This window comes from Leptospira mtsangambouensis (genome assembly GCF_004770475.1).
Lineage (GTDB): Bacteria > Spirochaetota > Leptospiria > Leptospirales > Leptospiraceae > Leptospira_A > Leptospira_A mtsangambouensis.
Window position 1 is genome coordinate 1 of record NZ_RQHK01000006.1, and the last position, 115343, is coordinate 115343.

Below are 115343 nucleotides of genomic sequence, written 5' to 3' on the forward strand. Positions count from 1 at the left end.
GCACCTGGGGTCAGGTTTTGGGAAGATGTAGGTGATCCACCGACAAGGCCAAATAGAAAAGCAAATAGACTAAAGTCAGTTTGGTTGCTGCCTGTGGGAAAGATTCCTACACAATGAGTATAGGAAATCAATAGAAAGCAGAATAGGGTTAGTTTTTTTCGCATAACAGGAAGCCATTGTAACATATTTTCCAAATAATATTCGGAAATGATAATATGGGTTTGAACTTGGGATGCGGACAACTAATTTTCATTAGTTTGTCTAAAAAGTGAACTTTTACCGCTAAAAACGTTCTGGAAAGTATTTTCCAACGATTCTAACGGTTTTCTGGTTTATGTCTAACAGTTGTAATGGTAAAAGATTTTTTCCATTTAGGCTTTCGCCTTAGTAGCTGCCTCCGCTACCGCCCCCGCCAGAGGAACCTCCACCAAAACTTCCGCCACCACCACCTCCTCCTCCGCCAGAGGAACCGCCGGAGCTACTCTTTTGTTTTTTGGGAATGGTTTCGTATTCGGTAGCACTGTGTTTGCAATGGGCACAAGTTCGTTTCACTTCCACTTTACCGGAACTGCTATAAGTTGCTTCCGAAAGGATACGGCTGGATTTACAAACAAAGGTTTCAAACTTACAGTCGGGACAAGATTTAATTTTTGGAAAAGAAGTTCCTTTGTAAATGTATTCTGGATTGATGTTGGGAAATTTTAAAATGGCATTGGAATGGCAACTTGGGCATACCCAAACATCATAATCAATCGAATTGACAATTTCTTCAGATACCTGTCCTTCCGACAAATGTTTGTTATCTGCTTCTTCAGAAAGTTTTGTCATTGTAGTTCCACATTTTTTACATTTTCTGGGAATATTTCGAATGGATTGCAAACGTTCCATTAACTTACGCATTCGTAAGTCGCCCCAAAAAATAAAAAATATAATGATACTAGCAATGATAAGAACGATAGACACGGGAAATAACGCATCGTCCAAAACCAAAGAAAGGAGAGTGATGGCAATGATGACAGGACTAATCACAATTCCATAAAACAAAATGAAATCAGTTTTGTGAACAATATGATACTTTGCTGTAGGGGAAGGTGTGAACCAAACCACAATCCTTTGGAATAAATTTAAAAATACAAAAAGGGCAAGGTAACCTAATATAAAATATTTTTTATTACGAAGTGATTCTTCTTTTTCGATTCTTTCCAGTTCGGTAAATTTTTCGTTTAAAAGTCTTGATTCTTCATCGTTTAAAAAATAATTATTCGTGGTATTGTATCGGTCAACAGTATCTTCTAAAATTCTTTTTTCATCATCTGTTAGTTGTGAATAGGATTTGCCTTGGTAATCATATTCGTCCGTTCTTTTGGATTCATTTGGTGTATCGTTATTTGAAGGATAGGTACTGGCATCTGTAACATAGTCGGTTGTCGCTCCATTCGAAACTAAATCTTCTACCGCCAACTCAGGATGGTTTAATTTACTAATGATGGCAGACACTGTGTCCGCATGTCCCTTTTGAAAGTTATCTTCTTTAAAGGAAGGAATGGTGTATGTATCGATGATTCGTTTGATAGTGACATCAGGAAGGTCACCTTCCATCCCATACCCAGTTTCAATTTCTATACGACGTTGGTCGATGACATGTAAAATCAGGATTCCATTGTCTTTTCCTTTTTTTCCAATTTTCCAGTGATTGATAAGTGCAACAGCAAAGTCTTTTGGTACATAACTTCCGATGGTTGGCAAAGTCACTACTGCAATTTCTACTCCAGATTTTGCTTCTTCAGCATTGATCATTTGGTCAATGGACGCAGTGTCTGTTAAAACACCGGCGCTGTCTTCTACCCAACTGTTCCGAACTGTTTTGGGGTTTGGGACTTTGGCGACAAGTGTGTCGATGGGCTCCTCGTTGGATGGGGAACATTGAAAGCAAAGAGAGACCAAAAGAAATGGAATGAGCAAAGAAAAAATGAATTTTGGAAAGAAATTGGTTTTTGATCGAAGTGGAAATTTCACGATCTAGAGAAATTAAACGAAACTGGTAGAGTTGTCAAGTATGTGTTTAGAAGTTAAATAGAATTGTATGCGAAGTGAAGTTACAGTATATTCGAAGAATTTTCGATAGAAGGCAAATTAAAATCAAATTTATACTATGGAGGAGGACAAACAGAGCAATAGAAACTAATCAATCTAGGAGAAAGCGACTTACCAGATTGTGATTTAATACCTGAACCTAGGTAAATAGAATAGTAATTCCCTGAGCTAATACCGTCAAAATAAGAAATTGAAAACTGATTTGTATTGAACGCTATCGTGGAATAAAATGATATAGGTGGATTCGTGATTATGTTGGAAGCGATCCATGCTGCTTGGTCTGAAACTAAGTTGTCTAAGGTTTCTGTGAAAATAAAAGTAAAAGTTGTTGGTGTTGACATTCTAGTTTCGTTCTGGCTTGGGCTCGAACTGATCATATCCAAATATGCCGGTGTGATTCCTTTTTCATAAAATTCTACATTCAATACGTCTGGGCCACTTAATGACTTATTTGTGATCATTGATGATCCAGGAAATGGAATCGAAATAGTAAACGTAAACAACTCACTACCTGATTGGTCCACACGAATCTTTGTTTCTCCTGTACTTAAAATCAAATAAAACCTTCCTCCTTCATTTAATAACATTGTATTCGTGAGGCCATCTAATTGATTGGTTCGACTAATGATTGTTATGGTTGCTCCGACTGCAGCTACACCATTTGCATCGACGATCTGGCCAGTGATTTGGACGGTTTTCGGCGCAGCAAGCACTGACGCTACCCCGAGCAGAGTGACAGGGCTAGTCTCTTCTGTGATATCTGGATTCACAACCAATTGCACCGCTGGATTGAAATAACAATTCCCGAGCACCATCCATAAACCTAAAATCATCGAAAATGTTGATAAACTAGGTCGTGGTTTCATATGATTTCTCCAGAAAAAGAAAGGATTGTTTCGGAAATGGGAATCTCTCTTAGGTTTCAGAACCCAAGAGACAAATTGTATAAAAATCCTGAATGTTTGGCAAGAAATTTATTGATAAAGTTTGGTGTTGGTATGGTTGAAAATACCAATTGCTTAACGATAAAACCCTTAATAAAAGACACAATTAACTGAAGGCGTATAACAAAATCTAACAGCACGCGGAGATAATAACTTTCCGGTGGCAGATTTGATATTGGAAGTGAATGCGATAAAATGTTGAGTATTAGGTGTAAATCCTTCCGCGCCACTAAATATGAGCTGGTTCCCTGATACGCTAGGATTTAGGTAACCTACACTGGTAGCAGGTATAATCAATACTGAATTAGGCATCCAACTTACATCTTCTGAATCAACACTCGCTGGAGGTTCACTGAATTCTAAAACCAAAGGATTGGGAGATTTTCCCAAGTTAGCATTGTGTATGTTCACTTCAGTGACTCCTCCTTCTAGATAAAAGACCCTTACTAAGTCAAAAAAGTTAGGTGGTTCTGTCCCACTCACGGCATTTAGGTTAGAAATTTCAAGTCCTAAAGGTGCTCCATTAGTTCCTATGCCGATATCCGTTGGGCTTGTAACCATCAGGATCAGTGTAAAAAATGGATTCCCGTTTTGCAAAACTTGGTAACTAGTAGAACCAGTTTGAAATGGTAAATAGAATCTCCCTCCTGAATCAGTAGTGTAAGGTGGCATAGCTAATTTACCTTGAAACGAAGGGAGAGATGGAAGTAAAACAAGTCCAGAGATTGCAACTCCATTTTGATCTCGGATTTGGCCGGTGATGAGTAGGTCAGAAGTTTCCGCTGCAATCCCAACTAACCCAAGTGCAGCTAAGGAACCATTCTCTTCCTTTTCTACTGGATTCAAAATCCCATTCACAACTGGGTTGAAATAACAATTCTGAAAAAAAGAAAACAATAGAAATAACAATCCAGTCGACATTTTGAATCGCATTGCTTGTAATACTTGAAAGTAAGTAGATTTCATTTCAGTCGACCTGTTCGATTATCTTTTCTTCTTCAAAGTTTCTAAATCTTTTTCAAGTTGTTCTAACTCGTATTTTTCTTCTGCTTCTTTCAGTTCTTGTTCTGTTTTGATTTGTTCAACAGCTTCATCTTTGATGCGTTTGATTTCAGAGTCAGACACCATACGATAACCGCTTCCTTCACAAACATCAACGACAATGGTTTTGCGTGTGATTGTGATCAGAAATCCACCAAGGAGCGTAATTGCCATGTCTCCCCAAGTGGATGTTTGTTTGATGCGAACGGGACGATTGTCTTTAGGAAGTAATACATCCCAATTTGGTTCTTTGAAACGGAGAGCACCAAACAACCAAAAGTATTCTGGATAAGATTGGAAAGCTTGGCATTTTGCTGAATCAGGTGCAAGTGTGATCATATTGCCATCGGCAACAGATCCAAGTACGAAGGAATCACGTAAGCTATGTGTGACCACTTCACCACCTTCTTGGTTCGCCTTTCTTTCCGATTCTTGTCTCATCAATTCATCTCTGCGTTTACGAATCTCCTCTTGTTTGGCGGCGATGGCTTTTTCTTTTTCGGATTTTCTTTTTTCTTCTTCTTCTCTACGGATGATTTCTTCTTCAGATTCAGCAATGTCTTTGTAGATAATCTTTAGAACGGTTTTTTTGGAAATCACCATATGTTTTCCGTTTTGTGTGTCTACTTCAACACTATCCACATTCTGATTGGTGATCACACCTTTAATGGACTTTCCTTGTTTCAAGAGAATTGTTTGTACAGCAGCCAATGGGGAAATGATACAAAAAATAAATACAATGAGAGTCAGGTGTTTGTTTCGCATAGTGAAGGTCCGTTCTAGTATTTTCCCTATATTATTAGGATTTAGAATCATTTGCAATTCCGAATTTTCCCGTTTAGCAGAAATACTTCGAGAAATTGGGATCAATTTGGAAAGAATCGGAATGCCACCAAACATTCCCCATTCGGAGTTTGAAAGAACTTGCCTCAGGTTCGGCCCATAAATTAGTATATTGCATTGTTTAATTGTGATTGAGTCTCCAACATGTTTCCTTTTACCAAAGAAGGACTTGGGAGCAAGCAGGTGGGATGAAAGAAGATCAAAAAATGCATAAAGTTCTACATTCTGTTCATTTATGGGGCATTGCTGTAGGACTTGTCATTTCGGGTGATTATTTTGGTTGGAACTTTGGATGGTCCAAGGCAAGTTTTTGGGAATTTGGTTTTGCGGTTGTTCTTGTGGCTACTTTTTACGTACTCTTTGCACTATGTTTTACTGAACTTGCGGCAAGCATTCCACAATCAGGTGGCCCATCTGCTTATGCAAAACGGGCATTAGGAGATTTGTTTGGACTGATTACAGGTTATTTAGTTCTTGTTGAATTTTTGTTAGCCCCACCTGCCATTGCTTCGGCCCTCGGGGGATACATTCATTTTCTATTCCCCATTATACCTGCGTTTGGTGCTGGTATCGTTATGTTCTGTTTGTTGTTATTAATCAACTTAACCGGAATCAAACAAACAGCTCGATTTGAACTTCTGGTGACCCTCGTCGCAGTATTTGGCCTTTTGTTGTATTTGGCATTTTTAACACCGCATGTATCATTTGAAAAATTGCCCAATCTACCAAACGTTCATTCGATTGTTTGGAGTTCTGTTTTTCTTTCCATTCCTTTTGCCATTTGGTTTTTTTTAGCTGTGGAAGGAGTGGCTTTGGCTGCAGAAGAAGTGAGAAATCCGGCTAGAGATATACCCATTGGATATACTGCAGGAATCTTCACTCTACTTTGTTTGGCGGGATTTATTTTCGTATTTACGGCAGCAGTTGTTGATACAAAAGAAATCTCTGAATTGGATTATCCCTTATCTTATGTATTACAAAAGTTATACGGAAAAGATCAAATTTGGCCTTTTGTGTTTACCTTTATCGGTTTGTTTGGATTGGTTGCTTCTTTATTTGGAATCATACTTGGAAACTCTCGACTGATTTATGCGATGGCCAAAGAAGGTTATTTACCCAATTATCTATCTAAGCTGAGCAAAGGTTCCCTCGTTCCACAAAATGCTGTATTAAGTGGAGGAGTTCTTGGGATTTTTTGTATGAGTTTTTTAGATACTGCGGAACTTATCACTATATCTGCGTTAGGTGCTTGTGGCATGTATCTATTTAGCCTAATCTCTTATTTTGTTTTGCGAAAAAAAGAACCGTTGATGCCAAGGCCGTACAAGGCTCCTTTTTACCCTGTTTTGCCTGGCATTGCCCTTGGATTGGGAATTGTGGCTTGCGGATCGGTTTCATTCGCAGAACCTTATTTGGCAATTGGAGTTGTTGTTTTTGGTTTTTTATTGGGGTTTGGGTATTTATGGAAACAAAAAAGGAACTAAGATCCAAATTCCATCTTTGTTCTTTCTTTGGATTCGTGACAACGTTCTAAAAATAACCTCGAGACCGAATCATCGGGGTTTTTATCTAATAATTTAGAAAACCCATCAATGGCTTCTTTAAAATCATCCCTGCGGAATGCATCCAGGGCCAAGGTGTACTCGTCTTTGATTGCGATAAGCCTTGATGCTTTGTCTGGTTCATATCCATCTAAAACTTCTACAACGAAAACGGATTCTGTTTTTCCTTTGATTGCCACTCGGTCAAGCAATCGGTAGTGGTATCCGAGTCCTTCCGATGCTTCGATAAAAGTATCTGCACTGATGACAATACGAGAAGAAAAGAGTTTAGTAATTCCTTCTATGCGAGATGCGAGGTTGACTGCATCAGAGATAACGGTTCCTTCCATTCTTTTGTGTTCACCTAAGATTCCTAAGGTGAGATTTCCGGTATGGATTCCAATTCCAACTTCGATGGGGATGTATCCACAATTGGCTCTGTGTCCGTTATAAATACGAATGGCATCTTGCATTTCGACCGCCGCTTTTACCGCATCATTGATGTCATACGGAAATAGTGCCATCACCGCATCGCCAATAAATTTATCAATAAACCCGTTGTTGTGTCGAATGATAGGTCCAACCCTTTGGAGGTAACTATTTAAAAAATCAAAGTTTTCTTTTGGTGTAAGTGTTTCTGAAAATTCGGTAAAAGATCGAATGTCGGCAAACAGAATGGTCATTCTTTTTTGTACTTGGTCACCTAAGTCTACATACCGGATATCGGATTTGCCTAAGTGATACAAAAATTCTGTTGGAACAAAACGACTGAAGGAATTACTAAGTTGTTTCTGTTCTTGAGCAAATTCTAGAGTTTTTGTCATAGTTTGGCGAACGTTTCGTCCAAAGGTCATGACTTGCAAAAAAACGAATATTACGACACTTGCGGGTGCAACATACATCGTACGGATATAAGATTCGGCATGTAGGACATCATTGGTAGCAGCAGCAAGAACCAAAAGCATTCCGAATAACAATGGTTTGGATTCCATTCTTTTTTTTGTATAAGCTCGATACAAATAAATAAATATAATGATTCCATTTGCCACAAATGCAATGGGATATATGGATGCAGTTTCAGTAAAATAAACTGGCGGTAACAAAAGGCCAATGGTTAAAATAGAGGATAGAGTATAAAAGAAAGTCCCCATTCGTTTTGAAAAATCTTCGGGAAAAATGGTATAAAAATAATGATATAAAAGAGGTGCTGACCAGTACCAAGAAAGGTATTCCAAGCGTAATAATATCCAATAGGGAACATCTATAAATTCTATTAGAATTCGTTCTCCCGTTGAAATGGTTCTAAGTAATACCGCCAATGAAAACAAAAAGATACCAATTGTGTGTTTTCCATCGCGATTGTAGAAATACATAACTAAAAAGAAAAAACCAACAAAAGCAAGAACAGATGATAACATGGTTTCGTTGATCTTTCGTTTGGTGAGTCGACTTTCTGCTTTAGTGTAAGTGGAAATGACAATATCGTTCCAAATCCCTCCTTTTCTATGTACATAATTTGCAACATAGAGATCGATAGTGATATCTGAAGTTTCTGGTAATATGACTACAGTGGATTTGACTTGTGGAATGTATTCGTTTGGATTGGGTCCAGGTTTACCCGATCCACCTAAAAACTTTCCATTTGCATAAATAGCGTACGAAGTGTCCTGTTCGGGGACAGTCAATGCCATGGTCTCTTGTTGGTTGTCTGCAAGTTTTAATTTGATTCGAAAACTAGCATGTCCAAATCCACCAAGGGAACCATAATTCATTTTGTATCCGTTCCAATGTTTCGGAAGGCCAAGGAATAAATCGGAATCGGTTTCTTTTATTTCTGTAGGTGCCGTGTTCCAAAAGAATTTCCATTCCCCATTCAAAACAACAAAGGGTTCGTTCACAAAGGAATGGCGGCTTAGGTCTAAATATCCTTTCTCTGCTTCTGCTTTTACATTCCTTTCCTCTGAAAGACAACCGAGTTGGAATAAGATAAGAAAAAGAAAGAGTTTCTTCATTTAGGCTTGTCGTTTCGGAAATACAGTGTAGTCCTGAAGTTTTGTAAATTTTACTTCATCACGTTTGTAACCGAGTAGTCCCTCTAAGGTTTGGTATCGATTCATCCCCATACTGATTTCTATGTCTTGGCCAGTGAATTGTCCAGGGTGTTCATAACCACAAGAATGAGCCAAACTTAAGAGTTCTTTTCGAAATCCTTGGATGTACTTTGCTGCACGTTTCCCTTTGATTTCCGGGTCCACCCCTCGTTGTAACCACCAGTTTTGGGTGGCAACCCCTGCGGGGCAATGGTCAGTATGGCATTTTTGTGCTTGGATGCAACCAATGGACAACATAGCTTCTCTTGCCACATTGATAAGGTCGCAACCCATGGCAATCGCAACCACAGCTCGGTCTGGAAAACCGAGTTTTCCGGATCCAATCCAAACAATTTGTTCGGACAATCCCTCTTTTTGGAAGAGGGTGTACACTCTTTGGAATCCAATTTTAAAAGGTAAAGACACATGGTCGGCATAGGTAAGAGGAGCGGCCCCTGTTCCACCTTCTCCACCATCAATGGTGATAAAGTCAGGCCCTAACGAACTTTGTTTCATTTCATTTGCAAGTTCTTCCCAGAATTCAATTTCTCCAACAGCACTTTTGATTCCGACAGGAAGACCTGTACCGGATGCAATTTTTTCTATAAACTGGATTAGTTCTTTTACATTTGTAAATTCATTATGTGAGTTAGGTGAGATACAATCTTTTCCTTCTTCCACATGTCGAATGGCTGCAATTTCAGCGTTTACTTTTTTTGCAGGAAGAATTCCACCTTTCCCTGGTTTGGCGCCTTGAGATAATTTGATTTCGATCATCTTAATACAAGGATTTTTGCCGACTTTTTCCTTTAAGACATCCAAACTAAATTTTCCAGAATGGTCCCTTGCGCCAAAGTAACCAGTTCCAATTTGCCAAACCATATCTGCTCCTTCCATATGGTAGTGGCTGAGTCCCCCTTCACCTGTGTTCTGATAGGCGCCGGAATCTCTTGCTCCTCTGTTAAGTGCCATAACAGCATTTTTTCCAAGAGAACCAAAAGACATAGCAGAGATATTGACAATGGAATATGGTCTGTATGGAAATTTTCGTTTGGGTCCAATGATCTTTAAACAAGGAATACAACTTGGATCTTGGTTGTGGATATAAGCCTTTGCTTCTGGATAAGGGAAGGCTTTGTGTTTGATGATGGGATATCCAGGTTCGTATTGGATTTCTGTAGTTCCAAATCCAAAGTTATTGTTTTGTCCTTTGGCTGTGGCATAAATCCAACTTCTTTCTGTACGATCAAAAGGACGTTCCTCTTTATCATGAGCCACCCAATACTGTCTGAGTTCCGGCCCAATCATTTCTAAAAAATAACGGAGACGACCAACAATGGGAAAGTTCCTCTGAATCGTGTGCGTTTTTTGAGTGATGTCTCGGAGGAAGACAAGTACAAGAAATACGAACAATCCAATCAGAGTGGAGGAGAGGGGATGGGCTTCTATCCAAGTAAGTATCTGATCCATAAGGGGTGCGTCCATTTCTATATCAAAAATAAAAAGATGACAAGCTAAGATTGGAGGTGGGCCAAAGAATCCAAAAGTTTTTCTTTCGTAAATGGTTTGAAGATATATCCAGAGATCATGGGAATTTTGGCAGCACGGTCTGTGTCGGCTTCATCAACGGAGGAACTGACAAGAAAGATGACAATGGGTTTGGGGAATGTTGGTGAAATCTTTCCATAGGCATCTAAAAATTGCCAACCATCCATAAATGGCATATTGATATCTAGAAAAATAATGTCAGGGAGTTTGTCTTTGTTTTGAGATTCCTTATGGAAAAACTCGAGTGCATTTTCAGCATCAGAAAACAATAAAACATCTTCTTTGATTCCAGCATTGGAAATGATCTTTTTGGTTGTGAATTGATATATTGTATCATCATCAATCACGCAAATTTTAGGAGTCATTCTGAATCACTCCTTTCTGGAAAGTACATAAGAAAAGTAGCTCCTTCTCCAGGTTTAGAGCGCACCTCAATCTTTCCTCCGATCGATTCCATTTTGTATTTGATCAAAAATAACCCCAGCCCCTTCCCACTGATATGACGATGAAAAGTCTTCCTAAGCTGAAAAATTTGGTCTCCGTACCGCTCTAAATCAATCCCAATCCCATTGTCAGAAAAGGAAATTGTGGTTTGTGCTCCGATGGGAAAAGATTCGACAGAAATCCGTAACTTTCGGTCCGTATCAGCGTAACGAAGGGAGTTACTGAGGAGGTGGAGGAAAATGGTTTCTAAAAAATCCTTGGAAAAGTATACAGTGTTCGCACTCGAAAAGTTGTATTGAATTTCCGCTTGTTTGCTTTTGATTTCCCCGTTCAACAATCGGAGTACTTTGTCAAAAGATTGTTCAATGTTGACAGGTTCCGGTTGGAACTGATCTGAATTTTGGATTTTTAATGTGGTGATAAGTTCGGAAAGAACAGTTTCTAAATTTTCTGCAACATTTTCTAAATGGGATTCGATTTCTTTCACTTCTTTTAATTGGTCCGATTCTTTCATCAAATCAAGAAGACTTCTTAAATTACTCACGGGTGCTCGTAAATGATGAGAAATGATTTGGTTGTATGCTTGTAGTTGTTTATTCTGCGTTAAATAGGAATTAGTTGCTGCCCTTAAGCGATCATTTTTTTCTCGGAGCAGAGTTTCATTTTTTTTTCTTTCGTTGATATCAATGATTTGTGCTAGGTAATGGATGGGGTGTCCCAAATCGTCTCGGAGTACGGTGACAGTGAGATAGGCCCAAACTTTTTTTCCCGTTTTATGAATGTATTGTTTTTCAATGGAATAGTTATCGATGATTCCTTTTTGAACCTCATCTCTGAACTTTAAGTTTTCTTCGAGTTCGTCAACTGAACTAATTTCGGTAAAATGTTTCCCAACCACTTCGTAACTTTGGTAACCTAAAAACTTAGCAAAGGCTTCATTTGTTTCATCGATATAACCATGTCCACCAGTAAGAACCAAACCTATGGGTGAATCATGAAACAGAGTTTTGAATCTTCTTTCCGCAAGAGCCAAGTTTGCTTCGGTATCCATTTTTTCCGAAATATCTCTAGAGGATGTATGAAGGTATTTTTTTCCAGTCGTTGGATGGATCGTTAAACGATTGTCTGATTGTAGCCAAATGTAACGCCCATCTTTGTGTAAAAAACGAAATGTAGAGTGGATATTTTCTTCACCTCGGAGTAGGGGTTGGTGAGACCTTTCTTGGATGAGTCTTTTTTCATCGGGATGAAAATAATCATAAGGATTTTTGCCGATCAGCTCTTCCGATTTGTATCCAATGATTTTTTCCGAATTGGGACTTACATAAATATATGTTCCGTCAGGCTCATGCAAACATACCAATTCACGGCTAATTGTCGTTAAAAGGTGGAGTATTTCGGAATCGGGCAGTCCCACAAACAAATTTTTTTCTGATTCCTTTCGATTGTCCATCCGAAATGTGGGCGAACAATCGGATTTTATTAATTTCGTTTGATCCGTTTTTTTTTAAACCAATCTCACCAAAAAAGAACCCATCCTACCGATGGCCATCAAAATTGAATTAAGGATAATCAAATGAAAAATCTATCGTACATCATTCTGGACGGAAATCTCACCGCTGATCCAGAGGAGAAAACTATAACAGGAGGAAAGTCTTTGGCTAATTTCACAGTTGCTGTCAACCACACCTCCAATTACCAAGAAGGAAAAGACAAAGAAGAAGTTTCTTTCTTTGAGGTAGAAGCCTGGGAAAAACTTGGGGAAAACTGTGTTGAATACCTAAAGAAAGGCAGTAAGGTCACTGTGATGGGAAATTTGAAACAAAATCGCTGGAAAACTTCTGATGGAGAAAACAAATCTAAGTTTCGAGTCATTGCCTCAACTGTCCGCTTTGACAGTATAAGAAAAAAAGAAGAGAAGGTCGCTTAAAGAAGACATGGCGGGTGATAGGAATGCCTTCACCCGTTATTTTCTGTTAGGGGGTTGGTATGGTTCTTTTTTTGTGTTTTGAGTGAGTTGGCGAATCAAAAATAGAATGAGAATCGTCTTCTGACTTAGAATTTCCATTGGAATCATCAGATTGTTTTTTATCCTCATGACGTTCTTCTTGCGATAACTGTTTTCCATTTTTATTTACGGATACAATTCGAAAATATCTAGGGGAAGAAACCAAGTTCCATTCTCTAAAATAGAATTTTGTGAATCCATGTTTCGGACCATACAATCCGTTTGTGGAATCAATTTTGGATTTGATATTTGTTTTAAACTCGGATTGTTCTGTAGGGGTTAGGTTCGGAAATTGAGCCACTTCTCCTTCCACATAACGATTTCGTAGAATGTCTAATTCCCTGCGGTTTCGCAAAGTGACATCTTCAAAAAATTTTTGTTTGGCACCAAAACAATTTCCAAAATAGGATTCGCAGTTTGGTTCTAAGTGAGGATTGACAAAGGTTAATTCTAAATAGATGCTAATGTATTCGCCTGGGTTTGGTACTTTGCCATCTAAAATTTCCAAAACTTGTGGAACTGTATCCCGATCAGTGTACTGTCTTTCGATGGCCTCACGTGAGATTTTTGTTTCAGGAGTTGTGCTATTTACTTTAACTGGTTTTTTTGATTCTCCAACAATGACCTTGTTTCGCATGACTTCTGTTTTGGTTTCAAGGATTTCGTAGGCTTGAAAGTTGACTGGTTGTTTGGCGATAATCTCACCTTTTTGGTTTAATACGATGATATGGTGATCTAAAATGGTACCAGCAATGATTTCTTCGATGATGCTAATCCCAGCATCTTCAAAAAATAAATCCAATTGGATGAAGGGGATTTTGTTTTCCGAGTAGTCCACACTGACCCCGGGCTCCTTCGCCAAAGGTTTTTTTTCTTCTTTGGATTCTGAATGTACTGCTTCGGATTTGGTGATCATCTTAATTCGGTTTAAATTGATTTGTTCCGAATGTGTGGGAAAAGTTGGGGTAATGACCTGTTGCGGAGTTTCGCATCCCAATGATAGGAGTAGAAGGAAGGATAAGAAAAACAAGCGGTTCATATACTTTTAGTATCGGACAAAGATTGCCCCTAAAATTAGGGGCAATGCGGAAGTTAGATGAGTTTTACGCCAGCAGGAGGAAGGATTGGTCCGCTAGTTTGTAGGATTTCTACATACTTTCCATTGATCAAACGGAATGCTTTTTCTGGTTTTTCTTTTAGGAAATACACAGCTTCAGTTCCTTTTTGAGTAGGAGCTTCCATTTTCAAAACTTTACCCCATTCAGTATAAGTAAGAGTGATGGTTTGGCCATCTTGTGAGTATTCTTTTACAAGTTTTCCGTCGAAGTCATATTCAGCCATTGCAATTGGATTTTTATCAGTCCAGAATTCAATGAGGTTGAAAATAACAACGTCTAAAAAACTTCCAATTCCATAAGCGAAATAAAGTGGGAAAATCATTAAAAGGGATCGAAAGAAACCAGCAAGTTTTCCTGTTCCAATTTGGATGTTTCCATTAAAAGAATAAACTGCCTTTACTGCTCCAAATTTTCCAAAACAATTCGACAACAAACCGAAGGACAAAAGTCCAACGAGAGCTGTTTTTAATATTTTTTTCATTTTTTACCTCTTCGTTTTTGTGAAAAAACTAGAGATATATCATAGGCGATTCTCTTATCCTCTGCAAGCCGAAATGATTGACAGGCATATTTTTTCAAAGAGCCTGGTCGGAATAGAAGGCAAACCCCATTGATCTTTTCTGATTTTGAATACTTTGTCTTCTTTCTCTTCGTTTTTTTTACGGTTTGGTACGTATTCCCCGCAATTTTTTCGAATCAATCTAGAGAAACAAGAATCTTACATGTATTCCTACTCATTAGTAGTTATTTCTTTTACATGTCTTGGGACTATCGTTTTGGTGCTCTCATTTTACTTTCCACAGCCATTGATTATTATGTAGGTCTGAGACTTTCATCTGAATCGAGAGAAAAAGTAAGATACTATCTTTTGCTTTTCAGTTTGATCACAAACTTAGTTTTTATTTTAGGATTTTTTAAATATTACAATTTTGTTGTGACTTCGATCAACTCAGTCACCAATCCTATGTTTGGTGCTGATGCTCTGCCTGTTTTAAAAATAATTTTACCAGCGGGGATTTCGTTTTTTACATTCCAATCTTTGTCTTACACCATTGATGTTTATAGAAAGGAAATTCCAGCCGAAAAGGATTTTATTCGGTTTGCCTTGTTTGTGAGTTTTTTCCCTCAGTTGGTCGCAGGCCCGATTGTGACAGCGCGAACCTTTATGCCTCAATTGTACAGTCCCAAAAAACTGGAAGATATTGAGTTTCGGGTGGCCATTCGGTTTTTTATGTTAGGGTATTTTAAAAAAGCTGTCCTTTCCGATATGGTAGCCCCAACCATCGATGCCATTTATGCAGACCCTGCCGGCCATCACGCCTATGCATTGTTAATTGCTGCAGCTCTCGGTGGGATCCAAGTGTATTTGGATTTTAGTGGGTATTCTGATATGGCTATTGGAAGTGCCATGTTACTTGGTTACAAACTTCCTACAAATTTCAATTTGCCTTTTCTTGCTACATCTGTCTCTGGATTTTGGCGTCGTTGGCATATGACCTTAAATTCCTGGTTACGTGATTATATTTATATTCCAATGGGTGGAAGTCGGGTAACATCCGTAAGACGAAAGTTTAACCTATGGTTTACCATGTTTGTGAGTGGTGTTTGGCACGGAGCCCAATGGACTTTTGTATTTTGGGGTTCACTCAACGGTGTTTTTTATGTTTTGGAAGAGGTTTGGAAGGAATGGTTCCCGGACAAAAAGAACGACTCAGAGACCAAACATTGGTACAATGTTCCTGTTTGGCTCTTTCAGAATATTCTCAATAGCTCCATTTTCTTTTTGGGCGCAGTTTTTTTTCGTTCTCTAACCTGGGAAAATGCTTGGATTCACATCCAGGGTATCTTCACTTTCCAGTCAGGACAGATTCGTCCTTATATGTGGAAGGATTTCCTTTGGATCATTGGCTTTTTGTATTTGGGCCATATCATAGGGTATTTTATCTTTGAAAAGGGAAAAGGCAAACAAATCCCCGCCAGTTTGGAGTTTGCCCTGTATCCGATTCTTTTCCTTGTCTTAAATTTAGCTACACCAGAAAACTCCGTTCCGTTCATTTACTTTCAGTTCTAATTTGCTTTTTTCGTTTCCAATAATAGGAATCCTTGTACCTTGTTGCTATGGAAAGTGAACGAAGGCTTCCAAGAATATCTCCAGGAGACTTTTCTGAGTTTCAGGTCCAATTGGATTTGGAAGGTATTACACTTTTCGGAAAGTTAGGGAATATTTCGGAAGAAGGTCTTTGTTTTTTGGGTGAGGATGACTTACTCAGCGACGAAATTGAGTCCCAGGTTTTAGGAAGTATTGTTTGGGCAAAAGGCACCAAACGGATGTTTTTTGAAGGAACGGTGGTGTGGACTCAAACTTCTAAAATTAAAAATGTAGTTTATTATATTGCGGGAATCCAGTTTCAGGAAAGACTCAATCTTACTGATTCCATGCTTGCACGTAGTTTGGAGATCAAATGAAAATTTTACTTCTTGGTGGAACCGGTCTAATCGGTAAACAAGTGTTAATATCTCTTGTTTTTTATCCACAAATCAAAAAGGTGATTGTTTGGGCGAGAAATTCTCAGTCGACCTCCAACCCTAACGTTCCTATCGAAGTAGTCAAAGTTAGTTGGGAGGACTTTCGTTCGGGAAAAGTTTCCCTTCCAGATGGTTTGGATGCCGTATTTTGTTGTTTGGGTACAACGATTAATAAAGCAGGAAGCCAGGAAAAGTTCAAAGAAATTGATTACGAATATCCGCTCCTTGCTGCCAAACAAGCCAAAGAAAAAAATGTTCCCGGGTTTTATATCATTACTGCCATGGGATCGGATGCGAACTCGACTATTTTTTATAACCGTGTGAAAGGGGAGATAGAAACAGAGCTTCGAAAGTTAGAATTTCCCTTTCTTGGAATTTTTAGGCCTTCGCTTCTCATTGGAGAAAGAGAAGAAGTTCGGATCGGAGAAAAAGTTGGAGAGTTTCTTGGAAACATCATTCCTTTTGGCCTCTTAGGATTAAAAAAATTCAAACCAATTCCTGGTGAATATGTTGCTAAATCTATGATCTATTCCTTGTTACATGATAAACCAAAACAAGGATCAACCCCGCAAGTGAAAGTTTATGAAAACGATGTCCTTTGGGAGATCGGTAAGGACCATTCTTTTTGATTCCAGACAACAAACAAAAACCCTATTCCAAAACCAAATACATCATCCTCAGTTGGGTGGTTCACTTCATCGTGAGAGTTTGGTATCTATTTGTTCGCAACCAAAAGTTTATCATTCCAGATGAGAGTGCAAAGGTAATCGAAAAAGGCTCAGGTTATATCATTGCAGTGTTTCATGAAACTACACTCTCTTTGTACCGGCATGCGACCCAGTATTTGAAACGAAAGAAAAAAGCTGATATGGTGGCACTTGTGTCGCAATCGAAAGATGGAGAGATCATCCACCAAACCTTTGCTCGGTCAGGACTGCGTTCCGTTCGGGGTTCTTCCACAAGAGGAGGGACGGGTGCATTTCGTAATATCTTAAAAGAGATGAAACAAGGTGCCGTACCGATTTTTACTGTCGATGGTCCGAAGGGCCCAAGGCGGGAAGTGAAACCAGGTGTCATCGTGACGGCCTCTCTGACTGGATTTCCCATCCTATATTTGCATTCTTGTTATGACAGAGCCTATACTTTTAAAAGTTGGGATCGGCATTTTTTTCCTAAATTTGGAGCGCGTCTTTTCATTCAATACGGGGAACCTTTCTTTGTTCCCAAAGGTCTCTCGGAGAGCCAAATGGATGAATATGCCAAAAAATTGGAAATTGCCATGGGAAAAAATGCAGAAATCTTGGAATCTTATGTGCGAGGGCTCTTCCCTGACAATTCTATTGACGTACCGCCTAAACTCTAAATTTTAACCAAGTAAGGTAAAAAAATGTCATCTCTCAAAAACTATATCTTCACTTCCGAGTCCGTATCTGAAGGACACCCAGACAAAGTCTGCGACCAAATTTCCGATGCCATTCTCGATGCGTATTTAGCCCAAGATCCAAAATCCCGTGTTGCTTGTGAAACTCTTGTGACGACAAACCTCGTTGTCATCGCAGGAGAGATCACAAGTAAAGGAAAAGTGGACACTCAAGAAGTGGCCCGTGACGTGATCCGTAAAATCGGTTATAACGATATCAATATGTACTTTGATGCAGACTTTGCTGTTGTTGCATCCCACGTACATGCTCAGTCTCCAGACATTGCCCAAGGGGTAAATGAAGGAGAGGGACTTCATACAGAACAAGGTGCTGGTGACCAAGGTCTTATGTTTGGTTTTGCGATTGCAGAAACTCCTGAGCTTATGCCTGCTCCTCTTTATTACTCACACAAACTTTTAGAACATTTATCAGAGCTTCGCCACACTGGAAAAATCGACTGGTTACGTCCTGATGCAAAATCACAAGTTACCATCCAATACGAAGATGGAAAACCAAAGAAAGTTGATACTGTTGTGATCTCCACTCAACACAAACCAGGTGTCACTCATAAACAAATCGAAGAAGCTGTGATTGAAGAATGTATCAAAAAAATGATTCCAAAAGAACTTCTTACAAACACTCGTTATTTTATTAACCCTACTGGTAAATTTGAAATTGGTGGGCCACATGGTGATACAGGTCTTACTGGACGTAAGATCATCGTAGACACTTACGGTGGAATGGGTCGTCACGGTGGTGGAGCATTCTCTGGAAAAGATCCATCAAAAGTAGACCGTTCTGCTGCGTATATCGGCCGTTATATTGCGAAAAACGTTGTGGCAGCAGGTCTTGCTCATAAATGTGAAGTACAACTTGCTTACGCAATTGGTGTTGCTGAACCAGTATCTGTACTTGTGGATACATTCGGAACAGGAACCATTTCTGATGAAGAAATTGCAAAACGAGTTTTAGCAAATTTCAAACTCACTCCAAAAGGAATCGTAGATGGTTTGGATCTTCTTGGAAAAGGAAGAAAATACCAAGAAACTGCGGCTTATGGTCACTTTGGTAGAACAGGTAATACATTTACTTGGGAAAAAACTGATAAAGCAGAAGCTTTAAAAAAAGGATAAGTATGGGAGCACCTAGCCAATCCACAGCAGATAAAAAAGCAACGAGAGATGCCTACGGCGAAGCCTTGGTTGAGTTAGGTGCATCTAGACAAGATATAGTAGTTTTAGATGCGGATCTCTCTGGTTCCACTAAAACTGCGGATTTCAAAAAAAAGTATCCTGAACGTTTTTTTAACGTAGGTGTCGCTGAACAAAACTTAGTTGGTCATGCGGCAGGACTTGCCCTTTCTGGGTTTGTGCCTTTTGCCTCCAGTTTTGCCATGTTTTTATCTGGTAGAGCTTGGGAAGTGGTCCGAAACAGTGTCGTCTATCCAAAGTTAAACGTAAAACTTGTGGCTTCTCACGGTGGAATCACTGTGGGAGAAGACGGTGCATCTCACCAATGTATCGAAGATTTTGCTATTATGCGTGTCATTCCTGAAATGACCGTCATTTGCCCTTCTGATTTTAACGAAACAAAACAAGTCATCCATGCCATCGCCGATTACAAAGGCCCTGTGTATGTAAGGGTTGGCCGACCAGCCATTCCTGTCATCGAAAGAGAAAACTACAAATTCCAAATTGGAAAAGCCGAAGTGATCTCCGAAGGAAAAGATGTTTGTATCATAGCCAACGGTGTGATGGTGAACGAAGCCATGACAGCTGTGGGGCTACTCAAAGAAAAAGGAATCAATGCAAGCCTTCTCAATATGGCCACCATCAAACCTTTGGACAAAGATGCGATCATCGCCAAAGCAAAAGAATGTGGTGCCATTGTCACTTGTGAAGAACACAATGTGGTGGGTGGACTTGGTTCTGCTGTTTCGGAACTTCTATCTGAAGAATATCCTGTTCCTGTGATCAAAGTGGGAATGAAAGATAGTTTTGGAAAATCAGGAACTTGGAGTGGTCTACTCGACTACTTCGGTCTCCGTGCAAAAGATGTAGTTTCCCACGCAGAAATCGCTATTTCCAAAAAGAAAAAATAAGGTTATGGTTGGGTTATGACCAACATGGGCGCATCCCAACCTTCCATTTTAGAAGAAACCGAACGAAAGCCCCGTCTGAGTGATGGGCCTTGGAAGGTGGTTCTTTGGGATGATGACTTTCACACATACGAGTATGTGATTGAAATGTTAATGGATGTTTGCCAAATGCCTTGGGAAAAGGCCTTCCAACATGCAGTCGAAGTGGATACGAGAAAAAAAACCATCGTCTTTTTTGGCGAGTTGGAACATGCAGAATTTGTCCACGAACGAATCTTAAACTATGGTCCCGATCCTCGGATGGGAACATCGAAAGGTTCCATGACAGCCACTCTCGAACAATAAGTTAAAAATCAAACCTCGTATTTCCTGAATCGAAAGAATAAATATCTATCCATTAAACAATCCGTCAAGTTTCGATTTGGTTCCATCTAACAATTTACATCTTACGTTCTAAGGCATAGTTTCGTTCTGGAACAAGTAAGGAAGAAACGGATTCATTGGTATCCACTTTGATATTTGTAGCTGGATTGTAAGTGTCCAACATATACTCCCCATCCACAATGAATTGGTAGTGGTATTCACCTGGTAATAATTTTTTTTCGAGAGTAAAGACACCTTTTCGATCTTTCTTTAAAAAATCATTTTCTGGGTTCCAATCGTTAAAATTTCCAACCACTCGCACCACTTCCGCATCCGGTAAATAAATTTGAAATTTGACGGTTCGTAAGTCACGTTCTTCGTTTGCTGAATCTTCTAAAACCATCGTTTTGGTTTGGCGGTCTGTATCTTTTCCTTCCAAAACAAATCTTGAATAATAAGAACCAGAACCATCTTCCAATTTATCAAAATTTTCAGGATCGTAAGTGAGAAGACCATTCACCCGAAATTTATATTCATAAACTGGGTCTTCTTCATAGGTATCTGTGATTTGGGTAGGTTCGATCACCGTATAATAAATTCCATATTGGTTCCGCTTCATATCGGAACATTCCCAATTGTTAAAACTTCCACAGATTTCTACAGATTCATCTCGTAAACCGTTGTAGGTAAAAAGAATCCCTCGGTGTATGAGTTTCCCTGAGGATACGTAAGATTCCACATCGAGATAACGAATGTAACGTGGAGCGATATTTTTTTTGAGACTCTCTAGTTGCCAGAGGTAATACACAGTATTTTGGTCCTCTGTTTCATCTGACATCTCGAGTTCCCCTGCGGAAAAACTTCCAATCCAATCCATTCCATCCTCAGCAAAGATTCCGATTCCGGTAAAAAAGAGTAAAATGATGGCGATACGGATGGATTTGAATTTCATCATGGTCGTGTTCGTAAGGGGTCCTTTTAGATAATTTTCGGCAGAAATGAAAAAAGAGAGTGAAAGGTTTTTTTCCAAGAGAACCATCTGACATAATAAAAAAAATATTCTGTCATTTTCAGAAGGGGCCGATAATTCATTAGGAATAGACCTTCAAATGGCTGAGCCGATAGACAAATTGAGTCCGGAAGAAATCAAACAAATCGAGACGATGTTTTCGGCTCTCAATAAAAATCCGCTTTCATCGGAAGAATTGAATCCGATGGCGAAGGTTTTGCGTGAGAAACTGGGATACACAAATCCCATTGCGCCTTCCGAGCCAGAACCGGAATCTGAGGAAGATTCTGGTTCCGCCTTTGATGATTTTGATAACGAAGGGGCAGGGGATTCCGAATCAGGAGACCCGTTTTCTGGCCTCGATGAGGACGATGACTTTGGTCCTCCAAAACTCCCCAATCGTGAAGCGGAAGAAGACGATGGGATTGATTTAGATGAACTATTAGGTGAAGACGGTCCAAAACCCACACCTGCCGAACCATCAACTGCTGCAGACGATTTTGACTTTGATGCTCCCGCACAAACAGACGAAACAGATCCATTTGCTTCCGATGCGGGCCAAACCGAAGAAGCAGATCCATTTGCGGATATGGGCTCAACCCCAGGCCAAACGGAAAGTTTTGGCGATGATGATCCCTTTGCTAACTTAGATGCGATTGATGAAGCTCCGCTTGAGGACAAACCTGCCCCTGTCATAGGTGATGACCCTTTTGCCAATTTAGGCGGGGATGACAGTCCGCCGACTACCGACGAAGACCTGTTTGCTGGTTTTGATAGTGGATCAGAAGAACCGGCTCCTGCGGGTGATGATTTTGATTTTGGGGCAGATGCTGACACTCCATCTGCTGGTGGAGATGATCCCTTTGCAGATATGGGTTCGACCCCCCAAACCACTGAAAGTTTTGGTGATGACCCTTTTGCTAGTTTAGGTGGAGAGGACAGTCCTAGTCCTGATGCTAGTTCCGCCGATGATCCGTTTGGTGATCTTTCCACTCCTAGTGGTGGCGGTGATACTTCTTTCGGCGATGATCCCTTTGCGGATATGGGTTCGACACCCCAAGCCACTGAAAGTTTTGGAGATGATCCTTTTGCTAATTTGGGTGGAGATGACAGTCCTTCTACTCCTTCCAGGGACAATGAACCTGCTGACATGGGAGGTGGGTTTGATGATCCATTTGGAGACTTGGGTGTGGGAATGGAACCACCAAGTCTGGATGATGATTTAGGAGCTCCTTCTTTTGATGATTTGGCACCATCCATTGATGATATGCCTGTCTCCACGATGGACGACTTTGGTTCTGATGGGCCAGGGGGATTTGAGGAAGACCTCATGTCTCTTGGCAAAGAAGAAGAACCAGAAGAATCTCTCGAAGCCAATCTAACCGATGAAGAACTAGCAGTCATCCAAGCGGAATTACTCAGGTATCCGCCGAAACTCAGACGTACCATCATTGATACGATTGTGAACCAAAGGATTCCGGTTCGTAATCAAAAAGAAATCATTGAACTCATTAAGGCACAACAAAAACCAGAAGACATTGCTAGTTACCTAAGTGGCCTTCTGGGTGAACGTGTCGAACTTAGCGATTCTACTGGAAAGTTTGCAGCTGATGGAGTTCCCATCATTGCCAGTCGTGATGCTTACACCAAAGAAGGTGCTGCCCGCAAACGAGAGTTAGTTCGTAGAACCATTCTTTCTTCTGCCGCTGCCGTATTTCTTGTCTTTGGAATTGTCACTCTTTGGAAGTATGTGATTGTTCCGTATCGTGCCAAAGCTCAGTATGCACTTGGTCTTGAAAAAATTGAAGAATTCAGTTATGAAACAGATGCTTTAGAGAAGAAAAAACTTCTCGCTGATGCTGAAAATTATTTTATCAAAGGGGAAGAGATTTTCCCACATAACTTAGAATTTTTGAATAAATACTGTATTGCTTATACCAAAGCTGGCCAGTATGAAAGGGCTTTTGAAAAATGTTTTGGTAAGGTGGAACCTGATTTTGGTTATGAACCAGAAGATAAGGAGCACAAAAGAGCATGGGAAAACAGAAAAGAAGTACCAAACATTAGTTTTGCGAAAAAAACAGAATGGAATGATGCAGGTGTGGAAACTGCAGGGCGTAGACCTTTACCGGAACTAACTTTTTACTTAACTTCACAAGACAAAGTTCCAAGAAAGGTTTTAAAAGCAGGTGCTTATATTGCCTCTCGTCTCAAATACAATGTTCATGATATTGATACTTACATTGCTTTAGGAACGTTTCACTCTTTCCATAGAAAAGATTTTATCGAAGTTCCTCCTGGAAGTAATCGTAAAAAATACAAAAACGATCACCTTGCCATTGAATATTTCAAACGAGTATTTACCGACGGTGGTGATCCTGATAATGTAGATGCCATTGCAGGGATCGCAAAGATTTTTTACAACAAACAAGAGTTTGGAACGGCTGTTAAATACTATAACGATATCATTGAAAAGTATCCGAAAAATGCCATTGGGCATGGTGGAATTTTGTCAACATATATTGAAATGTGGAAACGCGATAAAAATCCGCAGTATGTTTTAAACCATCATAGACAAGTTCGGAATGCACTCAACATTGAAGATGAACTCTCTCTCTTTGTTTTGGCAAAACTTGCTTCCTTCTACATTGATTTGGATTCTGAAGAAGTTCGAATCAAATACAATATCAACCCAGAAGACCAAGTCACTGGGATGGAAATTGATGATAACGTAGAATACCTCTTAAACATTGCTTATGGTAAAGAGGGTGGATCCAAATTTGCGGAAGGATATTACCAGCGTGCGAGATTCTATTTCAAAAAAGAAGAGGCAGCACGGGCTCTCAAACAATTGGAACTTGCATCAACCTATGACATTCGCCATTACTTAGCAGTTCTGCTTATGGCAGAATATTATATCCAAACAGAAAATTATGATGAAGCGGTAAAACTTCTCAGGGAAGCCGATGACCGTTACCAAAATTATAAAGACCGACTTGGGGAAAGAGATGAGGATGAAACTTTACTCGAAGGAAGTCCTGGAAGAATTTCCTTTAATCTAGGGAAAATTCAATTTTTGGAAGCTGCTGGTATTAATGTAACAGACAATATACGAGAGTTTCCTGGAAAAAAAATATATCCAGAACGTAGCATTGGCACTTTATCTTATGAAGAAAAAGAAAGAAGAAACGGACTTTTTATGGCTCGTGAATCTTTTCTTGCTGCCCTGGATCGTGATATCTCTAAAGATCCAAAGATTGTCAGAGAATGTTATTATTACTTAGGTTGGATTGATTACAATCATGGAGACTTTGCACAAAGTTTGGATTTTTGGGCAGAACTTCCTGAAGAAGATATTTATAATAATGCAACCTTACTCTTTGGAAAAGGAAATGCATTTTACTATACAAGACAGTACAATGCGGCTCTTGGCAACTATCTGAAGTTAAAGGATGATTTTGAACTCAAAGAACAAAGTTTGGGTCGAATTGATACAGAAAACTCAGACCACAGAGAAGTATATGAAACTCTTACTGCCCTTTACAATAATATCGGAGCCGTGTATGAGAAAAAACAAGATACCATCAATGCTCTCAAATACTATTGGAAAGCAATGGAAACAGCTCGTAAAATTGGTTCGGTAAGTGAAATTGCAAACTCTAACAAGGATTTGGTGTTCGCTAGGGCCAAACTAGACCGAGAACCACTACTCGAGGATTGGTTGGCACCAACTCTTGACCGATTGGATCAAATCAAAAAATAGATTCTAATAAATGAGAGAGAAGTTGGCGAGCGGAGGATAGATGCATTCTATCCTCCGAGATTGGTTTGTTCTTGATTTGTATTTTGAATTAATGTTTGCGAAATCGTTCGCGAATTCCGAGTAAAAAGAAATAGAAAGTTTCCCACATTCTTTGGATTCGGTACGGCCTTGCGATGATCCTCCAAAGCCAGATGAGTCCTCTTTCTTTAAACCACTCTGGTGCTTTTTTGTCAGCACCAGATAACATATCTAAGGCGCCGCCGACACCAATCACAACTGCTTTACCAAAATACCCAGTGTTGTTTTCGATCCAAATTTCTTGGTCTGGGAAATCCATCGCAAGAAAAATGATATCCGGGCCCGTTTTGCGAATGGCTTCTTTGACTCGCATTTCTCTTTGGCGATCCAAATGGCCTGCATGTCTGCCTACAATTCTAACTTTTGGAAAATGCCTAGTCAGGTTAAAATAAATTCGTTCTACAATTTCGTCTTTAGCCCCAAAGATGAACGCTGTGAATTCTTTGAGTTCGGCCAAACGAATGAGATCCATCATGACAGCAATCGGAGTGACTCGTTCTTTTAACCTTCCGGAAGTCATCCAACCGATTCCCGCACCTTCTACCAAAATGGTTCCGGCTTTTTCCGCGATGCGGTGGAGGGACTTTTTCGGGCGCATCCTCATGAGTTTGATGGGATCTAAAAATAATACATGGTGCATGCCTTCTTTTTTCTCAAGTACGCGAAAGAGTTTGGCTATGGCTTCGTCTGTGGTGACATTATCGATGGGAATTCCCAAAACATTCAGAGTTTCCAGCTTAGAAACATCGATATTTTGGTATTCCAGTAGTATATCCCTCTCATCTTTTGAGGAATTGTGAACGATTTCGCTCAATTGCTTCATGTAGCCGGGCTTTCCTTTCCTATCTAAAACATTATGTCCAGTACCCTCTATTGTCGCCTCTAAATTTTTAAAAACTTCCGTTTTTTCACTTGGATTGGAATCGAAAGAAAGAGAAAAAGTATCAAAATGTTTCGAAGCCATCTTTTTCTAGTATTGATTCTCTTTTTTCTCTCAAGCGCAAGTTATGCGGAAAAACTTTCCATTTTTGGAACGTTACAAAATGGAACCACGGGTGGACCAGGCAAAGCTGATTCCATTCGAATGCTTGCTTTACAAGGAGCAATGGTTCCTTTGGCAGACATTGGCCCACAGTCGGGTAAATTTCGTTTTCCTGAAACGGAATTGCCGGAAGGAGCACCAATTCTTTTACAAATCCAATACCAAGGCGTAAATTATAATAAAATGATTCCGCCAACTACCAAGTTTCGTACATCTCCGCAAGAGGTCTTGGTTTATGACACGGGAGCCAGTCGGAATCAGGTTGCTATAAAAAGTTTAATGCAGGTTATGCGAGAGAAAAAAGGTCTCCGTGTTTTTAAGTTATTTTTGATCGATAATTCGAGTAAACCTCCCAAATCTTATGATTCAAAGTCATCCCCTTTCGAATATTCTGTAGCAGCGGAAGCAACAGAAATTTTAGCACAAATCCAACAGCCAGGAAGTAAGATGGCCATTCCATTAGGAGTACCGGAAGGTCCTAATGGAGGAAGGTTACTCGATCGTGCCATTCTTCCTGGTGTATCGGAAATGCAAATTTCCTATTTTATTCCTAACAACCAAGATACTTTCAGCGAACGAATGTTAATTGAGTCGGAAAATGGAAAGTTTCCTATCTTTGTCAAACCACAAGACATGGAAATCAAAACCGGAGAAAAAACTCCCGTCACCAAACTAGACAAAGATGTTCCCCCAGGCCTTAGTGCTTATGTTTTGAGTTCTTTGGATTTTGGAACCACAGTTGAGTTTACTTTCTCTGGTGGAAAACCACTTCCAACAATTTCTAATAATCCAAATCCCGAAATCTGGAATGGATCTATCCTTACAAGTTGGGATCTTTCCCTTTTTGCAGTGGTAGGGTTTCTTGGATTTTTATTTACGCTCTCATTTATTTTTGTCTATCGAAAACAAAGAGAAAGGAAAAACAATCCATGAACCAAAAACAAACAAAACGAGAAACAACCTATCTGCGATTTTTTGGCCTCGCCGAACTTGCAGATCATGGGGCAAGGGGCATTTTAGCATTTTGGGTCATCCTAGGAATGGCCTTCTTTTTGTTTGGCGACCAAAACCTAATTGCACCTAATATGAAAAATATAGGTGCTTCCTTGGGAATCACTGATCCAAATGAAGTGGATTGGAAGTTAGGTGGTATCATCCCCGTTTTGTTTTTTATTTTGGGAGGTGTTGTTTCCTTGTCTATGGGATACCTTTCGCAAAAATTTTCACGAAAGAACCTGCTCCTCGCCACTGTCCTACTCGGTGAAATTCCATGTTTTTTAACAGCATATGTAGAAACTTATGACCAGTTCTTAGTTTTACGAACGTTATGTGGATTTGGCCTAGGTGGAATTTTCCCGCTCCTCTTTAGTTTGATAGGAGATTATTTTTCTAGCCAGTCTAGAGCCATTGCAACGGGTTACGTGTCTTTGGCGATGGGACTTGGTGTCGGAGTAGGGCAGTTGCTAGGTGGAATTTTAGGTGGTGCTGATCCTATCAACGGATGGCGAGCTTCCTTTATTTATATGTCTGCTCCATCTTTTATTTTTGCTGCGATTTATTTATTCTTTTGTAAAGAACCAAAACGTGGTGGAGCAGAAGGTGTTTCTAGCGATGAATTATCTCATAAAATCAGTTTCAAAGATTTTAAATTACTTTTTGAAAGTAAAACCAACTTAGGTGCTTTTTTGCAAGGCCTTCCTGGTTGTATTCCTTGGGGAGTATTCTTTGTTTATTTAGCAGATTATTACGAACACACATATCATCTTTCCAAAGAAATTTCCGCAGGTATGATTACCTTTGCCGCAGTAGGAATTTTCATTGGAACTTTCTTTGGTGGAGTGCTTGGACAAATTTTGTATAATATCAAAAAAATATACCAACCGTGGCTTTGTATCGGAACTACTTTTTTTGGCGTATTCCCTGCCATATTACTTCTTTATTCATTTGATATCGTTCCCTATATGGGACTCTTCATCGCACTAAATATTTTTACAGGGATTATGATTTCGATCACAGGACCTAACGTACGTGCGGTGTTACTCAATGTAAACGAACCAAAATCAAGAAGTGCTATTTTTTCTATCTATAACTTAACTGATGATTTAGGGAAAGGGCTTGGGCCTGTGATGTCTGCTGTGATTTTAGGATTAACTCCTGATCGCGGGCTTGCACTGTCCATTTCGATTCTTTTTTGGATTCCTTGTGCATTGGCATGGTTTCTTATTTTGTTTAATTACGAAAAAGATGAAAATAGAATGCTTCAGTTGATGAAACAAAATGTTTCAAATGTTTAACTTTTATACTATTTAGGTTAGATGGATATCAAACACAACTTACTCGATATTGAAGGGACAACAGCACCAATTGCTTTTGTCCATCAGATCCTTTTTCCTTATGCTAAAAAACATATCACTCGTTTTCTAAAGGGCTTCCGGTTTTCGGAAGTCCAGTGGAAGGAAATCCAATCAGAATTTGAAAAGGATATGAATCTTCGGGAGGAAAGTTTTTTATCTCGATTTTCCAATCCAAATTCTTTTACAAAAATGGAACCGATTGTTTTTTCTACGGATCTTATTCCTTCTTACTTTGAATATTTAATTGAGAAAGATCGGAAGTTTGGTCCATTGAAAGAAATCCAAGGTAAAATTTGGAAAGAGGGATATGAATCAGGTGAAATCAAAAGTACGGTTTATCATGATGTACCTGAGTTTTTAAAAAAGGCAAAAGAATCTGGAATCCGAAATCATGTGTATTCTTCGGGATCTGTGGAAGCACAAATTTTGATTTATCAATATTCAGAGTTAGGTGATCTTCGAAATTATTTTGAATCTTATTTTGACACAGCAGTTGGTGGGAAAAGAGAAAAAACTAGTTATGAAAACATCGCTCGGAAACTAAAGTCTTCCCCAGACCAAATTCGATTTTTTACCGATATTGTAGAAGAAGCAGAAGCAGCAAATGCGATAGGAATGGATGTTGTGATTTTAAATCGGCCAGGGAATATACCGCAAAAACCACATTCCTTTCCTATCTGGGATCATTTTTAAGTCAGTAACAACATACTAACGGAATAAATTCCGATAAGAACCGGAAAGGCCACCTTCCAAAATGGGTGTGCCACTTTCAAATTCATAAATACAAAACAAATCAAGAGAAACTTAAGCGCACTCAATAGAATCAGATTCCAAGTACCTGGCAACACAGATCCCATTCCAAAAAAAGAATAATAAACAATTCCCAAAAGAACTAAATAAGTAAGTAAAATCGATTTCATCATAAACCTCTTATTGGATTAAATACAACGCCGGATATAATAATAACCAAATCAAATCGCACATATGCCAAAACACAGCACCGGCTTCTAAGTTATCAAAGGAGATTGTTTTTCGACTCAGATAGATGATCCATAGAATGATGACTCCAACAACGACATGGAGATAATGAAACCCTGTGAGTAACCAATAATAACTAAAAAACTGACTTGTTTCAAGACCAAATCCTAATAACCATTTTTCTCGGAACTCATAGAATTTAAGAAAAAGAAAGGCATATCCAAAAACGATAGAGGTTAATAACAAAATTGTAAAAAACTTTGGATTGTTTTTTGTTTTGTAATGTACTGCTGTTGCGATACAAAATCCGCTGGTGAGTAAAAATACTGTATTCCAAAATGCAAAAGATTTGTTTAAATGTGACTGCATATCAGTAAAAGCAGTAAGATCCTTTGACTTATCATATACCAGTGAACCAATTCCTAAACAAAACGTAAGTACTTCAACAAGTACAATCATCCAGATCAGGATGCCGCCAGGTGGGTACCATAAGGATTGGTTTGTTTCTATTTTGTTTTCGTGCATCGAATCCTCCATTGTTCTTTTATAACATCTGCATCATTGAATATTCAATAGTTCTGATTTTAGTTATATTTAAGATCTTTGACCTTCTTTCCAAAGATTTTGGGGATTTCTTTAATCTTCGGACAAATTGTATCTTCCAATTGAACTTGAACACAGTTCATAGTCAATCTAATCGATTCTGATTATCAATTAACCACTGTTCCTGGATGCAATCATTATGTTATTAGAAAAATTCAAATTCGTACTTGATATAAATCAATGCGAAAACTAAAATCTGCACCTACAATTCAAAAAATTGAAATTAGGAGGCAAGGATGCTATCAAAATCGCAAGCCAGGGCGTTCTTTTTGGGAGGCACCTTTTTGTTCAGTGCTATCTTTGTGTTTCTCACTGTGGATACCTTGCGACAAAACGATTCCCGAACCAATTCGCAAAACATGACAGCGGATGTTTTGAAGGGAAAGGAAATTTGGGAAAAAAACAATTGTATGGGATGCCATACTTTGTTAGGTGAAGGTGCTTATTACGCTCCTGATTTAACAAAGGTTGTCGAAAGAAGGGGAGCTACTTGGATCGATGTATTTTTAGACGATCCAGAAGCTATGTTTCCTGGGGAACGGAAGATGATCAAATACGGCTTCAATAAGGAAGAAAAGGGGCAAATCATTGCCTTTCTTGATTGGGTAGGTAAAATTGATGCCAACGGATGGCCTCCAAAACCAAATATCCCAATCGATTCCATTGCCACTCCACAAGTTCCACAGGCGAAATCAAATGCAGTTGTTATGACTCAACCTGAAAAGTTTTCTCAACTTTGTGTCGCTTGTCACGCAGTAGGTGGTAAGGGTGGAAATGTTGGACCCGCACTTGATCATGTAGGTTCTAAGTTTGATTCTGATTATCTCAATCGTTGGTTATCGGATCCACAAGCCATCAAACCGGGAACAAATATGCCAAAGTTGCCGTTAACTGATCCTGAAAGAAAAGACATCGTTACTTATCTTTCGGCGTTGAAATAAGGAGAAACAATGAGATTCCAATCACAAAAGGTCGCATATTGGTTCTTTGCAACTTGTATGTTACTCTTATCTTTACAAATCGTATATGGCTTTATTATGGGTTTTGCTCGTATCGGGTTTGATGGATTACATGACTTTATTCCATTTAATACCGCTCGTGCTACACATACAAATTTACTCGTTGTATGGTTGTTAACTGGCTTTATGGGAGCTGCTTATTATATCATTCCCGAAGAATCTGATCGAGAGTTGTATAGTGTTAAACTTGCTTACATCCAACTTCTTTCTTGGGTTGTTGTGGGAGTGATTGCCATCATTGGATTTCACTTCAATTGGTGGGAAGGTCGTAAGTTCTTAGAAATTCCAAGGCCTCTCGACTATTTGGTAGTTGTGAATGTTTTAACATTTTTGTTTAACATTGCCATGACGATCTGGGAAGCTAAAAAAAGAAGTACAACACAACTTGTTCTCTTCTTTGGTTTGTTATGCGCTGCGTTACTATATCTTCCTGGTATGATTTACTTCGACAACCAAACACTCGATTCCTACTTTCGTTGGTGGGTAGTGCATCTTTGGGTGGAAGGAGTTTGGGAACTCATCATGGGTGGTATCCTTGCTTTTTTACTCATCAAACTGACTGGAGTGGACAGAGAAGTCATTGAAAAATGGCTCTATGTGGTTGTAGGTTTAACATTCCTTTCGGGAATTTTGGGTACGGGTCACCACTACTACTGGATCGGAACTCCTAAGTATTGGCTTATGGTAGGTGGAATTTTTTCTGCTTTGGAACCATTGGCTTTTCTTGGAATGGCCATCTGGGCACTCAATATGTATCGTAAAAAAGGAAAAAACCATCCTAACAAAATTGCTCTCTATTGGACTTTGGGGAGTGCCATGATGTCTTTCATTGGAGCGGGTTTCCTAGGGTTTGCTCACACTTGGCCTGCTGTTAACCAATGGACTCACGGAACACTCATCACTGCAATGCATGGACACCTTGCCTTCTGGGGGGCCTACGCTATGTTAGTGTTAGCTGTGATTTCCTACGCAATGCCAAATCTAACAGGAAGAAAGTTGTTTACCGGAATGTCAGGATATCTTGCATTTTGGGCATCCAATATCGGAATGTTGGGAATGACGGGAGCTCTCGCTGTTGCCGGAATTACACAAGTGTATCTGGAACGCAAATTGGGTATGGACTTCCTTGTGGTTCAAAAAGAAATTATATTCCATTTTATTGGGATGTTACTTGCTGCCACCCTGTTTACAGTTGGGATCACTTACTTTATTGTAGATTTCATTCGACATGGACTTCCTTCGAATGAAGCTGTAGGAAAAAATGCAGGTGATCTCGAATAATCTATGTTAACGAAGAAAGCACCCTATTACGAACCAATCGGTAAGGAAATAGAAATCTTTCAAATGGCGGCAGAGAATTCTCTGCCGCTTTTGTTGAAAGGTCCTACTGGATCTGGAAAGTCTCGATTTTTAGAGTATATGGCCCATACATTAGGCCGTAGACTCATCACAATTTTATGTAACGATGAAACATCTTCTGTTGATTTAGTCGGGAGATTTTTAGTGAAGGGGGCAGATACCATTTGGATGGATGGGCCTTTGACAACAGGAGTCAAGGAAGGAGCCATTGTCTATTTAGATGAGGTCGCAGAAGCAAGACCAGACACTCTTGTAACCATTCACTCTTTAACTGACCATCGTCGTACTTTATTTTTAGAAAGAAAAAATGAAGAGATCCAAGCACATCCTGACTTTTTACTCGTTGCATCCTACAATCCGGGATACCAAAGAGGATTTAAGGAATTAAAACCTTCCACCAAACAACGATTTCTTGGTATGGACTTTCCGTATCCGAAAGCTTCTGTCGAAGAAAAAATCATCGTAGGAGAAACGGGGATTAGCGAATCCATATCGAAAAAACTCGTCCAATTTGCAGGTTTGGTAAGAAACAAATCAGAGTTAGGTTTGGCAGAAACCGTTTCGACAAGATTACTTGTTTCTTGTGCCAAATTAATGGCAAAGGGTCTACCGGCGCGTTTAGCGGGAAGGACTGCAATCATTTTACCACTCTCTGACGATTTGGATACGGTTGCTGCTTTGCAAGATAGTTTTGATCTGATTTTTTAGGATACAAATTTGGAATGGGATCAGTTTGTATTCTACCAAGGTCATAAACTTTGGAAAAAAATTCGTAAAAAACTAACTCCACCAAATCCATATTATGCGTATCAAATGGGTTTAGAGGAAGTTCGTATCCTTCGTTATTTACAAACCTTAAAAAAAGAATCCACCACTTTGATTCTTGGCGGTGAGTTTATTTCGCTCGGCCAAAATTATTTAAAATTTCCCGAAGAAGTACATTGGTTTTTATCTGAATCCAGTTCGAAAAAATTTGTTCGTATCTACCTTGCGTATCTTTCCTTTCTTTCGAATGACAAAGAGGTGAAAAAAAGAAAGATTGAGAATGATCAAAAGATAAAGGAAGATACATCCCAAGTAAAAGAAAATTTTTTTTATCAGTTCCGAAAGTTTCTAAAAGTATTTCCAGGTGTTAGTTGTGATTGGAAAGATATTAAAAAGGAAAGGTTTGAGATCCGAAAAAAAGATCCAACCCAATACAAAAAAATCTCTTCTATTTTGATCCAAACATCATCCTCTGTTTCCGATTTGAAACATGAGTTTCCAATAGGAAAAGATTTTATATCAAAGACTGATAAACAAAAAATCAAATCGAAAGAATCAAAACAAAAATTAGATCCAATTGATGCCGAAGTTTTGGAAGTGGATGAGAAAAAAATCGAGGAATATACATTAGGCCATAATTTTGAAAAAATTGAAACGGTAGAAGAGTTTGATGGGCAGTGGCGTGATATTGATGGAGAAGAAGATATGGAGGAAGAAGAAGCTTTACAAGAGCTAAACTTAAAACATATCATTCGCACAGAAGATTCAGTGCATACCACTCGAAGTAGTGAGTCAGGAGTTGGAACAACACTTGAAATTTTAGATGAAACTTATTTGGGAAATCGTTTTACCTATCCTGAATGGGATTATAAATTAAAAAACTATAAACCAAACTATTGTAACGTAATTGAAGAATTTCCAAATCAAAAAGATGTTTCTTATACGAAACATGTATTAGAAAAACAACATTCTACTTTGACTCAATTAAAAAAGAAAATGATGGCCCTTTTGAACCAAACAAGAATCAAAAAACGATTGGTATCGGGAGATGATATTGATTTGGATGCGCTTGTGGATCGTTACGCGGATATCAAAGCTAAAATTAGTCCGTCGGAATCAATCTATATGAATCCCATTCGGGATGTATCCGATATGGCTTTGTATTTTTTAGTTGATTTGAGTTTATCTACCGACTCTTGGATCCAAGAAAAAAGAGTATTAGATGTAGAAAGAGAAAGTTTACTTTTATTTTCTGAATGTTTGGAGGATTTAAAAATCCCATTTGGAATCGCCGGTTTTTATTCTAGGACTCGTAATTTTAATCAGCTGATCCATTTAAAACAACTTTCAGAACCGTGGATGAGCGCACGTGATCGTTTGGGTTCTCTTTCTCCCATTGGATACACTCGAGTGGGGCCATCGTTACGCCATGTGAATTCTATTTTAAAAGATACATCTTATAAACAAAAATGGATCATCCTCATTACAGATGCACGTCCTAATGATTATGACAAATATGAAGGCAAATATGGAATTGAGGATGTCAATAAGGCAGTCGGTGAATGTTTGTTAAATGGAGTTCAAGTGTATACTCTTGCAATCGGAACCGAAGAAAAGCCAACGATTCCTGCGATGATGAGAAATGCTAGTTACCAAATGTTGTTCCACCCAGAAAGACTCCTCGATTCTCTCCAAGAGTTTTTTCGAAGAGCCATAAGGGTGTAATCCAAATGTTTAAGATGGTTTTCCGTCTGGTCTTGGGCTAAACAGAATCTTTGTATATTGGATGACAAACAAAACAAAAACAAGGATCCAAGAAATTCCAGAAAGATGATAGGCCAAATTGTATTTTCCGATTAATGGAAAAAATACTCTAACAACTACTGCAAAATTTAATAGAATATAAGCACCTACTGTAAGTGGTGATGCGACAATACTTCTTCCTGTATGGCCTAAACTCACACGTGTGATCATTCCATAGATAAAAACACCAATTCCACCGACAGTCAAACTGTGCACTGCGGAAGAAACAGGAAAGTAACCCAAAGATACAAGGCTATACAATAAAAATCCTAAACAAACCCAGAAGTAACCAGTATACAAAATCCAAAGGATGGGTTTTTTATAGGATCTCCAGGGTTTCCAGGAAACATAACGGATGAGATTGGTAACAAACAAAGTAAAACTAACTAAAAAAGTGAATAAGAGAATCACACTTCCAAAATTGATATTTGTAATATCAATGTGAATTGATTCATTATTAACTAAATAACCTTGTATTATTAGAGAAACATAAAATACAAACGGCAAATATAAGATAACCGTTTCTAATTTAGGCATTCGTTTGAATGAATATCCAGGAATGACAACTCCGGAAAAGAAAGGAACAACTCGCCCGCCAATAATCAAAATGAGAAATAAAATTACAAAAATACTTAAATGAATGTATAACAAAGTCTTTTCTGAATCCATCACCGATCTTGCAGAAAAACCAGCTAACAAATGAAATACTGTGAATAGTCCGTAGTGATATAAAATTGGACGGTTGTGTTTTTGAGTTGGAACTATTAATTTTGGATAGAGAAGGAAAATGACCATCAAATCGGAGCTGATGTCCAAACCGAAAGATAAATAAGAAACTATCCCAAGTGGATACATCGAAAATCTTCCTAAAGTCCAAAACAGAAGGAGGAAAAAAAGATTTTTCCCTTTTAAGATACTAGAGTTTGTCCAATTTTGGACCGCTGTAAAAAGAAAACCAAGGACAATCGCTTTGGAAAATCCAAAGACCATTTCATAAGAATGCCAATGAATGGAGTTAATTTGAATAGGATTTGCGATTGCATTTGATAATACTAATAACCAAATCCCGATCACTAAAATGCCATAAACCGAACCGAACCAAAAAAAAGGTCGGAAGGCTGTATTCCATAAACTCCATTGAAAAAAAGAAATCTTCATGATACGATCCTAATGGAAATTAGAATCATTTCATTGATTCAAATCAAGAACTATGCTAAAATTTTCAATAGTCCTTCTTTGTCGATAATGGAAATTTCTCCCTTTTGGGTATCGATAAGACCTTGTTCTTTTAATTGTTTGAGAATTCTTGAGAATGTTTCCGGCCTTAAATAAAGAAGAGAAGCCATTTGTGTTTGTTTTAATGCCAGAGAATCTGGTGTTCCGTAGAATAAAAAATGAGCTACCCTTTGCATTGCATCCATCGTAAGTCCGCGATTGATTGCTAAATTTAAGGTATCAATTTTATTCATCAATGAGTGCATTAGAATATGATTTAATTCGATATTTTTGTGAATGCGTGTTTGTACTTCTGAAAGAGGCATTCTTAAGATCGTGCTACTTTTCGTGAATCTGCCGGAAGCAGGATAAGGAATTCCTTGGATGACTGCCCACTCGGCAATGATACTTACAGGACGAAAGAATGTTAAGGTCACCTCATTCATATTCCCATCGTATTTAAATACCTGAAGGTCACCAGAAACAAGTAGGTCCATGTAAGCAACTGGATCGCCACCATGAAATAAAAATTCATCTTTTGAGAATGTTAGTTCCTGACAACCTTCAAAGGCCTTCCTTAATGATTCTGGATTTGGTTGTGTTAGATACTTTATGATCATGAATTTTCGATTTTATTTTTTCTTTTTAAAGTTTGGAATTTTTATTTCAGTTTCTTTTAAAAATTTCCAAATACGCTTTAAGGTAACTCTCCAATCTTCTTTTCCTGTTTTATTTGTAGTTGTTGGAGTAGATGTTTTTGATTCTTTGATTGGTTGTAATTCGGAGATAGGAACGATTGCAGCAATACCTAAATCGATTTTTAAATATTTCTTTTTGATGATTTTGAAATCAATTTTTGCACCTAACAAACGAACAATCTCCAGAATAATGGCCCATTTGACTTTTACGGGTGTCAGAGTATTATAGTTTTCTACCAAATCACTGAATAATCTTTGTGAAACTTTTGGATTACTATGAAACAATAAAAACCGGAAGTGAACATTTCCTTTCAAATCCTGTGTGATGATTAAATCATTATGATTGAATTCTTTGAAAGGAGGAAAGTCTACTAATCGGACAACAACTGAGTTGATTAAATCTAAACTGTTATGAATTTCTGTTTCTGGATTTACCTTAATCGAATAGGTAATGTCATCTTCTGGAATCACTTCGTTGATAAACGAAATGAAATTGACTTGTTCCTTGAAAGGAACTTCCTTTAAAACTTCCAAACGAGAAAGTTCAATGATATCGTCCATTACGTTGTCTATGGATGATTGGACCTCTATTACTTCTTTTACTAAGTTTTTATCCTTGGTTTTCTGAGTAGATTCGCGGAAAGAAATTAGTTTTTCTTTCATAGATTTCAGAGGACCTGAAATCATCGCATCCATATAATAAAATATCTTTTCTCGTAAAGAGTCTGCTTCTTTTAGTCTTTCATATCTGTTTTGAAGTTTGCGTTTCATCATTAAAAATTGAAATCGCAGGGCCAATGTCATGAGAACCAGATATACTAAAAAACTAGTTTCAAGAGAGGATGGTGAATTTAAATAACCTCTCTCAATTAAAATTTCTTTTAGAATTGAATATAATAAATATACGAGTGCAAGTAGGTGGATAGTCGATCCCCGCGCTTGGTCACGGAACTTTAAAAAAGTTACATAAATTGCATATCCAATCACCGCAAGTAAATGAATGTCCCAATATCCGATGAAGTTATACCAAAATACGGGATTGTGGATGATTGCAAATACTGCGATAAAGAAAAACTGAGTTAACAGATATAATCTTTGGTATTTAAAAGGTTTAAGCTCAAAGAAATCTTGAATGAATTTAATAAATCCATAAGGAAGGATTAGAAGAAATGAATATTCAATAAATTTTAATATTGCAAATTGATTGATCAAAAAGAATCGAACTTCGTTTTTTGATAACTCATAACCGGAGAAAATTAGCGCTAGAATACTGAAACTAAGGTATTCTTTTTTATCTCGAAGATTGAAGAAGTTTATAAAAAAGAATAATGCTATAAACAGATAAAATCCAACAAAAATCAATTCTACAAGCGAATCATATAAGTTGCCATTCAGCGCTTCTTCATAGGTAACGATACGAATTGGGCCGGTAATGATTCCAGCTGAAGTAGAAAGAGAAGAGTTAACTTTTACAATGAGAACATTCTCACCTTCTAACAATAAGTCATGGGGAATCGGATAAATTCTTGGTCTTCCAAAAGCAAATTCATCTGGATCCTTTCCGAATGCGGAATTATTTTTACCAATTAAAACACCATTAATAAAAACTTCATCCGATTGGTAGATTTTCCCAAGCTGTAGGGCTAAAGATTTTTGGTGTTGTTCAGTAGTGATTTCAAAGTTTTTTCTAACCCAAATGGAGCCGCGATAACTTTTGTTTATATTGCGGAAATTGCTGGGAACAGTTGTAATATCTAAGTTGTTAGCGTTAAATTCACTATTAAGGATATCAGGGTTGTCGTTAAAATAAATACCCCAATCATCACCATCTAATCTTAGTACAACGGTGTTTTCGTCTGTGAAACGTGCGCAGTTTGAAACAAATAAAAAGAAACTTAGAATAAAAATTCTATGTAAAATTGAAGATTTCATTTTTTAGGTTTCTCCGGGATCCGAATTGTGAATTTGGCTCCCATTCCTTCGCTTGACTTTAAACTTACGGTTCCACCTAGAAATTTTGTTGTAGCTTCTACGAGAGTTAAACCAATCCCTGCGCCAGGAATTTCATTCTTTTTGTCGCGATAACCGCGAACAAATTTTTGAAATATGGTTTCCATTTCCAATTGGCTAAGACCCATACCTTCATCCATAACGATCAATTGGTGGTAACCATCGCGATTGAAAAATTCAATACTAATGTCTGTTTTTTGATCGGTGTATTGGTAAGCATTTTCTACGAGGTTTCTCAATATGCAAAACAATAATTCCTTTGGAAAATATATCTCTAAATCATTCGGTTTTACTTCAATTGAGGTAGTTTTTCTATATTGTTCTAGATGGTTTTCAACACTAGATACACAATTCCTAATTAATTCTGTGACTGAAAATGTTTCATAAAATGGAATGTATGTTTTTTCCTCTAACTTTCTAAGAAGCATTGCTTCTTCTACCATATAACTCATGTAAGCAATATGGTCTTCAGCCTGTTTGATTGGATCTAGTTCTTGTTTTGATCCTGTTTTGCTTTTAGTTTTCTTTTTTGCAGCTTGTTTTGGGGAAACTTTTGTTTGTTCTTTTAAAGCTGTTTTGCCGTGACTTGTTGAGATATTGTCGATGGCTTTTTTAATTTTTTCCATTCCCGATTTGAATTCAGAGGATAAATTAATTAAAAAACCAGTTTTGACTCTTTCCATTTGGATGAGTTCTTTTTCTTGTTCGATAAAGTTCTCTAATCCTAAAACAATGTCGTTGGAAAGTTGGATAGATATCATTACCAAAAAGATCAAAAATCCTAAATACAAAGTTCCAGGCATAGAAATGATTTCTAAAGCCGAGAGACTATCGATTAAAATTGTAGGTAATATACATGCAATTCCGATGAGGATGTATTTTACCTTTGCTATGTTTGCTTTTCCATTCTTTACAAACAAATAAATCACAAGACCCATTGCCACTGGCAAAACATAATTAAAAAGTGCAATGACCAAAATCCAAGTTTTTGGAGTTCTAAAAAAAAGTGTAATTACGAATAATGCAAATAAGAAAACTTCATACACCAATAAAACTATGTTACGTTTCATTTTTAAATATTGGTGCATAAAGTTGATAAAAAATACAGGAAGGCAAATGAGGACTAATAGTTCCGCAACATAAGACCAAGTAAAACTATCAAATAAAATATCTCTGTGTTGGGTCCGGATTAAAACATATATTCCCATGAAAATGGAAAACAAAGCAAAGAAAAAGTTTTCACCAGCTCTCCCGCGGACAATGGAACCTACTAAAAAGTAGATTCCCATAAAGATAAATACATAACCGCAAACCATTGCAAACGCTTCTTTCGAAAAGACGGTTTCGCGTAACAGGCGTTCTTTTGCGATTGTTGGAGCTTCTTTCAGGCCATTCAGGTTTGTTGCCGCATAGATACGGATCGCCATAATGTTGAGGCCCGGTTTGAGAAGGTGAGTTGGCAGAGAGTATATTCTAATTTTTTGAAAGTCAACTTCTAGTTTGGGAAGAACGGTTCCTGTTTTATCGATTAGAGTTCCATTTAAATAAAACTCATCAATGTCTCGGATGCGACCAAGTTGGATAGCAATTGGTTCAACAGGAGTTGTATAATTGTCAGGTAAATAAAAGGAACACCGATACCAGTGATAGCCTGTTAGATTTTCTGTTTTTGAAATTCCATAATCAGGAACAGAACGTTTGACCCAGAAAGATTCTTCTACAGTTTCATCTCGCCAATCTAAGTTATCTCCTTTGCGAAATAACCAGTCAGTTTTTAAAACAACCGGTCTTTCGAATGAAGTGATCATGGTTCCACATGGTTCCGCCGCCAAACTAAAAACAGTTGGAAAAAGAACGAATGAGAACCCGAATACGAGTTGGTAGATACGGGTTTTCGAAATCATATCGGTTCTACGTTTCGAATTGCCTCTTCGATTTCTTTGAGCTGAGTAGAAATCCTTGCGTCAATTGCTCCCACATCTGTTTCGATGATCACTCCACCACGGTCTACACGTGAATCTTCGTAAATGTTTACTTTTCTGAGTGATTCCATCAGTTTGATGAGTTCGTCTTTGTGAGCAGTTGTAAGTTCCAAGTCAGCAAAGTTTACGCGAATGTCGATACGGTCACGATCTTTAATACGTTTCATTGCTTCGCGGATATTATTGAGTACAATTTCTTTACGCTCAATGATTTCGTCTTTGATTACTTTTCTTGCAATGACAAGAATCATTTCGACCATTTGTTTTTCAGATGCAGCAATCATTTCTTCGCGGATATCGATCGCCTTACCGATGATAGTTCCTAGTCGGTCAATGAGTCGTCTCACTTCCCCTTGGCCTTTTTTAAATCCTACTTCACGGCCAGCATCATAACCTTTTTGGTATGCTTCGTGTTCGATCTCAGCCTGTTTCATTTCGGCTTCTTTGATCATACGTTCGACTTCCATCTTAGCACGATCTAAGATTTGTTCCGCTTTGGCACGGCCGGAGTCTTCTTCTAGTTTGATTTTTTCTTTGGAGTCTTGAACCATTTGGAAGGCTTTGGTTCTACCTTCTTCTTCAATGGCCTTGGCTTGTTTTTTTGCGTCTTCTAATAATTGACGAACTTGTTCTTCCGTTTCTTGACGATACCTTTGGAGTTCCGCTTCGATCTCTTCAATCGATGGACCTTGATACTGTTCAATGATATTCCCTTCTTGGTCTATCTCGAAGTCTTCTTGTTCGTCGGTTTTATGAAATTTTTTGTACTTATCAGGAAGTTGAATCTCAACTTCTTCTTGTAAGTCGGCAATTTGGATTGGTTTAAAGACGAGTTTTGCCATATACTTACTTCAATCTCCAGAGTTTCACTTTGCCCTCATCCATTGCCTCTCGCAATCTATCTAAGATTCCCTTTTGGGCTTCTTCGATTTCTGCTAAAGAGACAGGACCTAACGAATCCCATTCGATCTTTATTTCTTTCACAAGCCAAGATTCCAAATTGGAATAAACTTGGTCGCGAAAATCCGTCTCCACTCCTTTCAAAGCACAAGCTATGACAAGAGGATGGATTTCAGAAAAGAACCGAGTGAGGCTCGTCCTTCCTAAATGAAGGAGGTCTTCCAAACGAAAGTAGTGTTCTACTATAGTTTCGGCATATTCTGGGCTTTTTTTCTGAATTCGTTCAATTAAATTTTGAGAAGGCAAAAAAGGAAGTCTAGTCAGAATTTCGCCGGCCGTTTTTGCCTTCCGGCTACGGATCTTCGAAACCGGCATTTTTTTCTCGATCAGTTCCATTTTGAACCGAAGAAACCGCTCTAATTGGTCCCTTTCTCTGTCCGAATGGTAGTCAATTTCGGAAAGAGCCAAAATGACATCTTCCCGATGGTTTTCTGGGTATTCGGATAGGACTTCAGAAGCCGTCTCCGGATCTGAAAAACTAAGAACCCTTGCTACAACCTCTGACGATTCGTCCATGGTCAGGTGGCGGAGCATTTCCAGAGAATATTTGGGAAGTTCCGGCCAAAGGGGTGCGTTCGACTTAGATTCTTCTTCTTTTAGGATTTCTTGGAGGAGAGAATACAATTCATTTGAATCTGGATCTTCGTTATGCGAGTATTTCCCATCAGTTCCCCCCAAATTTCGGGGATTATGTTCGCTATTCGTATAACCGCCATCAACTAAAGGGGAATTTCCGAACTTAGGGCCAATTTTCTCCTTCTTTTCCGGAGAATTATCGTCGTTCGCATATTTCCCCATGGATTTGGTGGGGTACCCATGATTTGTATTTTTTCCCTTTGTTTGTTTCTGGTTTTTTTGAAGGAATTGGGTAAAGGAAAGGAGGATGTCTTTTTCTTGGCCTCGGGTTGGGGAAGGGTTGGTCTCCACCTTGATGAGGAGTGATTCGATTTCATCATCACTCAAATGGGCGAACACTTCATCCGGTAAATAGCGGCCGAGGATTTGGTAGGCAAGGGCGGCTTTGTTGGATCCGGATGGAGTTTTCATTTAGGTGACATAATAACTGAATGGGACAGTCGTACAAACCAAAAAATATTATTTTTTTTAATTCGAAAACTTCCTTTCCAAATTCTTGTCCTCCAAGTCTCTGAAGGTTAGGGATGACCCGCCATACAATAATCTATCTTTCCATTGCGCTTTTGTCAACGGCCTGTCGTATGGTGGCTCCTTCGCCGAAAATTCAATCGGGTGAATTGGATTTAAGAAATGTTTCATTTGAATCAGGAGTCGCGATCGCACTTCACGGAGACTGGAAATTTTATCCAGGACAATTCAATGTTCCTGAAGGTGCTCCTTCCTCAATTTACCTTCCCGTTCCAGCTCTTTGGAACCAAGTTCCTTTGCATTCGGAGATCAAGGATGGGAAGGGATATGGCACCTATGTGTTGGACATTCATCTTCCCAAAGAAAATCAAATTTATTCGGTTTATTTGCCTGAGGTTCGCACTTCATTTCGGTTATTGGCAGGTAACAGAAGTTTGGTGTCGGGAGTCCCTGGCAAAACAAAAGAAACAACCATTCCAAGTGCCCAAGGGCAAAGTTTTACTATTGGTGCAGAAGATCATCTTCAGATTCGAATTGAAGTCAGTAATTTCCATCACAAAGAAGGTGGCCTCCCCAATGCACCAATCTTCGGCCTTGCAGAAAGTGTTCAAAATTATATTCTAGCACAAAGTACGATTGATTTGGCGTTAACAGGCGCTATATTTATGTTTGGTTTGTATCATTTTATTTTATTTTTCTATCGAAACAAACAAAGAGAAGCATTTTACTTTGGATTCTTCTGTTTAGTTTTTGCTGCAAGAATTCCTTTTATTGGTAGTAAAACAATTTATGCTGTATTCCCAAATATTCCCTGGGAACTAGTGATTTATGTTGACTATGCATCTGTATTTGTTTTAGGAATTTTATTTTTGTGGTTTGTTGATGGACTTTTCCCTAGATTTATCGATACAAAGTTGATTCTTTATTTCAGTGCTTACGTACAGTTTATGTTAGTCTATGGTTTAATCATTAAACCGGAAGTTTATACTCAGTTTGAACTTGTCTTTCAGGTATTAGGACTTGTTTATGCTCTGTTTTTAGGAATTCGATTGTACCAAATGATGGTAAGAGGGTTGCCTGAATCAGGAATTTTCTTTTTAGGATATTTGGTGCTGTTTGTTGGGTTCGTTTATGATGTTTTTCTTGCTTATCGTGGGGAAGGAGAATCAACACTATCTCAAATTGCTGTATTTTTATTTTTTGGTGTTCAATCCACGATTGTTACACTTCGTACGGCAAGAAACTTCCATAAAAAAGTATTATTAAAAGAAGAATTCGAAACTATTAATGAACAGTTTATCTTAACAAATCGACTTTATGCAAAATTTATTCCTCGTGACTTTTTGACTCATTTGGGAAAGGAAAGTATCGAGGAAGTTCAGTTAGGTGATAGTAGCGAAAGGGAAATGACCATTTTGTTCGCAGACATTTGGGAGTTTTGGGATATCATATATTCCATTTCACTTGAAAACCGAATGTTATTTACAAATTCTTATTTAGGTAGGATTGGACCTTGCGTTCGTAAAAACAATGGATTTATCGATAAGTATATTGGAAGTGCGATTATGGCATTGTTTGATGGCGGGATTCAAGATTCCATCAAAGCAGCAGAAGACATCCAATGGGAATTAGAAAAATACAATGAACGTAGGCGTTCGTTGGGATATTTACCACTTCATGCAGGGATAGGAATTCATTCTGGTGACACCATGCTTGGGATTTTGGGGGAAGAGAAAAGATTTGAGTCGACTGTTATTTCTGACACAGTTAATCTTGCGAGTCGCATTCAAGGTTTAACAAAAAAATACGGTGCAAGAATTCTTGTAAGTTTAACTTCACTTATGATGCATGAAGATTTAGATACAATTCCTTATCGAATTTTGGATTTTGTTCGGGTCAAAGGAAAACAAGAATCTGTAATGATAGCAGAGGTATTAATTTCGGGCATCGATGATATCTCTAATAAAAAAATTGAAAATAAAGAAAGATTTGAAGCAGCAATTTTTGATTATGAACGTGCCGAATTTGTTTCAGCATTAGAAGGATTTCGCGAGGTGTTTGCAAACAATCCAGAAGATTTGGCAGCACAGATTTATATTGAAAGATGTGAATACTACCAAGCAGCAGGTGTCGGTGAAGATTGGGAAGGGATTTCCGAATGGGAAAAATAAAAAAACAAATCCAAATCCTTTTTGTATTTTTTATACCAGTCGTTTTGTTATCCTCTTGCCATTTTGGATCTTCGCAAGAAGCACAAAAAGGATATTTGGAACTTCCTCTTGAAGCAATTAAGAACAACCAAAAACTTTCAACTGGTGGTGAATGGGAATTTTATTGGGGAGAGATTTTTGGGGAAAGTTTATTTGAAAAAATAAAAGAAACTAATAAAACCTATGTGAAAGTTCCCTCGTCTTGGAATTCCTATAGACCAGAAGGTGAAGGCGGAGATGGTTATGCAGTATTTCGCCTAACACTAAAAGTTCCCGATCCCAACATTCGATATTACCTTCGGGTGCAACCTGCGACTAGTTCTTATGAGTTATATGTCAATCGGCAAAAAATTGCAAGTTCAGGAAAGGTGGGAACTGACGAGTTAAGTGCGGTTCCAAAATACCAAATCCAATATGTATCTTTTCAACCAGAAGGTTTTGAACAAGAAATACTTTATGTGGTGAGTAATTTTCATCATGCGCGTGGTGGATATAGAAAACCAATTGAAATTGGGACAAAGGAAGTCATTCAAAATCAGTCGCTTATTTATTCTGCAGGAGAGGTTTTTGTTTTTGGTGCGATGTTAACGATGGCATTATACCAGCTAACAGTGTTTTTGTTTAGAAGAGAGGAAAAAAGTTCTCTATACTTTGCGTTGTTTTGTTCGTTTACTGGCCTTCGTTTAGTAGTTCTTGATAACTATTATATTGTTTATGCAATTCCTGATTTTTCTTGGCATTGGATGCAGGTTTTGGATTATACTTCTGCTCCTCTTCTTGTATGTTTTTTCTTAGGTTATCTAAAGAGTTTGTTCCCTGGTAGATCCGAAGTGCCAAAGTGGATGTTGTATTCTTGTTGGAGTATCACGGCTTGTTTTGTTTCTTTTGTTGTGTTAACAGATGCTAAACTATTTACAAAAACCAATATTTTTTCGCAAGTATTAATCCTGTTTTTTAGTATTTGTTCTTTTTATGTAATTTTGAAGATTTATAAACAGAGAAAAAAAGATAGTAGTTTGGTATTTTATGGATCATTACTACTTATGATTGGTTCAACACATGATTTGATGGCAGGGAATTACTGGTTTCAGTCTCAACCATTGATGCCATTTTCATTGTTTGTTTTCTTTTTATTTCAGAGCATTCTCCTTGCGAGAAGAAATGCTAGGTTTTATTCTTCAATGGATACTTTGACAACAGAATTGATTGAAGTCAATAATCGTCTTGAAGCATCAAACAAGGTGTATGCGAAATTTGTTCCCTTGCGACTCATTCAATTGTTTTCAAAGGTTTCTAATTCAAGAGTCAAACGCGGGGATTTTATCGTAAAACAAATGTCAGTATTATCTTCTGACATTCGAAATTTTACCGCAATTTCAGAATCTTTGAGTCCAGAAGAGACATTTTTATTTCTCAACGATTATTTGAGACAAGTGGGGCCAACCATTCGCTCCCATAACGGGTTTATTGAGAAGTATGTTGGGGATGCTATTTTTGCTTTGTTTGAAAGAAAACCAGAAGATGCCTTGTCTGCTGCAATTGAAATGCACAAAACAGTTGCAAAGTGGAATAACGAATCAATGTCTCATCGTGTTTCTGGCATACAAATTGGAGTTGGGATACATTTTGGTGAATTGATGCTCGGTATTATTGGTGAAGAACAAAGAATCGAGTCTGCTGTATTATCAGACTCCATGGGTGTTGCCAATTCTTTGGAATCAATGACCAAAAAATATGGGGCAAAAATCATTATTAGTTTGGATGCACTTCTTGAGTTAGAACATCCTGATTCCTACCCACATCGATTATTGGATTTTTTGAAAATACCAGCCAAACAAAAGTTAATTGGGATTGCGCAAGTATTGGTGGAAGGTGTGGAAGAATCTTTCGGATTGAAGTTAAAAACGAAAGATCAGTTTGAGGACAGTGTTAATTTGTTTTGGGATGGGGAATTTGAAAAAGCTGGGAAAGGGTTTCGGGAAGTTTGTGATATCGATCCTTCTGACAAAGCTGCCAAATTATACTTAGAAAGAACAGAAATCTATGCACAAAACGGTCCTCCCCCAGGGTTTGGAAAAGGGTTTTTGGCATAAAAAAGACATAGATTCGCCCCGGTTTCCGAAAAAGTTCTTGAACTTCCTCTCTAAATGAACGAGAGTCAGTAATACGGAGATTCCCATGACCCAAGCCACTCTCACTCAAACCTCAAATTCTGGAAAGGCTGTGATCCAAACAAAAAGTTTTACTCCCTCTGACATTGATCGTATTTTCCAAGCACAAAAGAAAAAGACTTTGGAACTTCGTTTGTCCAATTTCAAAACTCGGATCCTTAAATTAAAAAAATTAAAAAACGCAGTCCTTAAATACCAAAAAGAAATCCAAATCGCTCTCCATTCCGATTTTAGAAAATCTGCCGGAGAAGTGGACATCACTGAAATTTTACCTACCATTGCAGAAATCAATGATGCCATCCGCCATGTAAAACATTGGATGCGCCCAAAAAACGTAATGACTCCGCCAACTTTACTTGGTGCCACAAGTCGTATCGTTTATGAACCAAAGGGAGTTTGTCTTATCATTGCTCCTTGGAATTATCCGTTCCATCTTGCGATTGCACCTCTCGCAGCAGCGATTGCAGCTGGAAACACAATCATGTTGAAACCTTCTGAATTTACACCACATACTGCGGATGTCATCAAAGCAATGTTAAGTGAAATATTTGCAGAAGATGAAGTGGCCGTTTTTGAAGGTGATGTTGCAGTTGCAACTGCTTTACTCGAAGTGCCTTTTGACCATATCTTTTTTACTGGTTCCACGCCAGTTGGTAAAATTGTAATGGCAGCTGCTGCAAAACACTTAACCAGCGTAACTCTTGAGTTAGGTGGTAAATCTCCTTCGATTGTTGCAGAAGACGCTGATTTAAAAGTTGCTGCAGAAAGAATTATGTGGGGAAAATTTTTAAACGCAGGCCAAACTTGTGTGGCTCCGGATTACCTTTTGATCCCTGAATCGAAAGTGGAAGAGTTTGTTAAAAATGCAAAAGAAACCACAGAAAGTTTCTTTAAATCCAAACCAGAAAATTTTACAGCAAGCCCTGACTTTTGCCGTATTGTGAATGCAAAAAACTTTGGTAGAGTATCCTCTTATGTAGATGATGCAGTCAAAAAAGGGGCAAAAATTGCTTATGGCGGAGAAGTAAGAAGTTCGGATAATTTTATTTCACCAACCATCCTCACGAATGTCTCTTTAGATGCTCGTATTATGGAAGATGAAATTTTTGGACCACTTTTACCAATCATCACTTACAAAACTTTGGACGAAGCCATCCATATCATCAATGAAAGACCAAAACCACTTGCATTGTATATTTTTACTAAAAAAAGAAGTACATCCAAGTATGTTCTTAAAAGAACAAGTTCAGGTGGAGCTGTAATCAACGATGTGATCCTTCATCTCGTGAATTCAAACCTTCCATTTGGTGGTGTGAACCATTCTGGACATGGTAGTTACCATGGACAATTTGGGTTTAAAACTTTTTCACACGAAAGATCAGTTTTACAAACTCCTAAGGCATCCATTGCAAAGTTGATGTATCCACCTTACTCTGGTTTTGTGAGACTAATGGTGAAGTTAACAACTAAATTTTTCGTTTAGTCTAATTTCGCTGAATGAAGATACACTCCTGGGATAAGTTCGGGAGTGTATCGATTGAATTTGCTACAAAATTGATCACAATTTACATGGTATGATCAATATACACTTTTTTTCGAAACTACTGATAAATATCAATTCCTCAAATGATTCTAAATCCGTGACACCAAGGGAGTGAATATTTCTGTGGAACAATGCAGAAGGATTTTTCCGCGCATTTAGATTCCTTAAGAATCACTTGGTTAAGTGAGCCTTTCCATCTTGGAATTCCTATCATCGATCTACAACATGTGTGGTTGGTTCATATCATTCTAGAGTTAGAAGAAACCATTGTTGAATCTGAAAAAGATGGATCTGAAGTGGATGTTCATTCTTCCTTTCGAAAGGCTTTGGATTATGTTTCGGAACACTTTGCCTTAGAAGAAGATATTCTCGAACATTTTAACTATCCAGAATTTTCTGAACATGTTAGTAGCCATAGAAAATTTGTAGAACGGTTAACTGAAAAATATTACGAAGCAAAAAATAATCAAATGGCCGCTTTAGGCATTTTGCAAATTTTAAAAAAATGGCTGTTTCAACATATCTTACATGATGATACCGATTATGCTGATTTTTTCAAAGCAAGTGCAGTTGATTTAAAAACTTACTGTAATGAAATTCTAAAATCAGGTAAATATCCAATTTCGAAAGAACAACTTTTAATTTATCAAAATATTGTTCAGGTGGATACAACCCATATCACACTTCATGAACAATCCATTGATATTATCCAGGAAATAAGAAATATCTGGAAAACATATAATTTAGCCACTGGAATTCCTATTATCGATTTACAACACATTTGGCTTTTAAAGATGATTGTTGAGTTAGACAACTCGTTAAAGTTAGGTGATGGTTCGAGTGATACGTTTCAAAGGGTCATAACTTCCGCTATTGAATACACAAAGGACCATTTCGGTGTGGAAGATAAAATTATGAGATACTTTCGATATACGGATGTAGTCCAACATATGAATCAACATAAACGATTCATTGACTTTATCAAAACAAGAAACGATGAATTTAAGTTGGGGCATCCTCGAGCAGGTCTTCATTTGGTCCAAGACCTTAGAAATTGGCTTTTGTCTCACATTGCCCTTGAGGATAAAAAAATTGGGATCGCCTTTGAATCTCGAGTGCGAGAACTTTCCGAGTTTACGAAAAAACTGCACCAAACTGGGGAAATTAGCATCTCTCGGGAACAAAAAAACCTATATAAACTGGTGATGCAATCTGCCCCAGACCCTCTGGATTGATTTCGCCCGGAAATTGAATTGCCAGTCTGATTTTCCGGGAAAATCCTGTTTCCAAACCCATGGAATACGAAGTCATCATCGGTCTGGAAGTCCACGTCCAGCTCAATACTCTATCAAAAATTTTTTCCACCGCCACAAACGAATTTGGCGGTAGCCCAAACACTCATATCTCCACACTTTGTGTCGCTCTTCCTGGCACATTGCCAGTGTTAAACGAAGTGGTTTTGGAAAAGGCGGTTCGTGCTGGTGTGGCACTTGGATGTGAAATCACAAGATTCACAAAATTTGATCGTAAAAATTATTTTTACCCTGATTTGCCAAAAGGTTACCAAATTTCCCAGTTTGATAAACCCTATGCCACCCAAGGGGGAATCCATATCAAATTAAAAGGGGAGACGGAAGCGAAATTCATTCCCCTAACAAGGATTCATATGGAAGAGGATGCTGGAAAATTAATTCACTCCCATGATCCTTCTATCAATCGTTCTTATGTGGATTACAACCGTGCTGGAACTCCTTTGATTGAAATCGTGTCAGAACCGGATCTGCGTTCTTCTGATGAAGCTTATGTATATTTGAATGAACTCAAAACAATCTTAAGATACATTCAAGTTTCAGATTGTAATATGGAAGAAGGTTCGCTTCGTTGTGATGCAAACGTCTCCATTCGACCTAAGGGAGAAAAAGGATTTCGTACTCGTGTAGAAATTAAAAACCTAAACTCTTTTAAGGCCGTAAAACAAGCGATAGACTATGAGGTAGAATGGCAAAAGGATATGTATTCTCGTGGAGAAACTTTCCGCCAAATGACAAAACTTTGGGATGCCACCTTACTCAAAACCATTCCGATGCGTTCTAAAGAGATGAGTCATGATTATCGTTACTTCCCTGAACCAGATCTTCCTACCATTCAAATTTCTGATTCGTTTATTGAAGACATCCGTAAAACTTTACCAGAACTTCCTAAACAAAAAAAAGAAAGATACAAAACGGAACTTGGTCTTCCTGATTACGATGCAGAAGTACTCACCAGCGAACGCGAGATAGCTGAATATTTTGAAGAAGCTCTACTCGTGTCTGGGGACGCCAAAAAAACATCTAACTGGGTAAAAGATGAGATTCTTGGTATCGTCAACAAAGAAAACATTTCCATCCAAGAATTTGCGATCGATCCATTGCGTATTGGTAAACTTGTAAAACTCATCAACTCCGGTGAGATCACAGGAAAAATTGCAAAAACTATCTTTGAAGATATGTTAACCTCCAAGGATCAACCGGAAACGATTGTCGAAGCGAAAGGTTTGAAAGTAGTTCGTGATGACAAAGCACTGGAAGAAATTGTCATTCGTGTGATTGAATCTCAACCTGAATCAGTGGAAGGTTGGAAAAACGGAAAAGATCGTGTGCTCGGTGCCATCGTTGGTGGTGTGATGAAAGAAACCAAAGGTAAGGCTGATCCGAAACTTGTGAACGAATTGATCCTAGCAAAACTAGGACCACTTGGTGAAAAAAAGAAGGTTTAACTAATCTCTAATTTGTGGACAGATCCAAAGTCCACAGGTGATTTGAAGGCTTCTTCATACGGGGTCCCATATTGTTTGCATAAAGCGGCGCGAATGGGACCTGAGTGGCAAACAACGATCAGTGCATTTAAGGATTTGTTATTTGTTTTTTCCCAATGATTCCTTAAATTTCCACCTTCTCTCCAATCATTGATAAAAGAATCCATTCGTAAGATAAGATCAGTAAAGGCTTCTCCTCCTGGAGTATTTGCATTTACGAAGTCTTTCATCCATGGGATGGTTTCTTTTCTTGGGATTTCTTCCCAAAGTTTTCCATCCCAGTCTCCGAAGTTCATTTCCCACAAACGTTCGTCAGTTGGTATTTTGGAATGTTCCACTTGTGTTCGATTGTATTTGGTTAATAAAGCAGAAGAAAGTTTTAATGCTCTTGGCGCAGGACTCGAAAGAAAAAAATCAAATCTAGCAGGCAAATGTGGAAAGGTAGAGTCGGCCGTATCTTCCACAGGGTATTTGAGAGGGAAGTCAGTGCGGCCATAACAAGTTCCTTTGGGTGCGATGGTTTCCGGATGGCGAATTAAATATAGGTCCAAATCAATACTCCCGAAACCCAAAGACAAGTTTCTGCTACTTGTTGGACTGCTCCCAAACAATCTCCGGTAAATCCACCAATCCAACGTTTCATTAATGTATACATATAATACAAACTAGGAAGGATCAAAACCAAACTCAGTGAAAATTTGGGATGAAGGTTAACTAGAAAAATATAGGGAAGAAGACCTGCAAGGCTTGCAAATAAAGTTTGAGGCCAGGTAATTTCCTTGGCCATTGGTTTTGCATACCCTTCTTCTTTGGCATAAGGTAACAATTTCATCATCAGAACTGAAAAAAAACGACTCAAACTATGTGCTGTCACAAAATATAGATAAACGGATATTAGTTGGTATGTCCTTTCAATAGAAAAAAGATTCCAACTAAATCCTGTCGTTTTCAGTGATTCGGATGCACCTAAGATTTTAAGTAAAAGTAAAAGAGAAATTCCTGCTGCACCAAAACTCCCGACGCGACTATCTTTCATGATTCTCAGGATATCTTCTCGTTTCCATCCGCCGCCGATTCCATCACAAAAATCAGAAAATCCATCTTCATGAAATGCCCCAGTTAAGATTAACAAAAATCCAACGGAGATCACAAATGCGATCGCGGGTCCCAAAAACATTTGAAAAACAGTAAAGATAATCCACTGTAAGGTTCCGAGCAGGATACCCACAAAAGGAGAATATTTAATCGATTTGTGTAACCATTCTTCTTGGAACCCAATCCAGCGGGGTGCAGGAATCCGAGAAAGAAAAGATAAACAAACAAAGAATAGGCGAATCTCTGAAACAATCCAATTCATATTACGTTTATTTAGAATCCGTATTACTTACACCAGCATCAGCAAAGGATGCCATTTCATTCAAAAATTTGACACTCAGTTCAATTAGTGGATAAGCAGCCAAAGCACCACTTCCCTCTCCTAAACGAAGGTTGAGTCGAAGGAGAGGTTTTATTTTCCAATGTTCTAAAACAATTGTATGACCTTCTTCTTCCGACAAATGCGAAAAAATCGCATAAGATTTTACTGTCGGATTGAGTGCAAAGGCGATTGCGAAGGCTGCAGTGGAAATGAATCCATCCACTACAAATGTTTTTCTTTGTGCTGCGGCTCCAATCATTGCTCCAGCCATCATTCCAATTTCGAATCCGCCAAATTCAGAAAGTATTTCGATAGGATCTTTTAGTTTTCCTGTTCTTTGGTATGCTTCTGTAAGGATTTTGAATTTGTTTTCTTTTCCGCTATTATTGAGACCTGTTCCCCTTCCAACAAGTTTTCTAAGTGGAATGTCTGTTAGATGAGATAGAATAAGAGATGCTGCAGATGTATTCCCAATTCCCATTTCACCAAATAAAAATATATTGGTGGATTCATATTGTTTTTCTGAGAGAAGTTCGATACCGCTTAATATGGTTTCTTTTGCCTCTTCCATCGACATTGCTTCTTGTTTTAAAAAATTGGAAGTCCCTTTTCTGATCTTTCTTTGGATGAGTTTCGGAGTATTCTCTTCCCAATCATGGTCTACTCCTGCATCAACCACTTCCACGTCGATATGACTGTGTTTGGCGAAGACGTTGGCGCAAGCTCCACCTGATAAAAAGTTTAGAACCATCTGCCATGTGACATCTTTTGGATACAAAGAAACTGGTTCTTCCGTAATCCCATGGTCACCTGCAAACAGAATGAGTTTGGGGTTTTTTAACTCAGGGGATAATGTATTTTGGATTTCTGCTAGTAACATGGCCAGGGTTTCCAAATCACCAAGGGAACCCAAGGGTTTGGTTTTATTGTCTATTTTACTGCGGATGGAAGTTCGCAAAACATCAGTTACGGGAGAAATGGAGGGTAGGGAAAATGGTGACATAAACAAAACCAGTCTAAAAGGACCAGGATCGGCTTCCATCGTTTTTGGACTTGGACGGGACAGGGAGGTTTAGGATTTGGCTATTTGGGCCGAAAAAAATCCGAAATTCTGCCCTTGGGGCGCTTTACGTAGGAAGCCGTCGGAGTTACTATGTCACCAAGCCATGGAAGATTTCGCCCACCTTCATTTGCACACTACCTATTCCATGCTCGATGGAGCCATACGAATCAACGATCTCATGAAACGTGTGAAGGAACTTGGGATGAGTTCTGTCGCCATCACAGACCACGGAAACATGTATGGGGCCATTGAATTCTACAAAGAGGCTGTCAAACACGATGTCAAACCCATCATTGGATGTGAGTTTTATGTAACTCCTTCCCGAAGTGCCGAAACTGAATTAGATGAAATTGCAGACGGTGGTGCATATCACATCATTTTACTTTGTAAAAACGAAACAGGGTACAGAAATATCATCAAACTGGCAAGTCGATCCTTTACGGAAGGTTTTTATCGCAAACCAAGGATCGATTACGATTTATTAGAACGACATAGTGAAGGCCTTGTTTGTTTGACTGCTTGTCTTGCGGGAGAGGTCAACCGAAAGATCTTAGAAGGCAAAGAAGACAAAGCGTATGCGTTAGCTGGTCGGTTACATGAAATTTTTCGCAAAGAAGATTTTTATTTAGAAATCCAAGACCATGGAATTCCAGAACAACGAACTGTTGCTGAAGCAGTGATGGGATTTTCCAAACGAACTGGAATTCCACTGGTTCTTACCAATGACTCTCACTTTTTAACAAAAGATGATAGAGAAGCACAAGACATCTTACTTCGCATCGGTATGCGTAAAAACATCGATGATGAAATGCGATTTGGGTTTAATGATAATTTTTATGTAAAATCTCCCGCTGAAATGATGGGTATTTTTCCCGATCATAAGGATGCATTTTATAATACCTTAGCCATTCGCGATAAATGTTCACTTAACTTTCAATTTGGGAATCCATTATTACCTCCGTTTGAAGTGCCTGCTGGTTTTGATACCGATAGTTATTTAGAAAAATTAGTTTGGGAAGGAATCAAAGAAAAGTACCAAGAGATCACTCCTATTGTGCGTGAAAGAACAGAGTATGAGATGCAGACGATTCGAAATATGCATTTCGCCGGATACTTTCTCATTGTTCAGGATTATATAAATTTTGCTAGAAGAGCAGGAATTCCAGTGGGCCCAGGGCGAGGTTCAGCAGCAGGATCAATCATTGCATTTGCACTTGGAATTACGAACGTAGACCCCATTCGTTATAACTTACTTTTTGAAAGGTTTCTTAACCCCGACAGAAAGGACATGCCCGATATTGATACGGATTTTTGCGTAGAAAGACGAGAAGAAGTTATCAATTACATCAAACACCGGTATGGTGAGAACCGCGTGGGACAAATCATCACCTTTGGATCTCTTGCTGCTAAAGCGGCGATCAAAGACGTGGCTCGCGTATTCAATGTTCCATTTTCAGAAGTAAACGAGATGAGTAAACTTTTCCCAAAAAAACTGGGAATTACCATCCAAGAAGCCGTTGATACTTCAAAAGATTTACGTGACATCGCTGAAAAATCGGATCTAAACAAAAAAGTTTTTTATATTGCTCAGAAATTAGAGGGTAACTACCGTCAGGTGGGAAGACACGCCGCAGGTGTTGTCATTGCACCAACAGCTCTGGAAGAAATTGTTCCTTTGTCCACGGTCAGTGAACCTGGGAGAGATGGCCGTTCTATTGTCACTCAATACGACAAAAACATGTCGGAACAAGTGGGACTGATCAAAATGGATATCTTAGGTTTAAAAAACTTAACCACCATCCATCACGCCACAAAACTCATCGAAAAGCGTCATGGGATCTTACTTGATTTAGATAAAATTCCGCTCGATGATCCTGCTACATTTAGTTTGTTACGAAAGGCAAATGTCCTTGGGATATTCCAGTTGGATTCTTCTTCCGGAATTCGTGATCTTTTTGCCAAAGCACAAGTGCAAAAATTTGAGGAGATTGCCGCCTTACTTGCGTTATATCGTCCTGGTCCAATGGGATCGGGGATGTTGGATGACTACTTAGATCGTAAAAACGGGAAAAAGAAAGTTGTTTTCCCACATGAAAGTTTGGCTGAAGTTTTGGGCGAAACCTACGGAGTTGTTGTGTACCAAGAACAGGTAATGGGCATTTCACGAATCATGGGTGGATACTCTGTCGGAGATTCGGATGTTCTTCGTAAGGCGATGGCCAAAAAAGACAAATCTAAACTTCCAGCATTAAAAGAGAAGTTTGTAAAAGGTGCGATCGAAAAAAAGATCAACGAAAAACTTGCAATCGAACTTTTTGAACAATTAGAAAAATTTGGTGAGTATGGATTTAATAAATCACACTCAGTGGCTTATGCCTTCGTTACTTACCAAACTGCTTTTTTAAAAGCCAACTATTCCATCGAATACTTAACAGCTTTATTATCAGGTGATCATTCCAAAATCACCGATGTTGTGAAATACATCAACAATGCTAAAGAAATGGGGATTCGTATTTTAGGCCCTGATATCAAAGAATCAGGAATCTCTTTTGAAATTACTGATGATAAAACTGTAAGATTTGGTTTGTCTTCTATCAAAGGTGTGGGAGAACTTGCCGCTGAAAATATCATTTCCAATCGAAAATCCATCGGTGGGTACAAACAACTTGGTGACTTCACCAAAAAATTGGATACAAGACTTGCTAACAAAAAAGTTCTCGAGTCCCTTGCTCAAGGTGGTGCCTTCGATTCTTTTGGATACACAAGAAAAACAATTTTTGAATCCACTGATATGATTCTCACTTACGCTAACAAAAAGCAGGCGGAAGAAAAAGAAGGTCAATTTTCTTTGTTTGGCGGTGCTAATGGTGGTGGAGAAGAAAATCTCAATTTACCAAAAGATGGAATCGAATGGAATGGGGATGAATTACTAAGAAGGGAAAAAGAAACTACAGGTCTTTATCTTTCTGGACATCCCCTTGATAAATTTACAGAACAATTAAAAACATTAAAACCAACAACCATCGAAAACTTAGAAGAGGTTCGACCTAAATCTAAGGTAGAAATTGCAGGAGTTCTTTCCAAAAAAGTAGTCAAACTCACAAAGAAAAAAGAAGAGTTTGTGAACTTTATGTTGGAAGACCAAACAGGTGAAATAGAATGTGTTGCCTTTCCTAAAACTTATGCAGAATTCAAACATCTATTCACAGAAGATAATACTGTTTTTATCCGCGGAATTTTAGAACGACTCGATGCCGACGAATCAGAGTTAAAAGGTCAGATCATTGTCAACAAACTCGAAGAACTAAATTCCGTTACTATCGAAAAGAAAATGGAAAAAACTCTCCATCTAACCATCAATATGACGGAAGAAAAAAATAGAGATGTCATTTTGAAATTGCAAGATGTTCTTTCTGTTCATCGTGGTGCTTCTTCCGTGTTCTTTCATTTGGTTGGAAATGGAGATGAAAAAAAAGTCATCCGTGCCCATGACCATTTCTCCATTGATATCACTCCCGACCTAATGAAGATGTTAACAGATATATTGGGGAAGGGAACGGTCCGTTATACAGTTGGCGAAGAAGTACGAGTATACGGATAAAATTTTGTGGAGACTGGATCTGTATCCTTAAATCTTTTATTTGAGTTTCTTTGGATGGGATCAGGGTCCGTGTTTTGTTTGATTTGGTCATTATCCAATTTAATTCGAAACAGAAATCTTTCAGGATTTGTTTGGTCTTTTATTTTATTTTCCACAGGTCTTTGGTTACTTACCGGTGCTTTTATGTTCACCGGATTTTATAAATACCTCCCAATCATTGCACTTGTTCATATCCCGTTTGTATTTCTATCCTCAACATTACTTTATTTTTATTTAGAATATTTGTTTTTGGAAAAACCGATCCAAATCAAAATTTATCATTTTCTTCCTGCTTTTGTTTCAGTTCTACTTTTGTTTCCTTTTTATTTCGGGTCAGATTCTTACCAGTTAGATGTTTTGGAACAAATGACCAAAACAGAATATGGGTCGGTGGTGGTTGGCTTAAACTTTGGTATTAAACTTTCTATCTTACTTTCGGTAGGATTGTTTCTTTTGAAAGAATGGATTCCGAATGTACGATTGTCTGTTTTTTTTACAAAAAAAGCAATTTATTCTCTAATATTCATTCTATTGATCTGGATTGATTTGTTACTCGGAAGTATTGGATTTACATTTCAAATTCCTTTTTTTCGTAAACTCAGTGCTTATCTTTTACCTGTTCTTATGTACTTTTATTATTTTACTCGAGAACTTTGGGCACCGTTTGTTTCTGATGTTCGAGATAGTATCCAAAGAAATAAATATGAAAAATCTAAATTGGTATCTGTTCAGTTAGAAACCATCGACCAAAGATTGTATGAATTGATGAGAGAAAAAGTGTTTTGTGATGAAGACTTGAGTCTTTCCAAACTAGCAGAGATGGCAGAAGTCAAACCTGGTCAACTTTCTGAATACTTTCATAAACGTTATGGGTTTGGATTTTACCAATACATCAACCAATATAGGATCGATGAAGCAAAACATTTGTTATTGGAATCGGAAGAAAGATCGATTCTTTCCATTGCCGATTCGGTTGGTTTTAATTCTAAATCTACATTCAATCGAGTTTTTTTGGAAACTGTAGGTTCTACCCCTTCCGAGTTTCGAAAACAATCAAAACTAACGTAAATCCATTCCATTTTTTTAGTCTCAAAGAATTCCCCAAGACGACAGTAAAAAAAATCTAAATTAGAATTGGTTCGTAACGAGGAAATTCAATGCGAACCATGATTGATTTTTATTTAAACCTTCCGGCAAAATTCGGTAACAAAAATGCCTTTGCGACTCGGATGGGCACCGGTGTTTATCAGTTTAAAACTTACGATCACTTGCTCATCGATGCAAAGGATTTGGCCTTTGGGCTAAAAGGTAGTTTGTCCGAAAGAGAAAAAGTGGCTATTTTTGCGGACAATGCGTACGAGTGGATACAAACAAGCATTGCAGTGACACTACTCGGAGCTGTGGATGTTCCGAGAGCCTCCGATGTAACAGAACATGATATTTTGTACATACTAAATCATTCAGAGTCCAAGATACTTTTTGTAGAAAACGAAGTTGTATTTAAAAAAGTGATTCGATTGGAATCTGAATTGGAATTTCTAAAAGAAATTGTAATCATGTATCCTCCTAAAGAAGGAAATAAGGAAATCAGTTCCAGGAAAATTAAAATATCAACTTTGCAAGAGTTAGTTGCGAAAGGAAAAGAACTTCGTAAAGCCGATCCATCGGACACAATTTTTTTAAACAACACCATAAAAGAATCCGATTTGTTTACCATGATTTATACTTCGGGAACAACTGGTACTCCGAAAGGTGTTATGTTAACCCAAGGAAATATCCTCTTCCAATTACAAAATCTCCCGATTCGTTTACAGAAAGGAGATCGAACATTATCGATTTTGCCAATTTGGCATATCTTCGAAAGAATTTTTGAAATCTTTAGTTTGTATTACGGTGCTTGTACTTATTATAGTAGCGTTCGTACATTAAAGGAAGACTTGCGATTTGTAAAACCTCATTTTATGGCCTCTGCTCCAAGGTTATGGGAAAGTATATATTCAGGAATCCTTGGAACACTTGCCAAGTCATCACCTGTAAAACAAAAGATGTTCCAACTTGCGATGTTTTTTGCCAAAAGATTTTTTCTTTCGAGACAAGTCATCACAGGAAACGTTTTAGACATTCATCCAGTTGTGTTTTGGAAACAGTCTATTCGTTTTGTTTATCATCTGTATCGATTTTTTTTAGTGAGTATACCTCATCTCTTTTTTGATTTTTTAGTTTTATCAAAAATTAGAAAAGCAACGGGAGGGGAACTTCGCGGATCTTGTTCCGGTGGGGGAGCATTGCCATACCATGTGGATGAATTTTTTAACACCATCGGTATCCCTGTTTTAGAAGGGTATGGAATGACAGAAACGGCACCTGTCCTTGCAATGCGAACCTTTGAAGAAATCATTCCAGGTTCTGTGGGTCGTATTTTCCCAAAAACCAATTTACGTCTTGTGGACCTTCATACAGGAGAAGTTTTTTTAGATACTGAAGTTGGAAAATTTGTATTTGGAAGAAAAGGTGAAATCCATGTAAAGGGCAAACAAGTAATGGCTGGTTATTATAAAAATCCAGATGCCACAAATAAAGTTTTGGTCGATGGATGGTTGAATACTGGTGACTTAGGAATTTTTACAGCAAATCATAATTTACGAATTGTGGGACGTTCTAAAGAAACCATAGTTTTGTTAGGTGGTGAAAATGTGGAGCCGGTTCCTATTGAGTCAAAAATTTTAGAATCGGAATGGATCGATCAGTGTATGGTTGTGGGACAAGACCAAAAGTATTTGAGTGTCTTAGTATACCCAAATATCTCTAGATTTGAAGAACCAGTTACGGGAGAATTTTGGAAACAAAAAGAAGTCATTCAGAAAATAGAAACTGAAATCAAAGCTAAAGTGAATGCACAAACTGGATTCAAATCCTTTGAAAGAGTTGTAGGTCTTGTAGTTTTGCCAAAACCTTTTGAAGTAGGTGATGAACTGACGGCAAAACTTTCTTTAAAAAGACATGTGATCACGGATAAATACAAAGCGGAGATTTCAGCTTTGTATTCTAACAACTAAGATAAACAAAATTTAGCTGTTAGATATTCCTTGGCGGAGGGTTTAATTTCCTCCGCTAATTCTTGTTATGTTGATGCTGAAACTTCGTTCAGAGTTTTGTCCGCTAAAATCTTTTGTTTGTACTTTGATGGTATTTTCGCCTGCCTTTAGATTGAGAACACCTACCAAATAACGATCCTTAAAAAACAAATCATCAAAACTATGTCCCTCTTTGGTTTTCCATTTTCCTTCTTCAAAACGTAGGGATTCGAAGTTTGCTTGTTTATAAGCCTCCCCATTAAAAAGAAATTTTACTTCTTTGATTCCTCTTCTTTGGCTATTTTTGATTCCCCCATCTAGGATACTGACGGTAAGAGGAAAAGCTTTGGACACATTGATATTGTCACCATCGTTGAGATTGGTGTAATTTTCTCCTACATGGATGAAGAGATTGGCAATCTGTGGAGGCATTGTGTCTTCCACTGGAGGTAAGTAGGTCAGGGGATCGAGCAGAGTTTTTCCATAATCCTTTCCCAAAACAAAGTGTAGGTGGCCTCCGGTGGAATGTCCAGTATTTCCTGAAATTCCAATGGTATCACCAGCAGAGACCTGTTTGCCTGTCCGAACCGTTTCATTTCTTGTCCCACCTAAATGGTAGTACCCGCTCACATAACCGTTTTTATGTGCAATCCAGACAATATTTCCCGAACCACGTTCCTCTTCAAATGGGTCGTCCTCCGCATAACGGGAGTATAGGATGAATCCCTGGCTCATACTTTTGACAGGTTGTAAAACTGAAGAAATGTCCAATCCATTGTGAAAATGGTCTTTTCGGGACTCACCAAAGGTGCTCGTGATGAGACCAGGCAATTCCAAACCCTGGATTGGCCAAACAAACTCGGGTTTTATATCAGAGATGGGTTCCTCTGCGAAAATAAAACTTGCCAAGAGACTCAATACTACAACAATACTTCTCATGTTTAGAGAAGTCTCCTGGCAGGTTCCTTTTTAGGAAAGTAGATAATGAAACAGACTTCTTATACCAACGAAGAAATTTTAGAGATTGTCAAAGCCTGCGGTGGTGGGGACGAAAAATCTCTCCAAACATTTTTTGATATCTATTCGCAAGATATTTACAATTTTCCCATCCGTGTTTTCCACCTAAGTGAAGATGATGCATCTGATTATTATATTTATGCATTTGAAAGGTTAAAAACCGGGAAACGTTTCAAAAGTTTTGTGGGAAAATCTAGCTTTAAAACCTGGTTTTTCTCAGTCCTACGCAATTTACTCATTGATTGGCAGCGCACCAAACGAGAAGTCAAAACCCAAACGATTTCCAAAGTCAATAAGGAAGGAAAAGAATATAGTACGATCGAAGATGAGCCTGACAAAAGATCAGAAGCTTTGGCCTTAGCAATCGATGTATCAGACCAATTTCATTCCGTACTATCCACAATCAAAATTGAAAACCGAGTGGTTTTCAAATTATCCTTTGTTTATTACCTCCACCTGGATCCAGAAGAGATTCGTTTCGTAGCCGAAAAAACCAATCGTTCCGAAGAAGAGATCCGGGTTGAAGTTTTGCGTCTTCGGGAAGAACTTTCCGGCCGTGAAGAAGAAAACTTAAAAATGGAAGATAAAATCACATCCCTGTATTTGAATATTCTGGATTTAAAAGAACAGAAAAAATCAAAGGCCCAAGGGGATTCTGTAGAAGCACAATATTATAAAGAACGTTTGGACCACGCCCTTGCGAAAAAGTACGAACAAAGGAAAAAGTTAATCGAGAAAAAGCAAAAAGGTCACTTTCTCGTCCGGACGCCGTACAGAGAGATTGCCAGAATCTTAGGGATTTCCGAAGGTGGAGTCAGTGTGACCTTGCTAAGAGTTCTCGAAAAAATGCAAAAAAAAATGCATTCGATGGCTGGAGAGGGCTGATTTCCTTCGTCATACTTTAAGAGAGTGGAGTTTGACATGGAAGATCAGGGTTTTAACGTAGAGACGATGGAGCTGGCTAGAGAAATCTTTATACGAGGAGAGTTTCCGAGTGAGGGTGAGTTGCAAAATCATCCTGATTTGTGGGATGCATTTTGGTCCTGTGAAGAGGCTTTCTTCGCCAATATGCGCCAAGAACTAGTGGAAAACCATCCGTTTGCTGAGTCTTGGGACCTTGCCAAAGCGGAACTGACAATGGGAAAATCTCCTCTCCCTCTCCCTGAATTTTTAAAAGAATACACTCGTAAGAATCTAGTCCTTCCAGAAAAAAAAGACAGCCTCATCGTTCGACTCACACAGACAGGAGTTCGTGTGATTGATAGCCTTGTGGAAAGTCTGCAAATCAAAGAGAGTTTTGAATTTGCTCCTTCGATGCGTTCGGCATCGGCAGAGGTTCGGTCCGGAGAAGCAAACTCTGTGATCTTTGAGGAAACCACCAGCCAAAACCAAAAGTTCTATTACCAAATCGTAAAAGAAAACCAAGGTGAAGTTTACCTTTCTGTGAAAGCCGAGGGAACTCCTGCCTTCCAACAAGTCAACTTACGTCGAGAGGGGCGGTTCATTCTTTCTAGTAAAATTAATTTAGAAGGCAGCGCCAGCTTTTCCGGGTTAGTCCCAGGTGGTTACACCATTGAGTTTGTAGGTCCAGGCCAATCAAAATCGTTTGACTTGTCTATCCTTGTTGGATAAGTTCATGGGAGCATGCTCTCCCTAATCATCGACAGAGTTGGTAACGTTAATATCTTCAATGTTTTAGAAGATAATCTTCCTGTAGAAGAGTCACATATCCAATCCACGTTAGATGATGATCTAATTTTTGAATACTTGGGAGAAGTAGAGAGACTGGTCCATGTTTCTCAATCAGTACTTTCTAATTCAAACCAGATTCTCAATGCTGACATTCTCCAAGATTTAAAAGTACTTGGCGAAACTTTTTACCAACAGTTTTTTCCTGCATCCATCATTGAAAAATTAAAAAACACAACCAAACATAGCATTCATTTCAATATAGACCCAGCTCTTGCTCTCATTCCTTGGGAACTTCTGCATGATGGTGCTAGTTTTCTTTCCGACAAATTTAGAATTGGAAAAACAATTCGTGGTGGATTACATCGTCCCACTCACCATGAAAATCGAAAGATTAAGATGCTCATCATTGCCGATCCTACAGAGGATCTTCCCCACGCTCAAAAAGAAGGTGAGGTATTGTTTTCTGTTCTAAGCCAAAAAGTTCCCACACATTTGTTGGAACTCGAGTTCATTGGTGGAAAACAAGTCACCAAACTAAAGTTACTCTCTCTTATCAAAGATAAACATATCATTCATTATTCGGGGCACCTACATTTTTCAGATGACTCATTAGAAAATGGTTGGTTGTTGTCAGACGGGAAGGTTTTAAAAGCACGTGAAATCAAATCAACAGGAATTGATACTGATTTAGTATTTTCTAACTCTTGTATGTCTGCAAAGTCTGCTGGTAAAAAGTTAAATCCGAATATTTTGAATCAATATGCGGGTGCTTTTTTAACTGCTGGAATTAAAACATTTGTTGGAACCAATTGGGAAATTTTAGATAACGAACGAACCATTGATTTTACCGTCAGGTTTTATACCTTTTTGTTTTCTGATAAATCTGTGGGTGAGTCCTTGTATTTATCCAAAGAGTTTGCAAGACGAAATTATCATGCAAACGACTTAACTTGGGCAAATTATGCTTTGTACGGGAATCCTGATTTTTCTTTGTTTGTAAAAGATAGAAGAAATTTTCACTCAGCCAAAATCTTAAATCCAACTTCCGTAATCGAATTTTATCCAACACCTATTGCCGTTGCATATTCAAAGTTAATCAACTCCAACAAAGCAAAATCCATCGATAAAAGCAATTTGGTCAATTTGATTAAGTTGTTTGAAGCAATCAGTCAGGTTGTGGGAATGATGGTATTTAGTGACCATGCCGCCCATGCAATGAACAAATCCATCCCGAATAACCCCGATGATGCGGTATCGCTTCGAAAGTGGTGGGAACTTGTGTACGGTTGTGTTTGGGATTTCCAAAAACTAAAAATTTCTAGTATTTTAGAAGTGGCCTTACCTGTTTTACATGAACAAAAAGAAACTATTTTTAAAATCGTTGGATGGATGGAATCTTGGGAACAAGAAGAGATCAAAGAAGAAGAAATAGAATCTTATCAAATCATTATGCAGTTCTTTTTGGAGAATATGTTACTTGAGTTTTCGGAATTAGAGAAAGTTAGTGTTCTTCTGGTTTCCGAAAATCAAAATCCGCATTTTTATTTTAAAGGAATCAAACCTGCCTATTTATATCCATCCTCTCCTGGTTCAAAAGATAAATTACAAGAACAACTATCAAAACACAAAGGAAATCTTGTACTGGTTCATGAAAACCGTAAGATTGTGATTCCTTTTCCTACTTACTTTAAAGAACGAAAAGAAACGGGAGACCTAGAACTTGTGTTTAATGGCCTTACTCCTTTTGCTCCAGGAGCAAAACAGAGTTGAGTTTATGCCATCCAGATCTTGGCAATGTATCATGCGGTGCCTGCTGCGGTTTATTTAATTTAAAATTATCTCCTAAAGAATTTAAAACATTATTATCTGAGCGAACTTCTGAGTTTCAATCAACCGTCAATTTTGAGGTTAGGCATAGTTTTCCTATCTTTCGTAAAGATAGAGAAACAAAGGAAGCAGGCATTTCCAAAAAAGATGAGATGACTTATAATTGTCCATTTTTGGGATATGTAGATAGCACCAAACAACGAATAGGCTGTATGATCCATCCAATTTTTACTGGGGATCCAAAAAGCCAAAACTTTTCGTTTTATGGAGCCTCCATTTGTCAGGCTTATGATTGCAAAAATAAAGAAAGTCTACTCGCAGATTTATGGGAGTCTCTCTTTGTGGAGATTGCAAAAGATTCGGTGGAATTTTCTTTTTTAGCTGCAGATCATATCTTTGCAAATGCCCTAGAAAAACTTTTTTCCTTTTGGGAGATCAGTATGGATCGAATGTTTCATGAATTCCGATTGGAACTAATGGATTTATACCGAACGAGACTATTGACTGCCGCGGAAAAAAATTTCACTTCGTTTGAAATCAATTATGAAAGTTTTTCTGAATTTAATGCTTTGGAAGTTTATTTTGCAAAAGAATTGGGTGCGTATTGGAAAGAATGGAGAGAGGAACTCTATAAAAAAATCCCGGATAGAGGTAAAGTATCCGGGATTTGATTAAAATAAATTTACTTAAGCTTTAGAAGTAACAGTTGCTACTTTTGCTTTTGTTTCAGCAACAACAGTGTTTGCTTTTCCGATGATAGTTTCTACTTGAGAAATTCCTTCTTGAAGGTATTTTCTAAGGTTTACAGAAACTTCACTTTGGTCTTGCGCACCTTTTGCAGCTAAAGACTGAAATCCAGTGTTGATGTTAGAAAAAGCTTTTTCAGCTTCTACTTTTGCTGTGTTCACTGCACCTAGGATGAAGTTTAATCCGTCTTTTACTTGTTGTTCCATTTTCATTTTCCTTTTTTCGGTATTGTTTTGTGCATTGCACCACTCCTTTTTGTGCGCTGCACAGGAATTTGTCAACCCGTTTTTGTATTTTTTTTCTGCATCGCACCAAAAAAGTGGATCGATGACTCACCCGGAATTTTTACCCATCCAATGGAAATCCACACATTTGGAACTTCTCGACCAAAGGATTTTGCCTGGAAAAAAAGAATTTTTAAAAATAACAACGATTGAAGAAACCATATTAGCAATCCGAGAAATGGCTGTTAGGGGAGCCCCTGCCATCGCCATCACTGGAGTTTTTGGTCTTACATTAGGTGCAAAATCCCGGGTTGGAGTTGCCTCCGCGAAGGAGATTGACTTTCTACTTACCTCCGTTCTAGAATCGCGACCTACTGCTGTTAATTTGAGTTACGCAATCAGAGAAGCTAAAAATCGAATTCAAGGAATTACCGATTGGAGTTTGATCGCAAATTCTTGGGAATCCTATGGCAATGAGATGGTCCAGTTAGATTTAGCCGCCAATAAAGCGTTAGGTGAAAATGGTGTTTCTTTATTTTCCAAGGACCAATCGGAATTTCATATCATTACACATTGTAATACTGGTGCTTTGGCTACGGCCGGGCATGGAACGGCCCTCGGGGTTATCAGAAGTTTGCGGGACTCAGGGAAAAAAGTCATTGTGTACGCTGACGAAACGAGACCTTTTTTGCAAGGATCGAGACTCACTGCATTTGAAATGATGGAAGAGGGAATCGAATGTTATATCATCACTGATGGGATGAGCGGATGGCTCATGAACCATCGAAAAATTGATGCAGTATTAGTTGGATGTGACCGTGTCGCTGCCAATGGAGACACTGCCAACAAAATTGGGACTTACAATTTAGGGATAGTCGCCAAAGAACACGGAGTTCCCTTTTATGTCTGTGCCACAAAAGACAGTTTTGATCTAAATTTGAAAACTGGGGATGAAATTCCTATCGAAATGCGAAAGGAAGCAGAAGTGACACAATTTGATTTTTTAAAAACGGAAGATGGAAAGTATTTATTTCCAGAAGGAAAAACTTCGCCGATTGGTGCTCGTGCCCTCAATCCATCGTTTGATGTAACAAAAGCACACTTAATCAAAAACTTCATCACAGAATTTGGATGTTTTGTGCCAGAGGAGATTTCAGTTCGTCTAAAGACTGTATGACGGAAAAAGTAATTTTAGGTGGTGGGTGTTTTTGGTGTACAGAAGCCGTATACCTTCGGATTCCCGGAATTCTTTCTGTACGATCTGGATATGCAGGAGGGTCTACTCCTAATCCAACCTATAAAGAAATTTGTACTGGCACTACGGGCCATGCAGAAGTCATTGAAATTGAATTTGATCCTGAGATAATTTCTTATTCAAAAATTTTAGAAGTTTTTTGGGTTTCTCACGATCCCACAACGCTCAACCGACAAGGAAACGATGTGGGTACACAGTATCGTTCGGTTATATTTTATTTGAATGAAAATCAAAAAGAATTAGCAGTGGAGTCCAAACGAAAACATGCATTTCTTTTCCCTGATCCGATTGTGACAGAAATTGCACCGGCACCAGAGTTTTATCCTGCCGAGGATTACCACCAAAACTATTTTACACTGAATCCGCAGAACCCGTACTGCCATTATGTAATATTTCCCAAGTTAAAAAAATTGGGTTTAAAACTATAATCGTTGTAAGGTTATTTCCCTTTAAAAGCTGTTAACATTGCTTTTTCTTGGTTTGGAAAAAAGTTCATCACAAAAGCTGTTTGGGCCTTGGTAATTTTTTCTACCTGTCTTCTGTATTTGATTATCGCACCAGGGTGAGCTGTATTCCGAACGACAACTTTCACATTATCTTGGTTATAACGTGCACCTTTCAGTTCTTCAATCTTTGATTTTAATAGTTCAACTGTTTTGCTTTTTTTCTGATAAGCATCAAAGATTTCTTTGAATTTTTCTTTTCGTGCATCATCAAGTTTACCACGAGATCTTTGTACGACTTCTTTGATTTTTTGAATTTCAGGAACCAGTGCCTCTAATTCTCTTTCGAACTCTGCTAGCCTTGAACTACCTTCAATAAAGAGTCTATCATTTCTAAAATGAAATCCTACTTCGACGACTGTATCCATTTGGGCAGTAGATCCTAGTGAAGAAACTGTGATTCCTTGGTAAGAAGTGATATCGGATCCAATGATAGAAGAGGATTCTCCGGTAAGGATTACGTTTCCTAAACAAAGGATTTTGCTTCCTAAAATAAAATTTTCAACGATACAATCGCCATCAATTTCAAGATTTCCATTTTCAATAAACTTAGTACGTAAGTCACCTTTGATGCGAATGACACCTTTCCCTTTGGCTTTCACTCCACCTTTGACTTCTAGGTCTTCACCTACAACAACATCAGATGATTCTACGTTTCCATCTAAGTACAAAGAACCTTGGCAATTGACAATCGCACCTTCTTCAATTGTACCTTTTACTCGAATGGTTCCTTCGAAGTTGATGTTTCCTGTTCCGAGTCCAATATTACTTTCAATATTTAATTCTGGAGATACTGTAAGAGAAGTGTCTGTAGAAAAAACAACTCCACTAAGGGATGCAAAGTATTCTTTGAGTTGTCTTCCCGGTTTTTCCGGATCCTCTACTGTTTTAGGGAGGACATTTTTTCCTAAGGTGAGTCTTGGTCTATCAATAGGATTTGGATAAATTGGATTTCCTAAAACATCAATGCCTTGTTCTCCAGCAATTCCTTCAAACAATGTGGCAAGTCTTTCGCCTTCTTTTACGTGAACATATTTATTGATATTTCTAAAATCAGCAGATCCGTCGTCTTTTAGGACAACACGTTGTGCTCTTGGAAAATAAAACTTGATCCAGCCACTTTCTCCTTGTTTGGCGGGGTTCCCTTGAGCTACGATAAAATTAAAATCTTCTTTTACTTTTGCGGGATCTTTGAGAATTTTATCGATTTCGATTGCGGCTTTGTCTACCTCTTTCATCAAAATCCGATCCCGGTGAATGGATGCATTGTCTAGAGCTTCATAAATCAAGATATTGCTCATAGAACCACCTAACAACCAAATTGGTTTTGTCACCAAAGTTGCAGTAAGTCGATCCTCGGAGATTTGGATTTTCAGTCCCCGTTCCGGATTGAAGTCCGGTGCATTTTTAACGTCCATTCTGTTAAAAGTATCGGCATATTTTTTAGGAGAAACGAGAATTTCTATCGGTCGAGCCAATATAGAAAACTTCCGAAGGTCTGGAGGAGAGCCGGAACCCCAAAAATTTGGGAATGGAGCGGGAGGCTGTCCCCATGTGTTAGGGCAGTGGAAGTGCGGTAGACATAAGGAATCTGTTTTTTCTGGAAGAGAAGGGTGAGTTTTTCCGATTCCTCGGGTGAGATCACCGGATCCGTTTTTCCATGAAGGAGGGAGACCGGGCCTGCCAAAGTTTCCAATTGGTAAAAGGGAGAAAGATTTTCGGGAAGGTTTTTAGGAACAGTGTCCAGGACTCGTTTGGCTAGTTCTTTGCGGAAATTTCCATCTCTTCCCACTTGGGAAAAAAATTCTTTGGCTCGGTTTGAAGTTTTTTCAAGTAAGGTAAGAGCGAAGGCTTCGTTACCTATTCGTTTCAATCCATTGTCAAGAGCCGCTTCGTAATATACAGGTTCTAGTTCTTCCGAAAGTGATGGTTCAAAACGATGAATAAAGTTATAAAGAATTACGTACACTGCGTACGGATCAATTTCATAATTTGAAAATACAAAGGGTACGGTATCTAAAAAATCACAATAGGCTCCGATGGCCATGGAAGATTTAATTTTATCTCTTGTATTGGATCTGGAAGCTGCAATGAGTCCCATTCCCGCAGAAAAACTTGCCGATAAGTATCCTAATTGATTTCCGTTAAATAAACGTTTGGTGGAATTGATTTCCAACATTAAGTTCTGGATATTGGAAATTGTTTTTTCTTCGATTTTTAATCCCTTTACTTCGGGAAGTTCTGGTAAAATGACACTATGATTGGAACTAGCAATGTTTTCAGCAAGTTCCAGAATCCTTGGGTCGTCAATTCCCATGGCACTCATTCCATGTTGGATATAAACACCCGGTAGAGATTCAGGATTTTTTCCCGTTGGATAAAAATGAAATGCCCTTCTGCCTGTGTCTGGTAATTGGAGTTCTTTAAGTTCTAAAGATTTTTTTTGTTTCAACCCAGCATAACTCAAAACGAGTGGGATTGCCAAAACATAAGGTTTCATTCGACTTTACTTTTTCGGAGTAGGGAATTTTTCCAACAATAAAATCAAATATAACCTACCCATATATTCTTCTCCTCTTCTGTCTTTGAGATTAAAGATAAGAATGTATTGGCGAAAATGTTCTAAGGAAATTGGAACTAGTTTATGGTTCAAGTTCTCCGGCGGTAAAATATCAATTTCGTAACGCCCAAGTCTCATTTCTGTAATTAATTTTCCGGCAATCTGGTTTGCAAATTCCATCATGATGGATGCGGAATGAGATCGGGAAGTAGGATCAATTTGAAAGGCTTTGGCAATTTTTGGAAGGAGTTTGAGTTTTGTATATCCATCTAAAGCAAGATATACTTTTCCATTGATATCACCAACAAATTCAACAAGTGTACAATTTTCAAAACAAAGACCTTCGTTTTTGGAAGGACCATAAGCCTCTCTGTCTGCATAGACGAGTAAAGTCTTTTGAAAATGTTCCGGCAATACTTGCGAAACAGTCAGGATAAACTTTTCATCAATTAAAGGATCCATTTAGGCTGCGTGGTAGAGGATACTCTCTTCCAAAGATTTATAAGCTGCCTTGATCCAAGTATCAAATTTGATTTCGGGAGTGGATTGGTTTGAAAAACCGAGAGCAACTTCTGATGGATACCCTAGACTATCAAGTTCTTCAATGAACTGTTTAAAAAATTCAGAAAAATCATCCAGTTTGTCATTGGAAATGATACTTGCGTATAAATGATCTTCCAATTGGTACAAACCCAAACCAAGGACCGCATTCTGTTTTCCAAGAATGTTTAGTCCAATGGCAATCTCTGATTGGAAGTTGGTATCGATAAATTTGAAAAGAATTAAAGTTACCTTTTCTTTGGATTCGAATGCAGATTTTGCCATTTGGTAAAAGTGAGATACATTATAAAGTTTTGAAACAGGGTGTTTGGTTACTTTTGTATATTCTCTTTTGGTCATAATTTTTTCCGAGATGATGTTTGATTTTTCCCAGAAGGATTGGATATCCGATTCGACCCAAGATTCTTTTGTAGAAAAACATAAGAATCCAAATAAATGTGCATTCATTGTAAGAGGAATATATAACTTCCGTTTGTCTAAAGAAATAACAGGAAGTAGTTCTCTAATTTTACTTTCTTCGTATTCTTCCCATTCTACAGGATTGTCATCTGTCTCCACCATCATTCCCGCTTTTTGCCAATAACATTCTTTAAACTCTTTTTCATCATAATAAAAATATTGAATAGAGGTGAGTTTCTCTGTAAAAAATGGGAAAGGAAAGTCCTTTACCGTTTCAGAAAACACGGCCCTTGTTTCTGAATGAATTGATTCTCTTGCAAGCAAAACGGGATCTTTTTTCCAGAGAATGTCTTTTGGTTTAGGTTCTGCGTTGGAGGCTTCAATCGGCAAAGAAGATTCTGTATCAAAGACAATATCTGGTTTTGTATTTGTTTCCGATGGTTCACTTATATCTGCATTGGAATGTGGTCGATCTGCAAGGGACTCTGGTTTTTGGAAATCCAAACTATACAAAAAGAGGGTGAGGAGTAAACAGGAAACGGTGAGGAGGGTGAAACTCACCCAGGAGAAATAAAAAGTATATTGAAGGATGACACCAATGATAAAAAAAATTGTGGGAATTGTATATCGTTTCATCGTTACTTAGCCGTTACTCAATATAACGGGTAAAATGGGGATTCGCTGAACTGATTTTCCCTTTCCGCTAGGGGCAAATGAAACTCTATTCTGAATTGGCCGAATACTATTTTACCATCGAAGAACCAAGCCGCAAGTTTTCGGAAGAAATTCTTTTCTTGCGAGATACATTTAAGCGACATAAAATACATACTGTTTTGGATATCGGCTGCGGGACCGGGGAACATGTCAAAGAACTCCAAGGAATGGGTTTTAAACCACTGGGTGTGGATGGTTCTCCAAGGATGTTAGAAATCGCCAAGGCCCGCTTTCCCCATTGCCAATTTGAGCTTGGGAAAATGGAAGTACACGTCGCCAAACAACCTGCAGATGCAGTGATTTGTTTGTATGGAACCTTTAATTATCTCATCAACGATGATTTGGTTCAAAATTTCCTACGTAATTGTTATAAAAACTTAAAACAAGCCGGGCTTTTGGTTTTGGAAATTTGGAATGCCGATCCTATTCACCGTATCAAACGAAAACCCATCACCACTGTGAGTAATGTGCGCCAAGGGGCAACATCCATTCGTAGAAACAGAGGATTTCGATTAACAAGGGCAGATGATGTGGCCATTGTAGAAGTGAACTATGTATACAATTTGAATCAGAAGGATTTAAAAGACAAACATACCATGCGTGTCTTTCATTTTCCGCAGGTTCGAAATTTCTTAGACGATAATAAGTTTGATGTCCTTCATGTTTATAGCAACTACGACGGTGAAAAATATATAAAAACCGGCGCAAGGATGCTCATCGTCGCCAAAAAGAGGTCTTGACTTTCCTTTTTTCGTACGGTATCCCAATCTATTGGGAGAACCTATGTCTAGTCCAAACCATTTCCAAGTCATCGTTATTGGAGGAGGGCCCGGCGGTTATGTCGCTGCCATCCGTGCTGCACAATTAGGGTTACAAACTTGTATTGTGGAACGTGAAAAACTCGGTGGAGTGTGTTTGAACTGGGGTTGTATTCCCACCAAAGCCCTGTTAGAAAGTGCTCATGTTTTGGAACATTTAAAACATGCAGCCAGTTTCGGATTGTCTTGCGACAATATCAAAGCTGATTTTGATGTCGTGATCAAACGTTCTCGGTCCGTGGCAGACCAAATGGCCAAAGGTGTTGAGTATCTGATGAAGAAAAACAAAATCACCGTGGTGAATGGAGAGGCCAGTTTCCAAAATTCCAAAACCATCCAAGTGAAGTCCAGTTCAGGAGAAGCTTCCACTTATACTGCCGATTTTTATATTTTAGCCGTGGGTGCTAAAAACAAAGCCCTTCCTTTTTTGCCTTTTGACGGCAAACGTGTGTTATCTGCAAGAGATGCCATGGTCGAACCAAAAGTCATTCCTAACCTTGCCATCATTGGAGCGGGGGCGATTGGAGTGGAGTTTGCGGATTTTTATGCCAGTATGGGATCTAAGGTAACCATCATTGAATTCCAAGACCATCTTCTTCCCAATGAAGATTTGGAAATTTCAGGAATCCTAGAAAGAAGTTTTAAAAAACGAGGGATTGAACAGTATTTGAGCCATGGAGTGGAAACGGCTTCTGTTACGGATGCGGGAGTGGAACTTACCTTACTAGATCGTAAATCGGCAAAAAAAGAAAAGTTAAACTTTGATAAGGTGATTGTTGGAGTGGGAATAACACCTAACACTGGAAATATTGGATTAGATGAAATTGGAATCAAATTAAAAAATGGATTTGTGGATTTTGTTGGTAACTACCGTTCGACAGTGGATCATATTTATGCCATTGGGGATTGTATTGCCACACCGGCTCTCGCCCATGTGGCCAGTGCCGAAGGCATTCGTGCGGCAGAAGATATCTCTGTGCGAGTCGGTAACCCTCACCATTTACAAATCGCAAAACTCAACTATTCTTATATTCCAGGATGTACGTACTGTCATCCAGAAGTGGCAAGCGTTGGCCTTACAGAAGAAAAAGCCAAAGCCATGGGGTATGAAATCACTGTGGGTAAGTTTCCTTTTACCGCCAGTGGCCGTGCGCAGGCCCAAGGGGACACCACCGGAATGGTGAAAATTGTTTCGGATAAAAAACACGGGGAAATTTTAGGAGCCCATATCATTGGGAGTGGGGCCACGGAAATGATCGCAGAATTGACGTTAGGTGCCAATATGGAGATCACAGTCAGGGAACTTGCTAATACCATCCATGCCCATCCAACACTATCGGAAGGAATTATGGAAAGTGCAGCGGCGGTGCTTGGGGAAGCGATTAATATATAGGGGTGGAATCTGTTCGTTAGCTACGTTCTTACCCAATGAATCAAATTTATTTGTAATGTGGTATACCTGCGCATTTGGGTGACGACAACGCAGTATCAATCTAAGATTTAGCCATTATGTTAGAGTAATGTTTTAGATTGAATTCCTTTGGGAAGAAATATTTGAACTTTGCCAAAGTAACAGAAAAATCATATTGAAACCATATATAATTTAAAATTAAAACTAAATTAAATGGAATCAAAGTAATATTCTGAAGAAAAAGTTTTTCGCTTAATAGTTCTAATGGAAAAAAATGAAACACCGCAAGAAAGTTTATGATCAGACAGGAAATATCTATTAATAGGATACAAATTAATAATAATTGCAACAACCAGTTAGGTCTTAGTTTTATATCGATCGTTAAAGAATTTTGATTGTTTACCTGAATCCTTCCTTTGATTTCAGAATTTGTTTTGTTGGAGAATATTGACATTCTTCTCAGAGTAAAAGAATTACCAAAAGAATAACATTCGAATGGATGGTGAGATAGGGAAATAATTCTAAAGTTTGACCAAGTTTCTGTATTATTGGTTAAGTATTTACTGAAATTATAATACGATGCTTCACAAATAAAACTAAATTTTCTGTAGAATAGTAAATGCTCGAAGATCTTGTGAATGGCCATTGTGTTTTCCTATCGAAATCTGTCGTCTACAAGAAAAAACTCCCAAACTTAGTGGTCGTTGTGAAATCCCTCCCCCGCGCCAGCGATTGCAGCGGAAATCCTTTTGCGCATGCAAAAGATTGGAGCGAAAAGCGCGGTCGGTTGAAGGTCTGATTCTAATCCACCTAACCAATTCGAGGCGCCCCTTCCTTCCCCCTCCTACAAACCTATTTCAATTTTCTTTTATCTCCAAACATCGCTGCATCCAGTCCCAAGTTTCCTTTGGTCTTTCGAAGGGGAAAAAATGTGTGAAGCCGGGGAAGATGGTGACATCGGACTTGGGATGTTTTTTGGTTAGGAGATAGGCATACTTTGGGCTACAGACTTCGAACTTTTCGGGAATGGCAATATGGTTTTCCGTTTTGATTCCATAAAAGTTTTTGAAGACATGGAAGTGAGCATGTCCAAAAATCCTTGCTTCGACTTTTGGATCACAACATAGTTTGACTTCTGCGTCATGGCCGGTGCTCTCAAAACAAGAGTTTAGATAATCTTCGAAGATGGAAGGTTCGAAGTTGGCAAAGGCGGGAAATTTTCGAAACGATCGCCTAACAAGCTCAATTGATTTGAAATGAGTTCTTCTTTTTTTGGCACCTTTTGCCAAAGGGTTTTCTAAAAATTTAGAAAGGAGGATGAGTTTCCAACCTAAGATGACGGGATCCATGGCTAGAACTTTTTCAAAACGGGAAGGTTCTTTGGCAGCGGCTAAAAGTGATGAGGCACCACCTAGTGAATGACCAATGATATTTGTTTTGTTGATGGATTCAAAATCAAGAAGTGCGAGGATTTGATCTCGAAACACATTCCAGTTATTAAATTTTAAACTAAACTCAGAACTTCCATGTCCCAAAAAATCAGGAGCAATGACTCGATAGTGTTTTGATAATAAATTAAAGTAATATTGGTAACAACCAGCACTATAACCATTGGCGTGACAGAAAACGAGAACGGGACCCGGAGTTTCCGAATCTAAGTAGGCGCATTCCCAGTTTCTGAACCGAAAGGATTTTTGTTTCATTTTTCTATTTGACCCTTCCCGATTTAGATCGGATTTTGTCTCTATCCCATGCAATTCCAGGTCATCCTCTTCTTCTGTATAGCCGTATTCTTTAATGCATTGGCTAATATTTTAATCAAATCCTCATCCTTACAAGACCAAACAAAAACATTGTCAGGTGGTCTTTGGGATACAATCTTTACAGTGTTTAATCCTTACTTTATAGGTGGACTCGCTAGTTTTGGATTAGCCTTACTTGGGTATCGATATGTGTTGGGGAAAGGTTTGAAACTTTCACTTGCATATCCAGTATTTACTTCTAGTGGATTTATCATTGTTCTGATTGCTTCTTCGCTTTTTTTTAAAGAAAGGTTGAATTTGACACAATGGTTGGGGATTGCATTTATATTGATTGGTGTTTGGCTTACCGCCTTGCAGATGTTTGATGTTAAGTCTTAAATCTTGAAATCAAAATCTGTTTCCATAAAACTAAAAACATTTTTTTTTCTATTCTGTTTTCTTTCTTTTTCCTTTTGTAAAAAAACAGGTTCAGATACTGGACCTGAATCCAATCTCCCCGACACAACAAAACGTCCCAATGTTCTTTGGATTGTGATTGATTCGCTTCGCGGTGATATCATTGGTCAATATGGGGTGACACCTAACTTAGATTTGTTTGCGGAAAATGCCGTTACTTTTAAGTATCATTTAGTCAACGCCGCTTGGACTAGACCTTCTACACTTGTATTTTTTACGGGTAAATATGCGTCAGCAAACCCTGTTAATTTTTGGGATTATCCTACCACAAAATCGGAAGTAGAATCCTTCTATCGGACGGAAAAACATCCTCTCCCTAAACTACTTAAAGAAAATGCTTTTGGTACTTATATGGTGGGTAACAATCCGTTTTTAACGGACAAATTTGGTCTTGGAGTTGATGTCGGCTTTGATTCGTTATACGACTTTTCCAATTATAACGAAGACACAAAGAAAATTACCAAAAAAACTTTCGAAGTATTGGAAGAAATTTCGAACGATAAAAAACCTTTTTTCCTTTTTTTAAATTATAACGATCCGCACAAACCATACACACCACCGCAAGGATTCACAAATCGTATCCAAACAAAAGAAGTTTTGGATGAAAAGAAAATGAATTATCTTGGAGAAGTTGCCTTTGTGGACGAGGAACTCGGAAAAGTTTTTCTGGAACTAAAAAACAAAAATCTTTGGGACAACACCATGATCCTCATCACAGCTGACCACGGTGAGGTGATGCATGTCGCCCATGCAATTTCTCCTTTTACGGGAACCAATACGTATTATGGACATGGTCAGGATTTGTTTTTAGAAAATATCCATGTGCCACTTCTTGTTAAGTTACCGAATGAAACCAAAAAACAATCGATTGAGACAATGACGAGGTCGATTGATTTATATCCAACGGTTTTGGATTATACTGGATTGGTTGTTCCAAAATCTGTACAGGGTAAATCACTTCGGTCTTTAATTGAGATTCAAGAGACCACCAAACGAACATATTATGGTGAAACCAGGTTTACACAAGGGTATGGGGAAGGACATGAGTTTCTTTTGCAAAGGTCCTACCGCTTTCATGAACTTGGAAAATTTTGGCAAGGTTCAGTGGGGAGTGAATTTTATTTGTATTTGGATTCGAAAAAAGATCCAAACCAAGAAAATCCATTAAGAATAACAAATATTGCTGCGATCAAAGGTATGAAATTGCAGCCAGATTTGGAAAAAAAAATCCTTCGGTTTTGGAAACAAATTCGAGCTATGGAACCCAAACTGCCGTTATATCATCTTTCCATACAGCCAGAATCAAAGGATACAGAAGTTCAAATTCGGATTCCTAGCGGAACCATACGTATGGCATCTTACCCCGATGATGTGGTTTTGGAAGAAAAAGGAAAGTTGGTTCAAATCCAAACCAAACGAACAGATCCTTTTGAAATTAGTTTTGAGGTGTATCCAGATGTAAGTTTTCCTGAATTTACAGTTTGGTTTTCTAAAAAACAAATTCCAAAATCGGAAATTTTTACAGGATACTTTGGTGTGAGTTTGGCATCTTGTAAGTCCAACTGTGATTTGTTATATGAAACAGGACCTAAAAGACCAATCATCACTCCCAAAGCAAAAGTATATTTTTGGAAAGAAGGTGGACAAAAAAAATCTTATTCTTCGAAACAAGAATTAGGAACTGATGCTTTGGAGATTCTAAAGAAACAAGGATATGTGCAGTAATGGGTTTGATTCGAATCAATCGTTATCTTGATTCGTAACAGATACATTTGGTAAAGATTCTCCGTTAAATCCACTCCCTCCACCGCTGAGGGATCCAAATAAAACAGAATAAGCAATATTTCCATCGGTCAGAAAATCATCCACTCCCGTGAGGACTACATTTTGGTACGTATTCCAATCACTCGATGTAAAAACCAAACTAGAGACAGAACTGGTTCCTTCGGCCACATTTGAACTGGAGACGGGAATGGTCACGTTTGAAATGGGTCTGGCCCGCAAACGAACTTGGAACCTGGATTGGCCTCCAATTTCCGTAGTAATTAAGTTAGGTGATGTGACTAGTCCTCCGGAACTATTGGCTGAAGTTCCGCAAACATTCATAGGATTTGGATCTGTACAAGGAACAATATCGTAAATAAAATTGATATGAGTAGCAGAGATGGAAAGAGGGGTGAGGGCTGTATAAATCGTAGAAGGAGTAAAGCCGGTGCCTGTTTCTCCTGAGCTGACCACGGAAGCAATGGTATAACTCACATCACCAATAGCAGCTGTATCAAGTCCTGTCACAGTGACCAGTTGGCCCGAACCAAAATTACTTGGGGTGAAGGTAAGAGGTGCTGTCGGAAAACTCACAAGTCCACCAGGTGTAGTGTTAAAGTTCACTGTGATGTTCGTTGTGGGTTGTGAATCTAAATGTATATAAAATTCGGAGGAAGCACCTGATTGTGAGGTAATGACTGTTGCAGGTGTAAATCCAGAAGTTGTGATGCCTGCACTATCATTATCATTTAAAGTGAGCATAGGATAATTTGAAGATGGATATGGATTCAATCCGTTATAAAAACCATCGGTGGAAGAAAGGACACCAACAACAATTGGACAGGATACATTCCCATCATCGACGGCATCATCGTTGGGAGTCACAGTGATTGTGTTATGTGCTCCGATGGTATTCCAATTGGCACTGGTGATGGTGAGAGAACTTGTGGAAATAGAAAATTGTGGAACACTCGGTGCCACAATCAATTGGCAAGGAAAAGTTGTTGTTACCGAAATGGGAACTGTTACATCATCAGTCGGTGCTTGGCTGAGAAGTACATAGATGGGAAAGGCCCCAGAGTTTTCGGCCCTTGTCATATTTGTGGGAGTGACAACTGTCACTGGATTTTCCGATGTACTATAGTTGACAAGTGTCGCTGTGTCTCCTGTGCTTCCCACAAAACTAACATACCATGAAGGCATTGAACCAGTTTCTGTTCCATTAACTGTCACCGAATAACTTACGTTACCATCACTTAAGGCATCGGACACACCTTGGATTTCCACTGGAACGGATGTACTCCAATTGGTTTCATCAAAGATATATTGTTTGGAACTAACGGGTGTTCCTCCATCATTGATCATTCCTTCTGTTGCATCGGATGTGGCGAGAGTAACTGTGACTTGGTTTCCCGGAATGGGGCGACTCCCAAGTCGTAGGCTATACATTGCCGATTGGCCAGACTCTGTTGTGAAATATGGTTGTCCTGAATCCAAAGTGAATAAAATACTTGGGGAAGGATTGTCATCGTCTGTAATGTTAATGGTGATATCAGAAGGATTCATTCCTTCATAGTCAGTACCCGATCCGGAGATAACACCGAGAGTCAGTGTGTGAGTTCTTGTGTTTGTTTCATTGATGGAATCATTGACCACAACTACAGTCACTGTTTGGGTTGTTGAAAAGTTTGTATGAGTGAAAGTCAAACTGGCAGGAGAAAAAGTATACTGCACTGTATCGGGTAAATTAAATGTTTCACCCGTGATTGGGATCGTAACGGAACCTGTGGCACAAGATGCTAAATTTCCTGGAGTGTCACAAGGTGCAGAATTCAAACGAACCGTAAAGGTTCCATCACTTCCCCCTTCCGTAAGGTTCAGTGTATTAGAAGAGATAGTAAAACCTGTTGTATCATTATCAGTGATGGTGATCACCAAATCCCCGCTAGCTTCTGTATAACCAGGAAGAGCTCCAGTCGGATAAAGCCCGCTAAAGTAAGAACCACTTGCTTGTGGGATATGAATGGTGACAGGAATGTTTCCATCATCAAAAGAATCGGCCACGGAACGAATGGTGACCACTTGTACCACATCCCATCCACTATCACTGGTGTTCCCGGAATAATTAGCGACTTGTCCGTTTGTCGGAGTAAAGGTAAGAGTTCTTGAGGCGGCAACCCCAGAAGAACTATTGAGAAGTACCGCTTCTGTTCCGTCAGAAGCAGTGATGGGCCCAATGGTTACATTAGCATTCGGTTTTAAGGAAAGTCTGATTTCAAATGTAATGGTGGATGTTCCATTTTCAACCATGGAAGATGCTGATAAATTTTGGATGCGAACCAAAGGTTCATTGCTATCCGTATTGATGGCAGTGACAGCAGGAATAGCGATCGAATTGTATTTTGGATCGGCAGAGGTAGAATTTCCAAAAGAGATATTCACATTTTGATCACCATCGTCCACTCCATCTAACACTGATGATATGGTAACTGTTTGTGGAGTGTTCCAATTTCCAGCGGTAAAACTCAAAGAAGCCGGAGATACTGTAATTTCAGAAGTATTGTTGGATGTGATACTTGGAATGCTGACTGAATTTGTTGGTTGTGAATTTAAAACGACTGTAAAGGTTTCTGTCGAAGGAGTTCCATTTTCATGGACCACAAGACCCCCGACAGGAGTGACTGTAAATCCAGCTGTGTCATCATCTGTGACTAAGATGGTAACTGATGATGGTGGTGATACTGAATTATACACCGGATCGGCAGACCCACCAGTATCAACAGATCCAAACTGCAATGTGACAGTCCTTGTGTCTTCATCAATGGAATTGTTATTTGTGGTGATGTTGACGTATTGGTCTGCATTCCAATTGGCATTTGTAAAAACCAAGTTGGAAGTACTGCTATTGGTGATCACATTATTTTCCGAGATTCCTGTCAGTGTTACTGTAAAACCGGGAGGAGGTTGGGACAAAAGATGAATGGCAAAGGAGAGATTTCCTCCATTTTCAGAAATGGTCAAACTACCTGGGGACGTAAGAACAAATCCTGGAACATCATCATCGGTATTGGTGACAGAAGGAAACACTGGGCCCGCCAAACCATTGTAATCTGTATCAGCAGAGGTAGCTGCACCAACCACGATTGAGACAGTTTTTGGACCATCCACGATAAATTCATTTACCCCAGTGACAGTAACAATTTTAGGAGTGAACCATTCACCAGGTGCAAATGTAAGAGAAGAAGGGGATGCTGTTCCTTCCGAACTGGGAGTGGCCACAATAGAAGGAATTGTCACTGAGTTTGTCGGCAATGTATTCATCACAACCCCAAAACTCACAGCACCCCCGGCTTCTGTTGTAGTCAGTCCTGATAAATTGATAACAGTAAATCCTGCCACATCATCATCGACATTGGTTCCAGTAATGATAGGAATTGGTTTTCCCATATAAGCTGGATCATTCGAAACAGTGGGATCAGCTGAGATTTGAAATGTACTATCATCTACACTAAAATCATCCACACCAGTGACAATCACAGTTTGTGGCACATTCCAATTGTTAGGTGTGAATATAAGCTCTACTGCAGCGACAGTTGCTTCTGTTGTATCATTGGAAACAAAATTTCTGATAGTAACATCTTGCATGGGCCTTGTTTGTAATACATAAGCAATGGTACCGGTTTCTCCCGTTTCTGAAGTGATGAGTCCTAAAGTAGGGCTTGCAGCCACTCCGGAAGATTCATCATCCGTATTCACAACGAGTAAAACAGGAAGTCCTTGGGCAGAAAACCGGATATCTGAAGTTAATGTGGTTCCCAGTTGAACTCTGTAGTTTTGATTTCCATCAGCAATTAAATCATCCACTCCCGCCAAACGAATGATTTGCGGTGTGTCCCAGTTATCTTCAGAAAAATCCAGAAAAGTTGATGATAAAAGTACACCTTCTGTGGGATCAGAGACTGTGATCGGGCCAATTCTTACTGAACTGTTTGGTTCTATGTTCAAACGAATTGTGAATTCTGCTTGTCTTCCATTTTCACTCGTGAATAAAAAATTCGGAGCTTCGTAAATGACAGATCCTTGCCCGGTTGTGGAAGCAAAAAAAGAACCGAATAACATCTGCAAATTCAGCGGTGTGATGGATTGGCAAGAAATGGTGAGGGTGGAGAAGGTGAGGATGATAATGGAAATACAGATTCTGAACATGATTCCCTTTTGTCCTCGTATCGCACCCATTTAGGGTTCTCCCTTTCTATATTACGAGAAAAATAGCTTAAATTAGAAAAAAATTTCCAGGAAATGCAATAAAACCAAATGAGCCAAAACCAAAATCAATCCTCTAAGGGACCACTTGCTGGTGTCAAAGTTGTGGACCTTTCTTTACTCCTTCCAGGCCCTTTATGTTCGCAACATTTAGCAGATATGGGTGCAGAAGTCATCAAAATTGAAAATCCAAGAGCCTATGATGGATCTCGTGCGATGTTCAAAGGAAAAACTGGTTATCCTGCCTTATACATGATGTTGAATCGAAATAAAAAAGCGATCACACTGAATCTCAAACGAGACCAAGCCAAAGAAATTCTTTTTAAACTTTTAGAAGATGCAGATATTTTACTCGAAGGATTTCGTCCCGATGGAATGGATAAGATGGGAATTGGTTATGATGTCTTAAAAGAAAAATTTCCGCGTTTGATTTACTGTGGAATTTCTGGCTACGGCATCTCGGGTAAATACGTAGACTTTGCCGGACATGATTTGAATTACTTAGCGATCTCAGGAGTCCTTGACCAAACAGGAAATCCTCCAAGGCCTGCTGGTTTCCAATTGGCAGATGTGGGTGGAGGAACTCTCACAGCACTTTCTGCGATCCTAGCAGCTCTTTACTTTAGAGAAAAAACGGGCAAAGGCCAACGCATTGATATTTCAATGACAGATGCTTCTCTTCAATTTCTTTCGTTATACGGTGGTATTTTATCTTCTTCGGAAAAATCTCCAGAAGCAGGGAATGATATTTTGTCTGGTAAATTACCAAACTATAATGTGTATGAAACCAAAGAAGGAAGATACGTAGCACTTGGTGCCTTAGAAGATATGTTTTTCCAAACTTTTTTACGAGCTGCAGGAATGGAAAACTTAACCAAAGACCATCCCATGAATGAAGAAAATATTCCTCTCATTAAACAAAAGTTAACTGATTTTTTTAAATCCAAAACCTATTCCGATTTACAACCAATCTTTGATAATACAGATGCTTGCCTATCTCCCATTCTCAATATGAAAGAAGTTTCGGAAGATCCACATATGAAAGAACGTGGTATGGTCATCGAAAGAAATCATCCCAAATACGGACCGATTTTACAATTTGGGTCTCCGTTTCATTTTTCAGAGACACCATTTGTCTACAGAAACGATCCACCAGAACATGGGGAGCATACTGATGAGATTTTGGGTGGATTGGGGTTTTCCAAGGATAAAATTGCGGAGTTCAAAAAAGACCGAGTGATCTAACAGCTCCCTTGCTTTTTTTTCGTAATTTCTTTATTTTGTCCCAGGGGGGAGATACACTCTCCCCTAAACCCACTCTATGAAGTTATTACAAGTATCCGACCTCCATCTTTCCCAAAATTCCCCCGAGGAAAAGACCTATTCCCTTACCGTATTACGCGAAATTTTACAAACTGCAGAGTCTACGAAGTGTGATCGTATTCTTTTTTGTGGGGATCTTTTTAATACCTTTCCCGATTTAGAAGGTTTACGTTCGGATTTTCTAAAAGAAGTATCCTCTTATTCAGGAATCATTTATTTTCTTCCAGGGAATCATGAAATTTTAGAAAAAAGAAATAACAATAGTTATACGAGTTATGATTGGTCTTCCAAAGTAAAAGTTTTAGATAAAACTCCTTATTTTTTATTGGAAGATGGTGGGATCGAATTTTTATCCATTCCCCACCAAGAAAATTATTCTGAATTGTTACTTTCTCCTCCTCCCCAAAAACAAACAAAACTTCGGATTGGACTTGCTCATGGAACTGTTTCAGGAATGAGTTTTACTGGGCTTAGTGAGGAAGAAGAAGAGGGCGGTTCTTATTTAGATCCCAATTTAATTCAAAGTTTAGATTTGGATTATCTTGCCATTGGGCATCTCCATAGAGCACGAATGGGAACTGTAGGAAAGTGTAATGTTGGTTATGCTGGATCTTCCCGTGTTTGGAGAAAAGGAGAAATCGGACAAAGAGGTGGGATTTTTATTCATGTCGAAGACCGTACAATTCGTACGGAATCGGTTTATTGGAAATCTGCCGGCGAATATAGGGAAATTATTGTTTCTTTGGATACGGAAGGAAAACCAGAAGAGAGTATCGAAACTTATTTAGCGGGAACAAATCCTAACGATTGGATTGTCTTTCGATTTGTTGGATATGTTGATTCGATGTCGGAAAAACAAAAATTTCAAGAGGCAGTTCTTCGCGATTGGAAGTCCAAATTTCGGATTTTGGAGTTTGATCCCGATGAATCACAAATCACAGTTTTCGAACACCTTTCGGAAAATGAATTTGTAAAACAGTTTTTGGATAAGATGAATGAAAGAAAAGGACAAATGGATCCTAGTCTTTGGAGACACACTCGTGTCACAGGCATTCGATTGATTTTAGAAGGAAAGAAAAATCGATGAAATTAAAAATAGAAAACTTCGGTATCTTTTCCAAAAATGAATTTCCTATTGAAAAAGTGACTGTGTTTACAGGTCCCAATGAATCGGGTAAAACAACCATCCTGGATGCATTTGTATCGGCTCTCGTGAAAGTTGTAGGAAGTACAAAGTATGGTGCTCTTCTCAATGCGAGATACAAACCAGAAAGAAATTCTGATTTAGGAATTCCCAAACTTTCTCTTTCTCAGAATTTATATTTGAACTCGCTAGTCATTAGAGAAGGAAATATGGATGTAGGTTCTGAAAAAGAACTGATTAGTACCATTGAACAAACTATATTCGATAGTGGATATAATCCTGCCAAACTCATAGAACAAGTGGAACAACTTTCAACAAAAACAGGAACAAGAAAATCCGCAAAAGAATGGAACCAAACTTTATTGGATCTTACGACGACCAAACAAAAGTTTGATGAGTCTGAGCTGAATTTAAATAGGATCTCCTCTCAATTTGTCGAGTTGCCAACTTGGGAAATCGAACGTCAAAAACGAAAAGAAGAACTGTCTTCAGCTTTAGAAGAACAAACAAAACAACAAAAACGTTTAGAAGAGTATAAAGAAACTGAACAATTTGCGGAAGTGGACAGAGTGTACGGCCAACTGTTACAATGGGAAACACTGCAAACCCAATCAAAGTCAGAAGAAAGAATTCTAAAATCAAATGGAGATCAAAATTCAAAAGAAATTGATGGAGAAATCCAATCGATCGAACAAAAATTATCTCTTTCAAAAGAGCGATTTTTGCAATTAGAAAAAAAATTAGAATCTTCTCTGAGTCAAAAATCCTTATCAGAACAAAAATCAAAAAAATTAGAATCCTATTTTGATTTTTTTGAAACTTGGAAACATAATATTCGCAAATTTCAAGAAGAATCACCGGTGGTACAAAAAATCATTTGGAATCCATTGTACAGAAGTTTGGCGGGAGGATTTGGTGTTTTTGGGATTTTTTCTTTGATCCTTTCCTTATTCACCGATTTTGGGGTTTGGATGTATTCTCTTCCAATTTTCTTTTTAAGCGCTGCTTTGTTTTTTGTTTTTCGAGCAAAAGAAATCAAACTTGAACGGGATGAACCCAAATGGAATCAAATGGTTCACCGGATCGCAACGGAAATGGAAACCAAAACTTTAGGTGAATGGAAACCCGATTCACTGACTATGGAATCAATCACCTTAGTGTTCCAACGATTTGACCGCGAATACACAAAACATAAACTGGAAGGAGACAACTTTCAAACGGCCATCACTAGTTTAGAAGAAGAAATCAATTTGATTCGCATAGAAGAAAAAAAAGGAAAGGAACTTCTTTTAGAAAAAGAAAAAGAGCTAACGGTTGTTTTGCGAGAATCTGGAGTAAATTCCCTTTCAGAACTGACTGAGTTATTTGTTCAAATTCGCTTGAAACAAGAAAAGTTACGAACACTGGAAGAATCTTTAAAACTTGAGTCCAAAAAATGGGGAATTCATGATTTAGAAGATTTAAAACTTCACCTAAAAGAAAAACGAATGGATCTGGAAAAAAAAGGAATTTCAAAAACCTTTTCTTCTGAAGATAGGGCCGCCAAACAAAAATTAGAAAATGAAATCCAAACAATTTCTATTCAAATTCGCGATATCGAAAGGAACCTTGTTGAGTTAGAAAAAAAATTGGATACCGGGAAAGCTGTTTTGGAGTCCAGAATCTTACCTGCGCAAAAAGAATGGGAACAAAACAAACGTGATTTAGAAACAAAAGAAAAAAAGAAAAATGAATTAGAAAAAAACTTCCAGGCTTTGGAAGTATTAGCAGATATTTTTTCTGAGATGCAATTGGAAAGTACAGATAAAATGTCCTCACTTGTGAAATCATTACAAACAAGAATGGATGCACTAAAAGGATCTCTTCCCACAAAACAAATCCAATGGAATGGATTCTCCGATGAAATTCAAATCACCACAGATTCTTCTAATTCTAGCCAAGGATTTACAAATTTATCCACAGGGACCAAGGAACAAATTTCTTATGTTCTTCGTTTGGAATATGCGTTTCGCATCGGGAAACAGTTCAATTTGCCTTATCTTCTGTTGGATGAACCTTTTCGGCACATGGATGTTAGTCGGAGAGATGTGGCGCTTGCATACACTTTGCAATGTATAACCAATGCAGAAGAAGATTGGAAAGTTGTATTTTTTAGTTTTGATGAGGATTTGGTTTCAAAGATCAATGTTTTGGCAAAGGAAAATAACCTCCCTTGCCAAATTCATGAATTGACTAAACGAGTTTCTTAGCTTCGGCAAGAACAGTATCGTAATTTGGTTCGCTACCAATTTCCGGCACAAGTTCCGTATAACGGATGATATCGTCTTTATCCACAACAAATACGGCTCGTGCAGAAAGGCCAGCAAGTGGGCCACCAGCGATATGGGTTCCATAATTTTTGGAAAAAGAAAAATCTTTGAACTGAGAACCAGTGATTAAGTTTTTAGAATCGATTCCTTCCGTAGAACAAAATCGTTTCATTGCAAACGGTAAGTCACCGGAGATGATAAGAGTCGTGATTCCATCTTCTTTGGCTGCTCTTTCGTTAAACTTTTTGGTTTCAAGGGCACAGACGGCTGTATCTAAACTGGGAACCGCCACAAGGATTTTTACCTTTCCTGCTAGATCTTTTAGAGTCAAATCACCTAAATCTTGTTTGGCGACTCGGAAGTCGGGAGCTTTGTCCCCCGGTTTGGGAAGGTTTCCTTCGAGAGGAACGGGATTTCCTTTGAGTGTTACTTGTGCCATGCTGATCTCCTTTATATTTAGACTAATTCTAGTCTTTCATTGAGTGAATTCTTCGGGAAGGATTTTTTCCATCCAAAGCAAAGATTCTGAAAGTTCTCCTTTTCGGATGGTTTCACTTAAATGACGGACCCGATCCAAAAGCCAAGAAGGAGAAAGATCAGTGATGTCTTGAAACGCATTCAATTCTTCCCGATTTAAGGATCCATCAAATGTGGAACAAAGGGCAAAGATTGCGATCGGCCAATTCCTTTCTTCCTTTGTCAGTTTTGGGAATAAATGTACAAACTCGGTCCAGTCATCTAAGTTGGTCAGTTTGTCTTGATTTGGTAAAAGCCGTATCAATCCAAAGAGCAAATATTCAAAGTTAGGGTGAAAGGTTTTTGTGAATACAATGGAAATTGCCACTGCACGTAGCGTGGTTTCAATGAATACTTCGGAACCTTGTTTCGATTTGATTTTGAGTAACATCGCATCCGACAATTTCCGTGTAATGATGCGTTTGCGTAACTCAACTAAAATCAAATAAGTTGTGACACTGTCCCAGATTCCAGTAATTGGCCCGGAGACGTATTCAATTAAAAAACGAAGTCCCGTTCTTCCTAAAAATACCTTTAATAGAAGTTTGGCGAAGATGTTGGAAAGAAAAACTTTGCTTTTGTATAAAACAGTCCTAAAGAATAGGGCGCGTTCATTTAGATGTTTGTAAGGATCAATTCCATACAATCGAATTCTTGGATCGGGAATTTCTAAAACCAACCTAGCCATCATTCCAGGAATGGGTGTGATGAGTTCCGGTTCTTCGGCCAGTTCAATGTCTGCATACTGTGCCATCCGATAGGAAAGATAAAATCCCAATCGAAAGAGGAGATAAAACTCAACGAGAGTGACTAGAGCCAAAAGAAAAACAAACTCTGTAAGCGTGATGATTGAATGAGTTTCCAAAGGCCAAAACACAAGTGGAGGAAGGTAAGTGGAGAGGAAAACGAAGAAAATCGATGGCAAAAATCCTATCCAAAAGCATAGAAAAACTCCCCAAAGCAAAAGAATTTTGGATTGGGAGGCAAAACTTTTGTCGGAATTTTCGGGTTTTTTCGCATGGGAATGGATCGAAATGAGAACTCGGCGTCCCCATTGTTCTAAAAATCCCGGTTTGTAACGTTCTGTACTCATTTTTTTTGCAACCAGAATCCTGGTTTGGGACTCCCACTCCATGAAACAGGAATTCTCTATGACGACACAAGCTGAAATCAAAACCAAAGCTCCCATTGATTGGGTGACTATGATCTTTTTACTAACCTATCCACTAGTAGGGATTTTCGGAACTCTCTACTTGTATCTTTATGATTCCGTTCACATTGGAACTTGGGCTCTGTTTGTATTTTATTTTTTTGCGACAGGAATGGGAATCACTGTAGGTTACCATAGACTTTTCTCTCACAAAGCTTATGATGCAAAAACACCCGTTAAACTTTGGTTACTTCTTTTTGGAGCGGCGGCTTTTCAATCCACTGCTTTGGAATGGAGCGAAGACCACCGTATCCACCATCGTTTTGTAGATACTGACAAAGATCCTTATTCGATCAAAAAAGGGTTTTGGTTTGCTCACATTGGTTGGTTATTTCGCAAACGTAAATATGTCCAACAAGGTGTTCAGGATTTGGTAAATGACCCGCTGGTTCTTTGGCAACATAAACATTTTTATTCCATTTCTATCTTTATGTGTTTTATCCTTCCTGGTCTTATCACAATGATTTGGGGATCGTTTTTAGAAGGATTTTTTGTCGCTGGTTTCCTTCGACTTTTTGTAGTTCATCAGTTTACTTTTTTTATCAACAGTGCATGTCATGTTTGGGGAGAACGAACTTTTTCTAAAGAACAAACAGCAAGAGATAATTGGATCATCGCCTTTTTTACGTTTGGTGAAGGTTTTCATAATTTTCACCATGAGTTTCAGTCAGATTATCGAAATGGGATTCGTTGGTTTGATTATGATCCATCCAAATGGATGATTAAAGGTTTGTCTTTTTTGGGTCTTACGTATAACTTAAAAAAAGTTTCTGAAGAAAAAATCCTTCAGAAGACAATGTATTTAAAAGAAAAAGAAACTTTGAACCAATTTACGAATTTGGAAGAATCAAAACTCCGTCATTGGGAAGAGCAACTAACCAACCTTAGGGAAACTGCTATCAAAGAATTCCAAAATTGGAAACAGGCAAAACAATCTTCCAACGAAAAAGAAGTGGGAATTCTCCGCAAAAAATTTGAACAAACAAAAGAAAGTTGGGAAAAACTTCTAAACCAACCGGGAAAACCAATTTTTTCTTAACCACGAATTTCCCGAAAGATTTCTTTCGGGATACTCGGAACATCTCCAGGACCAACTAACGGTAAATAAACCATAAACCTTGTTTTTCCTGGAGAAGATTCCACTTCAATCCTTCCTTTGTGTTTTTCGATAATTCCTTTGACAATTCCAAGTCCAAGCCCTGTTCCTTCGCCTTGGTCTTTGGTTGTAAAAAATGGATCCCAAATTTTATCTTTGATTTCGATTGGAATTCCCGAACCGTTGTCTTCGAAACTAATCAATACATAATCTTCCCCCACCATTTTAGAAGAAATGATGAGTTTGGGATGTTCTATTTTTTTCATCGCATGGATGGCATTGGTGATTAGGTTTGTCCAAACTTGGTTTAGTTCATCAATATTACACCTTACAGGAGGGATACTTCCATAGGCCCTTTCAATTTCCACTCCGTGTTTGATTTGGTTTTGCATGATCACAAGAGTGTTTTCTAATCCTTCGTGAAGGTCAGATTCCGCATAAGATGCTTGCCCAAGGTGAGAGTAATACTTGAGTGCTTTGACAATCCTAACTATATTACGAATTGCATATTTGATGTTTTTGATATTTCTTTGCAGGCTCAAAGTATTCTTTAACATCTCAAAAGTTTCTTTCCCGCCGGCCTTCCAAATACGGATGAGTTCTTCTTGCATATGCAAAAGATGATGGTCAATGATAAAGGTTGCTAGATCCGTTGCATCATTTTCAGGGATTCCATCTTGGATAAATCGAAACTTGGTTTCTTTTTTGAGTTTGAATTTGTCTTTAGGATCGATCTTTGAGGCTGGATCCTCTTTCACAAAACTAAATAAAATGTCCAAATAGATAGAACGAAAATCAGGATTCTGAATCAGTTGAGAGATGTCACCCAAATGCGATAATACATAAACTAAATTTGCATCCAAGTTGTCCGCTGAACCATTGATCACAGCAGCAGGTGTGTTGATTTCGTGGGCGATACCTGCCACCATCACACCAAGAGAAGCCATCTTTTCTGATTGTACCAAGTGGGCTTGGGTTTCTTCTAATTCTTTCGTTCTTTCTCTTACCTTTGCTTCCAAAGTTTCAGTTAAGTTTAGTAACTGTTGGTAGATCATGGAATTGGACAAAGACATCAGGGAAACAGAAAGAATTTCTAAAATGATTTCGATTTCTTCTATATCATAAATTTTTCCTTCTTTGTGTTTTCCCAGTAAGATAAAACCTACAAGACTTGATTTGATGGAAAGAGTGGCAACTAACTCTGATTTGGTTTCAGTAAAAAAGTTTAATGCTTGTTTGGCAATTTTTTCATGATTGGGAGAAGCAAACTGGATGAAATTTTCTTTGATATGGATTCCTTCGCGTTCGGAAAGCCAAAGTAAAAAAGGATTGAATACAGGAAGAGAAGGTAAATTAGAAAACTTTTGGTCGAGTGATTCTAAAAAAGGTCTGGGTCGGAATTGGCCTTCTCTTTCATCCCAAGTATAAACTTGGACAAACTCCGCAGGGATTTTGGAGGCAAGGAACTGGCTGATGGTTTGGCTGATTTGGTCTGGGTCGTTGAAGGAAATGAGTTCTTCTTTGAATTTTTCTAAGGCAAATAGGTTTTGGACAAGTTCATCTCGTTTTTTGGGTTTCTCCATACCTTGTGGCAATGGTTTTTTTCGTAAAAAGAACAAAACCATAAGGGTGATAAGTCCCAAAAGAGTCGCAAATAGAGAGTAAATTTTTGTGGAATCTACACTGCTTAAAGCATAAGCAAATCCAAACCAACCAAAAGCAGAAAGGATTATGATTCCGAAGGGAAAGAAAACTTGTGTTTGCATGTCATCTGTATAGAATGTAAGAACTAGATTATTTTGGTGCAGATTCTACTTGGGTAAAGAACTATTTACAATCGCTCGTATCTTCGGAGCTTATTATGAAATTTATTCAGAAGAAACTAGCTATGCCCTCGCCGTTCTCAAGGGTAAGTTGCGATTAAAGAACTCAAACGAAAGGCATCCCTTTGTTGTGGGGGACTTGGTTTTGGCAGAAAAATCTTCTGGGGAAGAGTGGGTCATTTCGGAACGAATGGAACGAAAGAACTACCTTTCCAGAAAAAGTGACCGTGGCGACAGTCATGTGTTATGTGCCAACTTGGACCAAGTGGCGATCCTTGCTTCTTGTAAAGACCCAGAAACCAAACCGGGATTTATTGATCGATTGCTTGCCGCTTCTTACCAAACAGAAATTCCCCCACTGATCATTTTTACAAAAAAAGATTTAATTTCGGATGAAGAAATTGAAGAGAGGGAAGTTTACTATAAAGAGTTAGGTTACGAGGTACTCAGTGTGTCTCTTCTTTCGGAGGAATCCATCCAACCTTTGTGGGAACGGATTCGTGGGAAACGCACCTTCCTTTGCGGGAATTCAGGAGTGGGCAAATCAACTCTTATGAACCACCTCCATAAAAAGACAGTGCAGAGGACCAACTTCGTCAGTGGGTCCACCAAAAAAGGAAAACATACCACTACCAATTCTTTTGCTCTGTTTTTGGAAGAAAACACGGTCCTCATCGACTCCCCTGGGGTCAAAGAATGGGGGATTTTACACCTGACACCTGTTGAGCTTTGGGAAAGTTTTCCCGAATTACGCAAGATTAAAGAAACTTGTCAGGAAATTTATTGCTGTGAACTGGGTTCTGAGTGTCCAATGCGAAAACACGTAAATGAAGCCATGGATGAAACTAGAAAAAAAAGCTTAGAATCCATGATCGAGAGCCTAGAAAACCCGCATCGTGTGACAAGGCGGGACCATTGGACAAAAGCTGTCACAAAAAGGTATTAGGGAAAAGAGTTGCCAAGCACTCAGTTGTTATCTATTCTTAGAAGAAGATTTCCGGAGGAAGGAATATGAAACGTGCAATGATCAATCGGTTGTCGGCATTAGGATTTGTGGCGGTTTTTGCCATAGTTTTAACTGCTTGCCAAAAAGATTCTAAGGAATCTGTAACAAATGTTACAGAGAAGTCTGGACAAGAAAGTAATGTTGTTGTTGCCTTTGTAAAAGGTGATGTGGTTGTGATCCGCGAGAGTGGACAAGTAAAACCAAACTTAGGTGATGTTTTAACTTCCAAAGATACCATTGTAACTGGTCAAAACGGTTCTGTGGAAATCCTTGTAGGCGAAGACGGAGTACTTAAGTTAAACAAAAACACATCTCTTAGCGTAAGCCAAGCGTTTGCAGCAAACGATGGATCTCGTGAAACAGAAGTTAATATGCAATACGGAAAACTTGTAACAGTTTTACGCAAAGAAAGAAAAACAGAATCTTTCAGCATCGTAACTCCTACTTCGATTGCGGGTGTTCGTGGAACTATCTTTCTTACCAATGTTGAAAATCCATCTGCCAAAGGTGGGAACGTAGCTTGCGGATCTGGAAACTGTGTTGTTAAATATACAGTTCTTGATGGAGCAGTTGCCATTCGCAAATCCAATTCAGAAAATGAAATCGTAGTCGACAAACAGAAAGTAGCTGAAGTCGGAAATGACACTAAACTTTCTGATAAAATGATCAAACCAATGGACAAACAATCTTTATCTGAGATGAAAGAAATGTTGGCTTTTGAAAACACTAAGATGTTACAGTTTGAGTCTCTTGCAAACGAACTCCGAACAAACAACGAAGAACTTCAAAAATTAAACATTGGATCTTCTGCAGAAGAGTTGGAGAAAGCAGCAAGAACGCGTGAGATTACAAAATCAAAATCTGATGAAGTAATCAAAACGGCTAAGTCCATCGAAGATTCAAAATACATCAAAAAAGATGTTCAAAAAGATTCACTAAAATTAGCTCCCAAAGAGAGTTTTGATAAGACGAAATGAGATATGTTTATTTACCGGTCCTTTGTTTTTTAGTCGGTTATTGTTCTTCGGTCACAAAGATCGAAACACTGAATCGAAGTTTTACAAAACCTAAGTTCGTAACACCTCTTCCAGGTGAATCGGAACCCCTTCCTTCGGGTAGAGATTACAAAGAACGACTGGTAAATAAATCCACTCCACATTTTTCACTCCTCTGGAAACAAGTTCCAGAGGGGTTTTCCAAATCCGATTTATTGTTATTAGAAGAGAAAGTTCTTTTCCCTCACAGCAAACTGGGGTTATATAAAAAAGCTCCCAAAGATACTGATCCCAAATTTTCCGAATCCTCTGACTTGGATTTATTATTAGAGTTAACACTTACTAAGAATGCGGAAAGACTTTCCGTTGAGGTACAATACAAAGATCCAGTTCTTTCACAAAACTATGGAAAGGCGATTTTTGTTTACCAAGAAGAAAAAGAACCAGTTGTTAAGTCCTTAAAAACATTTGATGTGTTTCATGGCAAAAGACAACTCCAACCTTTAACAGGAAGTGTACCTTCCTATTTTGCTGAAGTTTCCTCTCCTTCGGATGATGACCTTCGTTCTTACTTTACTTCTTCCTTACGAGGAAATGTTTCTGTATTCTCCACTTCTCCGGGAACCACAATTTATTTGGATGGAGTCGAAGTTGGTAAGGCTCCCTTACTTTCTTACCAACTCATCAATGGAAAACATTCCCTCTCTTTTGCAAAACCTGGCAAAGATCCAGTAAAACGAAATATCTTAATTCGTGCAGGAAAAACAACTCGTGTGTTCCAAGAATGGAGTGATGATATTTCCCAAGGAACCATTGTGATCTCCAGTTTTCCTCCAGGGCTCGATATTGTAGTCGATGGTCAGAAAAAAGGAAAAACACAATATGCGGAATCGGGTGTACCTTACGGGAGTTATCCGATCCAATTCATCCGAACACAAAATGGTTCCCATTTTGAATATGCAAAAGCGGGAATAAAAATTAGACCCAAACAAATTACTTCCATTGCATTGCCCATTTCCCTAGAGGACGGCGTGGGTTGGGAATCAGAAGAGTTTTGGAACCTCACTTCGGCATCTCCGAACTTTTCTGCAACTTTCCCTGGCAAACTTACTTTTGCTAAAAACAAAGACCTTCCTACCGGCTGGTATGGAGTGTATTCCGAGGACCTTATTCCTGATTATTTAGAAGCAGAACTTGTGTTAGATCTTGTGAAAGATTTGAACGGTGCTGTTGGTCTTTCTTTTACAGACCACAATCAAAATGCCATTTTAGTTTACGTGGATAAAACAGATTTTCATATTATCAAATTTTCTTCGGAAGAAAAGGAAGCTCCTGTTCGTTCTTCTTATCGCTGGGACAAAGAAGATGAACTCAAAGGAAGATCTGTAAAACTTTCCACTGATATCGAAAAGAAAATGATTCGGTTGTCCTTAGGGAATAAAATGGTAGAAGAACTTCCGTGGAATTTTGAAACGTTTTGGAATATAGGCGTATTAACCCCACATAACGCTCCTATTACGGGCACACCCCTTCGCGGTGTAAAAATACGATATCCTGATATGGTTAAGTTTGAGGAAAGGCTCCAAAAATGAGACAACTTAGTTTTTTAATCTTTACCTGTGTTTTGTTTGTTGGTTGTCAGTCTCGAGATTTTAAACCAGTCACTGTCAAAGATCCCGTGGTGGAAAAATCTGATGTTTCGGATCGCCAAAAAATTGAAGAAGCAAGGGCTCTTGTTGCAGACGGAAGTAATGAATTTCAAAAAGGAAATATGGACTCTGCTTTAGAAAAAGCAAAGGCCTCCATTCAAACATTCGAACTCATTGATGGTTATTCTCTACTTGGCTCCTCCTACTATCAGTTAGGTGATTATGAGAATGCAAAACTATCTTTTGAAAAAGGCAAAAATATAGATCCTAAAAATGAAAAACTACTCATTGGTCTTGGAACAGTGCAATCCACTTTGGGAGAAAATGAAGAAGCCCTTTCTACCTACCAAACTTTAAGCCAACTCAAACCAGAAGAAACCATTTATACATACAAAACAGGTATCCTTTTAAAAAACTTAGGTCGTTACCAAGAGAGCCTTGTGGTTCTCAAATCCTTGGAAACAAAACCAGAATTTCCGTATCCTATTGAACTTCTCAACCAATTGGGTGATGTTTGTTTAGAACTAAAAAGATATGAGGAAGCAGAAGCTTACTTTGCAAAGGCGGAAAAACTCAATCCAGAACTAAAAACTGCCAAAGATGCGAAACTCTCTACAAAGATTGCCTCTCTCATCCAACGCGGTAATGATTTTTTGGCCAAAAAGAATTATGCTGAGGCCACTTCCGAATTTAAAAAAGCTACGGATTTACAACCTCAAAATGGATCCTTATGGTCTTTTTTAGGGAATGCGCAGTTATTAAATGGAAAACTCAAAGAAAGTGAAGATAGTTTTAAAAAATCCATTTCATTGTCTGATACAAATCCAAGTGGATATGTAGGTTTGTGTAATGTTTATATCCAAACACATAATTATTCTGATTGTTTAAAAACCTCCAAACAAGCCGGTGCAAAAATTCCTAAAAATGCTGAGATCCGCAACAAACAAGGGATATGTGAGTGGAAATGGGGCGAAACCAAAAAAGCCACTCTGAGTTTCCAAGATGCCGCGTCTTGGGATCCTAATTTTTTTGAACCTAAACTCAATTTGGCGTATGTGCTGATTGATTCTGGCCGTTTTGATGAAGCTCTGGATGTATTAAAAAAAGCAGAGTCTCATCCCAAAGCAAAGAAGGAAGAGATTCGCAAAGCCAAAGTCTTAGCCGAATCACAAAAGTACATTGCTAGTGGTGATTCCTTCTTACGCCAAGGAAAAAGAAAACAAGCCTTTGATGAGTATGGAAAAGCAATGGGTGTGAATCCAGAAAATCCTGCTGCACAAAATGCATTTGGTCGGGCTTATTTTGCTTTTGGAGAATATAAAAAATCTGAAAGTTCTTATTTAGAAGCTTACCGAATGGATTCTACGAACCCTGGTGCTTTACAGGGACTTGCTCGTGTGTATGCAAAAACTGGGGAATCCAAAAAAGAAAAAGAATACATCAAAAAACTCGAAATACTTTCAGCAGCAGATCCGTTTAGTGCCATCACTTTAGGCCGGATCGCAGAAGACGCAAGCAAATGGGATGAAGCTGAGTCTATCTATATGGGACTAAAGAAAAAATTTCCAAACAATGATGCTGTTGATTACCGATTGGGAAGTTTGTATTACAAACGTGCAGTGGAAGAAAACTCAAAAGAAAACTACACTCGTGCGAATGACTTCATTCAAAAATCAAAAAAATTTACAAAAGACATTCCTGAACTGATTGAAACTGAAAAAACAGTGGCAGAGAACTCTCGTTTTGCGGAGATTTTGCCATACGTAAAAGAAGGAAATTCCTTCTTTAACCGTAAAAAATATTTGGAAGCAGTCACACCTTACCAAAAGGCTTATGATAAAGTTCCGAAAGCTTCTCTTCTTGTAAAAATTGCGGAATGTTACATTGAAAAAGGTGAGGAAGAAAAAGGTCTTGCCATTTTGGAAAATGCAGTTCGAACGAACAAAGAAAATGCAATTTCCTTTAAAGAAGGGATATACTCTTTTTATTATAAAAAAGGGGAACTAAAAAGAGCAGAAGACGGCTTCTATGATATCCTAAAAGAAAAGCCAGATTCGTATTACGCCTATTATATGTTGGGCCTAGTCACCATGAAACGCAAAAACTATGACGCGGCCATTGGTGATTTTGATCGTTCTATTTTGGTAAACCCTAATTTTGCTCCGAGTAATGTTGCAAAAGGTTTGGCATTTTATAAATTAAACCAACTGGAAAACGCAAAAAGGGAATTTGAAAAAGCTAGAGAGAAGGACTCTGAATTTGGACTTTCCTCCTACAATTTGGCAATTGCCTATTTCAATGAAGACCTAACCAAAGAAGCAAAATCCATTTTAGAATCAATTCGCAAATCCGATCCAGATTTTATGGATGGTGAGATCCAATTAGCCTATATCTATTACAAAGAAAACAAATTAGAAGAAGCAGAAAAAATCATTGAACATGTTCTCAAAGAAGAACCTTCTGCGGAAGCTTTATTTGCTCAGTTTAGAATTTTAGACGCTAAACAAAAACAATCTCCATCTGATAAGCTGAAAACAAAACGAAACCAAGTAAAAGAAAAAATCTTACGTGAATACGGAGAAACCAAATACGCAAGATTACTTCCTTCAGATGCATTGGATGACGAACCATTACACGTAACAGATCTGAACCTATCAGGAACTCCTGTTTCCACACCAATTGTCTATCCTAACCGAATCATCGTAAACTATGGAACAGCACTTGTTGGTTATGACAGAATTACAAAAGAACTGGTATGGAAACAATATACATCCGCTCCATTTCAATTGTTAGTTGCTGGTAAGGAACTTGTTGGAATTTCCAATGATACAGCCACCAAAATTTATCCTGAGTCAGGAAAGATGACTTTTAAAAAACAGGTGTTAGTCGGATGGAAGGTCAAACAAGGAACTGCTGATGCAAACGGCTTTTTCCTTCTTTTGGAAAAAGAAAAAGGTGCGGACCGAAAGATTGTTAAAACTAATCCAAATTTGGAAATCTTAGAAGAGTGGAACGGGAATGATTTTTTAAGTTTCTCTTACACGGATGAAGGAAAACTTTTAGTCCTTCGTGATTTGAAAAAGGAATTCCAGATTCAAGTATTTACCATCGGCTCGCAAGCAGAGAAGGAAAAGAAAGTATCAAATCCTATTCTTAAAAAAGATGCAAAAGAATCGGCGCAGATCCTTGGTTGTGTTGAAGATTCTTGTTTGATCCAATTAGGAAATCAGATGTACCAAGGAACTGAAAAAGCAAAACTATATTCCCTTGGTAATACGGAAACCATTCGATCCGTTGTAAAAAACCCGGAGTCATTACTGGTTAATACAGAGAATACCGCCTATCTTTGGAAAGGTGGATCTAAGTGGAAAGATTCCTATTCCATTCAGGGAGATTTTTATTATCCATTAGATGGGCTTGTGGTAGAAGGCAGGTCAAAGGAACTACTTCTCATCAAAGGTAGAGACAAAACTCCTGTTCCTTGGAAGGGAGACCGAGATGGCCTTCGTATCAGTACGGTAACTGTCGACTAACGACAACCCAATCGATATAACAAATGCATCTAAAGTGAATTGTAATATTTAATTCACTTTAGTTCGATTTATATAATAGATTCGTTTCCCTTCGTTTCTTTTTTCTGCTTCGAAAAAGGAAACAGGGAATTCTGGTCTTTCGAATTCATATTCTTTATTGTCCCAAATAAATTTAGGAAATTTTCTAAATAAAGAAATCGTTCGTCTTGCATACGGGCCGTAATCAGTCGCAAATAACAACTTGCCACCTGGTTTCAATAGATCGTAAATTTGTTCGAGCATATGGCCTTGCATGAGTCTGTTTTTTCGGTGTTTTTTCTTTGGCCAAGGATCTGGGAAGTTGATGATGATTTTGTCAAAAATTTCTTTCTCAAGAAGTTCATCGAAAAACCACTGGAAGTTAACGGTCATATAGCGGATATTTTCCAAACCAAGCGTTTGTCGTTGTTTTTCGGTGTGGATGATTCGGTTTACCTTCTTTTCCATCAACAAATAGCCTGTTTGGTGGTCATTCTTTGCCAATTCGATGGCAACTTCACCCCAACCCGATCCAAGTTCTAAAACAAAGTTTTGGATCTGGTCCGGGAAAGATTTTTTTAGGTCGATTTTTTTTCCCCGCTCTTTAGGTTGCAGGAGGTAGTCTGATTGATAGGAAGTTTTGGTAGTAAACTTCCAAAGTTTTTCTTGGATTTCTGGGCTAACTAACAAATGCATTCCTTCCGATGATGTATTGTCAGGATTTTTAAAAGGAACTAGATGAAAATAACTCTTTTTGGTGTTCGCGGTTCACTCCCCACACCGATCTCTAAACCGGAACAACGGGAGAAAACTCTAAAGATTCTTCAGATGGCCAAAGAAGAGTGGAAAAAGGATCCCGCTTCTTTTTCGGAAGAGGAGTTTTTGAATCATTTGCCGATTCCTCTTTCCCAAGATTTGGGAGGGAACACAACTTGTGTATTCATTGAAGGGGATGGCGGCGAAAAAGTCATTTTAGATATGGGGACGGGGCTTCGGGTTCTAGGCAACCAAATGGCACCACAGGCTTTTAGTGGGGAAGATATGGACATTCATATCTTGGTTTCTCATACACATTGGGACCATATCCAAGGGTGGCCTTTTTTTAAACCTGGTTATTCACCTTCTTGTAATATTCACTTTTACTCATGTATTGAAAACTTAGAAGAAAGACTGATCCGACAACAACATCCTGAAAATTTTCCAGTGACCTTGCAGCAAATGGCTTCCAAAAAACATTTTCACCTTTGGAAAGAGTTTGAGTCGTATATGTTAGGTGGTCTAAAAATTATTCCTTTTGGACTTCGCCATCCTGGGTCTTGTACTGGTTATAGAATCCGTGAAGGAAATAAAATTTTCTTATTTTGTACTGATGTGGAATATCGAGAAGAAGACCGCGAACATTTACTCAAAATGAAACCTCAGATTGCTGGTGCAGATCTCATCATCATCGATGCTCAGTACAGTACAGCTGAGGCGGAAAAAAAATTAGGTTGGGGTCACACTGCTGTCAGCAAAGCTGTTGAGTTTGCAGAAATGATGGAAATACGATCGGTGGTTCTCACTCACCATGAACCGGATCATTCAGACCATGAAGTGGCGAGGATAATTTTAGATGAAGCAAAGTTAGTCAAACCAGGTGGTATGCAAGTTCATATTGCCCATGAAGGACAGAAGTTTATCCTTTAAGTATCAATTGGTTTTCGACTAATGTTTGTGTTTGTTTAAAATACAATCTAAATAGAATTTTTTAAATCATTCATTGATCAAATAATTGGAATGGTAACCTCTTGCTTCCCCAGACCAAATGGGACAATCTAATTTTAGATCGGCATACCAATGGATTTGATAAGGTTTTGCAAAAAACAACTGAATAAAAAATCTTAAAAACGACGAGATATTCTCCAATGCACTCATGGTTGCAATGGAGCGAGTTCGTTTGACAAGAAGAGAACATTTTCCTTCGTTAAAATATAAAACTTCTGTTTTTGGAATCGTATAACCAGACGTAGGTTCTTTTTCCCAATCCAAAACTTCGGCTCGTTCCACTGTCCCTTCCAAAACCAGATGACCAGAATTGTCGAGAACAGCCACTCGGCGAAAAAATCCTCCCGGAAAATCGGGAGTACCAATAAATCCTCCCGTAAAAATTCGGTATCCATCCTTAGTGATCGATCTTACAAGTTCCCATTTTTTGGAGTATTGGTAAACGGGCTCATTGGAGAGGATATGTTCTAAACCTCCCACTCCTTTGATTTCTTCCGTGATTTCTTTGTAACGAATTGTGCCAGTGACTAGAGAAAAGGAAAAGGGGATATCGGCTTGTACAAATTTACCCTCCTCTTTCAAAGGGAACCTACCTTTGGAGATAGGAACTGAACCACGTCTTGGTTTATAATCTAATTTGATTTCCCAATCCCCATAATTCATATAAAAAGAATAAATTCCGTTTTTGTATTCCATCCAGTTTTCTCCACTCCTTTGGTAGAACTGGCCTTTCCTAAATTCGTATTCATCGGAATCAAATTCGCGGGTGGAATAAAATACTGGTTGGTCTTTTGGTTTTAAAAGTAGCGATATACCATTGTTATGTGATCCTGGACCAAAATTGCTGACAAGGAAAGTAGCAAAGAGATTGTATTTTTCATTTCGAAAGGTAAAGTTCCAGGCTTGCAGATAACCTTCATCGGGGAAGTGCTGGGTTTTAAAATCTTGGGCTAGTAGGTTTTCTTTTGGTAACAGAGTTACTAAACAAACAAACAACACCAGTCGAAAGAATTGCCGAAACACCGGCAAATCCTAACGGGAGTTTGTAAAAGAATCAAGGTTTTTCTTGGGGATTTCCTTTAAATGCGAAGGGTGCTTGGGAGGGTCAAAGCAAACAAGTCACCCAGACAAACGAGCGAAAAGACGGGATGTTCTGTATTGCCGATTTGTTTTAACCTTTCTCTTTCTTCTGCGATTCCATCGATATGAATCCAAGTTTCGACCTGCTCTTCTGGCAAAACCCGACAGGCCACTTGGTATTCAAAAGGCCCAAGTTTTGAAAAAAAGATTTGTACCGATTCAGGAGAGGAATCGGCCAAATGGCGTCGGAAGGCATACTGTTTGGATTTGGTTTCGCCTCGCATTTCATAATAATGATTCAGAATTCGTAAGATATGTAAGAATTCTTCTTTTTTTGTCACAAGCTCACGCCAGAGGACTTCGGTTTCTTTCATGACTACTGGGGTGGAAGAAGTTTGACTTTGGTTCCTAAAAAAGGATTCGCACTTGAAAAATACTTTCCCCTATCCAAGATGAACGAAACAGGCATGGTCACGGAGATATTAGAAATATTCTGGAAAGAGAAACTCCGGTTTGCCCAATATTGTTTTGATGAATTGGCTCCTTTGGATGCCAAGGCCTTTACGGAGAAAAAGACCAGCGGAAAATCTGCTGAATGGACTCTCCAACAAATGATCTCTTACGATCGCAATTTTAGTTTTTTCCTCCCCCTCTCATTACGAATCAGCGGATTTTTCTTTTTTACAGCATTTAAAGACCAGGACATTGAAAAGGATCTAGAAGCCATCAGGGATCGGTATACACCCCCAGCATTCCCAACTCATTTTTGGGAAATTCAGATTTCCAAAGCAACAGATCTCAAAATCAAAGCGACCGACCCACAGGTAAAAGAACAATGTGAATCTTGGAAAGAGGTCCTCGTTCGATTGGAATCAAAACTTTCCGGAATTTCTGAACGAGATGCTTATAGAAAAAGATATACATCCCTTACGGGAATTCATACCATTTCAGGAGCGATCAATAATTCTACCGAGTTTTGTCACTACCTTTGGAATTTGTATATGGTGAATTCCATATAAACGTATTTATGCGAATCAAAAATTGAATGAGTTTAGGAGAAATCAATGGGAAAAATTAAAGTAAAAACACCGCTTGTTGAGTTAGACGGCGATGAAATGACAAGAATTATCTGGAAAGAAATTAAAGATCGTTTCATCTACCCTTATTTAGACATCACTTTAGAATACTATGACTTAGGTGTAGAATACCGTGACAAAACAGATGACCAAGTCACTGTAGATTCTGCTAACGCGATCAAAAAACACGGCGTAGGTGTTAAATGTGCAACCATCACTCCAAACGCAGACCGAGTAAAAGAATACAACCTAAAACAAGAATGGAAATCACCTAACGGAACGATTCGTGCCATCCTTGATGGAACTGTTTTCCGTAAACCAATCATCATCAAAAACATTCCAGCAGCGGTAAACTCTTGGAAAAAACCAATTGCGATCGGAAGACACGCTTACGGTGATATTTACCGTGACGTAGAGATCCTTGTTGATGGTCCAGGAAAAGTAGAACTCGTTTATACTGATGCTTCTGGAAAAGAAAAACAAAGATTACTCGTAAACGATTTTAAAGCTCCGGGTGTTGCTCTTGCGATGCACAACCTAGATGAATCCATCAAGTCTTTTGCAAAGGCATGTTTCACTTACGCATTGTCTGAAAAAATCAGCATCTGGTTTGCAACTAAAGATACGATTTCTAAAAAATACCATGCTCGTTTCCGTGATATCTTTGATAACATGGCAAAAGAACAAGAAGCTGCTATGAAAGCTGCTGGTATTACTTATAGTTACTACCTCATTGATGATGCAGTTGCACAAATCATGAAAAACGAAGGTGGACAACTTTGGGCGATGATGAACTACGACGGTGACGTTATGAGTGATATGGTTGCTTCAGGGTTTGGTTCCCTTGGTCTGATGACTTCCGTTCTTGTGTCTCCAGACGGAAAATACGAATACGAAGCAGCGCATGGAACAGTGACTCGTCACTACCGTAAATACCAAAAAGGTGAAACCACTTCTACAAACTCAGTGGCATCTATTTTTGCTTGGACGGGAGCGCTCGCGAAACGTGGGGAACTGGATGGAACTCCAGAACTTGTGAACTTTGCTCTTAAATTGGAAGAAGCAATCATTGAAACCATCGAAGGTGGCGAGATGACAAAAGACTTACTTTCACTTTCCACTGCTGCTACCAAAAAAGAATTGGATACTTTCCAATTTATGGAAGCAGTACAAAAACGTTTGGATGCGAAACTAAAATAAGTTTGGCCAATTTCATACCCTGTCGATCGGCAGGGTATGATGTTTTAACATAATAATCCCTTCCTTTTTTCCCCTTTTTTTAACTCAAATATTTCCTTGCAATTGGCTTGAGTGGTTGTAGATTCAATCTCCTTAATACAGAATAGAACATAGGAACACTGAAATTTTTAGAGATATCATTTTTGTGAATTTCTGTTTGTGCGTTTAGTGTAAAAATTAACCAGAAGGTGACTCACTTAAGTGAACTTTGGAAGTCAAATAGGAAAATGATCGCTGATTTTATAGAATGGTATACGAATGAAATGCCGGAAGTGAAGTCTTCTGCAGACCTTTTTGATAAAGGGATTGGTTATTTACAAGAACAAGGTTTTCAGATTGTAAGAGTCAATATGGGAACTCGTACACTTCATCCGCAAGTGGAGTCTTTGTCTTATACATGGGTTCCAAAAAACAAAATCGAATATTTTGATGATTCCACAACTCCTTTGTTACATTCAAGATCAACAATAGAATCTGAAAATGGATTTCTTCGAGAAGTTCGTTTTCGATTGGGATCATTGCAGACTTCTCAATTTGCGGTTAGCCCCGTTCAACATGTAATGTCTACAAAAAAGCCGTATTACTTTGGTTTTGCGGAGAATGAAGGAAAATCACGGCCTTATCCAATCCTAGATGATTTGGCTCCATTAGGTGCGACTGGTTATTTAGCTGTCCCTATTTTACAAAAAGGGACAAGTTATGCTTTTTTAAGTATGGTGACAGACAAACCAAATGGTTGGTCAACAGAAGAATGTAATTTTTTACATCAGGTTTTAAAAATCATTTCCTTACAATGGATGAGTTTCATTCAGAATGAATTAACAGAATCTTTGCTAAGTATCTACTTAGGAAAACGAACCGGCTCCACCGTGTATTCGGGGAAAATTTATTTGGGGGAACTCGACAAAATCAAATCAGTGATTTGGTTTTCTGACATTCGCAATTATTCTGGGATGAGCGAAAAATTGTCTCCTTCTGAGATCATACAGTTGTTAAATGATTATTTTGGCTTAGCTATCCCTCTCATTGAAGCTCATGGCGGTGAAGTTTTGAAATTGTTGGGAGATGGAATTTTAGCTGTATTTCCCTATTCCGAATCTAATAAAACTTTTGTTGGTAAAAAAGTGCTTCTCGCCGTTAGGAAGTTAGGTGAAAGATTGTTTTCGCACAACCAAACCAGAGAATTAGAAGAAAAACTACCCATCCATCATGGTGTTGGTTTGCATTCAGGGGAAATTCTTTATGGAAACATTGGCTCAACCGAAAGACTCGATTTTACAGTAATTGGGGAAGCGGTAAATTTAACGAGCCGCATTGCTGGGATGTGTGGGGAATTAGGGAAAGCAGTTTTGGCATCCGAAAGTTTGGCAGAACAAATTCCTGTACGATGGGAAGAACTTGGGGAACACAAATTGAAAGGGATTAGTTCCCCAAAAAAAATATTCGCCATCTCGGAACGTATGAAGAGAAAAATTTAGGATTTTGATTTCAATTTGATTAATGAATGTTTCTATATTTCCAAACCGAGTAGACCACTCGAACGGAATCTCTTAAAAAACTAAATTTAGATCCTGGGATATCTTGCCAGTCGAGGGGGAACTCCACGATATTGAATCCATTTCTTATTAATAAAACTAATAATTGTGTATCCCATAACCAACGTAAGTCATAAATTTTATGAATAGTCTGTTTGTATGCAGATTTTTTGAAAATTTTACAGCCACATTGAGGATCATACATCTGGATTCGAAACACAAGAGTAAAATAAAATGAAAAAATTCTGTTGGTAAGGTGACGATAAAAAGACTTTTTTACATTTCTTCCCATCATGATAATTCGTGAACCTGCAAGTAAATCAATCTCAGGATGAAGGTTTATATGATTCCACGTGCGTAACACTTCCTCGGCTGGAGTGGCGCCATCGGCATCCACAAAACCATAATAATTTCCTTTCGCAACGTTTAGCCCAAATTGAATGGCTCCACCTTTTCCTAAATTGGTTTCATATCTTAATAATTGGATTTGAGGATTGGAAAGTAAATGGTTGATTTTTTGTTTTAAAATTTCGAATTCAGTAAGTGGGCTTCCATCATCGACCACCAAAAAGTCTACAGACTTAGAACCTTTAAATGTTTTTAAAAGAGATTCTAAGAATTTGGGAAGTCGCTCCGATTCACGGTAACACGGGATGACAAGACTGAGATGATTTTTAACCATGCGAACAGATAGAACGGATTTCCTGATTCCCTTCATGCAGTGGAATATATTGATAAAGGGAAATCAAGTAAATTACTTAGTCAATAAATTCTAAGTTAAATTCTTTATCGAACAATGACCCATTTGCCATTCATCCAACTTAAATAAAGAGGGATGGAAGCTCCTTTTTTGGAAGTAATGATGGGTTCGCCTTTATGATCCGTGACACTTAGGATTTGGTTGTTACAGAGTAAGGTAAATTTGATGTTCTTAGTATCCAATTTCCAACTCGACCCAATGGCTTTTGTCATATCATTTATGGATTTGAGTTCATCTGCTTCTACATACGGATAATAACGAACTTCTGAAGTGTCCTGTGCACGAAACTGGATCATTGATAGTATTTTTTTAGGATCCTTTGTGTTTAAAATTTTAGTAAATTCGGAAGCAAACTCAAGTACCGAAGTTTCTTTTTCTTTTGTGAGAGAAATAGATTCTGCTTGTTTCCATAACTTACTTGGTGGATCAAAAGGTGGATCAAATTCTAACTCAGTCCATTCTCCTAAGTTGGCTTGTGTTTGGTCCGGCCACTGAAAGTGTTTTAGAAGAATTCCTTCGTCAGGGAATTGTCCTTTTTGGCCTAACATAAGTTTGACTTCTGCTTCTTTTGACAGACCTTCTTTTTCTTTGCCTTTTCTTTCTGTGAGCCGAATTTTGATTTTGTTTTTTCCTGGGATGATCCAGTAATTGATGTCTGCTTGCCCAGAGGAATCATCATTGGAAGATCCGTCTCGAACATCGTATCCGTTTGCGCTGATCTCTAAATTGACTGAATAGTTTTTGTAAGTGATGATATAATAACCTTCTTTGGGAAGTCCGAGAGAATTTGGATTTACTTCGCCAAAAATAGGCTGAATGCAGAGGGACAAAACAAGAAAAAGGAACAAGATTCTTTGCATTTACGTTCTCCAACCGTTAGGTATCGGAGGATACTAAACAATAGAAAAGAATTGTCGATGAGAAATTAAATGACTGAATCTTTTTTAAAAGATTTTAGAAATTACAATCAATCGAAAGGATAAAGTTATAGAAATTTTTTTCCATGGCGATCGAAAAAGAAATTTGTATTACAAGTCGAACAGTGCAACCTACCATATTTTTTTGCCGGGATTGGATTACTGCAAGAAGGACAAAGGACAGTTTTGTTGATAAAAGTCGATAGACGAATATTATGTTCCAGTCGATCTAAAAATTTATATCGGATAAAGATTTGGGCGATGATAATTCCCATTAAAAAGGAGATTACTTGTCCGCCATAAACACTCCGCACTTGGTTGTGTAATTCAACAATATAGAAATAGGATTGGATGAAAATCCAAATACTGAGACTGATAAAGATTGGTATATCACGAAAGGTAGCTTTTTCAAACACCATCGTACTTTTTACATTAGGAAAAAAAACAAAGTACATCCCAAGGATTCCTGATATGACCCCAGAAGTTCCGATCACTGGAATGATAGAGTTCACATGAAATATAAAATAAGTTAGGTTCGCTAGAATTCCAAAAAATAGAAAGAGAATGAAAAAATAAAAATGTCCGACTACATCTTCTATATTGTCAGCAAACATATATAGATAAACTGCGTTGGTAAACCATTCAGAAAAGGAAGAGTTAAAGAAAAATGAAAAAAACAAACTGAAACCAAAATCTTTTTTTGGTGTAAACGCAAATGACTCATAGTTGTCGAAGAACAACGTTAACATAGTGAGAAAAATAAAACCAAAGGTTAAGATTGGTTTTCTAAAATTATGATTTGCTTTTTCGAATACAAACATTGTTAGCTGGCCTTGGACTCTGCCAATAATTGCAATAAATGATTGTATTGCCAATCCCTTTCTTTTTGGACAGAATGTTCGGGATTCAGATTTTCATTGGCTCTAAAGACTGCTTGCACGGAATAATTGGCAGCACCTATGGCATGGGTTTTTACATGGGCGGTGGCAACAGCTTGCCCGGCTGCCCGAGCCACAGACTTTTCTGGATGATCCATCTCGATCTTTCTTGCTGTAGCATGGGAATCCAAAGCAGCCTTTCGCACCACAGCCATGTTAAACTTCCCTGTCTTAATCCATTCTTTTAATACATTTAGGGCTTCTTTGGGATGATGATCCTTGCAATTGGAATTCTCAAAATAGAAAAACACTCGTTCCACACAATCTAGCGCCCACCGAGCTGATGTTTTGTGGTCAGTCCTGGAGAGTAAATCCATTATTCGACTGTCTTTAGTTGCAATGCTAAATTTATATTTTTTAGCCATGTTCCCATCGTATCCGATCGATCTGTCTGTTAAAGCGATTTTAAAACCAGAGGTAAAACAAAAATGTAAAACCTAGGAGGATTCCGTACAACCATTCATCTCGTTTTCGAAACAAGGTGGTTAAATTTTGATTCATTGATCTTTTTCCAATCGTAATAGCGATAGAAAAAATCACAAAAAGTAGAAATCCGGAAATCGATATATATAATTTGAATTCGGGAATTTGGATTCTTGTGGCAATCAAGACAAAAAATAGAAAGAAAAATAGAATCCAATACTTAGTTTTTGATAGCAAATAAGTTAGTCGGGTAAAAGTTCCATCGGGTATTTCTAAAGGCTTCAGTAGTTTTATTTTTTGATCCGTAGTATGGTTCTTTTTTTTGTTTTGGAGATAGGCCGCTAAACTCAAAGTTACAATGGCAAAATGGAAACTAAAAAAGACTCTATGTAAAAAATTGAGTTCTTCACCAAATGTTTGTTTTATGAAAAATGACGCGAAGTGCGAATAAAGAACTGGCGATAAAAAAGAAAAAATCGGTGTGAGAAGTATGGTGATACAAATCATTCGACTACTAATTTTGAAATTCAAAATTCCTAATAAAAAAACAACCAGCAAGGCAGGGGTAAAATGAGAACTTTGGTTGGAAAGTTCGATAAAGAAATTTTTCTTAGAATTCGGATCTACAAAGAGTATCGCAAGAACAGTCACTAATAAGGAAAATACTAGAAGAAAAATGCGGCCTGCCTTCATTTCTTCTTCATCAACCAGCTTTTTACCCAATCTTTCCTGAAATGGTTTATAAAAATCAATCGTGAATAGAGTGGCTGCAGAATGTAACATAGAGTCAATGCTAGAAAAAATCGCACCAAGGAGTCCAGCAAGGATCACACCGATCAGTCCATATCCGAACGGAACTACAAGTACAACTAATTTGGAAAAGGCTTCATCTGGAGCGATGTTTGCCGTTTCTCCAAGAGTTGTCCAAATTTGATATGCAGCCACTCCGGTAAGGATAGAGAAAAAAGGAACTGTTAGTTTGAGAAGTCCACCCACTAGGATTCCAAGCCGTGCTTCTCTTAATGATTTGCCACCTAATGTGCGCTGTACGACATATTGATTGGTATTCCAATAAAAAATATGTAATAGGAATAGTCCACTAAGAGCCCCAGTCCAAGGAAGGGTGGGGTGGTTCGGAGGCAGATACAAATTCATTTTGCTCAGTCCATCCGTCCTACTTTCTTCTTTTGTAAGTAATTCAAAAATTCCTCCCACTTCTGGTCTAGTGATGGAGAGGTAAGCAAGGAGTAGTCCTGAGGCTAAGATTAAAAAGGTTTGAATGACGTCGGTGTAAACCACTGACTTTAGACCACCAAACCATGTATAGATGGTTGATGTAAAGGCGATCCAAATAACAACTTCTGTATAAGTAATTTGGATTCCCGTATCTTTGATAAAAGGGAGAAAACTCCGGGCCCCAATGTACAGGGCCCCTGTAAGTTGGATGGTGATTAAGATGAGTGAGATCCCCGAAAAAATCCTTCCTGCAGCGAGACCAAATTTGCTTTGTAAAAATTGAGAGAGGGTATAGAATTTTTTTCTTCGAAACAGAGGAAGGAATACAAAGGCCAAAAGAACTATGGCCGGGATGGATCCAAATTCATAATGGCTTTGGGCAAAGCCAACAGAAAATCCAATCCCAAGCATTCCAACCAAATGGTTGGCCGAAATATTGGTTCCAAATAAGGATCCGGCAATCCCCCACCAGGGAAGGCTCCTGCCACCAAGAAAGTAATCAGAAGAGGAAGATTCTTTTCGGCCAGCATACATTCCCACTCCCAAAACGAGAACAAAAGTAAGCCCGAAAAAAAGGATATCGATTGCCGCTATCATAACAGATAATTGATTCGTCATATTAGATATTTTCCGAAATTATGGCAAGCGATAGATTTTCGGGAATTCTCTCTTGTCTTTGCCCGGGATTTATCTTCCAGTAGAAAAACAATGAATCCGATCCCGAAAGCACCCACCATTCGATCCGAACATCCTGCCATAGAAGTATCTTGGTTTTGTGACCTTTGTAATGGAGATTATGAATATTTAGGAGTACCGGATGGTTCCTTACGTTCTAGTTTCGAACATTGTTCGGATATCATTCGTTTGGCGGACGAACTCGGATACCAAAACATTCTTTTACCATCTTCTTACCAAACTGGGCAAGATACTTTGACCTTTGCCGCGGCGGCGTCACAATTCACAAAACAAATTTCTCTCCTAACAGCGATTCGGTGTGGTGAAATCCATCCGCCAATGCTTGCAAGGACATTGTCCACTTTGGATCATATGTTAAAGGGAAGACTCAATATCAATATTATCTCTTCGGACCTTCCTGGAACCCAAAGGGATTCCAAAACGAGATATGAGATTTCGAAAGAAGTCATTCAAATTTTGCAACAAGGTTGGACAAGGGACCGAATCCAGTTTGAAGGAAAACACTATCAGATTGATCTCCCATCAGATCCTGTAAAATCCTACCAACAAAACGGTGGGCCCTTATTGTATTTCGGTGGGATATCTCCCGATGCACGAGCTCTTTGTGCCGAGTTCTGCGATGTATTTTTAATGTGGCCAGAAACAGAAGAAAGATTGGCTGATACAATGAATGATTTGAGTCTTCGTGCCGCTAGTTTCGGAAGGAAAATTGATTTTGGCCTTCGCATCCACTTGATTGTCAGAGAAACCGAAAAAGAAGCAAAAGATGCCGCAAAACAATTGTTATCAAAAATAGATGTAGAAAGAGCAAATGATATCAAACACCGAGCTTTGGATTCTAATTCTGCGGGAGTGCTTCGTCAAGATGACTTGCGAAAGTCTGCAGATGTCGATTTATTTATCGAACCAATGATTTGGTCAGGGATTGGTCTTGCTCGTTCTGGATGTGGATCGGCCATTGTGGGAACCCCAGAACAAGTGTATGAAAAAATCCAAAGATACATCCAAATGGGAATTCGAGCTTTTATATTTTCTGGTTATCCTTTGATGGAAGAATCCAAATTATTTGCAAAATCGGTCTTACCTAAATTACAAACGATCAACTTTGCAGAAGCGCAAAATCGAAAACCCAAAGGGATTCCTGTCACACCACTCACAACTGGAGAGAGAAAATGAAAGTTCCCCAAATTGAATTTCCAAAACATAAATTTTCTATCTCGAGATTAGTTTATGGAATTTGGAGGTTACATGAAGATAAAGAAGGTAACTCTCCAGAAAGAATTTTAAAAAAAATAGAAACCTGTCTCAGTCTTGGAATTGATACCTTTGATCACGCAGACATTTACGGTGGTTTTGAAAATGAAAAATTGTTTGGTAGAGCCTTAAATCAAAACACTTCCATCAAATCAAAACTCAAAATCATTACGAAGTGCGGAATCCAAATTCCGGGATCTAAATTTTCCACCAAACATTATAATACTTCCAAAGAACACATTCGATACTCCGTCGAACGTTCGTTACGAAAGTTGCAAGTGGATCATTTGGATGTGGTTCTTGTCCACAGACCTGATCCATTAATGGATCCTTATGAACTAGCGGAAATATTTGAATCACTGATCAGGGAAGGAAAGGTAAATCATTTTGGAGTTTCCAATTTTACTCCTTCCCAATTCCAAATGTTACAAACTGCTTACAAGAAACCTCTTTTTACAAACCAAGTTGAGTTTCATCCGTTTCACACAGAATCATTGTTTGATGGAACCTTTGACCAGGCTTTGGAATTCCAAAGCCATCCTATGATTTGGTCACCCACAGGTGGGGGCAGGATCTTTTCACCAAAGTCGGAAAGAGAAGTGGCCACAGTTTCTAAACTAAAAGAAATTGCAAAAGAACATGGGTGTAGTGTTGACCAAGTCCTTTATTCATGGTATCTCAACCATCCTGCGGGACTTGTTCCCATTTTGGGAACGAATGATCCAGGACGAATCCAATCGGCAGCCGAATGTTTTTCTTATCCTCTCTCACGAGTGGAATGGTTTTCTATTTTAGAAGCGGCCCGTGGTAAGGAAGTGGCTTGATGGATTTATGAAGAATGGAAATCGAATCTAACCACTAAAATGACAGGATTTCCTCTGTAAGAGAATGTACGAGTTGGGGAAGATATTGGTCGTTATATTGAATAAAAATCTCATATAACGATGTTAGGTTCTCGTCTGTTTTCTTTGCCCTGGTGCGATGGACAGAGAGGTGGTTTGTATGCTTTCTGAATTGGCTCCCAACCATTATTTTTCCGGAATTTCTTTAACAGCAGACCTGGCTGATGATTTACATTCTTTTGGATCGGGTCTTCCTTCTGAACATGTCTGGAACCGAACTGTAGAATCTATTGCGAGGATTCCTGAAATCATAACCACATGGATTTTGGAATATCTTCCTGAATCACAAAACTTTCGTTTGTTGGCACTCCACAGTCGTTCTGATTTTTATATTCCTGATCTTGTTTCGAAATACTCTGTTCCTTGCCATCATGTCGTGGATTCCAATATGATTTTTGAAATGAATCTAGTAGGTGAAGATTCTTTTTTTCAACCTCTCATTGAAACTCTTCCCGAGAAAACATCTGCGATGTATATGGGATATCCCATTCGATCGGATAAAGATACTGTGATTGGAGTGATTGGAATGGTAGTAGAAGATAAGTTCAAACATAAATTTAAGAATCTAAAACTCATCGATATGATTGCAGACCAATTGAGCCAAGAATTGATTCGATTCAAAAATGAAAATTTGATTTCACAAACTCTAACTACTGCCTCCTTAGTGAAACATTCATTGGCAGAGTTGTTTCGGCTTCTCTCTACTAAATCTAGTGACCTAACAACGATTTGCCGAAATTATCTACAAACGGGAACTAAACTTTTTGGGTTACCGCTGGGACTCATAACCTCCAAAATTGGAGAAAATTGGGAATATAGCCTTGTAGAAGGAGATGTACATGGGATCTATGAAGGAAAAAGGTTTTCCAAAGAAGAATCCAAATTCTCTACCTATACCTTTGTCGGTTCTGCCAATATCTTAAATGATATACGAGAGACCTCGGGTCTAAATGTTCGCGAACATTTATTGGAACTAGGTGTTTCTTGTCTTATGGAGTTTCCGCTTATAGTGCATAACCAAACCATCGGGGTTTTGGGTTTTTATGGATTTAAGGATCAAAAAATTGAATCAATAGAATTAACCCAAAGAGTTTTTGAACTGATGGGGATAGGTCTTTCCAATACAATCGAAAAACATAATATTGATTTGTTATCGAAGATCGTTTTTTTGGAAAAGGAAAATCCAACAGTATAGATTTTTGGTTTTAAAACCCAGTTTTGTTTTGGTAAAAGACAATCAAACAAAACCTGGGTATGATTCATTCCCATTAAATATTGGCTAAACGGTCGATTGCTTCCTCTTCTGAATTCAGAAAAAAAACATCTCTCCCAGTATTCATTTCGTAAATAAAATCACTGAGACTTTTGCTTGTATAAATGGAAAAATCTCCGATGATTGCTAGTTTCATCCGGTAGTTGACAATTTTTTGCAATACGTTTCCGGCAAGACCCGTTTTTAAATCGAAGAAGTCCGAGTCAAGATGTGATTGTTTCAAAACAAATCGGTCACAGCCCGAATCGTATTGGATGGTGGCAAAAAAGTCCAGGGCAGTGGATGGGTCTGTGATCAGCGTATTTTCTGAATCGACGACTGCTATTTCAATATTGTTTTTCCTAATTTTACGAATGTTCATTTGTATTTTCTTTTATAGTTTCTTTTTGAAACTTTATGAGTTCATCTAATAGTTATTCTTTTTTTTAGACAGGTTGGAATTCAGATCCAACCAGAACTGATCCTTTGAAATCCAAAATCTCCCAAAAAAAATAGGACATTCTATCCATTTTTGAATATTTTATTAAAAAATTTGTTTGACATCTGCCAATTATATATCCAGTTTTTTATATAACCAATTAGTTATGCAAACTCTTGATGCCACATTCTCTGCTCTTGCTGATCCCACTCGTCGGGCGATTCTTATGCGCCTTGCCAAAGGGGACTTAACCGTTATGGAACTTTCAAAACCCTTTCGGATGAGCCAACCCGCGATTTCCAAACACCTTAAAGTTTTGGAAGAGGCAGGTCTTATTTCCACTACTGTCCGAGCCCAAGAAAGGCCCCGCCGGTTGGAAACAGCACCGCTCAAAACAGCAATCGATTGGATCGAAAAATACCGCCAGATGTGGGAAAATCGATATCAGGTGTTAGATGGACTACTTGTCGAATTACAAACAATACAAACCAAAGGGGATA

General features: G+C 38.4%; 95 protein-coding genes (1 of these 95 running past the window's edge). 51 read left to right on the forward strand and 44 right to left on the reverse strand.

What is annotated here, in order from left to right:
- From EHR01_RS19250 to EHR01_RS09415, 5 genes are all read right to left on the reverse strand, one after another.
- The coding region (locus EHR01_RS19250) for a hypothetical protein (RefSeq protein WP_208721759.1) at nt 1-242 on the reverse strand (242 nt) is incomplete at its 3' end.
- Nucleotides 243-384: 142 nt separating this feature from the next.
- Nucleotides 385-1971 (reverse strand): TPM domain-containing protein, encoded by a 1587-nt coding sequence (locus EHR01_RS09400; RefSeq protein WP_425269982.1) that lies wholly within the window; start codon nt 1969-1971, stop codon nt 385-387.
- 179 nt (nt 1972-2150) lie between these two features.
- Nucleotides 2151-2960, reverse strand: coding sequence for a carboxypeptidase-like regulatory domain-containing protein (locus EHR01_RS09405; protein WP_135694541.1), 810 nt, complete (start codon nt 2958-2960; stop codon nt 2151-2153).
- 168 nt (nt 2961-3128) lie between these two features.
- Nucleotides 3129-4004, reverse strand: coding sequence for a hypothetical protein (locus EHR01_RS09410; protein ID WP_244310045.1), 876 nt, complete (start codon nt 4002-4004; stop codon nt 3129-3131).
- Nucleotides 4005-4022: 18 nt separating this feature from the next.
- Complete coding sequence (locus tag EHR01_RS09415; protein WP_244310046.1) at nt 4023-4895, reverse strand: LA_0442/LA_0875 N-terminal domain-containing protein; 873 nt, start codon at nt 4893-4895, stop codon at nt 4023-4025.
- Between the two features lie 215 nt (nt 4896-5110).
- On the opposite strand from EHR01_RS09415, the gene eat reads away from it, so the two are divergent.
- The gene (gene eat, locus EHR01_RS09420; RefSeq protein WP_135694543.1) at nt 5111-6406 is read left to right on the forward strand and encodes an ethanolamine permease; all 1296 of its coding nucleotides are present in this window, start codon (nt 5111-5113) and stop codon (nt 6404-6406) included.
- On the opposite strand, the gene EHR01_RS09425 is transcribed toward eat, so the two are convergent.
- From EHR01_RS09425 to EHR01_RS09440, 4 genes are read right to left on the reverse strand one after another with little or no spacing between them, the layout of a single operon-like run.
- Complete coding sequence (locus EHR01_RS09425; protein ID WP_135694544.1) at nt 6403-8475, reverse strand: adenylate/guanylate cyclase domain-containing protein; 2073 nt, start codon at nt 8473-8475, stop codon at nt 6403-6405. The genes eat and EHR01_RS09425 overlap by 4 nt on opposite strands.
- On the reverse strand, nt 8476-10038 hold the full coding sequence (locus tag EHR01_RS09430; RefSeq protein WP_135694545.1) for an FMN-binding glutamate synthase family protein: 1563 nt from the start codon (nt 10036-10038) through the stop codon (nt 8476-8478).
- Nucleotides 10039-10067: 29 nt separating this feature from the next.
- Nucleotides 10068-10466, reverse strand: a complete 399-nt coding sequence (locus EHR01_RS09435; RefSeq protein ID WP_135694546.1) for a response regulator — start codon at nt 10464-10466, stop codon at nt 10068-10070.
- Complete coding sequence (locus tag EHR01_RS09440; RefSeq protein WP_135694547.1) at nt 10463-11998, reverse strand: sensor histidine kinase; 1536 nt, start codon at nt 11996-11998, stop codon at nt 10463-10465. The genes EHR01_RS09435 and EHR01_RS09440 overlap by 4 nt, the downstream gene beginning before the upstream one ends.
- 123 nt (nt 11999-12121) lie before the next feature.
- Here EHR01_RS09440 and EHR01_RS09445 point away from each other — a divergent pair, with 123 nt between their 5' ends.
- Nucleotides 12122-12475, forward strand: a complete 354-nt coding sequence (locus EHR01_RS09445; RefSeq protein ID WP_135694548.1) for a single-stranded DNA-binding protein — start codon at nt 12122-12124, stop codon at nt 12473-12475.
- Between the two features lie 46 nt (nt 12476-12521).
- Here EHR01_RS09445 and EHR01_RS09450 read toward each other — a convergent pair whose 3' ends face one another.
- Both EHR01_RS09450 and EHR01_RS09455 read right to left on the reverse strand, forming a co-directional pair.
- Complete coding sequence (locus EHR01_RS09450; RefSeq protein ID WP_135694549.1) at nt 12522-13592, reverse strand: hypothetical protein; 1071 nt, start codon at nt 13590-13592, stop codon at nt 12522-12524.
- Between the two features lie 53 nt (nt 13593-13645).
- The gene (locus EHR01_RS09455; RefSeq protein ID WP_135694550.1) at nt 13646-14152 is read right to left on the reverse strand and encodes a DUF3332 family protein; all 507 of its coding nucleotides are present in this window, start codon (nt 14150-14152) and stop codon (nt 13646-13648) included.
- A 129-nt stretch (nt 14153-14281) separates the two neighbouring features.
- Here EHR01_RS09455 and EHR01_RS09460 point away from each other — a divergent pair, with 129 nt between their 5' ends.
- The 7 genes from EHR01_RS09460 to EHR01_RS09490 are packed head-to-tail and all read left to right on the forward strand — an operon-like array spanning nt 14282 to nt 20061.
- Nucleotides 14282-15742 carry an MBOAT family O-acyltransferase gene (locus EHR01_RS09460; RefSeq protein ID WP_135694551.1) on the forward strand — a complete coding sequence of 487 codons (1461 nt, stop codon included), beginning with the start codon at nt 14282-14284 and terminating at the stop codon, nt 15740-15742.
- 32 nt (nt 15743-15774) lie between these two features.
- Nucleotides 15775-16137, forward strand: coding sequence for a PilZ domain-containing protein (locus tag EHR01_RS09465; RefSeq protein ID WP_135694552.1), 363 nt, complete (start codon nt 15775-15777; stop codon nt 16135-16137).
- Nucleotides 16134-16826 (forward strand): Rossmann-fold NAD(P)-binding domain-containing protein, encoded by a 693-nt coding sequence (locus EHR01_RS09470; RefSeq protein ID WP_135694553.1) that lies wholly within the window; start codon nt 16134-16136, stop codon nt 16824-16826. The genes EHR01_RS09465 and EHR01_RS09470 overlap by 4 nt, the downstream gene beginning before the upstream one ends.
- On the forward strand, nt 16823-17560 hold the full coding sequence (locus EHR01_RS09475) for a lysophospholipid acyltransferase family protein (protein WP_135694554.1): 738 nt from the start codon (nt 16823-16825) through the stop codon (nt 17558-17560). The genes EHR01_RS09470 and EHR01_RS09475 overlap by 4 nt, the downstream gene beginning before the upstream one ends.
- Before the next feature lie 24 nt (nt 17561-17584).
- The gene (gene metK, locus EHR01_RS09480; RefSeq protein WP_135694555.1) at nt 17585-18751 is read left to right on the forward strand and encodes a methionine adenosyltransferase; all 1167 of its coding nucleotides are present in this window, start codon (nt 17585-17587) and stop codon (nt 18749-18751) included.
- A 2-nt stretch (nt 18752-18753) separates the two neighbouring features.
- Nucleotides 18754-19719, forward strand: a complete 966-nt coding sequence (locus EHR01_RS09485) for a transketolase family protein (RefSeq protein WP_135694556.1) — start codon at nt 18754-18756, stop codon at nt 19717-19719.
- Nucleotides 19720-19734: 15 nt separating this feature from the next.
- Entirely contained in the window at nt 19735-20061 is a 327-nt protein-coding gene (locus EHR01_RS09490; protein WP_135694557.1) for an ATP-dependent Clp protease adaptor ClpS, read from the forward strand.
- A 94-nt stretch (nt 20062-20155) separates the two neighbouring features.
- Here the strand turns inward: EHR01_RS09490 and EHR01_RS09495 are convergent, their stop codons facing one another.
- The gene (locus EHR01_RS09495) at nt 20156-21031 is read right to left on the reverse strand and encodes an early set domain-containing protein (protein WP_135694666.1); all 876 of its coding nucleotides are present in this window, start codon (nt 21029-21031) and stop codon (nt 20156-20158) included.
- Nucleotides 21032-21188: 157 nt separating this feature from the next.
- Between EHR01_RS09495 and EHR01_RS09500 the strand changes: the two genes are divergently transcribed.
- Entirely contained in the window at nt 21189-24851 is a 3663-nt protein-coding gene (locus tag EHR01_RS09500; RefSeq protein WP_135694558.1) for a tetratricopeptide repeat protein, read from the forward strand.
- An 88-nt stretch (nt 24852-24939) separates the two neighbouring features.
- Here the strand turns inward: EHR01_RS09500 and EHR01_RS09505 are convergent, their stop codons facing one another.
- Complete coding sequence (locus tag EHR01_RS09505; protein WP_035983331.1) at nt 24940-25752, reverse strand: WecB/TagA/CpsF family glycosyltransferase; 813 nt, start codon at nt 25750-25752, stop codon at nt 24940-24942.
- A gap of 126 nt (nt 25753-25878) precedes the next feature.
- Here EHR01_RS09505 and EHR01_RS09510 point away from each other — a divergent pair, with 126 nt between their 5' ends.
- Genes EHR01_RS09510 through mtnC form a run of 3 tightly spaced genes read left to right on the forward strand, consistent with a single transcriptional unit; the run spans nt 25879 to nt 29018 of the window.
- Nucleotides 25879-26904: a hypothetical protein gene (locus tag EHR01_RS09510; RefSeq protein WP_135694559.1), complete on the forward strand. Its 1026-nt coding sequence runs from the start codon at nt 25879-25881 to the stop codon at nt 26902-26904.
- Complete coding sequence (locus EHR01_RS09515; RefSeq protein WP_135694560.1) at nt 26901-28265, forward strand: MFS transporter; 1365 nt, start codon at nt 26901-26903, stop codon at nt 28263-28265. The genes EHR01_RS09510 and EHR01_RS09515 overlap by 4 nt, the downstream gene beginning before the upstream one ends.
- A gap of 21 nt (nt 28266-28286) precedes the next feature.
- Nucleotides 28287-29018 carry an acireductone synthase gene (gene mtnC / locus EHR01_RS09520; RefSeq protein ID WP_135694561.1) on the forward strand — a complete coding sequence of 244 codons (732 nt, stop codon included), beginning with the start codon at nt 28287-28289 and terminating at the stop codon, nt 29016-29018.
- Here the strand turns inward: mtnC and EHR01_RS09525 are convergent.
- Complete coding sequence (locus EHR01_RS09525) at nt 29015-29248, reverse strand: prokaryotic cytochrome C oxidase subunit IV (RefSeq protein WP_238837761.1); 234 nt, start codon at nt 29246-29248, stop codon at nt 29015-29017. The genes mtnC and EHR01_RS09525 overlap by 4 nt on opposite strands.
- A 7-nt stretch (nt 29249-29255) precedes the next feature.
- On the reverse strand, nt 29256-29828 hold the full coding sequence (locus EHR01_RS09530; RefSeq protein WP_135694562.1) for a cytochrome c oxidase subunit 3: 573 nt from the start codon (nt 29826-29828) through the stop codon (nt 29256-29258).
- 314 nt (nt 29829-30142) lie between these two features.
- Here EHR01_RS09530 and EHR01_RS09535 point away from each other — a divergent pair, with 314 nt between their 5' ends.
- Genes EHR01_RS09535 through EHR01_RS09550 form a run of 4 tightly spaced genes read left to right on the forward strand, consistent with a single transcriptional unit; the run spans nt 30143 to nt 34774 of the window.
- The gene (locus tag EHR01_RS09535; RefSeq protein WP_135694563.1) at nt 30143-30847 is read left to right on the forward strand and encodes a c-type cytochrome; all 705 of its coding nucleotides are present in this window, start codon (nt 30143-30145) and stop codon (nt 30845-30847) included.
- A gap of 9 nt (nt 30848-30856) precedes the next feature.
- Nucleotides 30857-32206, forward strand: coding sequence for a cbb3-type cytochrome c oxidase subunit I (locus tag EHR01_RS09540; protein WP_135694564.1), 1350 nt, complete (start codon nt 30857-30859; stop codon nt 32204-32206).
- 3 nt (nt 32207-32209) lie between these two features.
- On the forward strand, nt 32210-32992 hold the full coding sequence (locus EHR01_RS09545) for a CbbQ/NirQ/NorQ/GpvN family protein (RefSeq protein ID WP_135694565.1): 783 nt from the start codon (nt 32210-32212) through the stop codon (nt 32990-32992).
- A 9-nt stretch (nt 32993-33001) separates the two neighbouring features.
- Nucleotides 33002-34774, forward strand: a complete 1773-nt coding sequence (locus EHR01_RS09550) for a nitric oxide reductase activation protein NorD (protein ID WP_135694566.1) — start codon at nt 33002-33004, stop codon at nt 34772-34774.
- Between the two features lie 9 nt (nt 34775-34783).
- Here EHR01_RS09550 and EHR01_RS09555 read toward each other — a convergent pair whose 3' ends face one another.
- The 6 genes from EHR01_RS09555 to EHR01_RS09580 are packed head-to-tail and all read right to left on the reverse strand — an operon-like array spanning nt 34784 to nt 42764.
- Nucleotides 34784-36010, reverse strand: coding sequence for an NnrS family protein (locus tag EHR01_RS09555; RefSeq protein WP_135694567.1), 1227 nt, complete (start codon nt 36008-36010; stop codon nt 34784-34786).
- 50 nt (nt 36011-36060) lie between these two features.
- Entirely contained in the window at nt 36061-36687 is a 627-nt protein-coding gene (locus EHR01_RS09560) for a Crp/Fnr family transcriptional regulator (RefSeq protein WP_135694568.1), read from the reverse strand.
- 12 nt (nt 36688-36699) lie between these two features.
- Nucleotides 36700-38697 carry a 7TM-DISM domain-containing protein gene (locus tag EHR01_RS09565; RefSeq protein ID WP_135694569.1) on the reverse strand — a complete coding sequence of 666 codons (1998 nt, stop codon included), beginning with the start codon at nt 38695-38697 and terminating at the stop codon, nt 36700-36702.
- Complete coding sequence (locus tag EHR01_RS09570) at nt 38694-40679, reverse strand: sensor histidine kinase (RefSeq protein WP_135694570.1); 1986 nt, start codon at nt 40677-40679, stop codon at nt 38694-38696. Before EHR01_RS09570 ends, EHR01_RS09565 begins: the two co-directional genes overlap by 4 nt.
- Nucleotides 40676-41599 carry a flagellar assembly protein FliH gene (gene fliH, locus EHR01_RS09575; protein ID WP_002973208.1) on the reverse strand — a complete coding sequence of 308 codons (924 nt, stop codon included), beginning with the start codon at nt 41597-41599 and terminating at the stop codon, nt 40676-40678. Before fliH ends, EHR01_RS09570 begins: the two co-directional genes overlap by 4 nt.
- Before the next feature lie 4 nt (nt 41600-41603).
- Nucleotides 41604-42764, reverse strand: a complete 1161-nt coding sequence (locus tag EHR01_RS09580) for a FliG C-terminal domain-containing protein (RefSeq protein ID WP_135694571.1) — start codon at nt 42762-42764, stop codon at nt 41604-41606.
- Nucleotides 42765-42877: 113 nt separating this feature from the next.
- Between EHR01_RS09580 and EHR01_RS09585 the strand changes: the two genes are divergently transcribed.
- The 5 genes from EHR01_RS09585 (at nt 42878) to gatB (ending at nt 51503) form a co-directional block, all read left to right on the forward strand.
- The gene (locus EHR01_RS09585; RefSeq protein WP_135694572.1) at nt 42878-44992 is read left to right on the forward strand and encodes an adenylate/guanylate cyclase domain-containing protein; all 2115 of its coding nucleotides are present in this window, start codon (nt 42878-42880) and stop codon (nt 44990-44992) included.
- A complete protein-coding gene (locus EHR01_RS09590; RefSeq protein ID WP_135694573.1) occupies nt 44980-47124 on the forward strand; it encodes an adenylate/guanylate cyclase domain-containing protein in 2145 nt (714 codons plus the stop codon). The genes EHR01_RS09585 and EHR01_RS09590 overlap by 13 nt, the downstream gene beginning before the upstream one ends.
- A gap of 85 nt (nt 47125-47209) precedes the next feature.
- Complete coding sequence (locus EHR01_RS09595; protein ID WP_135694574.1) at nt 47210-48685, forward strand: aldehyde dehydrogenase family protein; 1476 nt, start codon at nt 47210-47212, stop codon at nt 48683-48685.
- Between the two features lie 191 nt (nt 48686-48876).
- Entirely contained in the window at nt 48877-49980 is a 1104-nt protein-coding gene (locus EHR01_RS09600) for a bacteriohemerythrin (protein ID WP_135694575.1), read from the forward strand.
- A gap of 59 nt (nt 49981-50039) precedes the next feature.
- Complete coding sequence (gatB, locus tag EHR01_RS09605; protein ID WP_135694576.1) at nt 50040-51503, forward strand: Asp-tRNA(Asn)/Glu-tRNA(Gln) amidotransferase subunit GatB; 1464 nt, start codon at nt 50040-50042, stop codon at nt 51501-51503.
- On the opposite strand, the gene EHR01_RS09610 is transcribed toward gatB, so the two are convergent.
- From EHR01_RS09610 to cobT, 3 genes are read right to left on the reverse strand one after another with little or no spacing between them, the layout of a single operon-like run.
- A complete protein-coding gene (locus EHR01_RS09610) occupies nt 51500-52093 on the reverse strand; it encodes a histidine phosphatase family protein (RefSeq protein ID WP_135694577.1) in 594 nt (197 codons plus the stop codon). The genes gatB and EHR01_RS09610 overlap by 4 nt on opposite strands.
- Nucleotides 52078-52899 (reverse strand): adenosylcobinamide-GDP ribazoletransferase, encoded by an 822-nt coding sequence (locus EHR01_RS09615; RefSeq protein ID WP_135694578.1) that lies wholly within the window; start codon nt 52897-52899, stop codon nt 52078-52080. Before EHR01_RS09615 ends, EHR01_RS09610 begins: the two co-directional genes overlap by 16 nt.
- 7 nt (nt 52900-52906) lie before the next feature.
- Nucleotides 52907-53962, reverse strand: coding sequence for a nicotinate-nucleotide--dimethylbenzimidazole phosphoribosyltransferase (gene cobT / locus EHR01_RS09620; protein WP_135694579.1), 1056 nt, complete (start codon nt 53960-53962; stop codon nt 52907-52909).
- A gap of 163 nt (nt 53963-54125) precedes the next feature.
- On the opposite strand from cobT, the gene dnaE reads away from it, so the two are divergent.
- The 3 genes from dnaE to EHR01_RS09635 all read left to right on the forward strand — a co-directional run bounded on the left by dnaE (nt 54126) and on the right by EHR01_RS09635 (nt 60718).
- Nucleotides 54126-57623 (forward strand): DNA polymerase III subunit alpha, encoded by a 3498-nt coding sequence (dnaE, locus tag EHR01_RS09625; protein ID WP_135694580.1) that lies wholly within the window; start codon nt 54126-54128, stop codon nt 57621-57623.
- A 6-nt stretch (nt 57624-57629) separates the two neighbouring features.
- Nucleotides 57630-58730 (forward strand): AraC family transcriptional regulator, encoded by a 1101-nt coding sequence (locus EHR01_RS09630; RefSeq protein WP_135694581.1) that lies wholly within the window; start codon nt 57630-57632, stop codon nt 58728-58730.
- Between the two features lie 89 nt (nt 58731-58819).
- On the forward strand, nt 58820-60718 hold the full coding sequence (locus tag EHR01_RS09635; protein WP_135694582.1) for an AMP-dependent synthetase/ligase: 1899 nt from the start codon (nt 58820-58822) through the stop codon (nt 60716-60718).
- Nucleotides 60719-60760: 42 nt separating this feature from the next.
- On the opposite strand, the gene EHR01_RS09640 is transcribed toward EHR01_RS09635, so the two are convergent.
- Nucleotides 60761-61675, reverse strand: a complete 915-nt coding sequence (locus EHR01_RS09640) for a M23 family metallopeptidase (RefSeq protein ID WP_135694583.1) — start codon at nt 61673-61675, stop codon at nt 60761-60763.
- A gap of 45 nt (nt 61676-61720) precedes the next feature.
- On the opposite strand from EHR01_RS09640, the gene EHR01_RS09645 reads away from it, so the two are divergent.
- Genes EHR01_RS09645 through EHR01_RS09660 form a run of 4 tightly spaced genes read left to right on the forward strand, consistent with a single transcriptional unit; the run spans nt 61721 to nt 65943 of the window.
- Nucleotides 61721-62638: a sigma-70 family RNA polymerase sigma factor gene (locus tag EHR01_RS09645; protein ID WP_135694584.1), complete on the forward strand. Its 918-nt coding sequence runs from the start codon at nt 61721-61723 to the stop codon at nt 62636-62638.
- Nucleotides 62639-62674: 36 nt separating this feature from the next.
- Nucleotides 62675-63385 (forward strand): hypothetical protein, encoded by a 711-nt coding sequence (locus tag EHR01_RS09650; RefSeq protein WP_135694585.1) that lies wholly within the window; start codon nt 62675-62677, stop codon nt 63383-63385.
- A 12-nt stretch (nt 63386-63397) separates the two neighbouring features.
- Complete coding sequence (locus EHR01_RS09655) at nt 63398-65215, forward strand: CHAT domain-containing protein (RefSeq protein WP_135694586.1); 1818 nt, start codon at nt 63398-63400, stop codon at nt 65213-65215.
- Complete coding sequence (locus tag EHR01_RS09660; RefSeq protein ID WP_135694587.1) at nt 65212-65943, forward strand: hypothetical protein; 732 nt, start codon at nt 65212-65214, stop codon at nt 65941-65943. Before EHR01_RS09655 ends, EHR01_RS09660 begins: the two co-directional genes overlap by 4 nt.
- Before the next feature lie 15 nt (nt 65944-65958).
- Here the strand turns inward: EHR01_RS09660 and EHR01_RS09665 are convergent, their stop codons facing one another.
- Nucleotides 65959-66225: a sigma-54 down-regulated protein gene (locus EHR01_RS09665; RefSeq protein ID WP_035983335.1), complete on the reverse strand. Its 267-nt coding sequence runs from the start codon at nt 66223-66225 to the stop codon at nt 65959-65961.
- 121 nt (nt 66226-66346) lie between these two features.
- On the opposite strand from EHR01_RS09665, the gene mtnA reads away from it, so the two are divergent.
- Together mtnA and msrA are read left to right on the forward strand one after the other, a co-directional pair.
- Nucleotides 66347-67420 carry an S-methyl-5-thioribose-1-phosphate isomerase gene (gene mtnA, locus EHR01_RS09670; protein WP_135694588.1) on the forward strand — a complete coding sequence of 358 codons (1074 nt, stop codon included), beginning with the start codon at nt 66347-66349 and terminating at the stop codon, nt 67418-67420.
- The gene (msrA, locus tag EHR01_RS09675) at nt 67417-67926 is read left to right on the forward strand and encodes a peptide-methionine (S)-S-oxide reductase MsrA (RefSeq protein ID WP_135694589.1); all 510 of its coding nucleotides are present in this window, start codon (nt 67417-67419) and stop codon (nt 67924-67926) included. The genes mtnA and msrA overlap by 4 nt, the downstream gene beginning before the upstream one ends.
- An 11-nt stretch (nt 67927-67937) precedes the next feature.
- Here the strand turns inward: msrA and EHR01_RS09680 are convergent, their stop codons facing one another.
- From EHR01_RS09680 to EHR01_RS09695, 4 genes are read right to left on the reverse strand one after another with little or no spacing between them, the layout of a single operon-like run.
- A complete protein-coding gene (locus EHR01_RS09680) occupies nt 67938-69419 on the reverse strand; it encodes a DUF342 domain-containing protein (RefSeq protein ID WP_135694668.1) in 1482 nt (493 codons plus the stop codon).
- Nucleotides 69420-69463: 44 nt separating this feature from the next.
- Nucleotides 69464-70501: an alpha/beta hydrolase gene (locus tag EHR01_RS09685; RefSeq protein ID WP_135694590.1), complete on the reverse strand. Its 1038-nt coding sequence runs from the start codon at nt 70499-70501 to the stop codon at nt 69464-69466.
- A 6-nt stretch (nt 70502-70507) separates the two neighbouring features.
- On the reverse strand, nt 70508-71023 hold the full coding sequence (locus EHR01_RS09690; protein ID WP_135694591.1) for a chemotaxis protein CheX: 516 nt from the start codon (nt 71021-71023) through the stop codon (nt 70508-70510).
- Nucleotides 71024-72157 carry a hypothetical protein gene (locus EHR01_RS09695; RefSeq protein WP_135694592.1) on the reverse strand — a complete coding sequence of 378 codons (1134 nt, stop codon included), beginning with the start codon at nt 72155-72157 and terminating at the stop codon, nt 71024-71026.
- Between the two features lie 77 nt (nt 72158-72234).
- On the opposite strand from EHR01_RS09695, the gene EHR01_RS09700 reads away from it, so the two are divergent.
- Together EHR01_RS09700 and lpdA are read left to right on the forward strand one after the other, a co-directional pair.
- Complete coding sequence (locus EHR01_RS09700) at nt 72235-72975, forward strand: class I SAM-dependent DNA methyltransferase (protein ID WP_135694593.1); 741 nt, start codon at nt 72235-72237, stop codon at nt 72973-72975.
- Nucleotides 72976-73018: 43 nt separating this feature from the next.
- Complete coding sequence (lpdA, locus tag EHR01_RS09705) at nt 73019-74446, forward strand: dihydrolipoyl dehydrogenase (protein WP_135694594.1); 1428 nt, start codon at nt 73019-73021, stop codon at nt 74444-74446.
- An 875-nt stretch (nt 74447-75321) separates the two neighbouring features.
- Here lpdA and EHR01_RS09710 read toward each other — a convergent pair.
- Nucleotides 75322-76221 (reverse strand): alpha/beta fold hydrolase, encoded by a 900-nt coding sequence (locus tag EHR01_RS09710; protein WP_135694595.1) that lies wholly within the window; start codon nt 76219-76221, stop codon nt 75322-75324.
- On the opposite strand from EHR01_RS09710, the gene EHR01_RS09715 reads away from it, so the two are divergent.
- Both EHR01_RS09715 and EHR01_RS09720 read left to right on the forward strand, forming a co-directional pair.
- Nucleotides 76216-76605, forward strand: a complete 390-nt coding sequence (locus tag EHR01_RS09715; protein ID WP_002973209.1) for a DMT family transporter — start codon at nt 76216-76218, stop codon at nt 76603-76605. The genes EHR01_RS09710 and EHR01_RS09715 overlap by 6 nt on opposite strands.
- A gap of 3 nt (nt 76606-76608) precedes the next feature.
- On the forward strand, nt 76609-78408 hold the full coding sequence (locus EHR01_RS09720; protein WP_135694596.1) for a sulfatase: 1800 nt from the start codon (nt 76609-76611) through the stop codon (nt 78406-78408).
- 15 nt (nt 78409-78423) lie between these two features.
- On the opposite strand, the gene EHR01_RS09725 is transcribed toward EHR01_RS09720, so the two are convergent.
- The gene (locus EHR01_RS09725) at nt 78424-82683 is read right to left on the reverse strand and encodes a beta strand repeat-containing protein (protein ID WP_135694597.1); all 4260 of its coding nucleotides are present in this window, start codon (nt 82681-82683) and stop codon (nt 78424-78426) included.
- Between the two features lie 78 nt (nt 82684-82761).
- On the opposite strand from EHR01_RS09725, the gene EHR01_RS09730 reads away from it, so the two are divergent.
- The 3 genes from EHR01_RS09730 (at nt 82762) to EHR01_RS09740 (ending at nt 87426) form a co-directional block, all read left to right on the forward strand.
- Nucleotides 82762-83955 carry a CaiB/BaiF CoA transferase family protein gene (locus tag EHR01_RS09730; protein ID WP_135694598.1) on the forward strand — a complete coding sequence of 398 codons (1194 nt, stop codon included), beginning with the start codon at nt 82762-82764 and terminating at the stop codon, nt 83953-83955.
- Nucleotides 83956-84031: 76 nt separating this feature from the next.
- Entirely contained in the window at nt 84032-85120 is a 1089-nt protein-coding gene (locus EHR01_RS09735) for a metallophosphoesterase family protein (RefSeq protein WP_135694599.1), read from the forward strand.
- The gene (locus EHR01_RS09740; RefSeq protein WP_135694600.1) at nt 85117-87426 is read left to right on the forward strand and encodes an ATP-binding protein; all 2310 of its coding nucleotides are present in this window, start codon (nt 85117-85119) and stop codon (nt 87424-87426) included. Before EHR01_RS09735 ends, EHR01_RS09740 begins: the two co-directional genes overlap by 4 nt.
- Here EHR01_RS09740 and tpx read toward each other — a convergent pair.
- Both tpx and EHR01_RS09750 read right to left on the reverse strand, forming a co-directional pair.
- The gene (gene tpx, locus EHR01_RS09745) at nt 87410-87925 is read right to left on the reverse strand and encodes a thiol peroxidase (RefSeq protein WP_135694601.1); all 516 of its coding nucleotides are present in this window, start codon (nt 87923-87925) and stop codon (nt 87410-87412) included. The two genes, EHR01_RS09740 and tpx, sit on opposite strands and share 17 nt — an antisense overlap.
- A gap of 36 nt (nt 87926-87961) precedes the next feature.
- A complete protein-coding gene (locus EHR01_RS09750; protein WP_135694602.1) occupies nt 87962-89095 on the reverse strand; it encodes an LBF_2804 family protein in 1134 nt (377 codons plus the stop codon).
- Between the two features lie 58 nt (nt 89096-89153).
- Here EHR01_RS09750 and EHR01_RS09755 point away from each other — a divergent pair, with 58 nt between their 5' ends.
- On the forward strand, nt 89154-90251 hold the full coding sequence (locus tag EHR01_RS09755; protein WP_135694603.1) for an acyl-CoA desaturase: 1098 nt from the start codon (nt 89154-89156) through the stop codon (nt 90249-90251).
- Here EHR01_RS09755 and EHR01_RS09760 read toward each other — a convergent pair.
- Nucleotides 90248-92074 carry a sensor histidine kinase gene (locus tag EHR01_RS09760; RefSeq protein WP_135694604.1) on the reverse strand — a complete coding sequence of 609 codons (1827 nt, stop codon included), beginning with the start codon at nt 92072-92074 and terminating at the stop codon, nt 90248-90250. The genes EHR01_RS09755 and EHR01_RS09760 overlap by 4 nt on opposite strands.
- 49 nt (nt 92075-92123) lie before the next feature.
- Between EHR01_RS09760 and rsgA the strand changes: the two genes are divergently transcribed.
- The 4 genes from rsgA (at nt 92124) to EHR01_RS09780 (ending at nt 99314) form a co-directional block, all read left to right on the forward strand.
- Nucleotides 92124-93077, forward strand: coding sequence for a ribosome small subunit-dependent GTPase A (gene rsgA, locus EHR01_RS09765; protein WP_135694605.1), 954 nt, complete (start codon nt 92124-92126; stop codon nt 93075-93077).
- A 65-nt stretch (nt 93078-93142) separates the two neighbouring features.
- The gene (locus tag EHR01_RS09770) at nt 93143-94114 is read left to right on the forward strand and encodes a FecR family protein (RefSeq protein ID WP_135694606.1); all 972 of its coding nucleotides are present in this window, start codon (nt 93143-93145) and stop codon (nt 94112-94114) included.
- The gene (locus tag EHR01_RS09775) at nt 94111-95724 is read left to right on the forward strand and encodes an LIC10124 family lipoprotein (RefSeq protein WP_135694607.1); all 1614 of its coding nucleotides are present in this window, start codon (nt 94111-94113) and stop codon (nt 95722-95724) included. The genes EHR01_RS09770 and EHR01_RS09775 overlap by 4 nt, the downstream gene beginning before the upstream one ends.
- On the forward strand, nt 95721-99314 hold the full coding sequence (locus tag EHR01_RS09780; RefSeq protein ID WP_135694608.1) for a tetratricopeptide repeat protein: 3594 nt from the start codon (nt 95721-95723) through the stop codon (nt 99312-99314). The genes EHR01_RS09775 and EHR01_RS09780 overlap by 4 nt, the downstream gene beginning before the upstream one ends.
- A 48-nt stretch (nt 99315-99362) precedes the next feature.
- Here the strand turns inward: EHR01_RS09780 and trmB are convergent, their stop codons facing one another.
- Entirely contained in the window at nt 99363-100022 is a 660-nt protein-coding gene (gene trmB / locus EHR01_RS09785; RefSeq protein ID WP_135694609.1) for a tRNA (guanine(46)-N(7))-methyltransferase TrmB, read from the reverse strand.
- Nucleotides 100023-100070: 48 nt separating this feature from the next.
- Here trmB and EHR01_RS09790 point away from each other — a divergent pair, with 48 nt between their 5' ends.
- Nucleotides 100071-101018, forward strand: a complete 948-nt coding sequence (locus EHR01_RS09790) for an MBL fold metallo-hydrolase (protein WP_135694610.1) — start codon at nt 100071-100073, stop codon at nt 101016-101018.
- Nucleotides 101019-101084: 66 nt separating this feature from the next.
- Here the strand turns inward: EHR01_RS09790 and EHR01_RS09795 are convergent, their stop codons facing one another.
- Complete coding sequence (locus tag EHR01_RS09795) at nt 101085-102119, reverse strand: hypothetical protein (protein WP_135694611.1); 1035 nt, start codon at nt 102117-102119, stop codon at nt 101085-101087.
- 56 nt (nt 102120-102175) lie between these two features.
- Nucleotides 102176-102550 (reverse strand): LIC_13246 family protein, encoded by a 375-nt coding sequence (locus EHR01_RS09800; RefSeq protein ID WP_135694612.1) that lies wholly within the window; start codon nt 102548-102550, stop codon nt 102176-102178.
- A gap of 78 nt (nt 102551-102628) precedes the next feature.
- Between EHR01_RS09800 and EHR01_RS09805 the strand changes: the two genes are divergently transcribed.
- The 3 genes from EHR01_RS09805 to EHR01_RS09815 all read left to right on the forward strand — a co-directional run bounded on the left by EHR01_RS09805 (nt 102629) and on the right by EHR01_RS09815 (nt 105969).
- Complete coding sequence (locus EHR01_RS09805) at nt 102629-103195, forward strand: hypothetical protein (RefSeq protein WP_208721760.1); 567 nt, start codon at nt 102629-102631, stop codon at nt 103193-103195.
- A 45-nt stretch (nt 103196-103240) separates the two neighbouring features.
- Nucleotides 103241-104452 (forward strand): NADP-dependent isocitrate dehydrogenase, encoded by a 1212-nt coding sequence (locus tag EHR01_RS09810; RefSeq protein WP_135694614.1) that lies wholly within the window; start codon nt 103241-103243, stop codon nt 104450-104452.
- Between the two features lie 266 nt (nt 104453-104718).
- Nucleotides 104719-105969 carry an adenylate/guanylate cyclase domain-containing protein gene (locus EHR01_RS09815; protein WP_135694615.1) on the forward strand — a complete coding sequence of 417 codons (1251 nt, stop codon included), beginning with the start codon at nt 104719-104721 and terminating at the stop codon, nt 105967-105969.
- A gap of 19 nt (nt 105970-105988) precedes the next feature.
- Here the strand turns inward: EHR01_RS09815 and EHR01_RS09820 are convergent, their stop codons facing one another.
- From EHR01_RS09820 to EHR01_RS09840, 5 genes are all read right to left on the reverse strand, one after another.
- Nucleotides 105989-106708, reverse strand: coding sequence for a glycosyltransferase (locus EHR01_RS09820; RefSeq protein WP_135694616.1), 720 nt, complete (start codon nt 106706-106708; stop codon nt 105989-105991).
- A 104-nt stretch (nt 106709-106812) separates the two neighbouring features.
- Complete coding sequence (locus EHR01_RS09825; RefSeq protein WP_135694617.1) at nt 106813-107646, reverse strand: hypothetical protein; 834 nt, start codon at nt 107644-107646, stop codon at nt 106813-106815.
- 125 nt (nt 107647-107771) lie between these two features.
- A complete protein-coding gene (locus EHR01_RS09830) occupies nt 107772-108578 on the reverse strand; it encodes a rhomboid family intramembrane serine protease (RefSeq protein ID WP_244310050.1) in 807 nt (268 codons plus the stop codon).
- Nucleotides 108527-109006, reverse strand: a complete 480-nt coding sequence (locus EHR01_RS09835; RefSeq protein ID WP_135694619.1) for a putative immunity protein — start codon at nt 109004-109006, stop codon at nt 108527-108529. Before EHR01_RS09835 ends, EHR01_RS09830 begins: the two co-directional genes overlap by 52 nt.
- 40 nt (nt 109007-109046) lie before the next feature.
- A complete protein-coding gene (locus tag EHR01_RS09840; RefSeq protein ID WP_135694620.1) occupies nt 109047-110918 on the reverse strand; it encodes an SLC5 family protein in 1872 nt (623 codons plus the stop codon).
- Between the two features lie 90 nt (nt 110919-111008).
- Here EHR01_RS09840 and EHR01_RS09845 point away from each other — a divergent pair, with 90 nt between their 5' ends.
- The 3 genes from EHR01_RS09845 to EHR01_RS09855 all read left to right on the forward strand — a co-directional run bounded on the left by EHR01_RS09845 (nt 111009) and on the right by EHR01_RS09855 (nt 114347).
- Nucleotides 111009-112172, forward strand: a complete 1164-nt coding sequence (locus EHR01_RS09845; RefSeq protein ID WP_135694621.1) for an LLM class flavin-dependent oxidoreductase — start codon at nt 111009-111011, stop codon at nt 112170-112172.
- The gene (locus tag EHR01_RS09850; protein ID WP_135694622.1) at nt 112169-113074 is read left to right on the forward strand and encodes an aldo/keto reductase; all 906 of its coding nucleotides are present in this window, start codon (nt 112169-112171) and stop codon (nt 113072-113074) included. The genes EHR01_RS09845 and EHR01_RS09850 overlap by 4 nt, the downstream gene beginning before the upstream one ends.
- Before the next feature lie 178 nt (nt 113075-113252).
- Nucleotides 113253-114347 carry a GAF domain-containing protein gene (locus EHR01_RS09855; protein WP_135694623.1) on the forward strand — a complete coding sequence of 365 codons (1095 nt, stop codon included), beginning with the start codon at nt 113253-113255 and terminating at the stop codon, nt 114345-114347.
- A 73-nt stretch (nt 114348-114420) separates the two neighbouring features.
- On the opposite strand, the gene EHR01_RS09860 is transcribed toward EHR01_RS09855, so the two are convergent.
- Nucleotides 114421-114786, reverse strand: coding sequence for a DUF4180 domain-containing protein (locus EHR01_RS09860; RefSeq protein ID WP_135694624.1), 366 nt, complete (start codon nt 114784-114786; stop codon nt 114421-114423).
- Nucleotides 114787-115009: 223 nt separating this feature from the next.
- Here EHR01_RS09860 and EHR01_RS09865 point away from each other — a divergent pair, with 223 nt between their 5' ends.
- Nucleotides 115010-115343 carry the 5' portion of an ArsR/SmtB family transcription factor gene (locus EHR01_RS09865; protein WP_135694669.1) on the forward strand. 11 nt of this gene lie beyond the right edge of the window, so the window shows 334 of its 345 coding nt (coding positions 1-334); the start codon lies at nt 115010-115012; its stop codon lies off the right edge, out of view.

Coding starts and splice junctions, on each gene's coding strand:
- EHR01_RS09405 (WP_135694541.1), bottom strand. CDS start 2,960: ATGAAACCACGACCTAGTTTATCAACATTTTCGATGATTTTAGGTTTA.
- EHR01_RS09410 (WP_244310045.1), bottom strand. CDS start 4,004: ATGAAATCTACTTACTTTCAAGTATTACAAGCAATGCGATTCAAAATG.
- EHR01_RS09415 (WP_244310046.1), bottom strand. CDS start 4,895: ATGATTCTAAATCCTAATAATATAGGGAAAATACTAGAACGGACCTTC.
- eat (WP_135694543.1), top strand. CDS start 5,111: ATGAAAGAAGATCAAAAAATGCATAAAGTTCTACATTCTGTTCATTTA.
- EHR01_RS09425 (WP_135694544.1), bottom strand. CDS start 8,475: ATGAAGAAACTCTTTCTTTTTCTTATCTTATTCCAACTCGGTTGTCTT.
- EHR01_RS09430 (WP_135694545.1), bottom strand. CDS start 10,038: ATGGACGCACCCCTTATGGATCAGATACTTACTTGGATAGAAGCCCAT.
- EHR01_RS09435 (WP_135694546.1), bottom strand. CDS start 10,466: ATGACTCCTAAAATTTGCGTGATTGATGATGATACAATATATCAATTC.
- EHR01_RS09440 (WP_135694547.1), bottom strand. CDS start 11,998: ATGGACAATCGAAAGGAATCAGAAAAAAATTTGTTTGTGGGACTGCCC.
- EHR01_RS09445 (WP_135694548.1), top strand. CDS start 12,122: ATGAAAAATCTATCGTACATCATTCTGGACGGAAATCTCACCGCTGAT.
- EHR01_RS09450 (WP_135694549.1), bottom strand. CDS start 13,592: ATGAACCGCTTGTTTTTCTTATCCTTCCTTCTACTCCTATCATTGGGA.
- EHR01_RS09455 (WP_135694550.1), bottom strand. CDS start 14,152: ATGAAAAAAATATTAAAAACAGCTCTCGTTGGACTTTTGTCCTTCGGT.
- EHR01_RS09470 (WP_135694553.1), top strand. CDS start 16,134: ATGAAAATTTTACTTCTTGGTGGAACCGGTCTAATCGGTAAACAAGTG.
- metK (WP_135694555.1), top strand. CDS start 17,585: ATGTCATCTCTCAAAAACTATATCTTCACTTCCGAGTCCGTATCTGAA.
- EHR01_RS09485 (WP_135694556.1), top strand. CDS start 18,754: ATGGGAGCACCTAGCCAATCCACAGCAGATAAAAAAGCAACGAGAGAT.
- EHR01_RS09490 (WP_135694557.1), top strand. CDS start 19,735: ATGACCAACATGGGCGCATCCCAACCTTCCATTTTAGAAGAAACCGAA.
- EHR01_RS09495 (WP_135694666.1), bottom strand. CDS start 21,031: ATGAAATTCAAATCCATCCGTATCGCCATCATTTTACTCTTTTTTACC.
- EHR01_RS09500 (WP_135694558.1), top strand. CDS start 21,189: ATGGCTGAGCCGATAGACAAATTGAGTCCGGAAGAAATCAAACAAATC.
- EHR01_RS09505 (WP_035983331.1), bottom strand. CDS start 25,752: ATGAAGCAATTGAGCGAAATCGTTCACAATTCCTCAAAAGATGAGAGG.
- EHR01_RS09510 (WP_135694559.1), top strand. CDS start 25,879: ATGTTTCGAAGCCATCTTTTTCTAGTATTGATTCTCTTTTTTCTCTCA.
- EHR01_RS09515 (WP_135694560.1), top strand. CDS start 26,901: ATGAACCAAAAACAAACAAAACGAGAAACAACCTATCTGCGATTTTTT.
- mtnC (WP_135694561.1), top strand. CDS start 28,287: ATGGATATCAAACACAACTTACTCGATATTGAAGGGACAACAGCACCA.
- EHR01_RS09525 (WP_238837761.1), bottom strand. CDS start 29,248: ATGATGAAATCGATTTTACTTACTTATTTAGTTCTTTTGGGAATTGTT.
- EHR01_RS09530 (WP_135694562.1), bottom strand. CDS start 29,828: ATGCACGAAAACAAAATAGAAACAAACCAATCCTTATGGTACCCACCT.
- EHR01_RS09535 (WP_135694563.1), top strand. CDS start 30,143: ATGCTATCAAAATCGCAAGCCAGGGCGTTCTTTTTGGGAGGCACCTTT.
- EHR01_RS09540 (WP_135694564.1), top strand. CDS start 30,857: ATGAGATTCCAATCACAAAAGGTCGCATATTGGTTCTTTGCAACTTGT.
- EHR01_RS09545 (WP_135694565.1), top strand. CDS start 32,210: ATGTTAACGAAGAAAGCACCCTATTACGAACCAATCGGTAAGGAAATA.
- EHR01_RS09555 (WP_135694567.1), bottom strand. CDS start 36,010: ATGAAGATTTCTTTTTTTCAATGGAGTTTATGGAATACAGCCTTCCGA.
- EHR01_RS09560 (WP_135694568.1), bottom strand. CDS start 36,687: ATGATCATAAAGTATCTAACACAACCAAATCCAGAATCATTAAGGAAG.
- EHR01_RS09565 (WP_135694569.1), bottom strand. CDS start 38,697: ATGAAATCTTCAATTTTACATAGAATTTTTATTCTAAGTTTCTTTTTA.
- EHR01_RS09570 (WP_135694570.1), bottom strand. CDS start 40,679: ATGATTTCGAAAACCCGTATCTACCAACTCGTATTCGGGTTCTCATTC.
- fliH (WP_002973208.1), bottom strand. CDS start 41,599: ATGGCAAAACTCGTCTTTAAACCAATCCAAATTGCCGACTTACAAGAA.
- EHR01_RS09580 (WP_135694571.1), bottom strand. CDS start 42,764: ATGAAAACTCCATCCGGATCCAACAAAGCCGCCCTTGCCTACCAAATC.
- EHR01_RS09585 (WP_135694572.1), top strand. CDS start 42,878: ATGACCCGCCATACAATAATCTATCTTTCCATTGCGCTTTTGTCAACG.
- EHR01_RS09590 (WP_135694573.1), top strand. CDS start 44,980: ATGGGAAAAATAAAAAAACAAATCCAAATCCTTTTTGTATTTTTTATA.
- EHR01_RS09595 (WP_135694574.1), top strand. CDS start 47,210: ATGACCCAAGCCACTCTCACTCAAACCTCAAATTCTGGAAAGGCTGTG.
- EHR01_RS09600 (WP_135694575.1), top strand. CDS start 48,877: ATGCAGAAGGATTTTTCCGCGCATTTAGATTCCTTAAGAATCACTTGG.
- gatB (WP_135694576.1), top strand. CDS start 50,040: ATGGAATACGAAGTCATCATCGGTCTGGAAGTCCACGTCCAGCTCAAT.
- EHR01_RS09615 (WP_135694578.1), bottom strand. CDS start 52,899: ATGAATTGGATTGTTTCAGAGATTCGCCTATTCTTTGTTTGTTTATCT.
- cobT (WP_135694579.1), bottom strand. CDS start 53,962: ATGTCACCATTTTCCCTACCCTCCATTTCTCCCGTAACTGATGTTTTG.
- dnaE (WP_135694580.1), top strand. CDS start 54,126: ATGGAAGATTTCGCCCACCTTCATTTGCACACTACCTATTCCATGCTC.
- EHR01_RS09635 (WP_135694582.1), top strand. CDS start 58,820: ATGCGAACCATGATTGATTTTTATTTAAACCTTCCGGCAAAATTCGGT.
- EHR01_RS09640 (WP_135694583.1), bottom strand. CDS start 61,675: ATGAGAAGTATTGTTGTAGTATTGAGTCTCTTGGCAAGTTTTATTTTC.
- EHR01_RS09645 (WP_135694584.1), top strand. CDS start 61,721: ATGAAACAGACTTCTTATACCAACGAAGAAATTTTAGAGATTGTCAAA.
- EHR01_RS09650 (WP_135694585.1), top strand. CDS start 62,675: ATGGAAGATCAGGGTTTTAACGTAGAGACGATGGAGCTGGCTAGAGAA.
- EHR01_RS09655 (WP_135694586.1), top strand. CDS start 63,398: ATGCTCTCCCTAATCATCGACAGAGTTGGTAACGTTAATATCTTCAAT.
- EHR01_RS09665 (WP_035983335.1), bottom strand. CDS start 66,225: ATGGAACAACAAGTAAAAGACGGATTAAACTTCATCCTAGGTGCAGTG.
- mtnA (WP_135694588.1), top strand. CDS start 66,347: ATGACTCACCCGGAATTTTTACCCATCCAATGGAAATCCACACATTTG.
- msrA (WP_135694589.1), top strand. CDS start 67,417: ATGACGGAAAAAGTAATTTTAGGTGGTGGGTGTTTTTGGTGTACAGAA.
- EHR01_RS09680 (WP_135694668.1), bottom strand. CDS start 69,419: ATGGACGTTAAAAATGCACCGGACTTCAATCCGGAACGGGGACTGAAA.
- EHR01_RS09685 (WP_135694590.1), bottom strand. CDS start 70,501: ATGAAACCTTATGTTTTGGCAATCCCACTCGTTTTGAGTTATGCTGGG.
- EHR01_RS09690 (WP_135694591.1), bottom strand. CDS start 71,023: ATGGATCCTTTAATTGATGAAAAGTTTATCCTGACTGTTTCGCAAGTA.
- EHR01_RS09695 (WP_135694592.1), bottom strand. CDS start 72,157: ATGAAACGATATACAATTCCCACAATTTTTTTTATCATTGGTGTCATC.
- EHR01_RS09700 (WP_135694593.1), top strand. CDS start 72,235: ATGAAACTCTATTCTGAATTGGCCGAATACTATTTTACCATCGAAGAA.
- lpdA (WP_135694594.1), top strand. CDS start 73,019: ATGTCTAGTCCAAACCATTTCCAAGTCATCGTTATTGGAGGAGGGCCC.
- EHR01_RS09715 (WP_002973209.1), top strand. CDS start 76,216: ATGCAATTCCAGGTCATCCTCTTCTTCTGTATAGCCGTATTCTTTAAT.
- EHR01_RS09725 (WP_135694597.1), bottom strand. CDS start 82,683: ATGGGTGCGATACGAGGACAAAAGGGAATCATGTTCAGAATCTGTATT.
- EHR01_RS09730 (WP_135694598.1), top strand. CDS start 82,762: ATGAGCCAAAACCAAAATCAATCCTCTAAGGGACCACTTGCTGGTGTC.
- EHR01_RS09735 (WP_135694599.1), top strand. CDS start 84,032: ATGAAGTTATTACAAGTATCCGACCTCCATCTTTCCCAAAATTCCCCC.
- EHR01_RS09740 (WP_135694600.1), top strand. CDS start 85,117: ATGAAATTAAAAATAGAAAACTTCGGTATCTTTTCCAAAAATGAATTT.
- tpx (WP_135694601.1), bottom strand. CDS start 87,925: ATGGCACAAGTAACACTCAAAGGAAATCCCGTTCCTCTCGAAGGAAAC.
- EHR01_RS09750 (WP_135694602.1), bottom strand. CDS start 89,095: ATGAGTACAGAACGTTACAAACCGGGATTTTTAGAACAATGGGGACGC.
- EHR01_RS09755 (WP_135694603.1), top strand. CDS start 89,154: ATGACGACACAAGCTGAAATCAAAACCAAAGCTCCCATTGATTGGGTG.
- EHR01_RS09760 (WP_135694604.1), bottom strand. CDS start 92,074: ATGCAAACACAAGTTTTCTTTCCCTTCGGAATCATAATCCTTTCTGCT.
- EHR01_RS09770 (WP_135694606.1), top strand. CDS start 93,143: ATGAAACGTGCAATGATCAATCGGTTGTCGGCATTAGGATTTGTGGCG.
- EHR01_RS09775 (WP_135694607.1), top strand. CDS start 94,111: ATGAGATATGTTTATTTACCGGTCCTTTGTTTTTTAGTCGGTTATTGT.
- EHR01_RS09780 (WP_135694608.1), top strand. CDS start 95,721: ATGAGACAACTTAGTTTTTTAATCTTTACCTGTGTTTTGTTTGTTGGT.
- EHR01_RS09790 (WP_135694610.1), top strand. CDS start 100,071: ATGAAAATAACTCTTTTTGGTGTTCGCGGTTCACTCCCCACACCGATC.
- EHR01_RS09800 (WP_135694612.1), bottom strand. CDS start 102,550: ATGAAAGAAACCGAAGTCCTCTGGCGTGAGCTTGTGACAAAAAAAGAA.
- EHR01_RS09805 (WP_208721760.1), top strand. CDS start 102,629: ATGAACGAAACAGGCATGGTCACGGAGATATTAGAAATATTCTGGAAA.
- EHR01_RS09810 (WP_135694614.1), top strand. CDS start 103,241: ATGGGAAAAATTAAAGTAAAAACACCGCTTGTTGAGTTAGACGGCGAT.
- EHR01_RS09815 (WP_135694615.1), top strand. CDS start 104,719: ATGATCGCTGATTTTATAGAATGGTATACGAATGAAATGCCGGAAGTG.
- EHR01_RS09820 (WP_135694616.1), bottom strand. CDS start 106,708: ATGGTTAAAAATCATCTCAGTCTTGTCATCCCGTGTTACCGTGAATCG.
- EHR01_RS09825 (WP_135694617.1), bottom strand. CDS start 107,646: ATGCAAAGAATCTTGTTCCTTTTTCTTGTTTTGTCCCTCTGCATTCAG.
- EHR01_RS09835 (WP_135694619.1), bottom strand. CDS start 109,006: ATGGCTAAAAAATATAAATTTAGCATTGCAACTAAAGACAGTCGAATA.
- EHR01_RS09840 (WP_135694620.1), bottom strand. CDS start 110,918: ATGACGAATCAATTATCTGTTATGATAGCGGCAATCGATATCCTTTTT.
- EHR01_RS09845 (WP_135694621.1), top strand. CDS start 111,009: ATGAATCCGATCCCGAAAGCACCCACCATTCGATCCGAACATCCTGCC.
- EHR01_RS09850 (WP_135694622.1), top strand. CDS start 112,169: ATGAAAGTTCCCCAAATTGAATTTCCAAAACATAAATTTTCTATCTCG.
- EHR01_RS09855 (WP_135694623.1), top strand. CDS start 113,253: ATGCTTTCTGAATTGGCTCCCAACCATTATTTTTCCGGAATTTCTTTA.
- EHR01_RS09860 (WP_135694624.1), bottom strand. CDS start 114,786: ATGAACATTCGTAAAATTAGGAAAAACAATATTGAAATAGCAGTCGTC.